The sequence below is a fragment of the Paenibacillus monticola genome, from assembly GCF_009664975.1.
GTDB lineage: Bacteria > Bacillota > Bacilli > Paenibacillales > Paenibacillaceae > Paenibacillus_AQ > Paenibacillus_AQ monticola.
In genome coordinates, this window is the sequence record NZ_WJXB01000012.1 from 115,344 (window position 1) to 230,686 (window position 115,343).

At 47.0% G+C, this 115,343-nt stretch carries 106 protein-coding genes, 2 tRNA genes, 1 riboswitch and 2 other annotated features (2 of these 111 cut by a window edge); of the genes, 82 read left to right on the top strand and 26 right to left on the bottom strand.

The window, feature by feature from the left end; translation table 11 throughout:
- From nifH to GJB61_RS24465, 10 genes are all read left to right on the top strand, one after another.
- On the top strand, positions 1-652 hold the 3' portion of the coding sequence (nifH, locus tag GJB61_RS24420) for a nitrogenase iron protein (RefSeq protein WP_154121640.1). The gene continues 215 nt to the left of window position 1, outside the view; only the last 652 of its 867 coding nucleotides appear in the window; its start codon lies off the left edge, out of view; its stop codon occupies positions 650-652.
- A gap of 130 nt (positions 653-782) precedes the next feature.
- Positions 783-2,240, top strand: a complete 1,458-nt coding sequence (gene nifD, locus GJB61_RS24425) for a nitrogenase molybdenum-iron protein alpha chain (RefSeq protein WP_154121641.1) — start codon at positions 783-785, stop codon at positions 2,238-2,240.
- Positions 2,237-3,796 carry a nitrogenase molybdenum-iron protein subunit beta gene (gene nifK / locus GJB61_RS24430; RefSeq protein WP_154121642.1) on the top strand — a complete coding sequence of 520 codons (1,560 nt, stop codon included), beginning with the start codon at positions 2,237-2,239 and terminating at the stop codon, positions 3,794-3,796. Before nifD ends, nifK begins: the two co-directional genes overlap by 4 nt.
- A 157-nt stretch (positions 3,797-3,953) precedes the next feature.
- On the top strand, positions 3,954-5,315 hold the full coding sequence (nifE, locus tag GJB61_RS24435) for a nitrogenase iron-molybdenum cofactor biosynthesis protein NifE (protein ID WP_154121643.1): 1,362 nt from the start codon (positions 3,954-3,956) through the stop codon (positions 5,313-5,315).
- Complete coding sequence (gene nifN, locus GJB61_RS24440) at positions 5,305-6,633, top strand: nitrogenase iron-molybdenum cofactor biosynthesis protein NifN (protein WP_154121644.1); 1,329 nt, start codon at positions 5,305-5,307, stop codon at positions 6,631-6,633. Before nifE ends, nifN begins: the two co-directional genes overlap by 11 nt.
- Positions 6,608-7,003, top strand: coding sequence for a nitrogen fixation protein NifX (gene nifX / locus GJB61_RS24445; protein WP_338116089.1), 396 nt, complete (start codon positions 6,608-6,610; stop codon positions 7,001-7,003). Before nifN ends, nifX begins: the two co-directional genes overlap by 26 nt.
- Positions 6,987-7,553 (top strand): DUF269 domain-containing protein, encoded by a 567-nt coding sequence (locus tag GJB61_RS24450; RefSeq protein WP_154121645.1) that lies wholly within the window; start codon positions 6,987-6,989, stop codon positions 7,551-7,553. The genes nifX and GJB61_RS24450 overlap by 17 nt, the downstream gene beginning before the upstream one ends.
- Positions 7,554-7,591: 38 nt before the next feature.
- Entirely contained in the window at positions 7,592-8,347 is a 756-nt protein-coding gene (locus GJB61_RS24455) for a HesA/MoeB/ThiF family protein (protein WP_154121646.1), read from the top strand.
- Complete coding sequence (locus GJB61_RS24460; protein WP_338116090.1) at positions 8,344-9,486, top strand: homocitrate synthase/isopropylmalate synthase family protein; 1,143 nt, start codon at positions 8,344-8,346, stop codon at positions 9,484-9,486. The genes GJB61_RS24455 and GJB61_RS24460 overlap by 4 nt, the downstream gene beginning before the upstream one ends.
- 283 nt (positions 9,487-9,769) lie before the next feature.
- Positions 9,770-11,008 carry a BclA C-terminal domain-containing protein gene (locus GJB61_RS24465; RefSeq protein WP_195724461.1) on the top strand — a complete coding sequence of 413 codons (1,239 nt, stop codon included), beginning with the start codon at positions 9,770-9,772 and terminating at the stop codon, positions 11,006-11,008.
- A 134-nt stretch (positions 11,009-11,142) separates the two neighbouring features.
- On the opposite strand, the gene GJB61_RS24470 is transcribed toward GJB61_RS24465, so the two are convergent.
- On the bottom strand, positions 11,143-11,778 hold the full coding sequence (locus GJB61_RS24470) for an NAD(P)H-dependent oxidoreductase (protein ID WP_154121647.1): 636 nt from the start codon (positions 11,776-11,778) through the stop codon (positions 11,143-11,145).
- 219 nt (positions 11,779-11,997) lie between these two features.
- Between GJB61_RS24470 and GJB61_RS24475 the strand changes: the two genes are divergently transcribed.
- The 5 genes from GJB61_RS24475 (at position 11,998) to GJB61_RS24490 (ending at position 16,530) form a co-directional block, all read left to right on the top strand.
- On the top strand, positions 11,998-13,695 hold the full coding sequence (locus GJB61_RS24475; RefSeq protein WP_154121648.1) for a glycoside hydrolase family 13 protein: 1,698 nt from the start codon (positions 11,998-12,000) through the stop codon (positions 13,693-13,695).
- The gene (locus tag GJB61_RS24480; RefSeq protein WP_338116092.1) at positions 13,688-14,575 is read left to right on the top strand and encodes a pentapeptide repeat-containing protein; all 888 of its coding nucleotides are present in this window, start codon (positions 13,688-13,690) and stop codon (positions 14,573-14,575) included. The genes GJB61_RS24475 and GJB61_RS24480 overlap by 8 nt, the downstream gene beginning before the upstream one ends.
- Before the next feature lie 166 nt (positions 14,576-14,741).
- The gene (locus GJB61_RS24485) at positions 14,742-15,476 is read left to right on the top strand and encodes a class I SAM-dependent methyltransferase (protein ID WP_154121649.1); all 735 of its coding nucleotides are present in this window, start codon (positions 14,742-14,744) and stop codon (positions 15,474-15,476) included.
- A 39-nt stretch (positions 15,477-15,515) separates the two neighbouring features.
- A complete protein-coding gene (locus GJB61_RS32440) occupies positions 15,516-15,797 on the top strand; it encodes an MBL fold metallo-hydrolase (RefSeq protein ID WP_338116093.1) in 282 nt (93 codons plus the stop codon).
- Positions 15,798-15,810: 13 nt separating this feature from the next.
- On the top strand, positions 15,811-16,530 hold the full coding sequence (locus GJB61_RS24490) for an MBL fold metallo-hydrolase (protein WP_338116094.1): 720 nt from the start codon (positions 15,811-15,813) through the stop codon (positions 16,528-16,530).
- Positions 16,531-16,599: 69 nt separating this feature from the next.
- Here GJB61_RS24490 and GJB61_RS24495 read toward each other — a convergent pair whose 3' ends face one another.
- Positions 16,600-17,178, bottom strand: a complete 579-nt coding sequence (locus GJB61_RS24495; protein WP_154121650.1) for a phosphatidylglycerophosphatase A family protein — start codon at positions 17,176-17,178, stop codon at positions 16,600-16,602.
- A 113-nt stretch (positions 17,179-17,291) separates the two neighbouring features.
- Between GJB61_RS24495 and GJB61_RS24500 the strand changes: the two genes are divergently transcribed.
- From GJB61_RS24500 to GJB61_RS24510, 3 genes are all read left to right on the top strand, one after another.
- Positions 17,292-18,419, top strand: coding sequence for a GerMN domain-containing protein (locus tag GJB61_RS24500; protein WP_195724471.1), 1,128 nt, complete (start codon positions 17,292-17,294; stop codon positions 18,417-18,419).
- A 152-nt stretch (positions 18,420-18,571) separates the two neighbouring features.
- Positions 18,572-19,333, top strand: a complete 762-nt coding sequence (rph, locus tag GJB61_RS24505; protein ID WP_276568319.1) for a ribonuclease PH — start codon at positions 18,572-18,574, stop codon at positions 19,331-19,333.
- A 1-nt stretch (position 19,334) separates the two neighbouring features.
- Positions 19,335-19,973 (top strand): XTP/dITP diphosphatase, encoded by a 639-nt coding sequence (locus tag GJB61_RS24510; RefSeq protein WP_154121652.1) that lies wholly within the window; start codon positions 19,335-19,337, stop codon positions 19,971-19,973.
- Between the two features lie 161 nt (positions 19,974-20,134).
- On the opposite strand, the gene GJB61_RS32260 is transcribed toward GJB61_RS24510, so the two are convergent.
- Positions 20,135-20,257, bottom strand: a complete 123-nt coding sequence (locus tag GJB61_RS32260; protein ID WP_267490842.1) for a hypothetical protein — start codon at positions 20,255-20,257, stop codon at positions 20,135-20,137.
- 241 nt (positions 20,258-20,498) lie between these two features.
- Between GJB61_RS32260 and GJB61_RS24515 the strand changes: the two genes are divergently transcribed.
- From GJB61_RS24515 to GJB61_RS24535, 5 genes are all read left to right on the top strand, one after another.
- Complete coding sequence (locus GJB61_RS24515; RefSeq protein ID WP_420819771.1) at positions 20,499-22,391, top strand: glycosyl hydrolase family 18 protein; 1,893 nt, start codon at positions 20,499-20,501, stop codon at positions 22,389-22,391.
- Positions 22,392-22,633: 242 nt separating this feature from the next.
- The gene (locus GJB61_RS24520; protein WP_154121654.1) at positions 22,634-23,068 is read left to right on the top strand and encodes an NfeD family protein; all 435 of its coding nucleotides are present in this window, start codon (positions 22,634-22,636) and stop codon (positions 23,066-23,068) included.
- Positions 23,068-24,003, top strand: a complete 936-nt coding sequence (locus GJB61_RS24525; RefSeq protein WP_420819769.1) for an SPFH domain-containing protein — start codon at positions 23,068-23,070, stop codon at positions 24,001-24,003. The genes GJB61_RS24520 and GJB61_RS24525 overlap by 1 nt, the downstream gene beginning before the upstream one ends.
- A 160-nt stretch (positions 24,004-24,163) precedes the next feature.
- Positions 24,164-24,619: a cupin domain-containing protein gene (locus GJB61_RS24530; protein WP_338116095.1), complete on the top strand. Its 456-nt coding sequence runs from the start codon at positions 24,164-24,166 to the stop codon at positions 24,617-24,619.
- Positions 24,620-24,774: 155 nt separating this feature from the next.
- Positions 24,775-25,611 (top strand): aldo/keto reductase, encoded by an 837-nt coding sequence (locus GJB61_RS24535; RefSeq protein WP_154121655.1) that lies wholly within the window; start codon positions 24,775-24,777, stop codon positions 25,609-25,611.
- A 77-nt stretch (positions 25,612-25,688) separates the two neighbouring features.
- Here the strand turns inward: GJB61_RS24535 and asnB are convergent, their stop codons facing one another.
- The gene (asnB, locus tag GJB61_RS24540) at positions 25,689-27,533 is read right to left on the bottom strand and encodes an asparagine synthase (glutamine-hydrolyzing) (protein WP_154121656.1); all 1,845 of its coding nucleotides are present in this window, start codon (positions 27,531-27,533) and stop codon (positions 25,689-25,691) included.
- Between the two features lie 144 nt (positions 27,534-27,677).
- On the opposite strand from asnB, the gene GJB61_RS24545 reads away from it, so the two are divergent.
- Both GJB61_RS24545 and GJB61_RS24550 read left to right on the top strand, forming a co-directional pair.
- Positions 27,678-28,037: a hypothetical protein gene (locus GJB61_RS24545; RefSeq protein ID WP_338116096.1), complete on the top strand. Its 360-nt coding sequence runs from the start codon at positions 27,678-27,680 to the stop codon at positions 28,035-28,037.
- A 195-nt stretch (positions 28,038-28,232) separates the two neighbouring features.
- Positions 28,233-28,306: transfer RNA gene (locus GJB61_RS24550), tRNA-Arg, on the top strand.
- 217 nt (positions 28,307-28,523) lie between these two features.
- Here the strand turns inward: GJB61_RS24550 and GJB61_RS24555 are convergent.
- From GJB61_RS24555 to GJB61_RS31930, 4 genes are all read right to left on the bottom strand, one after another.
- Positions 28,524-29,390 (bottom strand): SDR family oxidoreductase, encoded by an 867-nt coding sequence (locus GJB61_RS24555; protein WP_154121658.1) that lies wholly within the window; start codon positions 29,388-29,390, stop codon positions 28,524-28,526.
- Positions 29,391-29,498: 108 nt separating this feature from the next.
- Positions 29,499-31,361, bottom strand: coding sequence for an arginine--tRNA ligase (locus GJB61_RS24560; RefSeq protein ID WP_338116097.1), 1,863 nt, complete (start codon positions 31,359-31,361; stop codon positions 29,499-29,501).
- Positions 31,362-31,402: 41 nt separating this feature from the next.
- Positions 31,403-31,626, bottom strand: a binding site (T-box leader).
- Positions 31,627-31,748: 122 nt separating this feature from the next.
- The gene (locus tag GJB61_RS31925) at positions 31,749-32,204 is read right to left on the bottom strand and encodes a hypothetical protein (protein ID WP_229522427.1); all 456 of its coding nucleotides are present in this window, start codon (positions 32,202-32,204) and stop codon (positions 31,749-31,751) included.
- 41 nt (positions 32,205-32,245) lie between these two features.
- On the bottom strand, positions 32,246-33,178 hold the full coding sequence (locus GJB61_RS31930) for a transposase (protein ID WP_338116098.1): 933 nt from the start codon (positions 33,176-33,178) through the stop codon (positions 32,246-32,248).
- A gap of 591 nt (positions 33,179-33,769) precedes the next feature.
- Here GJB61_RS31930 and GJB61_RS24570 point away from each other — a divergent pair.
- Both GJB61_RS24570 and GJB61_RS24575 read left to right on the top strand, forming a co-directional pair.
- A complete protein-coding gene (locus GJB61_RS24570; protein WP_154121659.1) occupies positions 33,770-34,108 on the top strand; it encodes a hypothetical protein in 339 nt (112 codons plus the stop codon).
- Between the two features lie 172 nt (positions 34,109-34,280).
- A complete protein-coding gene (locus GJB61_RS24575; RefSeq protein WP_154121660.1) occupies positions 34,281-36,236 on the top strand; it encodes a hypothetical protein in 1,956 nt (651 codons plus the stop codon).
- Positions 36,237-36,439: 203 nt separating this feature from the next.
- Here GJB61_RS24575 and GJB61_RS24580 read toward each other — a convergent pair whose 3' ends face one another.
- Entirely contained in the window at positions 36,440-36,838 is a 399-nt protein-coding gene (locus GJB61_RS24580) for a DALR anticodon-binding domain-containing protein (protein WP_338116099.1), read from the bottom strand.
- A gap of 41 nt (positions 36,839-36,879) precedes the next feature.
- Positions 36,880-37,103: a binding site (T-box leader), on the bottom strand.
- A gap of 277 nt (positions 37,104-37,380) precedes the next feature.
- On the opposite strand from GJB61_RS24580, the gene GJB61_RS24585 reads away from it, so the two are divergent.
- The gene (locus GJB61_RS24585; RefSeq protein ID WP_154121661.1) at positions 37,381-37,533 is read left to right on the top strand and encodes a hypothetical protein; all 153 of its coding nucleotides are present in this window, start codon (positions 37,381-37,383) and stop codon (positions 37,531-37,533) included.
- A gap of 189 nt (positions 37,534-37,722) precedes the next feature.
- On the opposite strand, the gene GJB61_RS24590 is transcribed toward GJB61_RS24585, so the two are convergent.
- Positions 37,723-38,112, bottom strand: coding sequence for a hypothetical protein (locus tag GJB61_RS24590; protein ID WP_154121662.1), 390 nt, complete (start codon positions 38,110-38,112; stop codon positions 37,723-37,725).
- A 252-nt stretch (positions 38,113-38,364) separates the two neighbouring features.
- On the opposite strand from GJB61_RS24590, the gene GJB61_RS24595 reads away from it, so the two are divergent.
- Together GJB61_RS24595 and GJB61_RS24600 are read left to right on the top strand one after the other, a co-directional pair.
- A complete protein-coding gene (locus tag GJB61_RS24595) occupies positions 38,365-38,712 on the top strand; it encodes a hypothetical protein (RefSeq protein ID WP_154121663.1) in 348 nt (115 codons plus the stop codon).
- A 100-nt stretch (positions 38,713-38,812) separates the two neighbouring features.
- On the top strand, positions 38,813-39,889 hold the full coding sequence (locus GJB61_RS24600) for a glycosyltransferase family 2 protein (protein ID WP_154121664.1): 1,077 nt from the start codon (positions 38,813-38,815) through the stop codon (positions 39,887-39,889).
- Positions 39,890-39,945: 56 nt separating this feature from the next.
- On the opposite strand, the gene GJB61_RS24605 is transcribed toward GJB61_RS24600, so the two are convergent.
- From GJB61_RS24605 to GJB61_RS24620, 4 genes are all read right to left on the bottom strand, one after another.
- Positions 39,946-43,290 carry a DEAD/DEAH box helicase gene (locus tag GJB61_RS24605; protein WP_154121665.1) on the bottom strand — a complete coding sequence of 1,115 codons (3,345 nt, stop codon included), beginning with the start codon at positions 43,288-43,290 and terminating at the stop codon, positions 39,946-39,948.
- A gap of 184 nt (positions 43,291-43,474) precedes the next feature.
- On the bottom strand, positions 43,475-44,164 hold the full coding sequence (locus GJB61_RS24610) for a TetR/AcrR family transcriptional regulator (RefSeq protein ID WP_154121666.1): 690 nt from the start codon (positions 44,162-44,164) through the stop codon (positions 43,475-43,477).
- Between the two features lie 58 nt (positions 44,165-44,222).
- Positions 44,223-45,251 (bottom strand): ABC transporter permease, encoded by a 1,029-nt coding sequence (locus GJB61_RS24615; RefSeq protein WP_154121667.1) that lies wholly within the window; start codon positions 45,249-45,251, stop codon positions 44,223-44,225.
- Positions 45,248-45,979 carry an ABC transporter ATP-binding protein gene (locus GJB61_RS24620; protein ID WP_154121668.1) on the bottom strand — a complete coding sequence of 244 codons (732 nt, stop codon included), beginning with the start codon at positions 45,977-45,979 and terminating at the stop codon, positions 45,248-45,250. Before GJB61_RS24620 ends, GJB61_RS24615 begins: the two co-directional genes overlap by 4 nt.
- A 232-nt stretch (positions 45,980-46,211) precedes the next feature.
- Between GJB61_RS24620 and GJB61_RS24625 the strand changes: the two genes are divergently transcribed.
- The 6 genes from GJB61_RS24625 (at position 46,212) to GJB61_RS24650 (ending at position 53,218) form a co-directional block, all read left to right on the top strand.
- Positions 46,212-46,685 carry a hypothetical protein gene (locus tag GJB61_RS24625; protein ID WP_154121669.1) on the top strand — a complete coding sequence of 158 codons (474 nt, stop codon included), beginning with the start codon at positions 46,212-46,214 and terminating at the stop codon, positions 46,683-46,685.
- Positions 46,686-46,879: 194 nt separating this feature from the next.
- Positions 46,880-48,319, top strand: a complete 1,440-nt coding sequence (locus GJB61_RS24630; RefSeq protein WP_154121670.1) for a TolB family protein — start codon at positions 46,880-46,882, stop codon at positions 48,317-48,319.
- Between the two features lie 63 nt (positions 48,320-48,382).
- Entirely contained in the window at positions 48,383-49,243 is an 861-nt protein-coding gene (locus GJB61_RS24635) for a phosphate ABC transporter substrate-binding protein (protein ID WP_154121671.1), read from the top strand.
- 83 nt (positions 49,244-49,326) lie between these two features.
- The gene (gene pstC, locus GJB61_RS24640) at positions 49,327-50,274 is read left to right on the top strand and encodes a phosphate ABC transporter permease subunit PstC (protein WP_154121672.1); all 948 of its coding nucleotides are present in this window, start codon (positions 49,327-49,329) and stop codon (positions 50,272-50,274) included.
- Positions 50,271-51,152, top strand: coding sequence for a phosphate ABC transporter permease PstA (gene pstA / locus GJB61_RS24645; protein WP_154121673.1), 882 nt, complete (start codon positions 50,271-50,273; stop codon positions 51,150-51,152). The genes pstC and pstA overlap by 4 nt, the downstream gene beginning before the upstream one ends.
- 218 nt (positions 51,153-51,370) lie before the next feature.
- Positions 51,371-53,218: a FapA family protein gene (locus GJB61_RS24650; RefSeq protein WP_195724462.1), complete on the top strand. Its 1,848-nt coding sequence runs from the start codon at positions 51,371-51,373 to the stop codon at positions 53,216-53,218.
- 388 nt (positions 53,219-53,606) lie between these two features.
- On the opposite strand, the gene GJB61_RS24655 is transcribed toward GJB61_RS24650, so the two are convergent.
- Positions 53,607-53,680: transfer RNA gene (locus tag GJB61_RS24655), tRNA-Arg, on the bottom strand.
- A 144-nt stretch (positions 53,681-53,824) separates the two neighbouring features.
- On the opposite strand from GJB61_RS24655, the gene GJB61_RS24660 reads away from it, so the two are divergent.
- The 5 genes from GJB61_RS24660 to ispG all read left to right on the top strand — a co-directional run bounded on the left by GJB61_RS24660 (position 53,825) and on the right by ispG (position 59,657).
- Positions 53,825-54,772, top strand: a complete 948-nt coding sequence (locus GJB61_RS24660) for a hypothetical protein (protein WP_154121752.1) — start codon at positions 53,825-53,827, stop codon at positions 54,770-54,772.
- A gap of 107 nt (positions 54,773-54,879) precedes the next feature.
- Positions 54,880-56,226: a trigger factor gene (gene tig / locus GJB61_RS24665; protein WP_154121675.1), complete on the top strand. Its 1,347-nt coding sequence runs from the start codon at positions 54,880-54,882 to the stop codon at positions 56,224-56,226.
- 320 nt (positions 56,227-56,546) lie between these two features.
- On the top strand, positions 56,547-57,137 hold the full coding sequence (gene clpP, locus GJB61_RS24670) for an ATP-dependent Clp endopeptidase proteolytic subunit ClpP (RefSeq protein WP_154121676.1): 591 nt from the start codon (positions 56,547-56,549) through the stop codon (positions 57,135-57,137).
- A gap of 12 nt (positions 57,138-57,149) precedes the next feature.
- The gene (gene clpX / locus GJB61_RS24675) at positions 57,150-58,406 is read left to right on the top strand and encodes an ATP-dependent protease ATP-binding subunit ClpX (RefSeq protein ID WP_154121677.1); all 1,257 of its coding nucleotides are present in this window, start codon (positions 57,150-57,152) and stop codon (positions 58,404-58,406) included.
- Positions 58,407-58,517: 111 nt separating this feature from the next.
- Entirely contained in the window at positions 58,518-59,657 is a 1,140-nt protein-coding gene (ispG, locus tag GJB61_RS24680; RefSeq protein ID WP_154121678.1) for a flavodoxin-dependent (E)-4-hydroxy-3-methylbut-2-enyl-diphosphate synthase, read from the top strand.
- 143 nt (positions 59,658-59,800) lie between these two features.
- Here ispG and GJB61_RS24685 read toward each other — a convergent pair whose 3' ends face one another.
- The 4 genes from GJB61_RS24685 to GJB61_RS24700 form a co-directional block, all read right to left on the bottom strand.
- Positions 59,801-60,922, bottom strand: a complete 1,122-nt coding sequence (locus tag GJB61_RS24685) for a GerAB/ArcD/ProY family transporter (RefSeq protein ID WP_154121679.1) — start codon at positions 60,920-60,922, stop codon at positions 59,801-59,803.
- An 18-nt stretch (positions 60,923-60,940) separates the two neighbouring features.
- Positions 60,941-61,165 carry a hypothetical protein gene (locus GJB61_RS24690; protein ID WP_154121680.1) on the bottom strand — a complete coding sequence of 75 codons (225 nt, stop codon included), beginning with the start codon at positions 61,163-61,165 and terminating at the stop codon, positions 60,941-60,943.
- The gene (locus GJB61_RS24695) at positions 61,162-62,367 is read right to left on the bottom strand and encodes a Ger(x)C family spore germination protein (protein WP_154121681.1); all 1,206 of its coding nucleotides are present in this window, start codon (positions 62,365-62,367) and stop codon (positions 61,162-61,164) included. Before GJB61_RS24695 ends, GJB61_RS24690 begins: the two co-directional genes overlap by 4 nt.
- A 68-nt stretch (positions 62,368-62,435) precedes the next feature.
- Positions 62,436-63,827 (bottom strand): spore germination protein, encoded by a 1,392-nt coding sequence (locus tag GJB61_RS24700; protein WP_476703956.1) that lies wholly within the window; start codon positions 63,825-63,827, stop codon positions 62,436-62,438.
- Positions 63,828-64,040: 213 nt separating this feature from the next.
- On the opposite strand from GJB61_RS24700, the gene lonB reads away from it, so the two are divergent.
- The 4 genes from lonB (at position 64,041) to GJB61_RS24720 (ending at position 69,885) form a co-directional block, all read left to right on the top strand.
- On the top strand, positions 64,041-65,750 hold the full coding sequence (lonB, locus tag GJB61_RS24705) for an ATP-dependent protease LonB (RefSeq protein WP_154121683.1): 1,710 nt from the start codon (positions 64,041-64,043) through the stop codon (positions 65,748-65,750).
- Between the two features lie 271 nt (positions 65,751-66,021).
- Complete coding sequence (gene lon, locus GJB61_RS24710; RefSeq protein ID WP_154121684.1) at positions 66,022-68,421, top strand: endopeptidase La; 2,400 nt, start codon at positions 66,022-66,024, stop codon at positions 68,419-68,421.
- A gap of 12 nt (positions 68,422-68,433) precedes the next feature.
- Entirely contained in the window at positions 68,434-69,090 is a 657-nt protein-coding gene (yihA, locus tag GJB61_RS24715; RefSeq protein WP_154121685.1) for a ribosome biogenesis GTP-binding protein YihA/YsxC, read from the top strand.
- A 207-nt stretch (positions 69,091-69,297) separates the two neighbouring features.
- Positions 69,298-69,885, top strand: coding sequence for a non-ribosomal peptide synthetase module (locus GJB61_RS24720; protein WP_154121686.1), 588 nt, complete (start codon positions 69,298-69,300; stop codon positions 69,883-69,885).
- 290 nt (positions 69,886-70,175) lie between these two features.
- Here the strand turns inward: GJB61_RS24720 and GJB61_RS24725 are convergent, their stop codons facing one another.
- Positions 70,176-71,231, bottom strand: a complete 1,056-nt coding sequence (locus tag GJB61_RS24725) for an acyltransferase family protein (protein WP_154121687.1) — start codon at positions 71,229-71,231, stop codon at positions 70,176-70,178.
- Positions 71,232-71,350: 119 nt separating this feature from the next.
- Here GJB61_RS24725 and GJB61_RS31935 point away from each other — a divergent pair, with 119 nt between their 5' ends.
- Together GJB61_RS31935 and GJB61_RS31355 are read left to right on the top strand one after the other, a co-directional pair.
- Positions 71,351-71,638, top strand: coding sequence for a hypothetical protein (locus GJB61_RS31935; protein WP_229522430.1), 288 nt, complete (start codon positions 71,351-71,353; stop codon positions 71,636-71,638).
- A 200-nt stretch (positions 71,639-71,838) separates the two neighbouring features.
- On the top strand, positions 71,839-72,036 hold the full coding sequence (locus tag GJB61_RS31355) for a hypothetical protein (protein WP_229522431.1): 198 nt from the start codon (positions 71,839-71,841) through the stop codon (positions 72,034-72,036).
- Between the two features lie 39 nt (positions 72,037-72,075).
- On the opposite strand, the gene GJB61_RS24730 is transcribed toward GJB61_RS31355, so the two are convergent.
- On the bottom strand, positions 72,076-73,167 hold the full coding sequence (locus GJB61_RS24730) for an acyltransferase family protein (RefSeq protein ID WP_154121688.1): 1,092 nt from the start codon (positions 73,165-73,167) through the stop codon (positions 72,076-72,078).
- Between the two features lie 306 nt (positions 73,168-73,473).
- Here GJB61_RS24730 and GJB61_RS24735 point away from each other — a divergent pair, with 306 nt between their 5' ends.
- Positions 73,474-74,754 (top strand): ArsB/NhaD family transporter, encoded by a 1,281-nt coding sequence (locus GJB61_RS24735; RefSeq protein WP_154121689.1) that lies wholly within the window; start codon positions 73,474-73,476, stop codon positions 74,752-74,754.
- Positions 74,755-74,779: 25 nt separating this feature from the next.
- On the top strand, positions 74,780-75,058 hold the full coding sequence (locus GJB61_RS24740; protein ID WP_195724464.1) for a hypothetical protein: 279 nt from the start codon (positions 74,780-74,782) through the stop codon (positions 75,056-75,058).
- Positions 75,059-75,065: 7 nt separating this feature from the next.
- On the opposite strand, the gene GJB61_RS24745 is transcribed toward GJB61_RS24740, so the two are convergent.
- The 4 genes from GJB61_RS24745 to GJB61_RS24760 form a co-directional block, all read right to left on the bottom strand.
- Positions 75,066-75,680 carry a hypothetical protein gene (locus tag GJB61_RS24745; protein ID WP_229522432.1) on the bottom strand — a complete coding sequence of 205 codons (615 nt, stop codon included), beginning with the start codon at positions 75,678-75,680 and terminating at the stop codon, positions 75,066-75,068.
- A gap of 164 nt (positions 75,681-75,844) precedes the next feature.
- The gene (hpt, locus tag GJB61_RS24750) at positions 75,845-76,387 is read right to left on the bottom strand and encodes a hypoxanthine phosphoribosyltransferase (protein ID WP_338116108.1); all 543 of its coding nucleotides are present in this window, start codon (positions 76,385-76,387) and stop codon (positions 75,845-75,847) included.
- 17 nt (positions 76,388-76,404) lie between these two features.
- Complete coding sequence (locus tag GJB61_RS24755; protein ID WP_154121693.1) at positions 76,405-77,916, bottom strand: IMP dehydrogenase; 1,512 nt, start codon at positions 77,914-77,916, stop codon at positions 76,405-76,407.
- A 39-nt stretch (positions 77,917-77,955) separates the two neighbouring features.
- Complete coding sequence (locus GJB61_RS24760; protein ID WP_195724466.1) at positions 77,956-78,516, bottom strand: phosphoribosyltransferase; 561 nt, start codon at positions 78,514-78,516, stop codon at positions 77,956-77,958.
- A 130-nt stretch (positions 78,517-78,646) separates the two neighbouring features.
- Positions 78,647-78,749: riboswitch (purine riboswitch) on the bottom strand.
- A gap of 342 nt (positions 78,750-79,091) precedes the next feature.
- Between GJB61_RS24760 and hemA the strand changes: the two genes are divergently transcribed.
- The 8 genes from hemA (at position 79,092) to GJB61_RS24800 (ending at position 88,703) form a co-directional block, all read left to right on the top strand.
- Positions 79,092-80,492, top strand: coding sequence for a glutamyl-tRNA reductase (gene hemA / locus GJB61_RS24765; protein ID WP_154121695.1), 1,401 nt, complete (start codon positions 79,092-79,094; stop codon positions 80,490-80,492).
- A gap of 5 nt (positions 80,493-80,497) precedes the next feature.
- Positions 80,498-81,325 carry a cytochrome c biogenesis protein CcsA gene (gene ccsA, locus GJB61_RS24770; RefSeq protein WP_154121696.1) on the top strand — a complete coding sequence of 276 codons (828 nt, stop codon included), beginning with the start codon at positions 80,498-80,500 and terminating at the stop codon, positions 81,323-81,325.
- 6 nt (positions 81,326-81,331) lie between these two features.
- Positions 81,332-82,039: a precorrin-2 dehydrogenase/sirohydrochlorin ferrochelatase family protein gene (locus GJB61_RS24775; RefSeq protein WP_338116101.1), complete on the top strand. Its 708-nt coding sequence runs from the start codon at positions 81,332-81,334 to the stop codon at positions 82,037-82,039.
- A gap of 32 nt (positions 82,040-82,071) precedes the next feature.
- Positions 82,072-83,016 carry a hydroxymethylbilane synthase gene (gene hemC / locus GJB61_RS24780; RefSeq protein ID WP_154121697.1) on the top strand — a complete coding sequence of 315 codons (945 nt, stop codon included), beginning with the start codon at positions 82,072-82,074 and terminating at the stop codon, positions 83,014-83,016.
- A gap of 4 nt (positions 83,017-83,020) precedes the next feature.
- Positions 83,021-84,568, top strand: a complete 1,548-nt coding sequence (cobA, locus tag GJB61_RS24785; RefSeq protein ID WP_154121698.1) for a uroporphyrinogen-III C-methyltransferase — start codon at positions 83,021-83,023, stop codon at positions 84,566-84,568.
- 782 nt (positions 84,569-85,350) lie between these two features.
- Positions 85,351-86,349: a porphobilinogen synthase gene (hemB, locus tag GJB61_RS24790; RefSeq protein WP_154121699.1), complete on the top strand. Its 999-nt coding sequence runs from the start codon at positions 85,351-85,353 to the stop codon at positions 86,347-86,349.
- A gap of 42 nt (positions 86,350-86,391) precedes the next feature.
- Complete coding sequence (gene hemL, locus GJB61_RS24795) at positions 86,392-87,693, top strand: glutamate-1-semialdehyde 2,1-aminomutase (protein WP_154121700.1); 1,302 nt, start codon at positions 86,392-86,394, stop codon at positions 87,691-87,693.
- Positions 87,694-87,764: 71 nt separating this feature from the next.
- Positions 87,765-88,703 (top strand): RluA family pseudouridine synthase, encoded by a 939-nt coding sequence (locus tag GJB61_RS24800; RefSeq protein WP_154121754.1) that lies wholly within the window; start codon positions 87,765-87,767, stop codon positions 88,701-88,703.
- A 122-nt stretch (positions 88,704-88,825) separates the two neighbouring features.
- Here the strand turns inward: GJB61_RS24800 and GJB61_RS24805 are convergent, their stop codons facing one another.
- Positions 88,826-90,070 (bottom strand): GGDEF domain-containing protein, encoded by a 1,245-nt coding sequence (locus GJB61_RS24805; RefSeq protein WP_154121701.1) that lies wholly within the window; start codon positions 90,068-90,070, stop codon positions 88,826-88,828.
- Positions 90,071-90,397: 327 nt separating this feature from the next.
- Here GJB61_RS24805 and GJB61_RS24810 point away from each other — a divergent pair, with 327 nt between their 5' ends.
- The 25 genes from GJB61_RS24810 to GJB61_RS24930 all read left to right on the top strand — a co-directional run.
- Entirely contained in the window at positions 90,398-91,726 is a 1,329-nt protein-coding gene (locus tag GJB61_RS24810) for a LysM peptidoglycan-binding domain-containing protein (RefSeq protein ID WP_154121702.1), read from the top strand.
- Between the two features lie 606 nt (positions 91,727-92,332).
- Positions 92,333-94,969, top strand: a complete 2,637-nt coding sequence (locus tag GJB61_RS24815; RefSeq protein ID WP_229522438.1) for a valine--tRNA ligase — start codon at positions 92,333-92,335, stop codon at positions 94,967-94,969.
- A gap of 5 nt (positions 94,970-94,974) precedes the next feature.
- Complete coding sequence (locus tag GJB61_RS24820; protein WP_154121704.1) at positions 94,975-96,348, top strand: bifunctional folylpolyglutamate synthase/dihydrofolate synthase; 1,374 nt, start codon at positions 94,975-94,977, stop codon at positions 96,346-96,348.
- 7 nt (positions 96,349-96,355) lie between these two features.
- Positions 96,356-97,732, top strand: a complete 1,377-nt coding sequence (gene murC, locus GJB61_RS24825) for a UDP-N-acetylmuramate--L-alanine ligase (protein ID WP_154121705.1) — start codon at positions 96,356-96,358, stop codon at positions 97,730-97,732.
- 204 nt (positions 97,733-97,936) lie between these two features.
- Positions 97,937-98,884, top strand: a complete 948-nt coding sequence (locus GJB61_RS32310) for a GGDEF domain-containing protein (RefSeq protein WP_276568320.1) — start codon at positions 97,937-97,939, stop codon at positions 98,882-98,884.
- 32 nt (positions 98,885-98,916) lie between these two features.
- The gene (locus GJB61_RS32610) at positions 98,917-99,114 is read left to right on the top strand and encodes a diguanylate cyclase domain-containing protein (protein WP_420819772.1); all 198 of its coding nucleotides are present in this window, start codon (positions 98,917-98,919) and stop codon (positions 99,112-99,114) included.
- A 71-nt stretch (positions 99,115-99,185) separates the two neighbouring features.
- A complete protein-coding gene (locus GJB61_RS24840) occupies positions 99,186-100,325 on the top strand; it encodes a GGDEF domain-containing protein (protein ID WP_195724467.1) in 1,140 nt (379 codons plus the stop codon).
- Positions 100,326-100,636: 311 nt separating this feature from the next.
- On the top strand, positions 100,637-101,818 hold the full coding sequence (locus GJB61_RS24845; RefSeq protein WP_154121709.1) for a glycosyltransferase family 4 protein: 1,182 nt from the start codon (positions 100,637-100,639) through the stop codon (positions 101,816-101,818).
- 232 nt (positions 101,819-102,050) lie between these two features.
- On the top strand, positions 102,051-103,244 hold the full coding sequence (locus tag GJB61_RS24850) for a glycosyltransferase family 4 protein (protein WP_154121710.1): 1,194 nt from the start codon (positions 102,051-102,053) through the stop codon (positions 103,242-103,244).
- A 111-nt stretch (positions 103,245-103,355) separates the two neighbouring features.
- Complete coding sequence (locus tag GJB61_RS24855) at positions 103,356-104,585, top strand: SPOR domain-containing protein (RefSeq protein ID WP_195724468.1); 1,230 nt, start codon at positions 103,356-103,358, stop codon at positions 104,583-104,585.
- 272 nt (positions 104,586-104,857) lie between these two features.
- A complete protein-coding gene (locus GJB61_RS24860) occupies positions 104,858-105,103 on the top strand; it encodes a DUF4321 domain-containing protein (RefSeq protein WP_154121712.1) in 246 nt (81 codons plus the stop codon).
- The gene (locus GJB61_RS24865) at positions 105,082-105,735 is read left to right on the top strand and encodes a Maf family protein (RefSeq protein ID WP_154121713.1); all 654 of its coding nucleotides are present in this window, start codon (positions 105,082-105,084) and stop codon (positions 105,733-105,735) included. The genes GJB61_RS24860 and GJB61_RS24865 overlap by 22 nt, the downstream gene beginning before the upstream one ends.
- Positions 105,736-105,753: 18 nt before the next feature.
- Positions 105,754-106,443, top strand: a complete 690-nt coding sequence (radC, locus tag GJB61_RS24870; protein WP_154121714.1) for a RadC family protein — start codon at positions 105,754-105,756, stop codon at positions 106,441-106,443.
- Positions 106,444-106,482: 39 nt separating this feature from the next.
- Positions 106,483-107,520, top strand: coding sequence for a rod shape-determining protein (locus GJB61_RS24875; RefSeq protein ID WP_154121715.1), 1,038 nt, complete (start codon positions 106,483-106,485; stop codon positions 107,518-107,520).
- A 57-nt stretch (positions 107,521-107,577) separates the two neighbouring features.
- Positions 107,578-108,456, top strand: a complete 879-nt coding sequence (mreC, locus tag GJB61_RS24880; protein WP_338116104.1) for a rod shape-determining protein MreC — start codon at positions 107,578-107,580, stop codon at positions 108,454-108,456.
- Positions 108,457-108,461: 5 nt separating this feature from the next.
- Complete coding sequence (mreD, locus tag GJB61_RS24885; RefSeq protein WP_154121755.1) at positions 108,462-108,989, top strand: rod shape-determining protein MreD; 528 nt, start codon at positions 108,462-108,464, stop codon at positions 108,987-108,989.
- Between the two features lie 81 nt (positions 108,990-109,070).
- The gene (gene minC, locus GJB61_RS24890) at positions 109,071-109,733 is read left to right on the top strand and encodes a septum site-determining protein MinC (RefSeq protein ID WP_154121717.1); all 663 of its coding nucleotides are present in this window, start codon (positions 109,071-109,073) and stop codon (positions 109,731-109,733) included.
- 5 nt (positions 109,734-109,738) lie between these two features.
- Positions 109,739-110,533 (top strand): septum site-determining protein MinD, encoded by a 795-nt coding sequence (minD, locus tag GJB61_RS24895; RefSeq protein ID WP_154121718.1) that lies wholly within the window; start codon positions 109,739-109,741, stop codon positions 110,531-110,533.
- A 210-nt stretch (positions 110,534-110,743) separates the two neighbouring features.
- A complete protein-coding gene (locus GJB61_RS24900) occupies positions 110,744-111,571 on the top strand; it encodes a M23 family metallopeptidase (protein WP_154121719.1) in 828 nt (275 codons plus the stop codon).
- On the top strand, positions 111,564-112,406 hold the full coding sequence (locus GJB61_RS24905; protein ID WP_195724469.1) for a M50 family metallopeptidase: 843 nt from the start codon (positions 111,564-111,566) through the stop codon (positions 112,404-112,406). The genes GJB61_RS24900 and GJB61_RS24905 overlap by 8 nt, the downstream gene beginning before the upstream one ends.
- Positions 112,407-112,453: 47 nt before the next feature.
- Positions 112,454-113,695, top strand: coding sequence for an Rne/Rng family ribonuclease (locus GJB61_RS24910; RefSeq protein ID WP_154121720.1), 1,242 nt, complete (start codon positions 112,454-112,456; stop codon positions 113,693-113,695).
- Positions 113,696-113,905: 210 nt separating this feature from the next.
- Complete coding sequence (gene rplU / locus GJB61_RS24915; RefSeq protein ID WP_154121721.1) at positions 113,906-114,217, top strand: 50S ribosomal protein L21; 312 nt, start codon at positions 113,906-113,908, stop codon at positions 114,215-114,217.
- 12 nt (positions 114,218-114,229) lie between these two features.
- Positions 114,230-114,565, top strand: coding sequence for a ribosomal-processing cysteine protease Prp (locus GJB61_RS24920; protein ID WP_154121722.1), 336 nt, complete (start codon positions 114,230-114,232; stop codon positions 114,563-114,565).
- Positions 114,566-114,582: 17 nt separating this feature from the next.
- Entirely contained in the window at positions 114,583-114,894 is a 312-nt protein-coding gene (gene rpmA / locus GJB61_RS24925) for a 50S ribosomal protein L27 (protein WP_154121723.1), read from the top strand.
- Between the two features lie 209 nt (positions 114,895-115,103).
- Positions 115,104-115,343, top strand: the beginning of a protein-coding gene (locus GJB61_RS24930) for a Spo0B domain-containing protein (protein WP_154121724.1). The gene runs 501 nt beyond the window's last position; 240 of the gene's 741 nt are visible here — the first part of the coding sequence; it begins with the start codon at positions 115,104-115,106; its stop codon lies beyond the right edge, outside the window.

Genomic DNA, 115,343 nt, shown 5'->3' on the forward strand with positions numbered 1-115,343 from the left:
TGAAGATGTACTACAAACGGGTTACGGCGATATTCTAAATGTAGAATGTGGCGGACCAGAACCAGGTGTTGGCTGTGCAGGCCGCGGTATTATTACAGCCATTAACTTTTTGGAACAACAAGGTGCTTATGAAGGACTTGATTTTGTATCTTATGACGTACTGGGCGACGTAGTATGCGGCGGTTTCGCAATGCCAATTCGCGAAGGTAAAGCACAGGAGATTTACATCGTATGTTCCGGTGAAATGATGGCTATGTATGCTGCAAATAATATCGCTCGCGGTATCTTGAAATATGCAACTACTGGTGGTGTTAGACTGGGCGGTCTGATCTGTAACAGCCGTAATACTGACCGTGAAGACGAACTGATCATTGAGCTTGCACGTCGTTTGAACACGCAAATGATTCACTTTGTACCTCGTGATAATGTTGTTCAACATGCGGAACTTCGCAGAATGACAGTGGCCCAATATAACCCTGAGCATCAACAAGCAAAGGAATACGAAATTCTAGCCGAGAAAATCCTGAACAATAAAATGATGACTATCCCTACTCCTATTACGATGGAAGAGCTGGAAGAACTGCTCATGGAATTCGGTATTATTGAAGACGAAGAAGCTGCAATCAAGAAGTTGCAAGCTGCTGGTCAATAAGATACATGCCGAATAAGTCGTCCGGTGAACGAGAGTGGAGAGACGGTCGATTCACCGGATGAACTTTGAAGTGACGCAATTGCCACGCAGGCGGTTTAACGCTCTGCACCATGAAAAGGAGGGTTAACAAATGGGACTGGATATTGAGGCGAATAAAGAGTTAGTTGAAGAAATATTAGAAGCTTATCCCGTGAAGGCACGGAAAGATCGCCAAAAACATTTTCAGGTGAGTACTCAGGAAGCCATAGATTGTGGTACATGCGCCGTAAAATCAAATATTAAATCGCGTCCCGGCGTTATGACGCCACGCGGATGTGCGTATGCAGGATCTAAAGGTGTGGTTTGGGGACCGATCAAGGATATGGTTCATATCAGTCACGGCCCAGTCGGCTGCGGACAATATAGCTGGGGCACACGTCGTAACTTTGCGAACGGTACGCTCGGTATCGACAACTTTACGGCTATGCAGGTCACAAGTGATTTTCAGGAGACGGATATCGTCTTCGGCGGAGATAAGAAGCTTGAAGTGATTATGCGTGAGATTACGGAAATGTTCCCACTTGCTAAAGGGATATCCGTTCAATCCGAATGTCCTGTAGGACTGATCGGTGACGATATTGAAGCCGTGTCCAAGAAAATGTCCAAAGAGCTTGATATGCCAATCGTTCCAGTACGCTGCGAAGGTTTCCGCGGTGTCAGCCAATCGCTCGGTCACCATATCGCTAATGATGCGATTCGCGATTTCGTAATGGGCCGTGCCGAACTGGCTGAAACGGGTCCGTACGATGTTAATATCATCGGCGATTACAATATCGGCGGCGATGCTTGGGCTTCCCGTATCCTGTTGGAAGAAATGGGCCTGCGCATTATTGCCCAGTGGTCCGGCGATGGTTCGCTCAATGAACTGGAAGTTGCCCATAAAGCGAAATTGAACCTGATTCACTGTCATCGTTCCATGAACTACATGGTTGATCATATGGAGAAAGCGTACGGTATTCCATGGATTGAATATAACTTTTTTGGACCCACCAAGACCTATGAAAGTCTCCGGGCAATCGCGGCTCTGTTCGACGAAACGATCCAGGAGAACTGCGAGAAAATGATTGCCAAACACAAGCCGGTAATGGATGCCATTATCAATAAATTCAAACCTCGTCTGGAAAATAAAAAAGTAATGCTGATGATTGGTGGATTGCGTTCCCGCCACACTATCGGGGCTTATGAAGATCTGGGCATGGATATCGTGGCCTCCGGTTATGAATTTGCTCACAAAGATGACTATGAAAAAATGCTTCCGATGTTGAATGAAGGAACGATCGTCATGGATGACCCGACTGCTTATGAGCTGGAAGAGCTCACGCAGAGACTGGGTGTTGATTTGGTAGGCTCGGGCGTAAAAGAAAAATATGTATACCATAAGATGGGTGTTCCTTTCCGTCAGATGCATTCATGGGATTACAGCGGTCCGTATCATGGATTCGATGGCTTCAAGGTTTTTGCCAAGGACATGGATATGACGGTAAACAGCCCCGTGTGGAATTTAGTGAATAAGAAGGAAAAAATCCAACCAGAGGGGGCGAGCATATGAGTAAGGACAACCTGGACATTAAAGACAATAACAATCTGTTTAAGGAAGAACGCTACGTGCAGCAGCGGGAGAACAAAAAGCAGTTTGAAGCGCCTTGCAGTGAGCAGGAAACTGCTGAAGCGCTCGCCTACTCCAAATCTGCTGAGTATATGGAAAAGAATTTCAACCGTAAATCAGTAGTTATTAATCCCCACAAAGCATGCCAGCCGCTTGGATCGGTTATGGCAGCACTCGGATTCGAAAAAACACTGCCGTTCGTTCACGGTTCACAGGGCTGCAATGCCTACTTCCGCAGCCATCTAAGCCGCCATTTTAAAGAACCAACGCCTTCCGTCTCCTCATCGATGACCGAGGATGCCGCTGTCTTCGGCGGAATGACCAATATGATTGATGGTCTTGAGAATAGTATTGCGCTCTACAAACCGGAAATGGTTGCTGTATGTACTACCTGTATGGCCGAGGTTATCGGTGATGACCTTAACTCTTTTATCGGCAACGCCCGTATTAAAGGAGCTATTGCTGAAGATTTCCCAGTGGCTTTCTGCAATACGCCAAGCTTTGTCGGTTCGCATATTACGGGTTATGATGCCATGCTCAAAGGAATTCTGAGCTACCTGTACACTCGCTCTGGTATCCAAGGAACTCCAGGAAGCGGCGAAGGAACGGGAGAAAAGCTGAATGTGATGCTTGGATTCGAGCCTTACACCGGAAACTTTGCTGAAATGCGCAAAATATTGAATGCTTTTGATACGGAATATACCATTCTCGGCGATCATAGCGGCAATTACGACTCGCCGGCAACGGGAGAATACGAGTACTACTATGGGGGTACCAAGCTTGATGATGTACCACTGGCAGCCAATGCACTGGGTACACTATCGCTGCAAAAGTACACATTGAAAAAGACGCAGGAATATATTAGCGGAACCTGGAAGCAGGAAATCTCTGCACTATCCACGCCGCTCGGCATCAAAGGTACAGATAAGCTGCTGGAAACCATTAGTGAAATGACAGGTCTTCCTATTCCGGCATCACTCACTGAAGAACGTGGTCGGGTAGTGGATGCACTCATGGATAGCCATCCTTACCTTCATGGTAAAAGAGTTGCGCTTGTAGGTGATCCGGATCTTCTGATCGGCCTGATTGGGTTCTGTCTGGAAATCGGGATGGAGCCGGTGCATATCGTATGCTCCAATGGCGAAGTTGATTTCAATGATCAGAAATTCAAGATAGAAGCCGAAGCTCTGCTGGCATCCAGTCCTTACGGTTCGGAAGCAACTGTTCATATCGGCAAAGACTTGTGGCATATGCGTTCACTGCTGCTCACTGATCCGGTTGACTTGGCTATTGGCAGTTCTCATTTGAAATTTGCTGCTAAGGACGCTGATGTACCCCTGATCCGGGTAGGCTTCCCAATCTTTGACCGTCATCATATGCATCGGTATCCTATTATCGGCTATCAAGGAACTTTGAATCTGTTGAGTTTAATTGTGAATACCGTACTGCAACAGCTGGATGATAATAATTCAGGTTTTAACTTCGAACTGGTGCGTTAATCCGAATAAATGCAATAAATCGTAAGCAACCCGGCGTCTCCTAGTCCCCCGGTTTCCGGCAACGGATATTCACTAAATCCGGGGACAACGGTAGGCCGGGATTCTTGTAATATGCTATGAAGGAATCATCCACCCTAGCGAAGGAGATGAAGTGCCGATGGAGCCGATTCGAAAAGATGAGATTGATGCGCAAGAATGCGGGAGCGTAACTCCCAAGTCCAAGCCATGTCCACGGCCCAAACCTGGAGAGGCAGCCGGAGGCTGCTCCTTCGACGGAGCACAAATCACATTACTGCCTATAATGGATGCCGCACATCTTGTCCATGGACCTATTGCCTGCGCCGGTAACAGTTGGGAGAGCAGAGGGACTCTTACGAGCGGTCCCTCACTTTCTCAATATGGCTTCGCTACAGATTTGAACGATACCGATATTATTTTTGGCGGTGAGAAGAAATTACGTGATAGCATCAACTATATTGCCGAGCGCTTTGCGCCTCCGGCAATATTTGTATATGCGACCTGTGTAACGGCATTGATCGGTGAGGATATGGACGCGGTATGTAAGGAAGCGGCTGAACGGTTAGCCATTCCGGTTATTCCGGTGAATAGTCCCGGATTCGTTGGCAGCAAGAACCTTGGAAATCGCTTGGCAGGCGAGGCATTACTTCAGTACGTTATCGGTACAGGTGAACCTGAGCGGGAGATTCCGCTGGGTGTGAATTTGATTGGTGAATATAATATTGCCGGTGAGATGTGGGATATCGAGAAGTTGATGAATAGCGCAGGAATTACGCTTATGTCTCGTATTACAGGAGATGCCAGATACAAAGAAATCACATGGGCACATCGAGCTAAGGTCAATATGGTGGTCTGTAGCCGCGCTTTGCTTGGTTTGGCTAAAGAAATGGAATCCAGATATAACATCCCCTACTTTGAGGGTTCATTTTATGGGGCTAAGGAGACGACTTATTCCTTACGGCAGATGGCCTTTCTGATGAATGACCGCGAGATGGAGCGGCGGGTAGATCGGCTGACGGAACGCGAGGAGAGTCGTCTGATACAGGATCTGCGTCCCTACCGCAAGCTGCTGAAAGGTAAGAAAGCGGTGCTGTATACAGGTGGTGTAAAAAGCTGGTCCATTATATCTGCGCTGAAGGAGTTAGGGGTTCAGGTGGTTGGCGTGGGCACTAACAAAAGCACAGAAGATGATGTACGGCGTATTGCCGATCGGGTAGGTGACGATACCGAGTATATTCCTGAAGGGGGAGCCAGTCGGATTATCAAGACGGTACGGGAGCGCAAAGCTGATATTATGATTGCTGGCGGACGGAATATGTATGTTGCAATGAAGGAGCAAATTCCGTTCATCGACATTAATCAGGAAAGACATAAAGCCTATGCAGGTTATGAGGGGCTGCTCAGGCTAGCTAAGGAACTGACTTATTCACTTGCTAATCCGATCTGGAAGCTGGCCGCAAGTCCGGCGCCATGGGATAAGGAGGACCCTTATGACCATTAATAAAAGGAAGAAACCAACTTCTGTTAATCCGATTAAGATCGGCCAGTCGCTGGGGGCTGTGCTGGCGATGCAGGGCTGTTATCGGGCGATGCCGATTGTGCACGGCTCGCAGGGTTGTTCTGCTTTTTCCAAAGCGCTGTTAACCCGGCATTTTCGCGAGCCGATTGCGGTACAAACATCAGCACTGCAAGAAATGGATGTTATTTTTGACGCGAATCGTAATTTGGAGGAAGCACTCAATACGGTCCTTAGCAAACATCGCCCAGATATTATCGGCATAATTGGAACGGAACTGACTGATGTAGCTGGAGTAGACTATCAATCGATGTTGAAGTCGTATAAAAGAGAACGGAATATGCGCGGAGGCCTCGCTTTTTCAGTGACGCTGCCAGATTTTCGCGGTTCGCTTGAATCCGGCTTCAGCTCCACAGTAGAAGCGATGATTGATGAGATGATTCAACAGGTAGGTCCTCGGGGGTCAAGGAATGTGAATACCCGCCAAATTACGCTGCTGCCCGGATCTTTTCTGACACCGGGTGATGTGATGGAATTGAAGGAAATTATCTCAGCTTTTGGCTTTGAGGTTATCGCCGTACCTGATATTTCAACTTCTTTATCGGGTCATTTACTGACTGGGTTCTCTCCGCTGACAAGAGGTGGCGTGCCGCTCGATTCGATGCTGCAAAGTTTGCAATCCGGCCTTACTATTGCGATCGGTGGAAGCATGGAGCGTCCGGCAAGAAGACTGCATAACGCGCTCGGTACACCCTACAAGGTATTTCAGGGAGCAATGGGATTAAAGGCCGCAGATGAACTGCTGCATTTCCTGCATCAGATCAGTGGGGAGTCGGTGCCACTGCGATACTGTTGGCAACGGGAGAATCTGCTCGATAGTATGCTTGACGCACATTTTCAATTTGCCGGAATGTCTACGCTAATTGCCTTGGAGCCAGATCATCTCTACTCTGTGTCACAGTGGCTTGAAGAGCTGGGCGTTGAGCAGAAAGCGCTGATAACTTCCTATGAAACGCCAGTGGTAGTAGAGATGGAACGCGAGATATGGATCGGGGATCTCGATGACGCCGAATTCTTGGGCAAGGGTGCCGATTTATGGATTGGAAATTCTCATGGGATTAGCGGAGCTGAACGGATTGACGCCGCTTTTATGCCAGCAGGATTCCCGGTTTGGAATGAACTGGGTGCCTATATGTCAACCTCTGTAGGTTATCGGGGGGCAATGGAATGGACGAATAAAGCAGGGAATTTGTTAATGCAAAGGGAGGCTAGGCATCGTGAAAGTAGCATTCGCCACAGATGACGGAATTAGGGTTAATGCCCATTTTGGGCAAAGTCCAATGTTTGCCATTTACAATGTAACCAAAAGAGGTGGGGAGCTTGTAGAATTGCGTAAGCTTCCGGAAATTCAGCATCAGGATGAATCAGGTAAAATTGACAGCCGGCTGGAGGCGGTTGAAGATTGTACACTCATTTTTATTATGCAGATTGGTGCTTCAGCAGCTGCGAAGGTGACACGCCGCAAAATCATGCCGGTCAAGGTGCCTTTAGGCAGTTCGATAGAAGAACAGGTTAAGCGGCTCGTTGAAATGCTGCAGGGCAAACCCCCGATGTGGCTTGCCAAGGTACTGCGTGCGGAAGAGGAGGAGGAAGCGGATGGAATCCATGGCTAATGAAGGTGGAATGATGAACACGCGGAGTCTTCAGGAGGGAGTAACAGTGAAGCGCCGCAGTCGTCCAGCTGAGAAGGAGCTGGATCAGGACATGGTGGAAATCTTCGTCCGGCGCTTGTGCAATCTTTTGGATATTACGGATCACTTTGGAAGATATGCTACTCTGTCAACTCAGGAAAAGATTGAGCGCTTATTCTTGGCTTCTAAGGAAGATAAGGATCAGTCCGATTTCAACTGTGCAGTTCCCCCTAAAATACGTCTACAGGTGCCCGTGTTATTCCAAGCAATAGCTGGAGTTATGGAGGAAAAAAGTGGTGCCCTTATCCAAAGCACAGCTGAGATTAATGGAGAAGGCTTCGGACGTGCGCTGGTATATAGCGGGCGGATTATTCTTGTTCTAAAGAGCCTGCGGGCAGGTTTTCCTTTCCCGTTTACTTCCGAGGATAAGGTCATTCGATACGGTCTCGCTTGTGTGGAAGAAGGATTAGAATTTTTGGAGAAATATAAGGAAATGACGGCTGTCTATGGTTCGTTTAGCATAGAAGGTTAAATTCGAGTTCAACATATCAGTCACAGGAGGAGAACACGATGAAGCAGCAGCTTGCCGGAGGAATAGAGCTGGAAAGGTATGCTCGGCAACTGAAGCTGCTGGGGAGTAGCGGACAGAATGCACTGAAGGAAGCGACAGTGATGATCGCTGGAATAGGTGGTCTTGGGGGAACAGCCGCTCTTTATCTGGCAGCGGCGGGAATCGGCAAGCTTATTTTGGCTCACGAAGGTATTATTCTTCCACCGGATCTGAATCGGCAAATCCTGATGGATAGTGATCATTTAGGTATGGAACGAATGAGTACGGCGATACAGCATCTAAAACGGCTTAATCCAGAAGTTGAGATTGAAGGGTATAATTCCAAAATTGATTATGATAAATCTAAGTCTTGGGTAGAGAGCGCCGATATCGTGATCGACGCTCGCTATGATTTTCCGGAGAGATATGAATTGAACCGTCTTTGTATAGATACAGGAACACCTATGGTAGAGGCCGCCATGTATGGGTTTGAAATATCATTAACGACGATCATTCCTGGAGAAACTCCTTGTTTGGAATGTCTTTACCCGGATGTTCAGCCCCAGTGGGAGCCGTTTGGGTTTCCAGTATTAGGAGCTACTTCTGGTATTGCAGGTTGCCTGGCAGCGCTGGAAGCCGTAAAATGGATTACAAGGGTAGGGACGACATATGCAGGTGTAATGCATCGCTTCAACTCACTCGACTTCACCTGTTACAGCGTCCATGTTACCCGTAATCCGAAATGCGCTTGCTGCGGAGAGGAAGGTAATCTGTGAAAATTCTCAAGCTATGTGACACGACACTCAGGGATGGTGAGCAGGCAGCTGGAGTCTCGTTCACGAGGGCAGAGAAGCTGGAAATTGCCAAGATGCTGTCGGCGTGCGGAGTAGAACAAGCAGAGGTAGGCATTCCTGCCATGGGTAAAAGGGAGCAAGAGGATATCGCGGCTATCGCAGAGTTGGATCTTCCCATGAAGATCATGACATGGAATCGTGCAGTAGTGAGCGATATTGATAAAGCGCGGGCAACAGGTGTGAGCTGGAGTCATATCTCCATTCCGACCTCGGAAATTCAACTGCAGGGCAAGCTGGGGCTAACGCCCACCGAAGGGTTGAACAAGCTGCTGCATGCGGTGGAATATGGTTTGAGAACGGGAATGACAGTCTCGGTAGGCATGGAGGACTCCTCCAGAGCGAATATGAGATTCTTGATAGAACTGGTGAATGCATTATATAAAGAAGGTATCCGTTGGTTCCGTTATGCGGATACAGTATCGGCTCATCATCCGGGACAAATGGCTGAACGGGTAAGCACTTTATTGGGAGCAGTTCCTGCTGATGTTGAGCTTGAAGTGCATTGTCATAATGACTTTGGATTGGCTGTTGCCAACACACTCAGTGGTATTTCGGCCGGTGCAACTTGGGCTAGTACCACAGTTGCGGGAATTGGTGAACGTACCGGCAATGCGGCTATGGAGGAAGTAGCCATGGCTTGGCGTTATCTGTATGGCGGAGAGTGTGTGGTACGGCCAGAGCATCTCAAGGCACTGGCTGATAGAGTTATTACTGCTTCAGGCCGTAGCTTAGGCGATGCCAAGCCCATTGTAGGAAATTTGGCATTCACGCATGAGTCCGGAATTCATGTGGATGGTCTAATGAAGGAAAAAGCTACCTATCAGAGCTTTGATCCGTCAGAGGTAGGTAGAGAACACCGTTTCGTGCTAGGAAAGCATTCTGGCAGCGGCGGTGTAGTGCATGTGCTGAAACGAGAGGGACTGGAAGTTAGCTCGGATATGGCTGGGCGTCTACTAGAACGGGTTAGGGAGTATGCCGAAGTCTATAAAGGCAATGTCCCGGAGTATTTGCTGGTAGAGTGGGCGCAGGAGGACCAGCAGCGGGAAAGAGACGCAGGTTAAAGTGTAATAGGAGATAAGCGCAAGCTGATTGTACCTGGTGATAGCTGCCGGTCGGTCAGCCTTTTTGACGTTCCTAAATATTTGATTATACATAACACCCAAGGGAATATATGACTAAACATAAATAAATAGCCTCTTACTAGACAAATGTCCATGCCCTCATTAGGTAAATGGAGTAGTATACAGCAGGTCAAATATGGAGGTGTTGGGGTTGGGTCGTCTTAAGCCTAAGCGGAAAATGTATAAAAAAGAAGTGGAGCTGCCTTGCAAAGATAAAAACCGTATGAAAAGAAAAAAATCTTCCAGGAGTAACTGTTGCTGTAAAGAAATTATCGTCAAAAGGCAAATTGTTCGCGTTACTATTCCATTAGGTGCACTAGGTGCAGCAGGCGCAGCTGGAGCTGTCGAGGCATTTGGTGCAGCGGGTGCGGCAGGAGCCGCGGGAGTATTAGGAGCAGCAGGTGCTGCAGGAGCGTTAGGTGCAGTAGGAGCAACCGGAGCTTTGGGAACGGCAGGTGCTCTAGGGGCTTTAGGAGCCGCAGGTGCCCTAGGTGCGATAGGAGCAACTGGACCCGCAGGAACGTTAGGTGCTTTGGGTGCCGCGGGAGCATTAGGTGGAGTAGGAGCAACTGGAGCATTAGGACCCGCAGGAATGTTGGGTGCCTTGGGAGCTGCAGGAGCGCTAGGGGCCGCTGGGACAACTGGTGCAGCAGGGGCAATAGGTGCTCTTGGTGCTGCCGGAGCACTTGGTGCCGCTGGTGCAGTTGGTGGTCTAGGAGCTGCTGGAGCAACCGGAGGAGCGGGAGCGGCTGGATTAGGTGGAGCACTTGGTGCAGCTGGACTTGCGGGATTAGTTGGAGCGATAGGACCGGTAGGACCGGCCGGGCCAATAGGACCAGCGGGGCCAGTAGGCGTTGCCGGAGCAGTAGGACCGGCCGGAGCAGTTGGTGGTGCTGGACCAGCCGGACCAGCGGGGCCAGCAGGTGTAGCCGGAGCAGTAGGACCGGCGGGGCCGATAGGTGTTACAGGTCCAGTTGGACCAGCTGGAACAGCTGGGGCAGCAGGTCCGGCAGGTGCCACAGGAGCAACAGGTGCCACGGGAGCTGCAGGTGGGTTAGCACAGTTTGGGTATGTTTATAACTTGGGAGCTCAGGTGGTTCCAATAGAGGCTGATGTAGCTTTTGATACAAACGGTTTTCTTACACCTGGAATTACACACGCTCCTGGTACCACTACGATTTCCGTTACCGATGCGGGTATCTATGAGGTTAATTTTTCAGTATCTGGTGTAGAACCGAACCAATTTGCATTGTTTTTAAATGGTGCACTGGTTCCGGGAACGGTATATGGTTCAGGTGCAGGCACTCAACAAAATACCGGGCAGGCTATATTTGCTCTATCTTCGGGAGATGTCCTTACGTTGCGTAATCATAGTTCAACTTCTGCGGTAACCCTTCAGACGTTGGCCGGTGGTACTCAAACTAATGTCAATGCATCTATAGTTATTAAAAGATTAGGTTAGTTGGGATATAAACGATGGTTAGCTCTGCAAAGGTAGTGGATAAAAAGGGTAAGGCCTTATGAGGATAAACCGTATGTGCAATTTATGTGAGGGCTGGTCAGCCCAGCCCTTCTCTTAACTCCAGTTAACTTTATTCAAAAGCTCTTGGCCAATTCACGTGCGACTTGAATCGCCTTATCTTTGATGGCATCAGCTTGCTCAGGAGCAACGGACATCCCTTCAACGAATATGCTGTTAATGGAGGGTACTCCAAAGAAGGCAAATAGTTTACTGATATAGCTATTGCTGAATTCATAACCAGCCATCGGTCCTTCACTAAGCACGCTACCAGAGGCTTGGATATGTAATACTTTCTTGGTCGGAATCAAACCAACAGGACCGGTTGGCGAGTATCGGAAAGTCTTACCAACCACGGAGACTGCATCAAAATACGCCTTGAGCACGGGTGGGAATAGAAAGTTCCAGACTGGATTGACGATAACAATCTTATCAACGGCGACAAATTGATCGACTAGCTCACTTAAGCGAGCGACCTTGATTTGAGATTGGGGACTTAAATGTTCGAATGCTCCACCGCTCTGTAGAATTTCCCATCCACTAAAAACATCGGCATCAATCTGGGGGATATTTGATTGGTATAAATCAAGGCGAATAACCTCGTCCTGGGGATGAGTGGTGTGATAGACCTGTACAAATTCCTCACCGACGGACAGGCTGTAGGATGTTGAAGCATCGTGCGGATGGGCGGTGATGTACAACAGAGTGGACATAGGATTTTCCCCTCCTTACTATTTGTATAGTTAATAGTATTTTGATTAGGAATTTAATTCAAATTTTATGTATATGACTACTATTGCTCATATTATCTTCAATTAAATAACAAAGCAAACACTAACAAACTAATAGCACTGATTTATAATTATTTGTTATTCTTCCGGTCTGTGTGGTTAAAATATAGTAATGTGCTCGCATAGGATGGAGGCAGTGAGATGAACCCGAAATGGTGGAAAGAGAGTGTTGTTTATCAGATTTATCCAATCAGCTTCATGGACAGCAATGGAGATGGAATCGGAGATCTGCGTGGTATAATGTCAAAGTTGGATTACCTGCAGAATCTGGGCATAGATGTGATCTGGGTATGTCCTATTTATAAATCACCTAATCACGATAATGGCTACGATATTAGCGATTACTGTGACATTATGAAGGAATTTGGAACGATGGATGATTTTGACCGACTGCTACAGGAAATGCATTTGCGCGGGATGAAGCTGATGATGGATTTAGTGCTGAATCACACATCCCACGAGCACCCATGGTTTATAGAATCCAGGTCATCGAAGGACAATCCAAAGCGGGATTATTATATTTGGAGAAAAGGTAAAAATGGAGGTCCGCCAAACAACTGGGAGTCTTATTTCAGCGGTTCGGTCTGGGAGTTAGACCCACAGACAGATGAATACTATCTACATCTATATTCCAAATTCCAGCCGGACTTGAATTGGGACAATCCTGTCGTAATTGATAAGCTGCATGAAATGGTACAGTGGTGGCTGAAAAAAGGGATTGACGGCTTCCGCTTCGATGCAGTTGCCCATATCGTGAAGACGGAGGGTTTCCCGGATGCTCTTAACCCGGGTGGAACCCAAACTGTACGGGCCTATGACATGTTCTCCAATCTGGCGAATGTACATACCTTGCTGCAAAATCTGCATGACCAAGTGCTCTATTTTTATGACATTATGACTGTAGGGGAGACCTCGGGACTTGGGCCGGAGCAGGCTTTAGATTATGTGGGTGACGGCCGCCGAGAGCTCAACATGACCTTTCAGTTTGAGCATATGTTCCTGGACGCCGCCTCGGCGGGCAGTGGCAAGTGGGATGTTGTTCCCTGGAGTCTGCTTGAACTCAAAAAAATTATCAGCAACTGGCAGACGGTTCTGCATAACCGTGGCTGGAATGCCAACTATTTATGCAACCATGACCAGCCGCGGTCGGTATCCCGTTTCGGGAATGACCTCTTTTACCGGATTCCTTCAGCCAAGATGTTGGCGACTTTTACGCATATGCTGGAGGGTACCCCCTATATTTACCAGGGCGAAGAAATTGGCATGACGAATATCGCCTTCGATTCCATTGATGACTATCGGGATGTCGAGACGTTGAACTATTATGAAGAAAAACGGTCGAAGGGTCTTCCTGAAGCGGAAATTATGGGTGCAATTCATAAAAAAAGCCGGGACAACGCCCGCACCCCGATGCAGTGGGATGATGGTGACGAGGGTGGATTCACGACGGGTGTCCCCTGGATTAAAGTAAACTCGAATTATATGGAGATCAACGCAGCGAACGCAGTTAAGGACCCGGATTCGATCTACAATTATTACAAAAAATTGATTGAGCTCCGCAAAAAGCATAAGGTTATTGTGTATGGTGATTATAAGCTGCTGTTACCCGAAGATACCGAAATTTATGTTTACACCCGGACGCTGGAGGATCAACAACTGCTGGTCATTTTGAATTTTTTTGAGCGGGAACCTGTATTCGAGCTACCGCCCGAGATTACACCGGGGACTCTAGAGCTGCTGATATCCAATTATACGCCCCAAAAAGAAGAGAATTTAAGCTACCTGAAGCTTCGTCCGTACGAGGCTAGGGTTTACCTACGGAGGTTATACAGTGTCTGAGAATTATATATATTCAGGATCTTCCCCTGACAGTAGCCGCCTTAGTCTTCAAGCTGACTGCGAGAGCTGCTTTGGTTTGTGTTGTGCCGCATTGCCCTTTGCAACTTCGTCAGACTTCGCGATGGATAAAGAAGCAGGCAATCCCTGTGTGAACATGCAGACAGACTACCGCTGCGGCATCCACGACAACCTCCGGCAGTTGGGCTTTCGAGGCTGTACAGTGTATGACTGCTTCGGCGCTGGGCAAAAAGTCTCCCAACACACCTTCGGTGGTAACGACTGGCAGCAGGTTCCAGCCTCTGCGAAGCAAATGTTCGAGGTGTTCCCGATCATGTGGCATCTCCATGAGCTGCTGTGGTATCTTACCGAATCGCTTACGTTGCAATCGGCTTATCCGATTCACGGTGCACTCAGCGCTGCACTAAATGAGACGGAACGTCTCACGCTCCTTAATGCAGACTCTCTTATGGAGTTGGACGTGGCAGCCCATCGAGCAGCTGTGAACGCCCTACTCCTAAAGACCAGTGAACTCGTGAGAACTGAAGCTCGTCGTCAGCACAAGAATAGCTCTGGGCGTCAGAAAACCTATAACCGAGGAGCTGATCTCATCGGTGCCAAGCTCAGAGGAGCCGATCTTAGAGGGGCCAACTTAAGAGGGGCTTACCTTATTGCCGCTGACCTCAGAAATGCTGATCTCAGAGTAGCTGATCTCATTGGGGCTGATTTACGAGACACTGATCTCAGAGGTGCCAACCTCACGGAGAGTCTCTTTCTGACCCAAGCCCAGCTCAACGCGGCGAAGGGTGATGCCAACACATTGTTGCCCCCGGCCTTTACTCGTCCAACTCACTGGTCCACAAAGTTAGATAAGCTTGTTTAAGCCGATGATATCGCCCTTTTACTTAAAAATTACAAAGATATATTCGTAGAAAATCTGGAGAAATAAGGGATTATTTTGAGTTTACGAGGAAAAGGCGGTACAATTGCGTTACATAATCATACATAGAGTGGTGTGGCAGGAAGCAGCCTGCGGGAGGAGAAGCAACATGAGCGAATGGTATGAAGAGAGCTTTGGAGAGGATTATCTGATCGTATATAAACACCGGGACTTCGGTGGAGCGCGTCGGGAAGTGGAGCAAATGATCGGCTGGCTGGATCTGCCCCTCGGTGCTAAGGTGCTGGATTTATGTTGCGGTATGGGACGCCATTCACTGGCGCTCTCAGAAGCAGGATATGAGGTTACCGGTGTGGATCTGTCAGAGCCTTTGTTGCGCGAAGCACGTTCCCAGGATGGCGCTGAAGAAGTCACCTGGGTGCGCTCTGATATGCGAAGATTGCCGCTCGAAGGTGGCTTCGACGCAGTGGTCAATCTGTTCACCTCTTTTGGTTACTTTGAAGAAGATGAAGAACAGGTAAAGGTGCTGCGTGAAATCCACCGCATGCTAAAGCCTGGTGGAAAGTTCATTATTGATTTTCTGAATCCTGCTCATGTGATTCGCCACCTCGTCCCCCATTCTACCCGTGAAGACGGAGAGAACCTGATCGACGAGTCGCGTCGAATTGAGGACGGCTATGTGATGAAGGATATTATTCTTACTGCCAAAAGTGATGGAACGCCTCGCCAATACCATGAACGTGTGAAGCTGTATCCTCTGGAGAAATTTCAGGAGATGATCAAGGAAGCTGGCTTGCAGCTGAAGTCAGTGCATGGCAGCTATAATGAAGATGTCTATCTTGCAGAAGATTCAACACGAATGATCTTTAGAGGCTTGCGCCCATAAATGGTTTCCGGTAGAAGATTTAGGAGAGAGGTTGGTACTATGCCGAAGGCGGACATTATTCCTTGGGAAGGAAATATTCTGCAGGTTTCCGTACCGATAGACTCGCCGCTGCGCCAAGTGAACAGCTACATCCTGCCTGATAAGGATGGAAGGATCACCATCATTGATCCTGGGCCACATGGTCTGGAGACCGAACGGGCTTGGGAACATGTCTTGCAGGAGCTGGATTTGTCTTGGGATAAGGTACGGGATATCGTCGTTACGCATCATCACCCCGATCATTATGGTTTGGCTGGCTGGCTGGTTGCAATCCCGTTGTGAATGTAAGGTTTGGATGTCGGAACGTGCTCATGCTGAGGCTGCGCTGATGTGGGGCCAGACAGCTAGTATGAATAAAGTCTTGCCTCTTTATTTTGCCGGGCACGGAATGCCGGAGCATTTGACGAGTGGAATTAGGGATCATTTGGAGAGCTTCGAGCCTCAGGTCACACCCCAGCCAGACGTATCCTATATTAATCCTATAGAGCCTTTTAGAATGGGCAACCGAGAGTGGCTGCCACTAGTTAGTGGCGGGCATGCGCCAGGGCATGTGTCATTCTATCATGGCGAAAGTGGGCAAATGTTGTGTGGCGATGCTGTACTGCCGCAAATCTCCCCCAATGTCAGCCTGCTGCCGGGCAGTGATCCGCAGCCGCTGCTGACTTTCCTGCAGGGGCTGAGGGAGCTCCGCAGCTATAGGGTCAACATGGCGTTCCCAGGCCACCGCGAGCCATTTACTGACTTCGCAGGCAGGATCGACAGTTTGCTCCTTCATCATGAGGAGCGGCTGGAGACGGCGGAAAGCTTGCTTGCCAGCGGTCCTTTAAGTGCCTTCGCCGCTTGCGAAGCGCTCTTCCGCAGCCGGGTATCCACTGTGCATCAGCTGCGTTTTGCCATGAGTGAGACATTGGCTCACTTGGTGGAACTGGTGCGCAGGAAGCGGGCAATAGTGACCGAATTGGGCGGTTTGATTGTATTTGCGCCGACAAACACAAGTAATATTAGCAAGGATTAGCCCGTATCCTAATCGCAAATAAGCCATCCTTCACAACAGAGTGAGGGATGGCTTATTTGCTGGTTCCTGTTAGAAGGACTTCGAATGAGACTCATCACTATCCTCAGGCGTATGTGGCAATCCAAGCTGTTGCTCACGCTCTGCCTGCTTACGATGTGCAATCCGGCTGCTGGCAGCAGCGGCTACGGCTCCCACTATATCATCAAGATAGGTGTGGATTTGCCCAGTGGTTTTGTCGTTCAGGCGTTCTAGCACACCGGGCTTCAACTTGTCCACATAGCCATAGTTAGTAAAGCCTATACTGCCGTACACGTTAACGATAGAGAAGGCTAGAATTTCATCTACTCCGTACAATCCTTCATCATTTTGGATCATTTCTTGCAGAGGAGAGAATAGCTTGCCCTCTTCAGCGAGTACATCCAATTGAATGCCGGTTAGCACCGCATTTTGCACCTCTCGCTTGCTCAGCACCATCTCTACGTTATGAATACATTCCTCCATGGTTAAATTCGGATAATATTTCTTTTGTAGCAGGATGACAAGCTCGGCAATTTCCTCCAATCGTACACCCCGTTTAATTAGCCAAGCATTAGTCGCTTCTGCGACGGATTTACTGTTCAGGCTGTAAGGCATTTTGGCATCACCCATAATCAGTCCCCTCTCCATCCACAATTTAGGATAAGCTGTTGTTATTTTTTGGACAAAGGTCTCGTATATATAGCAGTACAAAGGACATCTAATCTTGAAAGGGGAAATAAATGATGAAATCTATGAAGCAAATCCGTGGAGCCTCCGTTGCTTGCCTGCTGGCAGTTCCGCTGGTTCTGTCCAGTTGCAGCCTGTTTGGATCGGAATCAGCCTCTGTAGATCCGCCGCCAAGCGAGGTAGAAGCGCAAATGCTACAGGTAAGCGGTGAGACAACCTTAGACACCGGAGTTCTGGGTCCGGTAGCTGAGGAGGATGCACAGACGGTTGCGAGTGATGGTGGTAAATTGTCTTCTGGGAACAGTGCTTCGGGATCACTTACGACTGTATTTCTGAAGGACGATAACGGATTACTTGCTCCAGTATCGCTCAGTTTGCCCAAAAGCGACGAAACTACCATGCTTAAGGATTCGCTAACCGCACTGGTGAGCAAAGGGGCTTATGCCTCATCAGTACCCAATGGGTTCCAGGGAATTCTTCCAGCGGGTACAGAAGTAAAAAATGTTACGGTAGACAAATCGAGCGGATTGGCTGTAATCGAGTTTAACAAGAACTTTAACGCTTATGATGCTGCGGATGAGCGCGAAATACTAGAGGCGATCACCTGGACACTGACCGGAGAGAGTGGAATTAAAGGTGTTCAGCTCTGGGTAGACGGCAAAAAGCTTACCGAGATGCCCTTGAAAGGAACTCCACTGGACCGACCACTGTCGCGCAGCATGGGAATAAATCTGCCGAAGCACACTCAGCTTCTTATGAATTCGAGTGCAGTTACCGTATATTTTTCCGCTGCTTCGCCTGACGGTATTCAGTATTATGTTCCAGTTACCCGTTTTGTACCCGCTGGGCAGGATACTTTGAAGGCAGCATTGAATGAACTGATTACTGGCCCTGAGTCTGGAGATGGTCTGGAGATGGTGATGACGCAGGGCACCGTGCTGGATGCTGTAGAAGCCGGGCAGAACGGTGTAGTCACAGTCTCTTTGACTGACGATATGTTTGCTGACGGAAAGGGTGTGCCTACAGAAATGCTGGAATCCGTGGTGTTGACGGTCGCCCAGAATACAGAGGATGCCTTGGTCCAGATTCGGATGAATGGCAAAGATACAGTTACGGGTACTGATAATATTGACTATGGGAAGCCGGTGTCAGCACCGGATTATGTGAACGAACTTCCGCTATAGAATGACCCGACCGGGTTGGAAAGATGCTTTTGTGCCTGCTCTTTGGTAGAATAAAGGGTAAGATGTGCCTCCCCTGGCAGTTCACTGCGGGAATATAAGGGGAAGCAGAACGAACACTAAACTTTTAGCTACTTACAATGTAGGAGGCAGAAATGATGAGATCAAACGGGAGAAACGACGACCAACTCCGGCCGCTGACGATAACGACCCAAACGAATAAATATGCTGAGGGCTCCGTGCTTATTGAAATGGGGGACACCAAGGTTATATGTACGGCAACTGTTGAGGAGAAGGTTCCTCCATTTCTCAAAGGACAGGGAAAAGGCTGGGTGACAGCCGAATATTCCATGCTTCCTCGGGCCACGCAAACGCGCAACCAGCGTGAAGCCGCTCGCGGCAAGCTTACGGGTCGCACCATGGAGATCCAACGGCTGATCGGCCGGGCGCTTCGTTCCGTAGTGAACTTGCAGGCTCTCGGAGAACGCAGCATTACGCTCGATTGTGATGTTATTCAGGCAGATGGAGGTACACGGACGGCTTCCATTACAGGAGCTTTTGTGGCCATGAGTTTTGCCATTAATAAAATCGCACTGCAGCACAAGCTGAGTGTATTTCCGATTACGGACTATCTTGCAGCGATCAGTGTCGGCGTTGTCGGCGACAAAACACTGCTTGATCTGAACTATGAAGAGGATTCCAAAGCGAAGGTAGATATGAATGTAGTAATGACTGGCGGCGGTGCATTTGTAGAAGTGCAGGGTACCGGCGAAGAAAGACCGTTCTCGCGTCAGGAGCTTGATCTCCTGTTGGGTCTTGGAGAGAAGGGGATTTACGAGCTGATTGCTGTCCAGAAGGAAGTTCTGGGAGCGATTGCGCTCAAAATTCCCACCGGGCAGCCGGGTCAAGTGGTATAGGATGAAATCTTCGAGTGGCATTCTTATTGTTGCGACGAAGAATAAGGGCAAGGTGCGCGAGTTTCAGCATGCCTTCGCCCCGCTCGGATTAACGGTTAAGAGCATGTTCGACTACGCGGATCTTCCAGATGTCGTGGAGGATGGGGTTACCTTTGCCGAGAATGCGCTGAAAAAAGCCAAGACCGTGGGTGATATTCTCGGACTGTCGGTGCTTGCGGATGACTCCGGTCTTTGTGTAGATAGTCTGGATGGCAGGCCAGGAGTCTACTCTGCACGTTATGCAGGGGAAGGTGCAACTGACAGTGATAATAATCTGTTGCTGCTTAGCGAGCTGGAGGAGCTGAAACTGGGCGAGGATACAGATCAGCCACTGCTGAGCACAGCCCGGTTCGTCTGTGCTTTATCCTTGTATGATCCGGCCACTGGCCAGGAACTGACTGCTGAGGGTTCTGTAGAAGGTTGGATAACGTCTGAGCCAGCGGGTGCTGGCGGTTTTGGTTATGATCCGTTATTCTATTTGTCGGATTATGCTAAGACGATGGCAGAGCTCACACTGGAAGAGAAGCAGAAGATTAGTCACCGGGGCGCAGCATTGCGGCTGCTAACAGAGAAACTGGCGGCTGAACAGCAAGCGGACTGACTGGAATAGACTGAGCGATATAATTACAAATGTTTAAGAATCACAACAAGCTTGCAGAGAAGGCATATCCTTCCTTCTGCAAGCTTTTTTTGAAATATAAGAATTTATATATTTCACACGATAACTTATCCTTATATTTCTCGAAGAAACGGATGCCATCCCTAAAAGAACGGCAAAAGCCGTTTCTTCTTGCTTGAGGATATTCCCCCTAAATCATAGATTTTTATCCCTAGCGCATTAGCCAGCTTTGCCTGAGAATTAGAAGTACCTTCACCCAATTCCATTCCCTTCCAATTATTCTTTCCAAGGCCAGCTCCCTTCCCTCTAATGGATCTAATCCTCTAATCTTCTAATTTAACTATGTCAACTCACAAGTCTATGAAAGATAATCTCGCAGATTCAATTTTTGTTCTTGATAGAAACAAAGGGTGAAGGTGAAATTCAATCGGGAGGTGAACTCTGGGTCTTTCTAAATTGAATAGGATTTCGAGCTTAACATGGAATTGAGGAGGTAGTTAATGGATGATGTTCACAAAAAGCAGATCTCGTAAAGCATTTACGCTTGGAATGGTGGCTGCACTTGTTCTTGCTCTCTTCTCCGCTTTAGGCACAAATGTCAAAACAGCCAACGCAGCAACGGATTACAAACTGGTCGGCTACTATGCCTCGTGGGCCGCTTATGCTCGCGGTTATAACGTAACAGATATCGATCCTACTAAAATGAATGTGATCAACTATGCTTTTGCAGATATTTGTTGGAATGGTATACACGGTAACCCGGACCCAACAGGTCCAAACCCGGTGACCTGGACCTGTCAAAATGAGCAAGGCCAAGCCATCAGCGTCCCGAATGGGACGATTGTGCTCGGCGACCCGTGGATTGACGCGGGCAAGAGCTTTGGGGATGACAAATGGGATGACCCTATCAAGGGCAACCTGAAGCAGCTTTGGAAGCTGAAAGAGAAAAATCCAAACCTGAAGACGGTAATTTCCGTTGGTGGCTGGACCTGGTCGAACCGTTTCTCGGATGTTGCCGCTACAGTGGCAACCCGCGAGGTTTTTGCTAATTCAGCTGTTGATTTCATCCGTAAATACAAAATGGACGGTGTCGATCTGGACTGGGAATACCCTGTGAGCGGAGGATTGGCCGGCAACAGCTATCGTCCTGAAGACAAACAGAATTATGTGCTGCTGCTGCAAAAAATTCGCGAAAAGCTCAATGCAGCCGGTCAAGCCGACGGCAAGACATACCTGCTAACGATTGCCTCCGGCGCGGGCCCTGCCTATGTTAACAATAATAATCTTCAAGGCATCGCCTCAGTTGTCGATTGGATCAATATTATGACCTATGACTTTAATGGAAGTTGGAATACAACCAGCGGGCACAATGCACCTTTATACTATGATCCAGCCGCTTCTGCAACAGGCCTTACTGAACCACAGAACTACAATGTGGATAAAGCGGTAACTAGCTATTTGGCAAACGGTGTGCCAGCGAACAAACTCGTGCTGGGTATGCCTTTTTATGGCCGTGGCTGGGGTGGTGCTCCTGGTGCGGGAAATGGACAATATCAAGTGACCTCCGGTATTTCATCCACGGGCACGTGGGAGGCTGGAAGCTATGATTTCTACGATCTGGAAGCCAACTATATCAACAAGAACGGTTACACCCGCTATTGGAATAATGTATCCAAAGTTCCCTATCTGTATAATCCAGGCACTCAAACTTATATTAGCTATGACGATGTAGAATCTTTTGGTTACAAAACCAGCTATCTGAAATCCAAGGGTCTTGCCGGAGCCATGTTCTGGGAAACGAGCGGAGATCGAAATAAGACACTGCAGAACAAGCTAAACGCCGATCTTGGTGGTGGAGTGGTAACGCCTACACCTACGCCAACTGTGACACCGACACCTACTGTGACACCAAAGCCAACGGCTTCAGTCACCCCAACGCCAACGGTAAAGCCAACAACCACGCCAACACCGTCCGCGACCCCAACAGCTACGCCGGGGCAATGTACAGCAGCGGTTTGGAATTCGACAATCGCGTACACGCTGGGTCAAACGGTTTCCTACAGCGGGGTGATCTATGAAGCCAAATGGTGGACGCAAGGTGACCGCCCAGATTTAAGCGGCGCTTATGGACCCTGGAAATCTGTAGGCACCTGTGGAACGGCAACACCAACTCCTACATCTACCCCAACACCAACACCAACACCGACACCGACACCGTCGGCAACCGCTATAGCCACGCCAACACCAACTCCGGGTACCTCTGCCTGGGCGCCGGGAGTTGCATACAATGTGGGTGTTGTTGTGACTTACAGTGGACATACGTATACTTGCCTGCAGTCCCACACTTCCCTCTTGGGCTGGGAACCAGCTACGACACCGGCTCTGTGGAAGCTGAACTAGCAGGAAGTTACCTGCGATTGATGAATGAAAGAAGCTTGCAGCCAAAAGTGAAAACTTTTAGGCTGCAAGCTTTTTCATTATGCTTCACACGGTTTTGAATAAATTATGTGCTGAACTCATAACCTCACACACACTGAAATATAATAGATATACAGGCTGTGCTTATGAACAAATAAACTTATGGAACGTATTGCTGTTTTTTTCGTTATAGTAGTATATAGCGGAAGGTGGTGGGTTCACCGATGGATGTTTGGATCTTTTGGTTAATTGCAGCCGGTGTCCTGTTTGTAGTAGAAATGATGACGCTTACGTTTTATTTGCTTTGGCTCAGTATCGGCGCTTTGGTTGCCGGTCTGGTGTCGTTATTATTGCCGGAGGCTATTTTATTTCAGGTGGTGCTAGGCTCACTGGTCGCGTTGGGTCTGACGTTGTTCTCGAAGCCACTCGTGGCGAAGTTCCGTAATTCCCGGGGGTTTAAGGATACCGGTACGGATATCGTCGGCAGACAAGGAATCGTTACGGAGCCGATTGAGCAAGGACGTTATGGGCAAGTTAAGGTAGGCGGGGATACTTGGACTGCAACATCATTACAGACTCTGGGTAAAGAAGATGTCGTTAGGGTAATAAAGAGAGGTACATCTATTATTGAAGTAGAATTATGGGGGGACACGAACTGATGGAATGGGCAATTATTGTAGTAGTTCTTGTTGTAGTAGTAGTATTCATTGGATTAACTGTCAAAATCGTGCCACAACAGCGAGTGGGTGTAGTGGAACGACTGGGTAAGTTTCATCGGCTGTTGACTCCAGGGCTGAATATTCTTATTCCAGTGATTGATCAGGTTCGTACGTACCATGATCTGCGTATTCAACAGGCTAATGTACCACCACAAACGGTAATCACGAAGGATAACGTACAGGTACAGATTGACACCATTATTTTCTATCAGGTGGTGGGGCCGGAAGAAGCGACTTACGGTATTTCTGATTATGTATATGGGGTACGGAACATCTCAACAGCAACAATGCGGCAAATTATTGGTAAGCTTGAGCTGGATGAGACGTTGTCTGGACGGGAGAAAATCTCCGTTGATATTCGGGTAGCGCTGGATGAAGCTACTGAGAAGTGGGGCGTACGGATCGAGCGTGTGGAAGTTATTGACATTAAACCGCCACTTGATATTCAAGAAGCGATGGATAAACAAATGAAGGCCGAGCGGAGCAAACGGGCGATTGTCCTGGAGGCAGAAGCAGCTAAACAGGATATGATCCTGCGTGCAGAAGGCGATAAACAAAGTAAGATTCTGAAGGCTGAAGGCGACAAGGAAGCTCGTATTCGTCAAGCTGAAGGTCTGGGTCAGGCCCAGGAGCTGGAAGCCATTGGTCAGGCAAAAGCTATTCAGGCCATCGCCGAAGCTGAGAAAATCCGCATCCAATTGCTTAGTACTGCAGGGCTGGATGAGCAGGTACTTGCGTACCGTTCCTTTGAAGCACTGACTGAAATCGCCAAGGGTCCAGCGAACAAGGTCTTCCTGCCAACTAGCGCAGTTGAGACACTGGGAAGTCTGGGTGCAATTGCTGAGGTCTTCAAGGCAAGTAGAGACGGTAAATAAGGAACGTTAATAAGAACTTGATATTTTACAATTACCGCATATTCCGTTAAAGTAAATAGCAAAACAATCACCGGCTTACGTAGCGGGGGTTTCGATCCCGAAGCCCCTACGCTTACGAAGCCAGTTTTGTTTATGCAGAACTTTAAGGAGAGAAGAAACCGTGACAGAAAAACAGATCTCACCGCTAGTGGAGCTGCTGGAACTGCAGCCTCATGTTGAAGGCGGATGGTACAAAAGGCTTTGGAATTCCTCATTCGAAATTCCGCAGGATGTATTGGGCGACAGTTATTCCGGCCCCCGTGCTTCGGCATCCTCCATTTATTTTTTGCTGCATGCGGATGAAACCTCTGCTTGGCATACGGTACTCTCGTCGGAGATATGGCTATGGCATTCCGGCAGCCCGATTGTGTTAAGCCTTGGCGGTAGTGGTGATAAACCAGAGGATGTAAAAGAGATTATTTTGGGTCTGGATATCGCAGCTGGTCAGCAGCCGCAGGTAGTTATACCGGCAGGTGTATGGCAGGCGGCCCGGCCGCTGGGCGAAGAACCCGTACTGGTCTCCTGCATTGTGTCACCAGAATTCCATTTTGATGATTTTAGACTAATCGAGAAATAAAGTGAGCGGAGGCGAATATGCCTCCGTTTTTTGTTAGGGGAATGATCCACCTGAAAGCTTGTTTTTATTGGGAGTTTTTTGGGAAGTGCTTCTAAAGTCTCTTTTGCGGTTAAGGAAGTTTGAATAAATAAACAGTAGGTTTGGAGGGTTTATAAATGAGTCAATTGAACGGACCATTTTCAGGCGGACCCACTTTACATGATGGAGTAACAATGCCATGGCTGGGGTTGGGTGTATGGCAGACCAAGGACGGCGATGAGGTAATCTATGCAGTTAAGACAGCGGTAGAAACCGGATATCGCAGTATTGACACCGCGGCAGGCTACAATAATGAAGAGGGCGTTGGACAAGCCATTCGCGAATGCGGAGTTTCCCGAGATGAGTTGTTTATTACGACTAAGCTACGGAATCCGGATCAAGGTTATGAATCGACGCTTAAGGCATTCGAGGTTAGCCGTCGCAAGCTGGGCTTGGATGTTATTGATCTATATCTGATTCACTGGCCGGTTGCAGGCAAATATCGGGAGACTTGGAAAGCTCTGATTCACCTGCAAAAGGAAGGTCATATCAAATCAATTGGGGTGAGCAACTTTCAGGTTCATCATCTGAAGGATATTATAGAGGACACCGGAGTAGTACCCGTGGTCAATCAGGTAGAGTTCCATCCACTACTGACTCAGCGCGAGCTGCTGAAATATGCCCGTGAGCAGGGCATTCAGATAGAGGCCTGGAGCCCGTTGATGCAGGGGCATCTTGATCTGCCGCTCTTGAAGGAATTGGCTGGGAAATACGGTAGAACACCAGCCCAAATCGTGCTGCGCTGGGATTTGCAGCAGGGTGTGATCACGATTCCGAAATCGGTGCATGCAGAGCGAATTAAAGAAAACGCCGGATTCTTCGACTTCACACTCAGTGATGAGGATGTCAAGGCTATTGAAGACTTGAACGAAGATAACCGTTTTGGTCCAGACCCGGATAACTTTAATTTTTAAGCTGGTGGTTCTGAGTTATAAATAACATTACAAATAGCAAGCCTCCGAACATTCGGAAGCTTGCTATTTTACATTGTTTAGCGGATCACGACGTTATAGGTCCGCAGCCACAGATCAATTTGCGCCAGATAAGCAAAGAGCTGAGGACCGGACATCAGCTGGCCAAACCAGGGCAGGTTGCTGGAGGATTCCGGAGATGCGGCGATTTCACGGATTTTGGCAGCGTCAATCAAAGGAAGTAAAGGAGACGTAGAGTCCTCGAGAATAGCCAATACCCGTGTGCGAACGGCATCCAAGTAGGCAGGATTATGTGTTTTGGGATAAGGACTTTTTTTACGGTAGAGCACATCGTCGGGCAGCACACCCTCTAGCGCTTTGCGTAGGATGCCTTTTTCACGGTTGCCTGTCATTTTGATCTCCCAAGGAATGTTCCATACATACTGGACCAGACGGTGATCGCAATAAGGGACGCGAACCTCAAGCCCTACGCCCATGCTCATTCGGTCTTTGCGGTCCAAAAGTGTGGGCATGAAGCGGGTAATATTGAGGTAGGACATTACGCGCATTTGTGCCTGTTTGCCTGTTTCCCCATCAAGCTTGGGTACCTCTGCCACGGCATCACTGTATCTGTCACCCAAATACTCCAAGGGACGTATCCATTCGTTTATTTCGGGGGACAGTAATCCTGCCCGCATCTTGGGTGCAACTGACCAGGGAAAAGTGCCTGAAGAAAGCATATCCTCGCGGTGGAACCAAGGGTATCCGCCAAAAATTTCATCAGCAGCCTCACCAGATATGGCTACAGTCGCATGTTTCTTAATCTCCCGGCAAAATAAATAAAGAGAGGAGTCTACGTCAGTCATCCCTGGCAAATCACGTGAGTACAGAGCGTTATCCAGCGCCATAACAAGCTCCGGGGTATCGAAGGCTACATAGTGGTGATTCGTATTCAACTCATCGACCATTCGCTTAATCCACGGTCCGTCTGCTCCGGGCTGAAAGGAATGGCTCTTGAAATGCTTGTCATTATCCACATAATCGACGGAAAAAGTATCCACCCGGCCCTGCCCGGTCCGGTTATAGTAATCTACGGCCAATGCCGTCAGCGCGCTTGAGTCCAGTCCTCCTGAGAGGAGTGAACAGACTGGCACGTCTGAGACAAGTTGGCGCTCCAGTGTATCCTGCAGCAACTCACGCACCTTAGCCGCTGTCTCAGCTTCGTTATCAGTGTGTGCAAAACTTTCCAGCTTCCAATAGGCATAGCTGCGCAGACCTTCTCGGTTGTAAATCATGGCATGGCCCGGACGAAGTTCATGCATATCCTTATACACACCGTGTCCCGGAGTACGAGCTGGACCGATAATGAAAATTTCCGCCAGTCCCTCCGGACCTACGGTTGGTTGTACTTTGGGATGCTGCAGCAGAGCCTTGGGTTCCGAGCCGAACACAAAGACATCATCAACTTGACTGTAAAAGAGCGGCTTTACTCCCAGACGGTCGCGTGCCAAAAACACCTGATCCCGCAGGCCGTCCCACACAGCAAAGGCAAATATTCCATTTAGCTTATCGGTACACTCTGGTCCCCATTCGATATAGGCATGCAGCAGAACCTCGGTATCACACTGGGTGCGGAATTGATGTCCCCGCTGCTTCAGTTCATTTTTAAGCTCAGGGGCGTTATATAATTCCCCGTTATAAACAATCGCGTACACATTCTCCTCATGGCGGGTGATCATTGGCTGCGCACCATTCTCTGGGTCGATAACGCTAAGTCTGCGATGTCCAAAGGCACAGGGGCCTGAGATCCAAGTTCCGGCCGCGTCCGGTCCGCGATTTGCTAAGGTTTCAGTCATTTTGACCAGCAACTGCGAGTGCTGTGTGAGATCGCCGCGCCACTGGATAAATCCGGTTATTCCGCACATGATGGTTCATCCTCTCTATCGTGCGATTGTTGTCCTTTCTTTTTTGCCAAGTAATACAGATATATGCCGAAGGAAGGGATAAAATGTATGTCCTTATCCGAACACTAGAGGAGAGGGAAATTTGCCAGAGAGGGATGGATGCAGGTGTATTACATAAAGGACGCCAAAATTCGCAGAATGACGGAGTATGACGGTGCACCCTGTGCAGAAGTCGGCGTATTGCCAGGGGCTACTGGCGACTCTGCACTTTTGGTGTATATCGTTGAAGATCAGCGTGAAGAGGGCTACGAAATTGTGCGTATCCTGACGAATGACGCGGATACAGACACCGATTGGTTTGATAACAATATGCATGATGCCTTCACAGATGTGACGGTCAGTGGATTTGCTGGCAGTCCCATCATGAGCCCAGAGGACGAGCGCTCCAAATTCCAACGTGAGTTGCTTATCTTTGGGAATTTAAAAAAACAGCTGGAGCAGCATTTTCATAGAGAACTTGAATAAAGGAGTCATATGAACTAAGCCTCTTGAAGAGCCTTGCTTATAGGTTGGTAAGGCTCTTTATTATTCTCATGCGGATGGGCAGAGGATGTTATTTATAATTTCCTTTGGTCAGCTCTTGATATTTTTCCTGAATAAGGTATAATAGAAAACGTTGCACTAATACATATCGCTTCAAACCGTATGTTATTCTTATATGTCCCGGTAGCTCAGCTGGATAGAGCATGCGCCTTCTAAGCGCACGGTCAGGGGTTCGAATCCCTTCCGGGACATCATGAAACAGCCTCTCTTCGGAGAGGCTGTTTGAGCGTTCAGAGGATGAGAACCCCAAATGGTTCGTTGGAGCATAGACTTCGTTAGCATTACTTCGCAATCAGCCCGAAGGGCTGTATCCCTTCTTAGGACGTCATGAAACAGCCTCTCTTCGGAGAGGCTGTTTGAGCGTTCAGAGGATGAGAACCCCGAGTGTTCGTTGGAGCATAGGCTACGTTAGCTAATGCTCTCTTCAGGTGTGAAGGATGCCTGATAATCTTTAATGTAGGTTTCAATTCCTGTCGGCTGCTTATGGGTAATATTCGAATAAACATCAGTAATTCCTTTGGCTAGTCCTATCTTGGTAATGAAATGAATTCCGCTAACTACGTTGATATATTTTGATTCCAGTCCCTTAGCCAGCATGTATGTTTTAAATTCTTGGGTAGAGGGTTGGCTATAACTGATGGGGCGGCCTATTATTGTGGTCATCGTCCGGGCGACCTCATAGAAATCTATAGCCTGGCTACCAGTCAAGGCGTACTTTTTCCCAAGGTGGGCTGCAGATTCTGTAAGCGAACGAGCAGCAATCTCAGCGATATCCCTCACGTCCGTAAAACTGGTCTTGCCTCGGCCAGCAGGGACATAAATACGATCATTCTTGATGATTTCGTCTAGCATAAACAGGTTTAGATTCTGCATGAAATATCCGGCTCTTAGAAAAGTGTACGGGATACCACTGCGGGCAATCGCGCGTTCATTTTTAAAATGAGGGATAAAGGGCAGCCTTTGGGCGTCTTTCACAGACAGATATACAATGTGGCGAATTCCTATTTCTTGTGACTTATGTATAAAAGCGTGAAAGTCCGAAAGCAGAGTTTCTGGTGGGTACATCAGAAAGATACGATCAATACCCAACAGTGCAGGTTCGAAAGTCTCATGACGGGAATAGTCGAGATGTACATAGTTCTGCTCCCCATACTTTTTTAATGCATTTTCTGGATGGCGTACGGCACATAGGATAGATGCATTTTTCACCTTCAGCTTTTTGGCAACCTCTTGGCCCGTATTTCCAGTGAATCCCGTTACTAAGATATTACTCATGCAGATGCTCCCTTTTTTGTCTAGCATAAGAAGTCAGCGTATCCGTTAGCCAGGTTGGCTACTTCGGATGATACCTCATACAAATGTATGAGGCTATGACACTTATGGCTACATCCGACTTGGAGTCGGTAGCCCGAGCACCTCAAGTACATCTCCTAAGGTATTTTGGCATTTGGTGGTTAGCCACAGACGGAATAGGATGGAGGACTCTTTGCCTTTTAGAATGGGACATACAGCATAGAAGTTATTGAACAACGTAGCTAAGGTATGCGCATAGTTACAGAGCGAATTTGGTGTTAGTTCTTTGCTTGCTGTATATAACGTATCCTGCCAAGTACTGAGATGTCTTAAAAGCGCAACCTCGGCTTTTTCCAGTTCAGGTGGAAACTCCAGCAGGGAAACATCCGTTATGACGGGCAGCGTAGCTTTACTTAAAACACTGCTGGCACGGGCATAGGTATACATAAGATACACTCCGGTATTACCGGATATTTCTGTAGCCTGCTTGAAATCAAAAATAATCTCAGTTCCCAGATTGAAACGCAACAGATAATACCGAATGGCAGCGGTCGCGATAATACGGCTGGAAATTCCGCTCTTATCAGAACGGGCCTGCTCAATAGCTTCCTCCATTAGCAGAATGAGATCGCTCACTTTAACGCCGATTCCCTGCCGACCGGACATGGCGTAAGAGCTTTTACCATCAGCGGTGTTAATGCCTAGCTCGGCAGCGGAGGCCGGACTAAGTGAGACTACTCCATAGCTTACATGATGCAGCTTCTCAGCCTGATTATTGTACCCCAGCACCTGTAAAGCCTGCTTCACCATCGCCTGAGGATACTCCTGTCTGTAATCAATGACATTAATAACCATATCTGCTTGTCCATAGGGTTGATGTTGTCCGGTCAAACTTGTTGTCCATAACCCTGTCGTAAACTCGGTGTACGAGAAATCTTTTTCCAGCAGGCCGAATTTCCAGAGATGATAGGCAATATCTTTAGCGGTATACGTCAAAATACCATTGGAGCGCACTAGAACCTTGTCCATGGTATGCTCATCTGATCCCCCTTCGCCGTCCCCTCCCTTCTGCTTCAGTACCCAGCATCCAGCCAGCTTGCCTTCATGCTCCTGTACAAAAAAAGCGGTCTGTGCAAGCAGCTGAGCTGCCGCCGACCAAAAACCCTCTCTAACGATGCCGCTCTCCCATACGAGCAAGTCATAGTGTATTCCAAAGCTTTTCATTTCCTCCACATGCTCTCTAACAATCCGCTCGGCAACCAGCTTGCCCAGCCAGGCCTCATTGCCGCTGCCTTTCTCTAGAGCATGCAGAATGTCCGTCCGTTTGTGGGTCATCTCCGGATTTAGCGTATACTCTTTATTCACTTGGGCATAAATATCCCAGCAATAATCACCAAAGCGGACATGCTCCCCTTCTAAAGGCACATTAAACAATCCAACCACTGTATCTGCCAGCTGATTCCCGAGATCATCAACATAGTTATGAACCTCGACGTTATACCCCGTTCTTTTCAGAATTCGTACCAGCGCATCTCCGATACAAGCATTTCTCAGGTGACCTACATGAGCGGCTTTGTTGGGATTAATTGAAGTGTGTTCGATCACCACTTTTTGTCCAGAGTCTTGCGGGAGCACAAAGGGTTGTCTGGCCCACTCGTGCCAATGAATGTACAAATTAATGAAACCGGGAGCGGCAATCTCGATCCGCTGTACAAGCCCTGTGATATTGTCTTGCAACTGAAGTTCTGTCTTCACCAGCTCTGCGATCGCCATAGGAGATTTCCGGAGAAGCTTTGCGAGCTGTAAGGCTATACTGCTGGAATAATCGCCATGCTCCGCATTGGCAGGTTGCTCGATCAGAGGGGCAATATCGTTAGGGTATGCCAACTCCAATTTCATAAATACGCTTCTTACACTTTGTTCCAGACTGGTTTTGATGATTTGACTGATCACTTGTATGACCTCCTTTAAAATGCAAAAAAAGCCCTCGTCTCAAAAGAGACGAGGGCTTTAGCGCTCGCGGTACCACTCTCGTTGCTAAACCAGGAAGTTTAGCCACTTCATAAGGTTAACGGTCTTTAGCCGGGACTTCCTACTTATTCGTTCAGAAGTCCATCTCACGGGTGCGCTTCATTAGCTGATCTGTACCGGCTCTCACTCTCCCGGCTCGCTATTAGACTAGATCAAAGGTAACTACTCTCCCGATCATCGATTGTATATTGATTTTTACCATTATAACGAAATTAAGTAAGAAAGCAATAGTATATTTGTTCGGTCAGATTCAGTTTGCTCAGTTTATTTCGAGTAATTATATACTGGACAGTCAAAAGTTCTACAGCGCTATGAAACCAGCGAATCACGCTGAACATCAGCGTTTTCCTGTTTGGATTTAATTATTTTGGTTATGGTTAAGTGAGGATTTTGAGCAAATAGGCGAAAAATAGACTTGCGTAAATAAGCGGCCACGCTGGCTTCTGAAACTACGGCACGGGAAGGCGTTCGCAGATAGCGGAAAAACAGCCCCGAAGTCCGGCCTGAAAACTGCAAGGCGACGAGTTGTAGGAGCCCCATCGCAATGCACTGGCACATTACGAATCCTTCAATCGCCTGAATCGTTTTCTGGATGCGTTGCCGATCTTGTTCGTTCGTTACGGCTTCGAGAGGAGGGGCTTCCTCTTTTCTCAAAAACCGGTTCAGCTTCGGCATCGACTTGCTCCAGAAGCGGTAACCGAAGGCGTGGGTGACCTGCTTCATTTCCCGAAATGTACATTCGATTTTGAAGCGATAGCTGTACAAACGGATGATGTCTGGGGCCGCTAGGCTCACATCTGTACTGACTAAAATGGAGTAGCCCCCACCAGCACAAAGCGCAATTCCTGATACAAGCCCTGACCCCAAAGCAGATCTAGGCACAGAAATTGAACCGTCTCTTCTTTGCCGTACAGCAGAAGGGTCGTGGTTTGAAAATCAGCAGCGCGAGTCGTGAACAACTCCTTCAATTTGATCGCCTGGCCTGTTTTCGGTGGTCGGCCCCGTCCCGGCTTTTTTGCAGGGGAACGTTCGTAGGCGACCACGTTCGATTTGGCTTTGGTCACCAGGTGCATACGGGTTTCGGAAGTGAGATGGCAGGCCTTCAGCCGCTCCAAAGCCGGAGCCGACAAGAAGTAGCGATCCAAGAGAAGCAGCGCTTGACCGTAACCTTTCGCGGTCTCGAAGCCTTGTTTGATCATTTGAACGACATGGGAAGGTGTCTCTGCCTCGTCCTTGGACTTCTTCCAGCCCAGAATGGTTTGGACACCATCTTGTAAATTCATGAACAAGGGCATACAGAACCACTTGCGGGAATCACCGACTAGAATACCGATGGCGCCGAACAAATGACCAAAGAGATAGTCACCCTTGGAGACATTTTCGGATTCCTGATGGAGCTTCTTGACCCCCGGCATCCGGCGACCTTCCTTGACCTGTTTCATCCCATCGCCGACCAGAACCATACGCCCCTGAACCACCAACAACGGCGCATGCTGGCACACGACCTGAAGCCACTTCTGCCGAAGCGTCGAGGTGGACCAGCCGGACGAACGGAAGAAGTGAATGAGGGTCTCATAGCAGCGGCTATTCAGCGAGAGATCCCGAATCACGGAAGTCACCCCCAGATGGTCGGAGCGCAACATGAAGCCGACGACCAGGACAACGAACCACTCAAACGTGGCTTGTCTGGAAAAGCAGGAACGGAAAGGCTGTAAGAGGTTGTTCATATATTTGAGCATGGAGTATGGTCAATCGCCGGGAAACAGGGTAAACTACTACTTGTAACCCATTCAGGGGGTCCTTCCTTTTAGTGTGAGAACTTAAGGATAACAGACCACCGCCGGATTGGGTTATTTTTCTACGTTACGAGTTTTCGACAAGAACTTTTGACTGTCCAGTATATCAGATGCTAGGATGTTTCAATTTGTTAATGTCGGAATATCACTAAATATGTCATCCTCTTTTGGTTTTTTAATCCAATCTATTTATGACGGTTTTTGTGGGGACATATGGATATCAAAGTGTAATATAGGCGTAGGATCAAGTGGCAAATGTATTCATATGACGGCTTCTGGTACAACATTATCCAGAATTTCTGGTATACGTATTGATCTTAACGTAATGTTCGGACCTGGTTTAGAAGCCACTACCACAAATTCAAATGCGACAATTGATGATATATTTATCGCAGGAACTCAGGTAGATGGGACGTTAGTCGGAATGGGAATGAGTTTCGTTGCATTCACAACCAAATTACTCAAGTATTTATTAGAGACCCTTGGATCAATACATTCGTCCACGGCATCTATGCAAGTAAGTGCACGGGCATTGTGATTAATGGCGGGGAAATATCGGTAACTCAATATGCCGCTGTAAATTTACAGGACACATACGATTGTCGTGCAATTGGGGTCACCATGCATGACGTAAATACAATCGGAAACGGCGGTGGCATGGTTTCACTTGCCGGAGTAGGGGGGAGGAATAAAATCGTAAATTGTAACTTCCTCAACACGGGAAAATACGCAGCTCAGTTTATTTGGATACATTCTAGACAGGTAAAACCGGTCGTCACGCAAAACCAAACGGATGGAACAACATCAGGGTTTATAGATAACGGTGTTGCAGGTACAGAGGGAATTAATTTTATAGTTGCGGGTAATCTATAATAGTTATGTGGGATGCTTTAATAAGTTAGGAGAAATCTAGTATTAATTTATAAACAATCGTGATAATATTTAAGGAAAAAGGTGGGTTTAATTTGTTAAAGAGTCTTTCATTTTTTTGTGAACTACAAGCAGGATTCACTGGGGATTATAAAAGCAGAAGGTGTCGCTATCAATGGAACTAGAAAAAAACAATAATGCTAATTTGCTCACAACATACTTTACTATTATTTTTATCTCTGTTTTGATTTATTTTATCCACCTTTTGTACCATCCAATAAGTAATATTCCACAAATTTCAACTTATTTTGATACAACTATACTTCAGGGATTTGTACCAGAACCTGTTGAAAAAATGCAGTATATGGCCTCACTGATTGCGCTTCCGTTTATCATTGTAGCGCTGCATCTGGTATTTAAAAAAATGAGTATTGAAACGAATTATCTCTATATTGCTTTGTTTGTCATGTTTTCAGTTCTTGTATACTTATTTTTATTTCTTGGTTTGAAACAAGTGAATTATTACTTTGTTGCGAAACATATTTTGTACGAACAACCATTACTCGGGTCATTACTATCACTTCTATTAGTTGTTGTATATCATTGCTTTAAAAATGAAAGTAATCAAAAATTAATCTCGATTTCTACGATAGCCATAAGCGTCTATGTATCAATTTACATAGCGTATCTGAATGTTTATACCGTTCACTCGGTAGGATCGGGTTGGTTATATGAAAATCACTTTAATGCATTGTATTACTCGGTTGCTGCGGTCATGCACAAGCACAGTCTCTTTGTAAACTTAGAGAATCAATACGGACTATTTCCTGAAATTTTAAGACCATTATTTAAAATAACAGGATTGACAGTTCATAAATTTACATTTGTGATGTTTATCTTAATAGGAATAACTTTTTTATCTTGGTTATATTTTTTGTATAGTATTTTGAAACAAAAATGGATTGCATTTATTGGGTTCATGACTATAATGTACTTTGGATATCTATTCTATCATACGATTAGACTTGATTCATATTTTCAATATTACCCTGTAAGGACTATATTCCCCTCCTTGTTATTATTAGTTACAACTGCTTATTTGAGGAGAAGAAATAATATTTTCTATTACATTGGGTGGGTTATTTTCCCTATCGGAATTTTGTGGAATTTTGAATCAGGTTTTGTCACATTTATGGCATGGTTTGCTTTTTTATTGTATAAAGAGTTTGCTGAATTTGATAAAACGCTGTTAAAACGAGTGCGCAACCATATCGTAATCGGAGTTGTATTCACTTTTGGAATATTTTCTTTGTATTCCTTATATATATTGATGGTATCTGGGCATATCCCCAATTATTCAGGAATGATTAATTACGTACGAATATTTTATAACTACGGTTTTGCCATGATGCCAATGCCGCTTTTGCACCCATGGAACCTTGTTGTTCTAGTTTATTTAGTGGGATTAGTAATTTCCATTAAACCATTAATTGATCGAAAATATAATTCACAAGCGCATGTGATTTTTATGATTTCTATTCTGGGGTTTGGTTTATTCTCATATTACCAAGGGAGAAGTCACGATGAAGTATTTTCTATTGCCTACTATCCGGCCTTCTTATTAATCCCTATCTATGCAGATAGACTTATAAGATCAAAATTGAAAGTGCATATAGCAACTGCATATATCATGCTATTCGTTTTGACAGCTTCAACTATAACCGCCTTTATTGAAATTCCATACTATGGGAGCATGTATGAACCGAGAGTAAAACAAATCTCAACAAGAGATCGCACCTCCTCTGTGATGCAAGTTGAATTTATCAAAAGGTACATAAAAAAGGGAGATGCAATAACAATACTTTCGTTTAATTCAGGAGTGTTTTATGGTGAGACGGGAACGGTTCCAGAATTAAATGTACCCGGTCCTTCGGAAATGTTTTTTAAGAAGGACTTTGAAATAATACAAAATAATATCAGAAATAAAAAGATAGATCGAATTTTTTTAGATGCTAACTATTTAAACTTTAACAAATCATTAAACGAGATCGTCATTAAGCTTATTAAAGAAAACTATGTTCCTATAGATGCGAGTGAAGATAAACAGATGGTTTTATATCAAAAGCAGTAAATACGGAAAACATGAAGTCATAGTTTTATCATAAGTAGACAGTAGGACGATACTGTTCACTACTAAGTAAATGAAAATTTCCATAAAAAAGAGTGGCCAAATACTTTATATCATCCCTTTAAAGTAGACAGACTATTTAACTTGTCTATTTTGAAGGATTTTTTATGGGCGAAATAAGAAAAATTTTATTCTTTTATTGACATCTAACTTGCATATCCTGCTTTGTTGGGATTAATTGAAGTGTGTTCGATCACCACTTTTTGTCCAGAGTCTTGCGGGAGCGCAAAGGGTTGTCTGGCCCACTCCTGCCAATGAATGTACAAATTAATGAAACCAGGAGCGGCAACTTCGATCCGTTCTACAAGCCCTGTGATATTGTCTTGCAACTGAAGTTCTGTCTTCACCAGCTCTGCGATCGCCATAGGAGATTTCCGGAGAAGCTTTGCGAGCTGTAAGGCAATACTGCTGGAATAATCGCCATGCTCCGCATTGGCAGGTTGCTCGATCAGAATGGAAATATCGCTGGGGTATGCCAACTCTAGGTTCATAAATACGTTTCTAACACTTTGTTCCAGATTGGTTTTGATGATTTGACTGATCACTTGTATGACCTCCTTTAAAATGCAAAAAAAGCCCTCGTCTCAAAAGAGACGAGGGCTTTAGCGCTCGCGGTACCACTCTCGTTGCTAAACCAGGAAGTTTAGCCACTTCATAAGGTTAACGGTCTTTAGCCGGGACTTCCTACTTATTCGTTCAGAAGTCCATCTCACGGGTGCGCTTCATTAGCTGATCTGTACCGGCTCTCACTCTCCCGGCTCGCTATTAGACTAGATCAAAGGTAACTACTCTCCCGATCATCGATTGTATATTTATAACGAAATTAAGTAAGAAAGCAATAGTATATTTGTCCTGTCAGATTCAGTTTTCTCAATTTACTTCGAGCAGTTATATAGGCAATTGTTGTATTGAATTGAACCGCAGAGAAGTCCGCGGCTCAATCTTTGCTCTTAGCTAGTGACCGTAATAGTCGGTGCCTAAATTGCTTCAAATCTGATACAAAGTGAAATGGGGATGGGAAAAACCCTTTGGCGAAGAAACTTTTTAAAAGCGGTTTGATCCTTTACTCCAACAGGTTGATCTTGTTGTGAACGACTTGAACAAACGTCATCAGGTTGCCAAGTTTCGTTATTCTGAAGGATCTATTCTGCGTGGAGATTTATCATATGTGGTGTTTCTTTTGGAGGATGGTGTCAAACGTCCTTTTCGTAATGAAGCAGCGATGGCTCGTAAAAGATGACAAGCTACTGGTTGGGACCCGAATCGAATCGTGAGTGTTTCAGATGATATTCTGGCCCAATTCAAGCAAGGATCCTTAATCACAACGCTAGCCCCTTACCCGCTGATGATTGCAAGGTGAGAGATATAGAATCATGCAATATGAAAAATAAAAAAACCAGGGATGAAATCCCTGGTAGTTGTTGAAATCTTAAACGGTTGTAACGAAATTCCAATCTCCAAATGCGAATGCCTGATCAGCCACTAAGTTCCCATCAGCATCTCTTCCTTGTGCGTAAATTGAAATATCACTTACGAAGCCGGCAGCAGCTGGAGAAGAAACTCGAATCGTGTAACTCGGAACCACGGTAGGGATATTAAGGGTTACTACACCATTCGGTGCACCAATAGCGAACGTGGTCGTGAAATATAGTACTGAAGGTGCGCCTGTAGGTACTGCACCAGGGCTGCTATAAACATTGACAACGATTGGAGTGAGTGGAGCAGCAGTAGTGTTAGTAACGCGCAACTCAACGGACGACGCATGGAAAGTAAGCGTCGGATTGAGGTTGGCAACGGCTCCTAACGAATAGATAGCCATAATCTTTCACCTCCTTCTGTATTGATAATGCTAATTTATGAAATATAGATAGAGTTTGATTGTGTTAATAGTATAGGAAATAGAATAAAGGCGATTCTCTTAAACAATCATTTATAGACTCCATATCATTTTTCTTAATAAGTTCAGTTGATCTATACCGGCGTCCACACCGTATGCAGAACGTTGGAATAATAGTATATTGCCGCTAGATTCAATAGTACATTTCGAAACTGAAGGGAGGGATCAGAGCACATGGCTATTTTAGCAACTGGACCTATCGAGAACAGTGCTGTTGGCGGGATCAGACCCACGCAACAGGTGACGGTCAAAGTCATTAATCGGGATGTTGTAAATACTTCTACTGTTCTAATTCAAGGATATGTACTGGACGGAACACGAACTTTATATGTAAGTGAAGCGTTTCTTATGGCTGCCAATGGAGTGTTAACCAGGAATTACTTTGCGAACCTCGATGCTTTTGAATTTATATTCACAACCGGAGGAGCAGCAGAAGCACAAGTAGAGATTTCAGTCTGGGGCAAACAAGCTTCAGGACAACTGGTTGATGCTCATCGTATTGTAGTGGAGGAGTTGGAGTAACATTAAGTCAAGTCCTCCATTCACTGACATACTTTAACTTGAAAGTATTAGCAGCGGAATAAATTCGGAATTAAGTATCATCTCATGGGAGGGGATGCAGATGATTTCAATTAGTTTGTGCATGATCGTGCGCAATGAAGAAGAAGGATTATTCCATTGTCTCTCTTCAATAAAAGAAATTGTCGATGAGATTGTCATTGTCGATACAGGCTCAACCGATAAGACCAAAGAAGTGGCTTCGCAATTTGGAGCCGTCCTCTATGATTTTGAATGGATCGATAATTTTGCCGCAGCACGGAATTATGCATTCAGTCAGGCAACGCAGGAGTATATCCTATGGTTGGATGCTGATGATACGATCAAGGAACAAGATCAGGCTCTCTTCAAGGAACTGAAGGTGACATTACCCCCTGAAATCCACAGAGTTACCATGCCTTACAATCTGGCTTTTGATAGCGATGGGAACGTGACGTCAAGTCTGCGGCGTAACCGGTTGGTGCGGCGGGACTGTCAATTTCAATGGATTGGCCCTGTGCATGAATACCTGGAGGTTAGCGGTAACGTCTACAACAGTGAGGTTTGCATTACTCATAAAAAAGATAAAGCGCATACGGACCGCAATCTGCAAATTTACCGCAAACGGGTGGAGCGAGGGGAGCAATTTAGCCCACGTGATTTGTATTACTACGCGAATGAACTCCGTGATCACGCTTTTTATCAGGAAGCGGCTGCCTATTATGATCGGTTTCTCACCACCGAGAAAGGATGGGTTGAAGATAATATTCAAGCCTGTCTGAAGCTTGCTGATTGTCAAAAGCACCTTGGAGATCAAGAAAGGGAGTTTCAGGCTATTTGCAAAACACTTCAGTACGACTTGCCTCGGGCGGAGTTTTGCTGCCAAGCTGGTGCCTATTTTGTGGAAAAAGGTCAATATCGACAAGGAATCTACTGGTATAACCTGGCTCTTCAGTTACCAGCTTCAGAGTATTCTATGGGCATAACTAACCGTGCAGCTTCTACCTGGGTGCCGCACCTACAGCTCTGTTTATGTTATGACCGGATGGGGGATCATCTCCAGGCTAATGAGCACAATGAGCTAGCTCTAAGCTTCGCCCCATCTCATCCAAGCATGTTGTACAATAGAAAATACTTTCAAACACTTTTGGGTGCTGAATAAAATAGTATGAGAAAAACGCCTTGCCCCACTTATAAAGGGAGCAAGGCGTTTTTGAATTAAATCATCAGAATCTCACGGATATCCTGCTCGGTCAAGCTGGACAGAGCTTCCTGTCCGGGTTGAATGATTTCATCAATCAGATTTTTTTTCTTCTGTTGCAGCTCGTACATCTTATCTTCCACGGTGCCTTGCGTAACAAGGCGGATAACCTGCACCACATTCTTCTGCCCGATTCGGTGAGCACGGTCGGCAGCTTGCTGTTCGACGGCAGGATTCCACCACAGATCGTAAAGGATTACGGTGTCTGCTCCGGTCAGGTTCAGCCCGGTGCCACCTGCTTTAAGGGAGATCAGGAATAAATCGCGCTCGCCTTCATTAAATTTAGTACACAGTTCAACACGCTGGGAGGCTGGGGTCTGGCCATCCAGATAGAAATGCGGTACCCCTTGAACTCCGAGCTCCCGACCGATCAGACCCAGCATCTGGGTAAATTGCGAGAAGATCAGCATTCGTTTGCCTGAGCTGCGACATTCTTCAATGATCTCCAGTAGCTGCTCGAATTTGGCAGAGCTTCCGGTGTAGCCTGTAACGAATAGGGCAGGGTGGCAGCAGAGCTGGCGCAGACGAGTCAATCCAGACAGAATTTTGATTCGATTGCTGTTGAAGTCGTCGCCATTCAAGTGCTTAAGGGCTTCCTTCTGTAGCTTGGCTAGATAAGCGACATAGAGCTTCTTCTGCTCGGGCAATAGCTCCGAAGCCTGTAGTGTTTCGATTTTGTCGGGCAGTTCTTTTAATACATCGCTCTTTAACCGCCGCAGCAAAAAAGGGCGGACCCGTCTGGCTATGGTTTCTCTAGGCAGGTCATGAAAGGCTTTTTTGCCTGGGAATAGCTCGGGAAAGATTGCGCTGAAGATAGACCATAAATCCTCCAGGGCATTCTCTACGGGGGTACCCGTAAGCGCGAAGCGATACCGGGCCTGCAGTACTTTTACTGCCTGGGCTGTCTGTGTAGTATGGTTCTTAATTACCTGAGCCTCATCCAGAAAGAGGGTGTGGAAGGACTGCTTCGCATACAACTCGGCATCTCTGCGAAGCAATGGATAGGAGGTAATTATGACGTCTGCCCCCACTGTATTTCTTAAAGTCCTGCTGCGCTCTATCAAGGTGCCATCAGCAATGACCGCTTTAATCTCCGGAGCGAACTTTTTAAGTTCGTTATGCCAGTTATAGACAAGAGAAGCAGGAGCAACGACAAGCGCTGGTTGGCCGCCATGCCGGATATCCGGCAGTTCGGAGAGCAGGAAAGCGATGCTCTGCAGTGTTTTGCCCAGTCCCATATCATCAGCCAGAATGCCACCAAAGTGGTAATGGGCCAAGGTCTTCAACCATTGGAACCCATATTGCTGATAGTCCCGCAGCACGGGGACCAGACTGTCCGGTATAGGGAAATCCAGATTCTCAGGATTGTGCATATTGGCAAGCAGCCTTCGGAAGGATCGATCAAGCTTCACGGAGTCGCCATGATTATGAGTAGAGGTTAAGTTCAACCCGCGAAGAACAGGTAGAGAGAATTCTGGGCCTTTGATTTCATTCTTACGGATGCCCAGCTCATTCATATAAGTAATAATCTCTTGGAATTCCTGACTTTCTAGTGGCAGCAAGGCACCGTCAGGCAGACGGTAGAATTTACGCTTCTCCTGAACGGATTGCAGGACGGAGACGATTTCAGACTCCGGTATCCCTTCCATGTTGAACTTGAAATCCAACCAGTCGGTTTTCTCGTTCCAACTAATGCTAACCTTCGGGGGAGTGGTAGCAACGAACAATCGTCCCTTGACAGCAGTAGTGGCATATACCTCTAGTAGCGGCTCGAGTAGTGGAACCGTATGGTATAGAAAATCATATTCTGCATCTTCGTCGCTCATAATATAGCCGCCCTCAGTCATGGTGAAGGATTCATGCTCCATGTGCTCCAGAATCCGGCGTTCTCCTTCATTATCCCGCATGAGAATAACTTCGGTGCCGCGTCCATGCCCTCTTACATCTAAGGGGTTAATGACAATATCTCCATATTGGAACTCCAGTCCGGCGAGCAACCGATCTCTTACCCGATCCAGGTAGAGCCGGGCATGAAGCCGGGCATGTACGATACGGTCAGCGACAGCATCGGCGATGTGTACACGACCCAGCTTCATCAAGCCAGGGATTACCTTGTCCATAAAAGGTTCCATTTGCTCTGGAGTAATGCCGATTCCGTCTCGGCGGGAAGAGGTTAGCATTTTCTTCATCTCTGCCAGACGGCTGCATTCCTGAACTGACAGCTTCAGCAGCTTGCCCTCTGCCAGCACGAGCCCATAATCCTCCATAACCGTAATCTGCTCCAGTCCCTGAACATTCAAGCGGTAGCCTTCGTCTTCCGCCTCACCGAACTCAAAGCTCAGCGGTGGCGCTTCCTCAGACAATTGAATCCCCTCAATCACTTTATCACCTTGCTGGAAATGAACGGAAGGAGCGATTGCAAGAGCGGGATGAAGAGTATTCCAGAAAAAAGGGGGGATAGGCAGCAGCCGATCACCGCCCATCATGCTGCTTGTGTAAGGAGAATAATGACTGACATTATCTCGGTACATACGCTCATTTAACAAGATTTCAATAAGTTTCTGCAGCACATCATTATCTTCCTTCCGAAAGCTGTGCAGAGACGGATCATAACTGAAATGCTTGGAGAATTCAAAAGTCTCCCCGCGGTGCACTTGCGTAAGAAAAGCTCTTATTTTCTGTACAATATATAGACGTTTCGGACCCAGCTTTATTTCTATACCCAGCATGCTATTCCCATAGCTATAGGAGAACGGCCTGCAGATGAATTCTATCGTCAGTGGTATCCTTGCATCCATAAAGGTTCCGGTTCCGCTTGAACGCGGTGGGCTAATCCCGAACATCCCCAGCATACTATTCACGAGCTGTTGATCCCGGGCGGAACTGCCAGTGCTATCGATGGACTCTTTAAAAATCCGCGGGGTAAGGACTCCGACCTCATCAACGGAAGTAGCTCCCGTATGAAGACTGGAAGCAACCGACTGGCTAGAAGGGTCGCTGAAATTTTCAATCTTACGAATGTTTACTAGTACTGCTGCTATATGTTGGCAGTAAGGGCCGCCGTGATAGTAAGCGGGGCAGTTGCATGCTGCATGGACATCCCCGTCGCAATCAATTTCGACCCATACCTCATGACTGTTGTGAACGATGGCTTCGTAACGGGATCGTTCGGAGCTTTGTTCGGATTCGGATTCCGAATAGGTTATTTTTACTTTTCCCGAGTAGTAATAAGCTTCGCCTTGCTCAAAAGCGAGCTTGCCACAAAGTAGCTTGATTACCCGTTCTGGCACACTAAACCCCATAGCAATTATTCCTTTCTGGTGACCACTCACGAACAGTCTGAAATTTATATAGTGTCTATGATAACAGAACAGGCGTACGCTTCAAAGATGCAAGGCTTCAGTTATGAAGAATGCAATGATATATAAAAAACAGGACTTGCTTATGGGGGGCCCACAGACAAGTCCTGTTTTTTATTGTTAGAGTTCACTTGGACGGCGATCCACCGATCCCATGCAAAATAAATCGGATGGTCAGATCAATCTCTTCCTCATCGTTCCATTCCTTCTCAGGCTGCAGCAACAGACGGGTAAGCAAATATCCGGCAGCAGAAGAGATGGTGAAGCGTATGATGGCAGGCGTAGGAACATCAATGAGCTGGCCTTTTTCCTTAAAGTGCTCTGTAATAGCGATTACACGCTCCAGTACTTTACTCAGGACATTCTCCATAAACTGTTCTCTGAGCGCAGGCTGGAAGGGGATTTCCTGGATTACAATCTTGATGATTTTGAAGTTCTTACGGGCGAATTCTAGCCGGTTAACGATAAATGCCCGCAGAAACTCTTCATAGCTGTCAAAAGGTACATCCAATACGCCATTGAAATTACGCAGCACAAAGGGGGCGATCATACGGCTCATCGTGGGTCCGACAATAGCGAGCAGCAATTCTTTCTTCGTCTTGTAATAGCGGAAAATCGTCCCCTCCGCTACCTGCGCCTTTTGAGCAATTTCGCTGGTAGCCGTGGCCGAAAATCCCTTTTCAGAGAACACCTCAATCGCCGCCTGCAGAATAGAAATCTGCTTTGGGGTCATTTTTTCTTCTTTACTAATGGAAAGAAGTTCTTCAATCCACTGCTCATCAGCTGAGTTCTGCCCAGCAGTACTGTCTTCCGCCATGATGGCAACCCTCCAGACATTATTCTATCCACATATCGTAACATAGCTAAGACTACACTTACATTTTGCGATGCTTGCGTAGAGCCCATACATTCAACAGCATGAAGAGGAGCGAAAAGCCAATCAACACGTAGACATCCAGTGCAATTGCACTCCAGCCTTTGCCGCGAATCATGATATTCATCAGCGCTTCTGCGCCATAATATAGGGGTGTCGCAAGGCCTACCCGCTGCAGCCAGAGCGGGAGAGTATCGAGCGGGAACAGACCGCTGAGGAATATTTGGGGCACAATAATGAGCGGGATGAATTGGATCATCTGCAACTCATTAGCAGCAAAGGCCGACAGTAATGTGCCGAGCGTCAAAGCCGCCATGGACAGCAGTAGCGTCATAAGCATGACATATCCGAAACTCCCCGTCATAATAATGCCGAGTACCTGTATGGAATACCAGGAAATCAGCAGTGCCTGCAATACAGTGAATATCCCGAAGCCGCACACATAACCAAGCACAATTTCCCAACGTTTAAGCGGCGTAGAGAGAAGACGCTCCAATGTACCTGTAGTTCGTTCTCGCAGGAAGGAAACACCGGCGATCAGGAATACGAAAAAGAATACGAATACGCCGATCATAATCGGACCGAAACGGTCAATCGTCTTCATATCGGCAGAGCCGTACAAGTAACTAATCTCTGGTTGTACCTGTTTTTCTGACGATAGGAGATTCTGCGAGCTTTGTCCGAGAACCAGCATCACCGCCCGGTTCGCGGTAGGATTGCTTCCTTCCAGTTCAACTTGCATTGCAGTTCCATTCATCGTGATTAAGGCATCAATCTTGCTTTCTTTAAGCGCAGTCTGGCCGAGCTCCATTGTGGTATATGCCATGACCTCCGCATCGTGTTTCTCCAGAGTGGCGGACAGAATCGTCGCTTGGCCGGATACACCGAACTTCGGGACATAAGTTTTCCCGTTGAAGACAAGACTCATCAGACTTAAGACAAGCAGTGGAGCAAGGAACATCAGTGCCATCGTTCGTTTATCATGAATAAACTGCTGAAGAATACGTAAGGTTATCGCTTTGATTCTCATGAACGGACACCTCCGTAGTATAAAAAGGCTTCCTCAATGGAGTCAGTGCTGGTAGCTTGCAGCAATCCTGTAGGGGTATCGACCGCAAGCAACTTGCCATCTCGGATCATAGCGAGCCGATCACATTTTTCCGCTTCATCCATCACATGTGTAGTCAGTACGATGGTTGTTCCTTTGCGGTTCAACGCCTTGAGTTCTTTCCAGATCGACAGACGCAGCACCGGATCGATTCCTACCGTCGGTTCATCTAGAATCAGCACCGGCGGCTCATGCAGCAGGGCAATAGCCAGTGACAAACGGCGTTTCATTCCCCCGGAATATTGGTCCACTCTTTTACGCAAGTGCTCCTCCAGATTTACCAGCTCCATAACAGCCTTAATTCGGCGTGAGCGTTGTTCCCCTTTCAATCCGTATAGTGCAGCGAAGAACTCCAGATTCTCTTTCGCACTAAGTTCTGTGTATAGAGCATCGGACTGAGCCATATAGCCAATTTGCTGTAACATAGCGAGCTTAGGCATTTTGACGCCAAGCACAAATACCTCACCCGAAGTGGTTTCATCAATTCCTGTCAGCAGCTTCACCAGAGTTGTTTTGCCAGAGCCGGAAGGGCCTAGAATGCCAAAGGTTTCAGCTTGCTCTACTTCAAGCGAAATGTTCTCCAATACTTGTTTGTTGCCGAAAGCTCTCCCTACATTGCGTATTGAAATAACAGGATTTCCTGGATTCATTTCGATCTCCTCGATTCCTACAATAATGAGTGAGTACTCACTCATTATTGTAGAGTGGATGAAAGCAATTGTAAATCTTTTTTTGCTGCACACCATAAAAAGATGAAATTTTAATTATTAAGATTTGAGTATGGTTAGTTTGGTTAAATATGGTATGACCTATTAAACTTCCATTGAACTTTTTGTTAACTATAAATGAATTCCAAAATGACAATCGAGAGGATGTTGCTCAATGTATGGTATGAAACTTGTCACCACGGTGGTGATGGTTCTTCTGGCTACAGTAAGTATTACCGCCTGCGGAAATTCGAACACGGCTGCTGGTAAAGCACAGAGTCAGAGTAGTTCTGCGAGCGGAGTTGAAGTTGTACTAGGAGACGCTATTGTTCCAAAACCGGCATACTTGCCCACTGATTTCCCAATACCGGACGGTGCTGACATTACACATTCGGGGGACGACTTGGGAGGCGGAAAGAAATCGGCAATGTTGATCTATGAGACGAACGAGAGTATGGATAGACTGGGAACCACCTATAGAGAGTATGTCAATGATAAAGCGCTTGAACTCGACACTCAAATTGTCGATAGAGATAACCTGATTATTAACGGTAAAGTCGAAGATACGTATTCTTACTCCATTATTGGCAGCAAGCTATCCTCCAAGCCTGGGAGTAGTGAAATAATTGTGACCTGGGTTTTTAATTAATTAGGCTGTTTTATACATTTTGAACCTAAAAAAGTCCTTTTTGGCCAAATGACTGCCCTTACAGTCCTTTAGTCGAAGGGGATTTTTTGTTTTTTTTACCACTTAATATTTCCATAACATTCCTCTGGAACAGAATTAACAATTGTAGACGAGAATTACATTAGCAGTTACCTACATGAAAAGGGTGAGTCTAATTGAAAAATAGTAAATGGTTAAGCGCAACACTGGCTTCGGCACTTCTCGTAACAGTGGGTGCAGGTACTGTATCAGCAGCAAGTAGTTCCAAAAGTGTAAAAGCTGTAGCTGTAAATACAGCTGCTGCCAAGACTTCAACAGTTAAAGAGGGCATCACGACCTGGACTGTGGACGGTACACCGATTGCATTCAACACTATTGATACCAATGGTTACAAGCTGTATTCGCTAAGCCAGGTTGCGGATGAGATTGGAGCCAACCTTATTCTGGGGGCAACGGGCTTTGAACTGAATGACAGTAAAGGGCTACATAGTGTTCTATTAAATACAGGTTCCAAGAGCTATCAAGTAGATGGCGGTCCGCAAGAATTCACAGTTGCACCTGTAATATATAAGGGAAAAGCCTATGTTGAACTGACTAAGTTTGTGACAGCGCTGGGTGGCGAGTTGCAGGCTGGACCTAATACGATTCTCAGCTTTGCACGGCCAGAGGGTGAATTCGATTCCCTGCATTGGACTGCTGATGGAAGTATTGTTGCAAATAAGAGTGATGCAGAAACTGCCCTGTTGCTTAAATTTAGTACACAACCAGGGAATTATGAAATGTTCTCTTCAGATGATAGTGCAGCGGACTTTGCAGTATCCGCTGACCAAGCTTGGGGCGCATACAATGATGACACAGGCCTGCTTAATCTGATTAACCTGTCCAGTGGTGCTATCAAGAAGCTGGGTACAGATAACAGCGTGAAGACGGATCTGGTCTGGTCGCAAGACGGTAAGAAGATCTACTTTGTCCAAGGAGACAAGCAGGAGAAGATCGGTGTAATTTCTGTGGAAACTGGAGTGGTTTCGACCGTTCTGGCTGACAAGGTTGAGAATAAATCTGCATTAAGTATTTCAGCAGATGAGAAGAGTGCTCTTTATATCGTTAACGTAACTGGTGTAGCCAAGAATGACGCTGACAGCACTGAAGATTCTTTGACCGTAGACTTCAGCGGAGCAGGCGAACAGCTGTACAAGCTTGATTTGACCGTCAAGGATGCTAAACCGGCTGCATTGACCACTACGCCTGATAACAAGCTGTATCCTGAAATCTTAGCCGATGGTAGCATCGTCTACCTGAGCGCAGATGCGGATGGCAATGCTGCGAACACATTGAAGACGGTTAAAGCCGATGGAACTAGCGCTGCTATTGCTTTGAATGTTGAAGTTAACTGGTCAACCGCAGTCAGTAATGGACTGATCGCAGCCGGTACTGCCACAGACGGTAAAACAGTCATTTATTCCATTAATGCAAGCGGAGCACCAACAGAGCTGTTCCATACAGCTGAAGACGTCTCAGAAGTAGCTGTATCCACTGACGGAACTAAGCTGGCTATCGTAATTGATGGTAAGCTGTGGGTCATTCAGAATGGCGTCGCTATCCAATTATCCAAATAAATCGTAAAACACATCATAAACCATCATAATTTATCGGCGTAGAGCCGGGAGGAGAAATATTTCATGAAAATTTTCAAAAAATTTACAGCAACGGCTCTTACAGCTATTATTGTCGTAACCGCATCATTCGCAGGGATCGCTGCAGCAGCAGACTCAGTTAAAGGTAAAATCACCGTAAATGGTTCAACGGCACTTCTTCCATTGACACTGCAAGCAGCCAAGGAATTCCAGAAGCTGCACCCTAAGGTGAAGATTGCGGCTTCCGGTAAAGGATCAGTTACTGGACCACAAGCAGTGAAAAAAGGCATCGCTGATATTGGCGCTTGCGACTGGGATGCAAGTATGGACGTTCCAGGTTTCAAAGCTTTTGACGGACAGGTGGCGAATAAAGTAGCCGTAATTCCTTTTGCTACAATTGTAAATAAGAATGTTGCTGTGGATAACTTAACTACAGAACAGCTTCAAGGTATTTTCTCCGGTAAAACAACGAACTGGAAAGAAGTTGGCGGAGCAGATGCAGATATCGTAGTTATCACTCGTGCCTTCGGTTCAGGAACACGTGTTAACTATCAAGCCAAAGCTCTGGCTGGCGGCGACATCACCAAGAAATCTAAGAACTACAAAGAAACAGGTTCAAGCGGTGACATGAAGACAGCCGTTGCAACAACACCTAACTCTATCGGTTATATTGACCTTGTCTATGTAAGTGGTGGCGATATCAAGGCTGTGAAATTCAATGGTGTAGCAGCTTCTACAGATAATGTTATCAACGGTTCTTACAAGATTTGGGCTTACGGTTACTATATGACTAAAGGTCAGCCTACTGGCGTTACCAAACAATTTATCGATTACGTGCAAAGCAAAAAGTTCCAACAAGGTTCCCTGAAAAAGCTTAAATTCATTCCGATTGCAGCAATGAAATAAGATTTATCCAAAGATCATATTGAATGGTAACAGCGGCCAGCTCCGGACTTCATGTGGAGTTGGCCGCTTACAGGAGGGAAAGTATGGGGGCACCAGTCCACAACCTGGCATCCAGGGTAAAGGGGAGCGTTACTGAGGTAACCGCAGACTCCAAACGTCATGGCAGACATCTGCTCAGCAATACGATATTCAAATACTATTTTTTATTTAGCATCCTTGCGCTTTGTTTCGTGCTTGGACTTGTCATTATATTTATCGGCAAAACGGCACTGCTTCTATTCGGCCATATCTCACCTGCGGACTTCTTCCTCTCATTCAATTGGACGCCAGAGGATGAAGCTTTCGGAGCAGCTGCCTTCATCGTAAATACACTTTCACTGACTGCTATAACGCTGTTGATTGCTGTTCCCATCTCCGTGGGTATGGCAGTGCTCTGTGCTGAAATTGCTCCGGTTTGGATGAAGACCTTTATTAGACCCGTATTGGATTTACTGGTCGGTATTCCTTCCATTGTCTATGGGTACCTCGGCCTGACGGTGTTGTTGCCCTTCCTGCGTCAAATCAGCGGACAAAGCTTGGGCGATGGCCTATTGGCTGCAGCGCTCGTGCTGGCACTTATGGTTCTGCCGACGATTTGCCGGATTAGTGACGATGCTATTGTCTCTGTTCCACGCAAGTATCGCGATGCGGCTTATGCGCTTGGTTCTACTCGGCTACAAGTAATTATGCGTGTCGTGCTGCCTGCGGCAAGCAGAGGCATTATCTCAGCAGTAATTCTTGGCATGACCCGCGCAGTGGGAGAGACGATGGCAGTAGTTATGGTTATCGGCAACACCCCTCAGCTGGCGAAGACGCTGTTCACACCAACCTCGGTGCTGACAAGTAATATCGTTATGCAAATCTCCAATGTGGAGTTTGATTCCACCTGGAATTACGCGCTGCATATGATGGCCTTTCTGCTGCTTATTATCTCATTTGTGCTGATTCTGATCATTCGGATATTGGGCAGAAAAAGGAGGGATGCGGCATGAACGGCTTCTCACGCACGAAGTATACTGCGCGCGCACAAAGGAATAACCGGCTCGCAACAATAGGGTTCTATACCCTTGGGGCATTGGTGATGCTGCTCATCTTCTGGATGCTCTTCACTATTCTAAGCAAAGGTCTGCCTTCGCTTAGACCCGATTTCCTGATCAAGAATACGGAAGAAATGGATGCAGGCGGCGGTATCGGCCCCGTGTTGTTCAATTCCTTCTATATCCTGTTTATCTCCCTGCTGATTTCGATTCCTCTCGGAATCGGCGCCGGGATTTATATGGCTGAATATGCACCTGATAACAAGTTTACCGGTGGGCTGCGTATTTGTGTGGAAGCTCTGTCATCAGTGCCTTCTATTGTGTTCGGGCTGCTGGGTCTGGCTATTTTTGCTGAATACTTTGATGTGGGCCTGACCATTCTGGGCGGCGGCGTCAGCTTGGCGCTGCTTAATTTACCGATGCTGGCACGGGTTACGGAAGAAGCCATACGCGCAGTTCCCGGCGAGATCCGGGAGGCCGGCTATGCACTCGGCATGACCAAATTTCACGTCATCCGTACTGTCGTAGTGCCAGTGGCCTTACCTGCAATTGTTACCGGGGTCTGTCTTGTTGCAGGACGCGCATTTGGGGAGTCTGCAGTCATTATTCTCACGGCTGGTCTTAGCACCTCAGGCGAAATGTGGGACTTCAATCTCTTTTCACCGGGTGAGACATTGGCTGTACACTTATGGTATGTACAATCTGAGGCGATTGTAGAGGATGCGAAACAAATTGCTGATAAGTCAGCGGCAGTGCTTGTATTTGTAGTCCTGTTAATCAATTTCGCCTTCCGGTTTCCCTTATGGCTCGGAAATCGCCGTCGTGGACGCTGATACTCCATAAGAGGAATGGATTGCTGCAATCCTCAATTCATATTAAGGCTGTCCTCAGTGAATGAAAGCACACTGGAGGCAGCCTATTTGTATGAGAGAACAGGACAGGGTCAATTGATTAAACCTTCCAATACGACTAGAATGAAAGCAGTTACCAAATTTTGTTCTGCTATTTGGAAATTGACTGACCCATGCGCGACCCGGGAGGTGCAATAAAGATGCCTAATCGTATGTCTGAGCAAGAGTTAAATAAGTTAATTAATATGTTAGAACTGGAACCTGAGTCGGATACTCATATAGCTGCATTTATGCCGATCGATAATTCGAAAGATGAATGTAACGGACGATTGCTAGTTCGGGCTGATAAAATATTTATTCAGGATCCTCTTCCCGGCGGAACACCTGCAGTTATATCAGCTGTACTTCCTGTTCATATCCATGTGAATGGGCTTATCATTTCGATACCAACCGAGGTTACTTCACAGGATACAATTGAATGGGAAATTCTCGAACCCCCGTTGTATGCGATTACCGTTTCTGAAGATAAGCTGCAAGCTTTTTTTACACTGTATTCAACGAAGCGTTATTCATGGAAACTGAATGATCATTCCCCTGTAAGCTGGCTCGAAGTAGATGCAGGAATGAACGCAGAAGTAGTGATCGGGAGTCTTAATCTGAATCAGATTATTTCTGATTTTGAGAAAAGAAAGATTATTCAGAATCTGAACATTTCCGGTATTCATGCCGAGCTGCAGAACCCAACCTATCAGCCGATTGGTGTGGCTAAGGGGAGAGCGGCTGTGCCTGGGGATAGCGCACATGTTGAACTATTTTTCTCGGAGATTATTGAGAATGAGTTCAGTGAAGTCGAAGGGCAGGTCGATTACCGTAGTCATCTCCGCATCCCTTCGACCGTTAGAGGTGAGGTGATTGCTCGCAGAATCCCTGTTGTTGAAGGGATTCCAGGATATGATGTTTACGGAGGCATATTGTACCCGCCACTGCCAACGGATGTTATCATGATCGCCAGCAATAATACCGTACTGCTAGTGAACAATGAAATTCGTGCGCTGCGTGAAGGCAGACCTCGAGTTACGGGGGACAAGATTAAGAGCTTTGACATCTGTACCTCATACATCGTACCCGGCAATGTTAATATTAAATCCGGAAATATATTATTCTCAGGCGACGTTATTATCCATGGCGACGTAGAGGACAACATGATTATTGAATCGCTCGGGAATGTGTATGTTGCAGGCAGCGTTTACACTTCAACTATAACTGCAACTGGGAGCATTCTGGTCAAGGGGAATGTTGCCAACAGTAAGCTGTATTCTGGCTACTTCGGTGTAATGTACAACCGGATCTATAATAGTTCCCAGTTGTTGATAGAGGAAGTGACGCAACTGCAAAAAGCTGTACGGATGCTGACTAAGGCTGTCGAGAGCCGTAAACAGAGTGTGAATTATGGACAAGCTGTCCTTCTCTTGCTGGAGAGCAAGTTCCAGAAGATCCCGCAGATCATTAAAGACTTGCTCACGGTTCTTACCAATATACAGGCTATGTACCATCAAGATCTGCATCAAACTCTGCACTTTTTAAACATCTTTCTGAAGCCGACACAACTGGTAGATTTTCTGAATGATGCATCGCTCAGCGGGTTTATTAATATGCTGGAGGAACTGCATGGTGGTGTGGCTCGGATGCAGGAGAATAAAGTTGAGGTTAATATCGGCAAATGTCAGAATAGCACACTCAAATCAAACGGTGATATTTTGATTCATAGAGACGGAATTGTTCAGAGCGACTTGTTCTCCTCCGGGAATATATCATTTCTTAAGACCTATTCCGTATGCCGGGGCTCCAAGCTGGAGGCGGGAGGGACCATTACAGCTTATCTTGTTGGTGGGGAAAGTGGAGCGCAATCTTACCTCAAGGCTAAACGAAGCATCAGTGTCCGCAAAATGTATCTAGGCAGAATCACTATTGACCGTTATTCAGCAGACATAACAGAGCCAGTAGAGAATAAGGTCTTCGACATTGAAACCGTGAGAATGATTCGCTGAGTTGCTATACCCTTTAATTTCGAACCAGACAATATAACGATTGCTTGAGCATCTTCACTTTTCCTAAGACTCGAGCGATCGATGATCCAGCCTGCGGAGAACTCTAGCTATTAAGCCCTCATCAGCTGGATATTTTATTTTAACAGCATATTATGCCGATAAATCGATGGATTTAGGCTAAATTCGGTAAATAGGAGCATTTTATGCCGTTATTCACCTCTGAATCTAGGGAATTTGCTTCCAAGAGCCGAATTAGAGGCATAAATCTACGTTAATTTGTCTACAAGTGCTGTAAGAGTAACTTTAGCAGCAAAAATTCACGTTAATTAAATCAAGTAGACACCCAGAACGCAGAAATAGCCTTTCCGAAGAAAGGCTATCTCAATGATGTCCCGGGAGGGATTCGAACCCCCGACCGTGCGCTTAGAAGGCGCATGCTCTATCCGGCTGAGCTACCGGGACATGACAGAAAGACTGAAAAGCAAGCAAAATTTATGTTATCATACATAGAGATCAATATCAACTTGTTTTTTTGAAGCTTGTCGTGGATATGCTATAATCTACAATTGATAAAAGTTTCGGAGAAGTCTACAAATAAATATATTGATGCAAGGAGGTGTCCTTATTAAGAATTCGAATTCCCCCGCCAAAGAGAATATCGTGCTGTTTCCGAAAACGCTGGATTATTATCAAATTCAGCTTACGGTAATGCTGGAAAGTGAACGCTACGGGGAAGCGATAGAACTGCTTCGTTTTTTGCTGTTGTGTCAGGGACAGGAAGAACGGCATTATGAGGAATGGCAATCTTTGCTGGAATGGCTGGTAACCGCATTTCCGACAGCAGCCCGGAATGGGGAAGTTGAAGGAGAATTTCACCGCGAGGAAGAAGACCTCAGGGAAGAGGACATGGCCCGAATTCTTGCCAAGGCGAAGCATGACGAAGACGCGGATTATCCCAATAAACTGTTGCTTCGAGTAATGAACGATCCTCTCTCCGAGGCTACGATTCTGGCACTGGAGCAGCTATCCTACCTGGAGGGTGGCGATGTTGACGACGCACTGACTCTCTGGCTGCAGGGGAAGAATATCCATCCTCTGTTGCAATTCCGTACGCTGCAGACCCTCCGCCGACGCGGAGTACAGGGAACCATTCAGTTGATTCGCGGACCTGAAACTGCTCAGGTGGAGATTGAGAGCGTACCGTTGCAGAACGAAGAGTTTCCACCACAGGTTAGTCAGGTGCTGGAGCGGGTGGCTGTGCAGGCTGAGGTACATGAGCCTACACTGTATTATTTTGCCCAAGAGCTCTGGGGACAGTTTGTCATGTCGATCTACGGGTCGATGGAGTACCGGACGCTGCTAGGCGGAGAAGATGCATTGTTGGACATCTGGGCAGGGGCACTGCACCAAATGGTTTCCGAGAGCCTAAACGGCAGTCGTCTCGAGGAAGAGACCCGTGGTATGTACGGGATTACGGATGGCATGCGCTTTCAATTTGAAGGGGCATATCGCTCTCTCAAGGGATTCGTAAAGACTTCTCTACTTGATAAATAATGTAATGTTGTATATAATATAATGGTTATTCTGTGCGTAATTTGCGTGATTATTTTGTAGTGAATTTGTAGTAAACATGTAACCTATTTTGGAGGGAAAAGTATATTATGAAAGCAACCTGGGAAAAAATAGAGAAGAACCTTGGAGTTCTTGAAGTCGAAGTAGAAGCAGAGCGTGTAACTGCTGCACTAGACAAAGCTTTTAATAAAGTGGTTAAGAAGGCCAATGTACCTGGATTCCGTAAAGGTAAAGTGCCGCGTCCGATTTTTGAATCCCGTTTCGGTGTAGAAAGCTTGTACCAAGATGCTATCGACATTCTCCTTCCTGAAGCTTACGGCGAAGCGGTTGAACAAACCGACATCTTCCCTGTAGACCGTCCTGAAGTAGATATCGAGCAATTTGCTAAAGGTCAACCCTTTATCTTCAAAGCGAAGGTTACGGTTAAACCAGAAGTGAAACTTGGCGAATACAAAGGCTTGGAAGTTCCGGTTCAGAAAGCAGAAGTTACAGAAGAAGAAATGGCTGCTGAGTTGGCACGTCTGCAAGAACGTCATGCTGAACTCGTTGTTATTGAAGAAGGAACTGCAATCAACGGCGACATCGCAGTAATCGATTTTGACGGTTCTGTAGACGGCGTGCAGTTCGAAGGCGGACAAGCAGAACGTCACTCTCTTGAACTAGGCAGCAATTCTTTCATTCCTGGTTTTGAAGAACAAGTTGTAGGCATGGGCACTGGAGATCTTAAGGATGTTGAAGTTACCTTCCCTGATACTTACCATGCTGAGAACCTTCAAGGCAAAGTAGCAGTATTCAAAGTGAAGTTGCATGAAATCAAACGCAAACAGCTTCCTGAGCTGGACGATGAATTCGCTAAAGATGTAAGTGAATTCGAAACGCTGGAAGAGTATTCAGCAGACCTCAAAGCACAGTTGGAATCCCGTAAACAGGATGAGCTGAAGGGCGTTCGTGAAAATGCTGTTGTAGATTTGGCTGCAGCTAACGCTGAAGTTGAAATTCCAGAATCGATGATTGCCAGTGAAGTAGAAACAATGGTTCGCGATTTCGACAACCGTCTTCGTCAACAAGGAATGAACATGGATATGTTCCTTAGCTTCTCGGGTCAGACCCGTGAAGATTTGCAGAACCAAATGAAGGGCGATGCTGAGAAACGCGTTCGCAACAATTTGGTACTGGAAGTTATCGCTAAACAAGAGAACATTGAAGTTTCTGAAGAAGAAGTAACTCAGGAATTGGCTGATATGGCTGAATCCTTCAAACGTACACCTGACGAAATCCGCAACATTCTGGCAGCTAACGGTACATTGAACAGCCTGAATGATGAAATTTCGTTACGCAAAACGATCGAATTCCTCGTTAGCAATAGTGTAGAAGTTGAAGCGCCGGCTGTTGAAGCGGTAGAAGAAGCTGTAACTGAAGAAGCAAAGGCTGAGTAATTAGCGACAGTATTACCTAGAACGGCCAAGTTAGAGGGCCTCCATAAACAATAGAGAAGGCACGTATCTTTTAGTACGTGCCTTCTCTATATAATTTTGGGAGCCGTAGTCTTCTTGAGTATCCTCTTGGAGTGTGAATTGTGGTACATAGCTGCAGTTATGTAGCAGCATTGGCATTTGAGTGAGAAATGAGTTATACTCTCATCCACATAAGCAATTTGAATATCTACAGCAGTGAAAAAATGACATGGCGCTGTGAACGTGTTAAAATATTTTTGAAACGGAAAGACTAATTTATATAGAGAAAAGAGGTTGGTGGCATGAGTCTGGTACCAATGGTTGTGGAAACGACAAGTCGGGGAGAACGCTCATACGATATCTATTCCAGATTGCTGAAGGATCGCATCATTTTCCTGAGTAGTGCGATTGACGATGATGTCGCCAATCTGGTTATAGCTCAATTGCTATTTCTTGCAGCAGATGACCCTGAAAAGGACATTCACTTGTACCTCAACTCGCCCGGTGGTTCTGTAACAGCCGGCATGGGTATATATGATACAATGCAATATATCAAACCGGATGTTTCAACGATTTGTGTGGGTATGGCAGCAAGTATGGGATCACTGCTGTTGACAGCAGGGGCACCAGGTAAAAGATATGCACTGACCAACGCCGAAGTGATGATTCATCAACCGCTTGGTGGGGTTCAGGGTCAAGCATCCGATATCCGGATTCATACGGACTGGATTATCAAGACCAAACAGAAGCTCAATCAGATTTATGTAGAACGCACTGGTCAGACCCTTGAAAAAATCGAACGGGATACAGACCGTGACAACTTCATGAGCGCGGAAGAAGCCAAGGAATACGGGCTTATTGATCAAGTACTTTCTTCACCGATCAAATCTTAAAGGGGTGGTTAGATGTTTAAATTTAATGATGAAAAAGGTCAGCTGAAATGTTCCTTCTGCGGCAAATCACAAGAGCAGGTTCGTAAGCTTGTAGCAGGACCAGGCGTTTATATATGTGACGAATGTATCGAATTGTGTACTGAAATTGTGGAAGAAGAGCTTGGATCTGAGGAAGAACTGGATCTTAAGGATATTCCGAAACCAATGGAAATTCGCAATATTCTCGATCAATATGTAATCGGCCAAGAGCAGGCGAAGAAATCACTATCCGTGGCAGTCTATAATCACTACAAGCGTGTGAATAGTCAGAGTAAAATCGAAGACGTTGAACTCACGAAGAGTAATATTCTATTGCTCGGTCCGACGGGTTCAGGTAAGACATTGCTGGCGCAGACGATGGCGAAGATCATCAACGTTCCTTTTGCTATAGCAGACGCTACTTCCTTAACGGAAGCTGGTTATGTTGGCGAAGATGTGGAGAACATTCTGCTGAAGCTGATTCAGGCTGCTGATTATGATGTAGAGAAAGCCGAACGCGGTATTATCTATATAGACGAGATTGACAAAGTAGCACGCAAATCGGAGAATCCGTCTATTACTCGTGACGTATCCGGAGAAGGCGTACAACAGGCGCTCTTGAAGATTCTCGAAGGAACTGTGGCTTCCGTACCTCCGCAAGGTGGACGTAAGCATCCACATCAGGAATTCATTCAGATCGATACGACGAACATTCTGTTCATCGTTGGCGGAGCCTTTGATGGTCTGGAGCAAATGATCAAACGCCGTATCGGCAAAAAAGTCATTGGCTTTAATTCAGCTGTTGAAGGACAAAAAGATCTGAAAACTGGCGAATACCTTTCCATGGTATTGCCGGAGGATCTGCTCAAATTCGGACTTATTCCTGAGTTTGTAGGTCGCTTACCGATTATCTCCACTTTGGAGCCGCTTGACGAGAATACACTGGTACGTATTCTTTCCGAGCCGAAGAACGCACTCACGAAGCAGTATATCAAGCTGCTGGAAATGGATAACGTTGCGCTGAAGTTCGAACCGCTGGCCTTGGAAGCTATTGCCAAGGAAGCGATCAAACGCAATACGGGAGCCCGTGGACTGCGCGCCATTATCGAAAGCATCATGTTGGATGTGATGTATGAGGTTCCTTCACGCGATGATATCAAGGATTGTGTCATCACAGAGAAGGTTGTTCAGGATAAGTCAATGCCTGAGCTAGGGATCAAGAAAGACAAGAAGCAAGAGGAAAGCGCATAAGCTTTCCGCTCACTTTAACAATACATGCCACAGTCTCCACCTTTCTTCCGCTTTCCCGCTTCAAAGGCGGGAGCGAAGGGGTGGAGCTTTGGCGTTATGGGGGAGAAAATCATGTTCTTGAGACATCAGACACGTCCTGTCAACGTTGGCGGGCTCATTATTGGGGGAAACAACGAGGTTGCTATTCAAAGCATGTGTACCACCAAAACTGCAGATGTCGAAGCAACTGTAGCTGAAATATTGCGGTTGGAGGAAGCCGGCTGTCAATTGGTACGCGTAACGGTCAACAATGAAGAGGCCGCTGCAGCCATCAAGGAAATCAAGAAGCAGATTCATATCCCGCTAGTAGCAGATATCCATTTTAACTATAAGCTGGCGCTTATGGCTATTGAGAACGGTATCGACAAGGTACGTATTAATCCCGGTAATATTGGCCGTCGTGATAAGGTAGAGGCGGTGGTTAAAGCATGCAAGGAGAAGGGCATTCCCATCCGGATCGGCGTGAATGCCGGTTCGCTGGAGAGTCATCTGCTGGAGAAATACGGTTACCCCACACCGGAAGCTATGGTCGAGAGCGCCCTATTTCATATTGGAATTCTGGAAGAACTGGATTTTCACGACATTATCGTTTCTTTAAAAGCATCCGATGTACCTATGGCCATCGAAGCCTACCGTCAAGCAGCGCTGGTTATCCCTTATCCGCTGCATCTGGGCATTACTGAATCCGGCACGTTGTTTGCCGGTACAGTCAAGAGCTCGGCAGGTATCGGCGCCTTGCTCTCCATGGGCATTGGCAGCACCGTACGTATCTCGCTCAGTGCTGATCCAGTTGAAGAAGTCAAGGTAGCGCGTGAGCTGCTCAAGACCTTCGGTCTGATCTCTAACGCGGCAACACTGATCTCTTGCCCGACCTGTGGGCGGTTGGATATCGATCTATTCTCTATCGCTAACGAAGTGGAAGAATACATTTCCAAGCTCAAGGTGCCGATTAAGGTATCCGTCCTGGGTTGCGCCGTCAACGGTCCCGGCGAAGCTCGTGAAGCAGATATTGGTATCGCTGGTGCCCGTGGCGAAGGACTACTGTTCCGCTATGGACAAATGATCCGAAAAGTACCGGAAGCCGATCTCGTTTCTGAGCTGAAGAAAGAGATTGATGCTATCGTTGTCGCATTCGAGGCGACGGGTGAGATCCCTGGCCGTAAGCATGCTGGACTGGCTCCAGCTGTTCAAGTAGGCAACTCAGAGAAATAGTCCCGGAGAATGAAGCAGATTGAACTCATCCTGATACACATTATTGGAAAGTGAAACGTCCCGTCTCGCACCGTATCAATCGGTAGCGGAGCGGGACGTTTTTTTTACAAGTTGAGAAGGAATATGAAATTCACTGAATGAGATTATTTTGTTGGGCTCCTGGACTTGCTAGTTGTGGATGGGACCAGCTTCTTTCTGATTACAGCCGTCAAATATACAAGAAGGGGGAATAACAGCAGATGAAGGAATGAGAATTTCCACCATACCTGCTGGATAATGTTGTTGATATATACAGTGTTGATATATGTATTCCAGGCAATAATGATGAACAATACAGCCAGGGGATAAATCAGATGATTTTGTCTTTGGAGCCCAAAAACGTTGCGCAGTCCTTGAAGCAAGGACAGAAAGAGCAGTGAGATTTTAATGAAGAAGGTCAGGATCCAAATGGTAACTAGTATGCCTTCCACCCGCTGCAGAAAATTGCCGATGTTAATGGTTTTGGCCAGAGCGAATGCCGGGAAGGTGCTGTTCTCTGTCTGTTCAATACCAAGCACCAGCACGCTTAACAGTACGATAACACTAAGCAGCAGCCCCCCCATAGAGGTTCCCCAGAGAAATGCCCGTTCACCCCTATGTTTCTGCGTCACCAGTGGCAAGAACACCATTAGTACAATCATCTCCTGAAACATGGCTGACTGGAATCCCGCGGTAAGAACAGGAAGCCAGCCATCCTCCAAAATAGGCATAATATGATTCCATTGAATTTGCGGCACTAAGGTTAGGACTAGAATCAGCAGTAGAAGCAGGATCCAGGGAAACATTAACTCTCCGAATCTGGCCAGTACGACAATCCCCATGCGGGCACTCACAATGGCAGCAATCAGAAAAACAATCTGAATCGCTTCAATCGGCGTCTCCGGCATGAATTCACTGGTTATAAAAAAACCAAGGTCTCCCAGCAGCGTTCCAGTGAGAATTAAAAAATAGAAAAGGTAGATCAGGGTAAGGGCTTTACCTAGCCATTTGCCTAGTACCATTTCCATGATGCCAAACAGCGACTTGCCCGGATGCAACCTTGAGAGGGCAATGTACAGCAGCACCATTACAATGTTGATTAACAGACTGCATAAGGAAGCCAGCCAGGCATCTTCTCGCGCCACACGAGCCATCCCGCTCGGTGTAACGAGAATGGAGGTTCCGACCGTCAAACCGAAAGTCAGGATGGTAAATTGCAATGTACTTATTTTCGTCTGCTTCATCATGGTAATCTTCACCCCTTCCTATTTGGGAGATCCGCCGGGCAGTAGCAGCATGAAGCTGCGTATCCAATCCAGCGGCCTTGCCTGGGTCAGGCCGGTCATGTTGGCAAGCACTGCCGCTATGGCAATTGCCCAAACGCCATAAAAGACGGCCATATCCGGCAGTGAATGGAGTCTGACGAGCTGTGGCGTTTCCAGCAACAGTACGATTAGCAGAAACAGCAGCAGAAGCAGACTCCAGCTCATTTTAGTTCCAACTCCCTCTTCTGCGGCTGAATGACAGAGCCAATTCGCCGGATGGTCACACTGGTGCGAACACTGATCTTGACCGTTCGGAACCTGTCCTCCCAACGCTTGCGATAGCTTCTCCAAATATCGGGATATTGGCGGTGCAGTGCTTCACCAAAACCGAAAATGTCAGAACCATATTTCTCTTGAACCTCCTTGATATCCCTTTTTATATTCACAATGAACTTTTTCTCTATCCTGCTCCTGATATTTTCGATGCTGGAAGTTTTGCTGAGATCGATTGTGCTTTGGATTGCTGTCAGATTGGCTTCTGTCTTCAGGTTCAGAGTAAATTCCGGCTCGTTTTCGGGGTTCAGCTTAATGTCAATGGAACTGTCTGCCTTGGTTATGAGGAACGCGACGGTGCCGCCTTCACAAGTGACGTTACCCGTTGTAGAATTAACCTCATTTAATACATAGTTAAGTGATTTGCTCGAAGCTTCTCCAAGCCAGCCGACCAGGCGGTCCTTTTGAAATACGGCAATTCCCGCATGCTGAATCAAGGATTTTGGGGTGATGGTCTGCAAATTTTTGATGGATCCCCCCTCAGACACATCATCTTTCAGCTGCACTCCCGACATCACTGGATTGGAGCCACCGCGTTCAAGCTCAATAATGAACTGCTGCAGGGTGACTTTTCCGGTAGCCGCCCAATTCTTATGCGCGACGAGAATGGAGGAATAGAGGGAATTGGCGGGGATATGCTCAAATGGAGTGATGACCTCGAGTATTTCCGAGGCTTTGGAGTTCTTGGCTACCAGTAAAAAGAAATCGGTGCGCAGCTGATGATTGCGGTTAATGAAGTCAAGCACATCGCTGACCCCCTCTCGTGCCACCTCTTCACCGAAGACAAGCACCCGAATATGGGATAAATACAGGATGCGCGGGGTTGTGCTGAGCATCCGTTGAAGTGCATCGGGAAGCGTTTTGCCTACCGCTTTGTAAGTGATGACTGGCAAGCTTCCGCTGGAGCCTCCTGACGGTCCGCCGGCTTCACTGGAATTCATGACCTGCGCGGATACCTCGTAGCCCTCTGGGACGGAATCAATTCCGAGCGCCATCACGATAGCCAGTTCGTTCAGTTCTTTTCGGCTCCAGCACCCGGACAGCAGCGTCAGACTTATAAGCAGAAGGATACTTCCAACTTTTTTTCCCCACATAGCTAGCTCTCCTCCCCGTGTCTTGAGATGTTTACAGGAATATGAATGCACTCTTGTTAAGAGAGCGGTCAGTTTCTCCCAAAATATTTCTTCATAGTTCGCCGCGAGAGCCTCACGAAGGTATCCTTCTGGCTTTGCCACCGTAAAGGGGCGAAGGAGGTCATATAAGGAATGCCTATGGATTCAAGGCTGCAAAGGTGCAGGGCCAGGATAATCATGGCGATCATTATCCCGTAAAGACCGAAGGACGCGGCAATAGCCATCAGCACAAAACGCAGCATCCGGACAGAGATTCCTACATTAAAGGCGGGCAGCGAAAAATTGGCGATAGCTGTAATGGAGACGACAATAACCATGGCGGCAGACACCAGTCCGGCATCAACGGCAGCCTGTCCAATGACCAGCGTGCCGACAATAGAAACGGATTGTCCAATGGACTTAGGCAGTCTGACCCCTGCTTCGCGCAGAATTTCGAAGGTAATCTCCATAATGAACGCTTCGAGGAAGGCCGGGAATGGAATTCCCTCGCGCTGGCCGATTAGACTGATCAGTAGGGTAGTGGGAATCATCTCCTGGTGAAAGGTGGTGATGGCGATATAGAAAGAGGGTGTGAGTAAGGCGAGCCCAAAACAGAAGTATCTCAGCAGACGGACCAAACTCGCAAAATCACTGCGCTGATAGTAATCCTCGCTTGATTGAAAGAACTGGACAAGCAGTGCGGGAACAACCAGCACAAACGGAGTGCCTTCCACAAAAATAGCAATCCGCCCTTCCAGCAGTGCGGATGCGATCACATCTGGCCGTTCTGTATTGTAAACTGTAGGGAATGGGCTGTAGCGCTTGTCCTGGATCATCTCCTCGATATAGTTGCTCTCCAGCACACTGTCAAGCTTCGCTGCATCCAGCCTCCTCCGCAGTTCCTCCAGCACCTGCATATCGACAATTCCCTCCATGTACATGACCGCTACAGCGGTTTGCGTCTGCTCTCCCAGCTTTCTTTGCTCGATACGCAGCTTAGGGTTTTGGATTCTCCGCCGGACCAGAGCAGTATTCTCCCGCAGAGATTCTGTGAATCCTTCTCGGGGGCCTCTTACCACAGACTGTGAGCTGGCTTCCTCGACGCCCCTTTGCTTCAGTGTCTCCGTTCCGACAGAGAGGGTGATGGCTGCTCCTTCGATATAGATAATAGTGTTCCCGGACAATATCTCGGCCTCAATCTCCGAATAGGTCCGTGCTTCCCCCACTTTGCCGCTCGTAAGGGTCCGTTCTTTCAGAATGTTTAGGCTTTCTTCCGGCTGATGGGGGTCTAGTTGCTCAAATAAGAACAAGTCTCTGTGAATGGCCTGAATCACAAGCTGCGGATCTCCTAATCCTTCAATAAATATGATAGCGGCGGTGAAGGGGCCGAGTGTGATAAGCCTGTATATAATATCTGTGCTCTCGCCAAAGCGTATCTTCATGTCCTCTACAAAAAGAGCAAGTGAGTCGGGCAGTTTCTTCAGTGGCTTATCCGCTTGTTTTGGCTCAGGCAACTTCATCCCCTCCTGTCCGCTAAGTATCTCCGCTTGTATAATTCTGTATGCAGGCGTTTACTAATTACCGAAACGGCTATACTACCTAGTAGTAGTCGAAGGTGTAAGAAGGTAGACCGAAACGAAACAGGAGGATGACCTATGGAATTAAGTATATTGCTGATGATCGTGCAGCTCTTTTTCGCGCTGGTTATCGGCGTTTATTTTTGGAATCTGCTGCGAGGACAAAAGAGCAATAAGACGGCAGTGGACCGAGAGTCGCGCAAGGAGCTCGAAAAGCTGCGGAAAATGCGGATGATCTCGTTGACCAAACCACTGTCGGAGAAGACTAGACCAGCATCAATTGGAGATATCGTTGGGCAGAAGGATGGCCTGCGAGCCTTAAAGGCAGCTCTATGCAGCGCCAATCCGCAGCATGTGATTATCTACGGTCCTCCAGGGGTAGGGAAAACCGCTGCCGCACGTGTGGTTATGGAGGAAGCAAAGAAAAATACATTGTCTCCCTTCAAGAGCGATGCGAAGTTCACTGAGATTGATGCTACCACTGCCCGCTTCGATGAGCGCGGCATTGCCGATCCGCTAATCGGTTCGGTGCATGATCCAATCTATCAGGGAGCTGGGGCGATGGGAGTGGCAGGGGTGCCGCAGCCGAAACCCGGCGCCGTAACCAAAGCACATGGAGGAATATTGTTCCTTGATGAGATTGGAGAGCTTCATCCGATTCAGATGAATAAGCTGCTTAAGGTGCTGGAAGATCGGAAGGTACTGCTGGAGAGTGCTTATTATAACTCAGAGGATAGTAATACACCTGCTTATATCCATGATATTTTTCAGAATGGTCTGCCTGCGGATTTTCGGCTGGTCGGGGCAACTACGCGCTCACCGGACGAGATTTCGCCTGCGCTACGTTCACGCTGCATGGAGATCTATTTCCGTCCGCTGCTGCCGGATGAGATTGCGGTTATTGGTCGAGATGCAATACAAAAGATCGGCTTAAAACCGAGTCCGGAAGCTGTTATGGTAGTTCAGCAATATGCCACTAATGGCCGCGAGGCAGTCAATATGATTCAGCTGGCTGCGGGCCTGGCGCTGACAGAGCAGCGGGACACGCTTAACACTGCTGATGTTGAGTGGGTAGCGGGCAGCAGCCAGCTGCAGCTGCGTACGGAGCGCAAGATTCCGACTACACCGCAGATAGGGCTAGTTAATGGCCTCGCAGTATACGGGCCCGGCATGGGAACACTGCTGGAAATTGAAGTGTCAGCCGCACCGGCTGCTAAAGGTCAGGGCAGGCTTAATGTGACCGGTGTAGTCGATGAAGAAGAGATTGGCGGGGGCTCACGCACGATTCGGCGAAAGAGTATGGCTAGAGGCTCTGTGGAGAATGTGCTGACCGTACTTCGCAGAATGAATTTGGAGCCGGACCGTTATGATCTGCATGTCAATTTTCCTGGTGGGACACCGATTGACGGGCCGTCGGCAGGAGTAGCTATGGCGGTGGCCATCGTTTCCGCAATCCGGGGCTTGCCGGTAGATAATACAGTAGCGATCACCGGGGAGATCGGCATCCATGGTCGGGTGAAACCAGTCGGAGGTGTTATTGCCAAGGTGGAGGCAGCCTTTCAAGCGGGAGCCACAACAGTGCTTATTCCAAAAGAAAATTGGCAGACGCTCTTTGCTGACCTCGCACCGCTACAGGTCATTCCAGTAGAGACCGTGGAGGAAGTGTTCCGCCACCTGTTTGGTGCTCACACCGCCGATGTGAGACTGCCTGCGGTGGCAGGAGAGACGTTCTCGACGGCGCCCTCACTTCTGAAGGCAGATGCTGCAGGCGAGACTGCAAAGGGTTGAGCGACGATTTCATAAAGAGAAGCGGCAGGTCATCTGTCGCTTTCTTTTTTTGATGCATCGTACATTTTAATATAGATTAGCCTGCTGAAGTACGATAAGATAAGACGTTGCCTCATAAGCCAATGGTCATAGTTGGATTAAAGGGGTGACCCTGTGGAGGCTTTGAGATTATTAAAGCTCCATCTGTCGCGGCCCGTTGGTGTTTTGAGGCTGCTTTTGTTAGAATGAGTACATATGACACTACTTAAGAACCATGGGAGGTGCGAAAGCGATGATACCCAACAAATCCAAAGGTCGTCGTTTTCCTTTATTGCCGCTTAGAGGTCTTCTTGTGTACCCTAGCATGGTTCTTCACCTAGATGTGGGACGCGAGAAATCAGTTCGGGCGCTGGAAAAAGCTATGGTTGAAGATAACTTAATTCTCCTCTGTTCTCAGTCAGAAGTTAATATTGAAGAACCGGGACAGGAAGATATATTTCGAGTCGGTACCGTTGCTAACGTACGGCAGATGCTGAAGCTGCCCAATGGCACGATTCGTGTGCTGGTAGAGGGTGTGGAACGGGCCGAAATTCTTCATTATACGGATAATGAGGAATTCTATGAGGTCATGGCGCGTGAGCTGCCGGAAGAAGAAGGCGGTGACCAGGAGAGTGACGCATTAATGCGTTCTGTTCTGAATCAGTTCGAGCACTATATCACTTTGTCCAAGAAGGTTACACCGGAGACGCTGGCTGCTGTATCGGATATCGAAGAGCCGGGCCGGCTTGCCGATGTGATTACGAGTCATTTGGCGCTGAAGATTAAGGATAAGCAGGAGATTCTGGAGACGATCGATGTTCGCAAGCGTCTAGAGAAGCTGCTAGATATTCTAAATAACGAGCGTGAGGTGCTGGAACTCGAGCGTAAGATTAACCAGCGTGTGAAGAAGCAGATGGAAAAGACGCAGAAGGAATATTATTTGCGTGAACAGATGAAAGCCATTCAGAAAGAGCTGGGCGAGAAGGAAGGCCGGGCTGGAGAAGCCGAAGAGCTGCGGGCTCAGATGGAAGAGAAGGATATGCCGGAACGCGTGAAAGAGAAGATTGAGAAGGAAATCGACCGTCTGGAAAAAATGCCGGCAAGCTCGGCTGAAGGTGGCGTTATCCGTAATTATGTGGACTGGCTGCTGTCTCTCCCTTGGAGTGAATGGACCGAGGATGATCTGGATATTCAGAAGGCGGAGCAAGTGCTGGATGCAGATCATTATGGACTGGAGAAGCCGAAGGAACGTGTGCTGGAATATCTCGCTGTTCAGAAGCTGGTCAAGCAGCTTAAAGGACCAATTCTATGTCTGGTAGGACCTCCTGGTGTCGGTAAAACATCACTGGCTCGTTCTATCGCCCGTTCACTGGATCGTAAATTTGTCCGCATCTCGCTCGGGGGTGTACGGGACGAGGCAGAGATTCGTGGTCACCGCCGTACCTATGTAGGTGCGATGCCTGGCCGGATTATCCAAGGCATGAAGACAGCGGGGACAATTAATCCCGTCTTCCTGCTGGATGAGATTGATAAGATGGCGGCAGATTTCCGCGGCGATCCTTCAGCAGCGCTGCTGGAAGTGCTCGATCCAGAGCAGAACAATACGTTCAGCGACCATTTTATCGAGTTACCATTCGATTTGTCGAACGTCATGTTCGTGACGACAGCCAATGCTGTGCATAACATCCCGCGTCCTTTGCTGGACCGGATGGAAATGCTGTACATTCCCGGTTATACGGAACTGGAGAAGTTGCAGATTGCCAGTCGTTATCTGCTGCCGAAACAGAGAAAGGGCCACGGACTTGAGGAAGAACAGTTGACGATCAAGGACGACACCCTGCTGCGTATAGTCCGTGAATACACTCGGGAATCCGGTGTGCGTAATCTCGAACAACAGATTGCGGCCTTATGCCGCAAAGCCGCCAAGCAGATCGTTTCCAATGAGAAAGAAGCAGTGACCATTCTACCCGACGATATCAAGGATTACCTTGGTGCATCGAAGTACCGGTACGGCATGGCGGAGCTGGAGGATCAGATCGGTACCGTGACCGGGCTGGCCTGGACTGAGGTCGGTGGCGATACGCTATTGATCGAAGTAACTGTTGTGCAGGGTACCGGCAAGCTGACGCTTACTGGCCAGCTTGGTGATGTCATGAAGGAATCAGCACAGGCGGCCTTCAGTTATACTCGTTCGAAGGCCGAGGAGTTAGGGCTGCAGCCTGATTTTTATGAGAAAATTGATATTCATATCCACATTCCCGAGGGAGCGATTCCGAAGGATGGTCCGTCCGCAGGGATTACGATTGCTACAGCCTTGATCTCCGCACTGACGAAACGTTATGTCTCGAAGGATGTGGCCATGACTGGAGAGATCACCTTGCGCGGACGTGTATTGCCTATCGGAGGCTTGAAAGAGAAGATTCTAGCAGCCCACCGGGCTGGATACAAGAAGATCCTGCTTCCCAAGGATAATGAGCGCGATCTGAAGGAAATACCAGAGAGTGTACGTAATGATATGGAGTTTGTCCCAGTATCCCATATGGATCAGGTATTGCTGCACGCGCTTGTAGATCACCAGGAACACAAGGAACTTAAGAAACACCAAGAACATCATATCGAGATTAGCATTGAGCCACCTAGCAGTGTGCATTAGAAAGGAAGACCTATGAAAGTAAACAGTTCCGATTTCATAATCAGCGCCGTCGGCCCTGATCAATACCCTGATGATGGCCTGCCGGAGATTGCTCTGGCAGGGCGCTCCAACGTAGGGAAATCCTCCCTAATCAACAAGATGATTAACCGCAAGAATCTGGCCCGGACAAGCTCCACTCCGGGTAAGACACAGCATATGAACTATTACCTTATCAATGAATTAATGTATTTCGTCGATTTTCCTGGTTACGGCTATGCCAAAGTATCCAAGACGCAGCGTGCATCCTGGGGCAAAATGGTCGAGAAATATATGTCCGAGCGTGAGACGTTGAGACTTGTGTTGCTCATTGTAGATCTTCGCCATCCGCCGAGTGCCAATGACAAGATGATGTTCGATTGGCTAAAGCATTATGATCTTCCAATGTGTGTAGTGGCTACCAAGGCCGACAAAATTCCAAAGACCCGTTGGGACAAACATATTAAGATCATGAAGCAGGGGCTTGGTGTGCTTCCAGGAGATAACTTTATACCCTTCTCTGCGGAGATTGGTCTGGGCAAGGATGCGTTATGGGAATTAGTCGATGGCTACATTGTACCTGACGCAGAAGAGGCTTCAGGAGTGAACGAGGACGAGGATCCGGTGGTTCAGGAAGCTGGAGACGAAGCTTAAGTACGGAATTCCCAGTGAACTAGCTAGGGATAACGCGTTATCCTAACAGAATAGTGAGTAAGTGTTATGAATTGGCTAGCTGAACCGTAATCCTCCCGTTTTAAGATCAATTATGGGGGAATTTCATAATCCTTCATAAGAGAAATGAAAAGGCACTTCATTGTATAATCATGCTATTAGATTGTTACAAAGAATTGAGGGATTGTTATGGCTCAGCGATTAGCTACGGAATATGTAAATGCTACTTTGCAAATGACAGAATTTCAATTGAACCAGTTCCTGCTTTCGGCAGATACTTGTTATATTAGTCACCGTGTGAAGGTGCTAGGTGGCGGAGAACAGGAGATTGTGCTGGAGGCTGCTGCGGGAGAGGAAGTTCACTTGTCCTTTGAACGCAAAGGAAATATTTACGTCTGTGCGCTGTCCTGCCAGGTGGTGAATCCTCATCTGAATAACGCAGTCCGCAAGCTATTCATTACTTACAAGGGCACCGGAACGGTGAACAGAATTTATAAAGGATTCACAATGATGTATTATTATGAGCAAGGCTCGGTCCGCCGAATCTCGGAGCTTACACAGAACGGTTGCAAGATGGTGTATCAGCATAAGCAATCCATGGCCGAGATGAGACGGCTCTATCAATCCGAGGCTGTAGAGCGGGAGATTGAGGAATTGCGCCGTAAGATCAATGTATTACTTGATATGCGGAATGTTAGGTATCTGGAAACCGAGCTCATAGAAATTGACTGTGATTTGCAGATTATAGCTCAGCGTTTATTTCAGCTGGAAGCTTAGGTTTAAGAACTTGTGTCATCCAAAAGAGCAATCATTTCCTGGTGAAATGGTTGCTTTTTTTTGTTATAAGGTGAGCTTCCAACTGCTGTCTGTCTTATGCTGTATATCGAATCGACTCCAATTCCCTGTTGTACCTCTCCCCCGTATTAACCGAGTGCCGTTTGAAAGCAGGAGTAGACTTAGCAGCACTCTGTACACTTATTCTGGGGAAATGAATCGAAACACGCTTCACGCCTTCGTCAAACCCTTGACCACGAAGCCTTAGGCTATCGATGGACAGGGGTTCTTCTTTATTTCGCAGGAAGATCAACGTTTGCTTGGGGTTTCTGTTGTGTAAACCGTGAAATCAAACCAGTAACTATCTTTTTTAATACAATGGCTAGTAACAATGTAAGGATAAAACAAATGATATTTAGGAGTAGATCATTCATATTAATGTCCTGCCTTTGACGGATCATTGTGGCCAGTTTTAGAACTCTTTCATGGATCAGATAGATCTCAAGACTATGAGTACCGCAGAAAGATAAGAATCTAAATTTCATACTAGGAAGTCCTGAAAGGATTTGTAAAAAAACTGCTGCGAACATACATAAGGGAAGTGTGATTATGATAAACGGATACCACCAGAGACCAAAGGTCCATAAATAATCAGTGAAATATTTCTGGATCACTGCTAATAGTGCCAAACCTAAAATCAGCATTACAATATGCAGTATTAAATGTTGTTTGGTGAATTTCTTGTTCTTGTCGACAAAATACCCAATTAAAATACCGATGAAGAAAATTGGAATTCTCACAGTGAGAATAAGTAAATACGATAATGCTGTGGAACTTATTATTAAGCTAAGTATTACTCCAATTAAACCGGCAATCGTAACGGTAACATACTTGTTGTAGGTAGTGAAAAAACGCATGAATAGGGGTGTAATCAAATAGAGAACTAAAATTGCCGGAACATACCAATCAAATCGGTTGGCTGAATTCAACCAGAAACTTAAGGTAGTTAAATTCAAAAACATCTCAGTAACTGACATTTCGCCAAAATATAAGTAAAGGAGACAAGTAATCAGTACAACGGGTAGATACGTTGGGATAATCCGTTCCAGTCGCCTCTTGTAGAAAGTTATAACATTTACCTTAGTAGACTTCTGATAGGCGTAGTATAGTCCTAAACCAGAGAGCATCAGGAATACATCTACTCCTCCATATCCAATGGACTTAATGGGGTCAAGAACGGGGACAAATGATAAGTGGATGGTCAAGTGATAAAATACAACCCATAAAATTGCAAGTCCCATAAGTTGAGTACGATAGGTACTAATGAGCTTATAATTGAAATATTTCATTGAATCCCCCCATTCGACAATATATTAGGTAGATATTAAATACTAAATTTTCCTTTGTCAACATAAATAATCCAATAAAAATTGAAGCATTACAGTGTCAACCCGCTTTTCTTACACTATTGTGTGATGGAAAGTTAGCAATTAACCCATCTACTACTATTTATGATTATTCATTAGACGTTATCAAAGGAATTAGCTGTATCTTGATGATTATTGCCCATGTTCCTCTGAAAGCGATTCTGTTCACAGAGACAACGGGTTTCACCTATTTCCCTTGGATGTTTGCCTTTTTGGCAGGAATCTTCGCATATAAATGCAACAATATCTTTAATCTTATTGGATCTCTGGCTGCTGGCTTACTGCTAGCCCTTTCTCTAATGGGATTGAATATTTTCTTTTCACCTTAACGATCTTATTTGGGACCTTTTATGTCTTCAGATGGAAGAAAAATTATTCCTCACGCAGCCCTATTATATTTTTCGGGAAGCACTCGTTCCTATTCTTGTTTACCCATCTCTTCTTTATATTAACCTTTGACTGGTTAGGACTAAGCGATCTATACATTCTGGCGGTGTGGTGTTTGGTCTTTGTATGTACGTATGCCGCAATGATAATCCTGCTGTGGCTTAACCGATATATTGAACGCTATTTTGAATATCTGTTCCTGTGGATTCTTATCGTCATTGCAACTGTATCTATCCCGCTAATCATCTCTAATGCGCAGTTAATCATTCTATCAGAGGCGTTTATAGGTGTCCTGTTTTCCTTGAATTATAAGAAGCTGTCTAAACTCATGCCCACATAACAAACAGCCCTGCCACAAGGCAGGGCGGGAACCCACATCCTACACCCTAGACCACAAAGCCTGCGGCCGTGGGCGAACTGGGGTTCTTTTCCCATTCAGCAGGAAATGGAGGATGGGAATCTTCTGAACCAATAGATTAAATAAGAGAGAGCCGCTTACGGCAATAACGGTGGTGATCAACCAGTTCAGATGCAGATGGAAGAGATACTGCTCCAGGAAATTGAGTACTAGAATGAAGATTCCATAATGGAAGATTAGGAGGGGGAGCGATTCTTGCCCTAAATAGGTAAGCAAGCGGGCAAACCATTTGAATTGGGTTAAAGCATTGGTCATTTTGATGACTAGTATACTTCCGGTTATCCCGGCTACATAAAATAACAGGACATTTCCGTATATTCTATTGTTCATATCTACATAAGAGTTGAAATACGCAGTGAGCAGGAATAGAAGGAGCAGAACGATGGAGCTGAGGTCGAAGGTGCGCAGTTTCTCTATTAATTTATATTCTTTTAACTTGTAGCCGATAAACACGAACAATTGCGCAACCAGAGCCACATCGATGTTCCAAGGCAGGAAAAGGACTGTACTAATGAGAAAGCCGCTTAGGCTCAATAGTAGCATGATCCCCAGTTGGATCTGCCAGCTGTAGGGATCTATATATCGCATAACGATGCAGAAGATGATCTGTGTTACAAACAGACAAGTGAGAAACCAGATCGGCACATTGATTAAGCTTCCCTCCAGACTCGTTCCATACACAATCGCCAGGAGTGGCTTATACCAGACGATATCCCAGCTTTGGCCTTTGACGATCATCTGCAGGATGACCCATATGAGATAGGCTAGTAGTCCGGCTGAGACATACGGTACGATAAGGCTGAAGAAGCGGGTTCGGATCAACAATTTTAGATTATGAAAATATTTCGAAGCACTGAAGATATAACCCGATACCATAAAGAACAACGGCATTCTAAAGTCTCTAAACAGATCGCCCAGCACAATCGGAGTAAAGTCAGCATGCCCTATAACTACTAACAAAATGGTAATTCCTCGAACCATATCGATTACTGTCAATCGTTTTGTCTTTGTATTACTAGCCTCTGCTGGCAAGGATACTTCTGAAGTTTGCATAATAAGGCGGCTGCCTCCTCCCGAATAAGATATAAAATACCTTATAGGAGTCGGTTGCTATTAGCAATAGTGCATAGGATAGATTCTAGTTTGGGATCGCTGCAGCCAATCTGGGACCATTTTATGATCATTGACTTACAATAGTGAACATTGTATTCTTATTTAAGTCACACGCGTAGCTGAAATAACTTTTACAACATCATATGGATTTACAAACGGAGGAGCCTGTCACCAAGGGCTCCTTCTTTGTTTTTTTAGGCATACTATTTTTAAAGTTCAGCTAAGAATTGGAGGAATTAATTCATAATGGAACAACAGGCAATTTGGGCAATTGGAATTTTTCTTGTTATTTATGCACTTATTATTTCGGAAAAGGTTCATCGGACGATTGTAGCCATGATCGGTGGACTACTTATGGTAGGACTAGGCATTGTTGATCAGGAGACGGCATTGCATCATATTGACTTCAACACGCTCGGTCTGCTTATAGGGATGATGATTATCGTAAGTATAACAGCCGACACTGGCCTGTTTAAGTTTATAGCCATCTGGGCTGCCAAGAAATCGAAAGGGAACCCGGTCAGCATTCTGATTGCACTGGCGCTCATTACTGCAGTCGCTTCCGCGTTTTTGGATAACGTTACAACAGTGCTGCTGATGGTGCCAGTCACTTTTAGTATTACGCGTCAGTTGCGTGTGCCGCCGTTCCCGTTTTTATTCACACAGATTATTGCCTCTAATGTCGGCGGTACAGCGACACTGATTGGAGACCCTCCGAACATTATGATTGGCAGTGCGGTTAAAGAATTGACGTTTATGTCCTTTATCAGCAACTTAGCTCCTATTGCAATCATAGTTATAATTGTTTATGTGCCTATCTTTATCCTGTTGTTTCGCAAACAGATCAAAACGACACCAGCATTAACGAAAAGTATTATGGATATGGATGAAAAGGAGCTTATTGCTGATCATAAGCTGCTTCGTAAGTGTTTGATCGTATTAGGGTTGACGATTCTCGGATTTTTTCTCCATCAGTCGGTTCATCTGGAGTCGGCTACGGTTGCCTTGGCAGGTGCTTTTCTGCTGCTGCTTCTAACCGGTGAGCATATGATGGAGCAGGCATTTACTAAGGTAGAATGGACTACCATCTTTTTCTTCATAGGTTTGTTCGTTCTGGTGTCCGGGCTCGTGGAGACAGGTGTAATCGCCAAATTAGCGGCCCAGGCTATTGAGCTAACCCATGGTAATCTGGTGGCGACTTCCTTTCTTATCTTATGGATGAGCGCAATAGCGTCAGCATTTTTGGACAATATACCTTTTGTAGCAACGATGATCCCGATGATTAAGGAAATGGGCAACATGGGTGTCAACAATTTGGAGCCGCTCTGGTGGAGTCTTGCGTTAGGTGCTTGTCTGGGCGGTAATGGTTCGCTGATAGGCGCAAGTGCCAACCTGATTGTTGCCGGCATGTCGGGTAAAGAGGGGCATCCGATTAAATTTATGCAGTATCTAAAATATGGCTTCCCACTCATGATATTATCTATTGTTGTATCGAGCGTTTATATCTATCTTAGGTATTTAATCTAGAGACGAGAGGATGCGAACAGTAAAGATGGAACTAACTTATCGATACCACAAGGATGAAATAGAAATTAGTGAAACACCGACTGATACGGATATTGAGTTTGAAATCTGGATTTCAGCGGAAAAACATTGGGCGGGAATAAAGGCGGTACAGAAATTCTTTGAGGAGGATAAGGTCTATACGGATGTCTTATTTTATGCCTACGAGAACCATCATTATCGAGTGATTGTCCGGCGGGATTACTACGTGGCCTTTATCCTGGGGCTGCTGAAACAGCATCTTATTGAAGCTGCTGAATGGGTTTAACTTAGAATTATTGTTCGATTATTCGTCCGGTAAGTGAATGAATTAATGTAGTTGTGCTTTGATTTGAATTGATGTATTGAAGCCTTACGATATAAATAAGCGGAACTCCCGGACGGGTAGGCAGATAATAGTATTCTGCTATCGGTTTGTTCGCGATCTCCGACTGAGCCGCAGCTATAGCCGTTTGGATGGCCTGCTTCTTAGTAATGGCAGAGTGCATAGGGCGGTTAAATAACTGTTTCTCTAGATGAGGATGAATGGTTCCTTCGATCCTTTGGATGACACCTTGATTACTTATTTCAATAACTAATTTATCTTCCCATACGGGTGTTCCAAATAAAAGATGCTGATAATGAACATTTATTTTATCTGGATGGCGCTCAACTTCTACAACTTTCATAGTATGTTCCGGGTCGCGAAGTCCGTATAAGGTTCTGGATTTCTTGAGGAACTCATAGGCGATCCATTCAGGTGAATGATTAGTTGGCTGTGACAAATTGCCCGTAATCTTAGATGGCGTGTTCGTTTCCGCATTCCATTTGACCTCCAGGGTACCTCCGCTGTCTAATTGTTGAAGTATTGCGGCAGCTTTAGGAGGGTTTAACACAGATATACTCATCAAGAGTACGAAGCAGAGAAGTTTGCTAATGGGAGGTCCCTTCTTTCAATGTCTTTGCTTCATATTTTTGACAAGTATCCTGAAGTCTAATCAACAGCAGGGAAGAACGTTTGATCACAAACAGCCTCGCCAATCATATGGCGAGGCTGTTAATTGCGTCTATTTTGCTAATGAATCCCCAACTCTAGGGTATCCACAATCCACACATCCGGCAGGTGGCGGTATTGTTCGGCATAATCTAGGCCATACCCAACGACAAATTCGTCGGGTATTTCGATACCTTCGTAGTCGATCTTGATATCGACCAGCCGCCGGGAAGGCTTATTCAGGATGGTACAGATCTTGACACTGAGCGCATCGCGGGTGAGGAGATGCTTCTGAAGATGCTGCAGGGTCAGGCCAGTGTCGATCATGTCCTCGACGATGAGAATATGCTTGCCACGGATATCGGTATCGATATCCTTTTTGATGACGATGGCGCCAGAGGAGGTAGAGCTATTGCCATAGCTGGATACGGACATATAATCAATTCCAATGGGAAGGGTGATCTCGCGCATGAGATCGGCCATGAACACAGCCCCGCCTTTGAGGATTCCAATCAGGACCAGTTCTTGACCGTGGTAGTCAAGGGAGATTTCTGCTCCGAGCTCCTTCACCCTATGCTGTAGCTCAGCTTTGCTTACAAGAATTTTGTTCAATCCCTTCATGATTGCAGCTCCTTCAAGGATTACGATGATCTATCCTTTTCCTTTAGCATAACATCATGTGCGCCACCTTCGACAATACTTGTGGAGGACACGAGGGTAATCTTCGCATGCTGCTGCAGTTGCGGGATGGTTAAAGCGCCACAATTGCACATGGTGGATTTGATTTTGCTGATGCTAAGATCCAGATTATCCTTCAATCGGCCGGCATACGGGATAAAAGAGTCCACGCCTTCCTCGAATTCAAGCTTGTTCTCTTTGTCATCGTTGCCGAAGTCATACCGTTGCCAATTGCGGGCCCGGCTGGAGCCTTCGCCCCAATATTCTTTGACAAAGTTCCCGCCTACCAGCAGCTTGCGGCCTGGGCTCTCGTCAAATCTGGCGAAATAGCGGCCCAGCATCACGAAGTCGGCGCCCATAGCCAACGCTAAGACGATATGGTAATCGTGAACGATTCCGCCATCTGAACAGATTGGCACATAAATACCGGTCTGGTCATAATACTCCTGACGGGCTGCGGCGACTTCAATTACGGAGGATGCCTGCCCTCTGCCGATCCCTTTTTGTTCGCGAGTAATACAGATAGAACCACCGCCAATGCCGACTTTAATGAAATCCGCGCCTGCTTCAACTAAATACAGGAAACCTTCCTTATCCACGACATTACCGGCGCCAACCTTAACAGTTTCGCCGAAGGTTTCTTTAATGTAACGGATGGTTTCGGCTTGCCACTCGGAGTAACCATCCGAGGAATCGATGCACAGAATATCCGCTCCAGCTTCTACGAGCGCTGGAACACGTTCCTTATAATCTCTAGAATTGATGCCTGCACCAACAATCAACTGTTTATTGGTATCATGCAGCTCCAGCGGATACTCCTGATGGCTGTCATAGTCTTTGCGGAATACCAGATACATCAGATTCCCAGTGCTGTTCACGATAGGTAGGCAGTTGAGTTTATGATCCCAGATCATGTCGTTGGCTTCCGATAGCTTAATTCCCTCCTCTGCGTAGATGAGCGAACTTAGGGGAGTCATGAACGCTGTGATAGGGCTTTCCGGTGTGATGCGGTTCTCACGGTAATCCCGGCTGGTGACAATGCCCATCAGTTTGCCTGTGGGGAGGCCATTCTCTGTTATGGCGATAGTGGAATGTCCGCTTTTGGCTTTGAGTGCCAGCACATCCTTCAGGGTATCTATTGGCCGCAGGTTGGAGTCGCTGACGACGAAGCCAGCTTTGAATTTCTTCACTCTCCGCACCATCTCGACCTGCTGTTCTACCGACTGGGAGCCATAAATGAAGGAGATTCCGCCACTTTTGGCCAAGGCGATAGCCATATTATGGTCGGATACAGCCTGCATTACCGCAGACGTAACCGGAAGATTCATGGTCAGTGCGGGCTGCTCACCTTTTTTAAACTTGGTAATTGGGGTCTTTAAGACGACGTTTCCCGGTGTGCAATCCTTAGTAGTTAAATTAGGTATCAGCAGGAATTCGCTGAATGTTCTGGACGGTTGCTCATAATAAAAAGCCATTCTGCAGCACTCCTTAAAATTTATTATAAAGCTCTATCACTAGACCTTGGACAGGAATCGCACAGGTATTTCATAGTCCGCTTCAAGTGCTTTGTAGTGTTCACCTTTGGCTAGAATGGCCTGCACTCCGACCAGATAGACACCCATATCTTTCAGTTGCTGGGCAATAGCACGAATGGTTGCACCCGAGCTGATTACATCATCCAGAAGAAGGACGCGATCTCCAGCCTTGAAGCCGTCAAAATAAATATAGTTCTCATTATACGCCGTTTCCCGTTTGATGCAGACTTCGTAGTTCTCGTACAGTTCGGTACTCAGCCTGAGGATATTCAGGGGCTTCATCAGCTTGTAGGCAGCTAGTATACCCCAAGTATGCCCACCCGGTTCGGGAGAAACGATATAATCGTAAGCAGAAAATTGCCCAGTAATGCTCTCAGCAAGATTATCGGTGATCTCATGGATTAGCTCTGGAGCAATAAAAGTACCGCGTTCGCCAAAGGGATACAGCTTGAAGTCATAAGGGGTATCCTTATTTTTATAAATCCGCACATTCTTGGCTTGATTGATGGACTCCTTGAGCCGCTCGCTGGATGCATGCATAGTCTTCACTCCCAATGTTTTGTAAGTTCCCAATAAATCACAAAAACCCCAGCATACAAGAGGCACGAAAGATTGAAGCTGCACCGCGGGACATCGCATCTAACAATGCGAAATTCCACACGACATCCTTCAGTCGGACAGTACCTCTTGTAGCCTGGGGCAATTTACGGTTGCCTGTAGAAACGCCCAAACCAAATTAATGGGCTTATACAAGAGTTATTTAAATAGTATATGTCAGGAATAGTTACTTGGATCATTTGTTTTATGCTATCATTCGTAATATTTTGTGTCAACATCTCATTTATATGTTAGGTTTTATGACTTTGTTAGCGACTATTCAAGAGTTATTCGGAGTGTGTCGTTCGGGATATTCATAAATAAACTAAAAATAACCGATCATAATCATAGAGTTTTCTTGATTTTTTAATTATAATAATTATTATCTGGATTTCATAAAGAGTTCAAAGTTAATGTAAAAAGTCTTATTTTCGTGTGATATACTTAACACAGCGATTTTGAGAATTGTGAAAGTAATACCTACATCAATGAATAGAGACTAGGATGGTGAACTTGCGATGCACATCGTCGTCGTTGGCCTAAATTACCGTACGGCACCTGTAGAGGTGAGAGAACAGTTCGCTTTTGCCGAGAAGGATCTGCCAGCCGCACTCCATCAGCTGATGAAGACGAAAAGTGTTCTGGAAGGGGTCGTCGTAGCCACCTGTAACCGTACGGAAATTTATGTGGTTGTGGATCGCCTTCATATGTGCGGATATTTCATCCGCAGCTATTTGGAGCAGTGGTTCGGAGTAAACAGTGAGCAATTTACACAGCATATGTATATATATGAAGACGAGCAGGCGATTGCACATTTATTCCGTGTGACCTGCGGTCTAGACTCAATGGTTATTGGCGAGACACAGATTTTGGGACAGGTACGCAGTTCTTTCCTTACAGCTCAGACTGAAGGGGTGACGGGTACCTGGTTCAACCGTCTGTTTAAGCAGGCGGTGACGCTGGGTAAGCGTGCGCATAGTGAGACGTCGATCGGTGAGAGTGCGGTTTCGGTTAGTTATGCCGCTGTGGAGCTGGGCAAGCGTATCTTCGGCATGTTCACCGGTAAAAAAGTATTAATTCTCGGCGCTGGCAAAATGAGTGAGCTTACGGTGAAGCATCTCTACAGCAGCGGTGCAGCTGAAGTGATTGTTGCTAATCGTACATTGTCGCGTGCCATTGAGCTAGCCGAGAAGTTCTCGGGTAGACCGAGTACGATCGATGATGCCCTTAAGCATCTGGATGAGGTTGATATTATCATCAGCTCAACAGGAGCTGATGGCTATGTGCTGACAGCCGACCAGGTAGCAGAAGGCATGAAGCGCCGGCCTTCGCGGCCGTTATTCATGATTGACATCGCCGTACCACGGGACATCGATCCTGCAGCGGCGAGTGTACCGGATGTGTTCCTGTACGATATTGATGATCTGGAGGGCATAGTGGAGAATAATCTGGAAATGCGCCGCAGTGAAGCTGTGAAGATTGAAGTGATGATCACTGAGGAGCTCGATGAGTTCCAGCTATGGCTGAAGACCTTGGGCGTGAGACCTGTGATTCGAGCACTACAGGATAAATCCAATGAGATTCATGAGGAAACGATGGAGAGTCTGTTCAATAAGCTGCCTGAGCTGGACGAGCACCAGCGCAAGGTTATCCGCCGACTAACCAAAAGTATTGTGAACCAAATGATGCATGATCCGATCAACGTGATTAAAGAGATGTCCGGTGGTAAGCAAGGAAATGAAGCGCTGGAGTATTTCACGCGAATCTTCGCGCTGCAGGAGCAGCTCGAATCCGGTGCGGATGGCGGCAGCCTCGCATCAATGCAACGAACTGCTGCAGACCATGATCGTGCCTCCCTTAGCAGCGACTCGCCTGCTCCCAAGGCTGCGTTTGCTCCGGCAGGCCTGCTGGGCGGGTGACTGACATGCAACTGCTGAACGGAATATATGATACTGCTATCCTGCTATATGCCCTGAGTCTGCTGTTTTATTTCTCGGATTGCCTCAAACGCAATCCGGGCGGAAAGCGGTTAGGCTCGGGGCTTCTTGTCGCTGTAGGCCTCCTGCAGGCGGTGGGCTTAGCGATTCGCTTCTCACAGGAGGGGGGACTGCCGATCTTCACTCCTTATGACTTCCTGTTCTGGTTCTCGTTCAGCATTGTGCTGACTTCCCTCGCGATAGCGTTTACTCGTGGCGCGGAGTTTACAATTCTGCTGCTTAGCGTAGCCGGCTTCAGTGTATTCCTGCTTAATCGGGTATGGCTGACGGCCAAGGATCATACGCTGCAGAGCTGGGGTGCTGTACACGGCTGGCTGGTGACACATATTATTTTGGCGAATTTGAGCTTTGCCGCACTGACACTGGGTACAGTATTTGCGATAATGTATCTATTCCTGCATACCCGCTTAAAGAACAAACGGTGGAATGACCGGATTCGCCGCTTGCCGAGCCTGGAGGTGCTGGATAAATACACCTATTACTCAGTGCTGACGGGTGCGCCGCTGCTGCTAGTATCGCTTGTGGTGGCAGGGATCTCGATTGTGGCCGAGGGGCGGCTGCTACTGTTTCAGGATTTAAAGGTCTTGACCACGCTTATTGGGCTCGGTATTTACATAATCTATCTTATATTGAAATGGTCGGGCCGGAGAAGTGGAGCCGATATGGCACGCTGGGCTGTTGTCGGATACGGTTTCATTATCCTCAACTTCCTGTTAAACTCCTGGTCTAAATTTCATGGCTGGAGTGGGGAGTGAAGCAGAGTGCGGGTTCCGGTGTATTTGCCGATCATGCTGGATTGTGAGGGCCAGCGCTGTGTCGTTATTGGTGGGGGGATAGTAGCCGAACGAAAGGTGCTTGGACTACTGGAAACCTCAGCGGAGGTTACGGTCATTAGTCCGGACCTAACACCGCGACTGAGTGAGCTTGCGGAGAAGCTGGGAACTGGGTATTCAGGGGAGAATGATGAACCTATCGAGTTAACGAAGCAGGGTAGACTCACTTGGCTGACCCGTTGTTATGTCCCCGGTGATGCCCGTGGGGCCTTTCTTGTATATGCGGCCAGTAATGACAGAGCAGTGAATGAAGCAGTCGCACACGAAGCCCGCAGCTTGGGTATTCCAGTGAACGTTGTCAGCCATGCGGAGGCGGGGAGCTTTATTACGCCTGGAGTGCTGCGCCGAGGACGACTGACGGTTGCTATATCCACCTCGGGTGCGGGTCCCAGTGCAGCAGGGCAGATCAAAAGCCTGCTGGAAGAAGTGCTTGGTGCGGAGTATGAGCTGTACTTGGAGTTCTTGCACAAAATGCGGACTGAGATCAAACTTAGAGAAGCAGCTTCTGAAGTTCGCGGACGTCTCCTGAGCAAGCTGGGGACACTGGACGTGTTGAATGAGATTAGACAGGGAACTTTTACAGAGTGGACTCCAGAGTTTATTGATGGCTGGATTGCCGCTAATCGTGAGCGCTAGGAATACGTAACCTAACCGGGAGGAATGAAGTTATGCGGAAGATTATAGTAGGCAGCAGACAAAGTGCGTTGGCACTGACACAGACGGGACAGGTAATTGCTGAGCTTGAGAGGCTGAGTGCGGAGCATAATATAGGGTTAACGTTTGAGGTCAAAACGATCCTTACCAAAGGTGATCGCATTCTTGACGTTACATTGTCCAAAGTCGGCGGCAAGGGGTTATTCGTGAAAGAGATCGAAGAGGCGATGCTGGCGCAGGACATCGACATGGCTGTACATAGTATGAAAGATATGCCCTCGGAGCTTCCGGAGGGGCTGATGAATGGCGCAGTGCCTAAGCGTGTAGATCCGCGCGATTGTCTGATCTCTAACGGAGGAGTGACGCTTGCGGAATTGCCGCAGGGCGCTCGTGTGGGTACGAGCAGCCTGCGCCGTTCCAGTCAGCTTGCTGCGCTGCGGCCAGATCTCGTGATTGAACCAGTGCGTGGCAATATCGATTCGAGGCTGCACAAACTCGAGAGTGGCGAATACGATGCGATCCTATTGGCAGCGGCGGGGCTCGCGCGTATGGGCTGGCAGGATCGCGTAAGCGCCTACCTGTCGCCCGAGGTCTGCCTGCCCGCTGTAGGACAGGGCGCACTCGGCATTCAGTGCCGAACGGATGACACAGAGCTTCGGGAACTGCTGGCGTTATATAATGATCCTGATACGGCGCTGACGGTAGCGGCAGAACGTACTTACCTTGGGGCGCTAAATGGCGGCTGTCAGGTGCCGATTGGAGCTTTTGCAGTATTGAGTGAGGATACCTCTACGGCTGAGCGGATGATAACTTTAACTGGAATGGTGGGGGCACCGGATGGTTCTGTTATCTTGAAGGAAACCTGCACCGGAGTGGACCCAGTATTGCTTGGTGAAGAGGTCGCCAGAAAGCTGATCGCCAGGGGAGCAGAGAAGATTTTGGCAGATGTAAGGGGATGAGGAAATGACGGGCAAGGTTTATTTGGTGGGTGCAGGTCCAGGTGACGCGAAGCTGATTACAGTAAAAGGTCTGGAGTGTATCCAAAAAGCGGATGTGCTTGTATATGACCGGCTGGCAAGTCCTAGATTGCTGAAATGGATGAAGCCCGGCGGGGAAAAGATATACGTAGGCAAGCTGCCGGACCGCCATACGATGAAGCAGGAAGAAATCAACCAACTGCTCGCCGATTTGGCACTGCAGGGTAAAACGGTGGTGCGTCTCAAGGGTGGTGATCCGACGATTTTTGGCCGGGTGGGTGAAGAAGCGGAGCTGCTGCGTAAGCATGGCATCCACTATGAGATCGTACCGGGCATTACGTCGGCGATTAGTGTACCCGCTTATGCCGGTATTCCCGTTACACACCGGGATCACGCTTCCTCTGTATCGATAATCACAGGGCATGAAAGTCCGGATAAGCTTGATCAATCCATCGATTGGGCTAAGCTGACGAATGCCACGGGCACCCTTGTGTTCCTGATGGGCGTAGCCAAAATAGGTTATATCAGCGGCCAGTTGATCAAACACGGACGTTCGCCAGAAACGCCAGTCGCACTCGTGCGCTGGGGCACGCGCGCGGAGCAGGAGACGATCACGGGAACGCTCGCCGATATTGAGGCGAAAGTGTTGGCGGCGGATTTTCAGCCGCCAGCGGTTATTGTCGTCGGCGACGTGGTATTGCAGCGCCAGACGCTGATGTGGGCTGAAGCGCTGCCGCTGTTCGGCAAGCGCATCGTGGTGACACGGGCTCGCAGCCAGGCGAGCGAGCTGGTGGATGCTATTGAGGAACTCGGCGGGGAACCCTACGAGTTCCCGGTGATTGAGACGATCATGCCGGAAGGCGCGGAGAAGAAGGCGAAGATTGCAGCAGCGCTTGGCGCGCTGGAATCGTACGACTGGGTCTTCTTCACTAGCGCGAACGGCGTGGAGTTTTTCTTCCGCCACCTGGCGGAGCTGGGGGCGGATATAAGGGGGCTGCACCGCGCGCGCATCGCAGCGGTGGGGCCAGCAACAGCAGCTGCGCTGGCGCAGCGCGGGCTGCTTAGCGAAGAACTTCCGGCGCGTTTCCAGGCGGAAGGTCTGATTGAGAAGCTTGGCGCAGCGCTGCTGCCAGGCCAGAGTGTGCTGTTGCCACGCGGCGATCTGGCGCGTGAGTGGCTGGCGGACAAGCTTAGGGAACTAGGGCTTCAGGTGACCGAAGCAGATACCTACGAGACGGTAGTGACCGGCGAGGATGATGACGAGCTGATGAAGCTGCTGGAGGAGGGACGCATTCATGCGGTCACTTTCACCAGCTCTTCAACAGTGCATAATTTTCTGCACATTCTGAAACGGATGGGACTCGTTGACCCATTGCCACTGTTGGCTAAAGTCAAAATCGCCTGCATTGGTCCTGTGACTGAGCAGACCGCGGTGGCCGCCGGATTGACACCAGGCTTGCTTCCAGATGAGGCGACTATTGCCGGACTGGTGCAAGAACTCTGCCGCTGGAATGAAGGAACACGGCTTAGATAGTGCATAGTAGTAGGCAGGCAGAGACAATCTGTATGTTTGTTATAGAAGTTGTATAAGTTGATACGACAAGCGACGAAATGTTTTAAGTACGTACAACTATTGCTTGGTCTTCGATTATAGATTGAGTGAGATTAATAGCAGTAGGAGAAACTAACTATCCAAGTAAGTTGAACTACGTGTGAAGTAGCTGTTAAGTGAATGGTAAGTGTGTTGTGTGATGAACTAACTATCTGATTATTGCTGAGTTATGTGCGAAATAACTGTTACGGAGAGTGGCATGAAGTGTGTTATAAACAAAATAGTTGGGTATGTGATTAGTATCAGTTTTGGGAGTTCAATGAGTGCTGCGAGTTGCGGTTAGAAAGGTCAGTGCGGAGAAGTAGAAGTGTGATGATTTCGTTGAAATATAACTGCAATTTGTGCTGTTATATTGATGGATTTGGGCTGAATAGCTCGCCAGAGCCATATTTAGCAGCACATAATGCAGTTAAACTGGATTTGCGTTAGGAAATTGCTGAAATAACAGCACTATATGCAGCTATTTTGTAAATCCTCGCGTACCACACTGCATCATCAGCCCACGCTACCTTAGCGAGTCCCGACAAAGCTTGCGCCTCTTCGGCAAACATTAGCAACTCACGCCACAGGCCAGCCTTTTCCATGGCAGTGAGTCAGCCAAAGCAAGTGCCATTCGGGCAAGTTTCAACTAACTTCAGCTACTTTCCACTTTCACACTACTCACAAGCAAGCGTAAACATATTTTATTTACAGGAGGTAGCCAAATGAGTTTTCCAATAACACGACACCGCCGACTGCGCGGTTCTGCCGGAATTCGCGGAATGGTACGGGAGACGGTATTGAATGTGCTGGACTTCATCCAGCCGATCTTTGTGACCTATGGAACAGGTGTGAAGAATGAAATCAGCTCGATGCCGGGGGTGTATCACTTTTCGCTGGATACGCTAAAAGAGGAAGTGGACGAGATTGCCTCCCTTGGCATTCCGGCTGTGCTTCTATTCGGGATTCCCGAAACAAAGGATGCTATCGGTTCTTCCGGCTTCGCCGAAGACGGAATAGTGCAGGAAGCTACGCGTCTGATTAAGCAGTGGTATCCTGAACTACTTGTAGTTGCAGATACCTGCTTGTGCGAGTTCACTGATCACGGTCATTGTGGCATGGTTCATACTCATATTGTAGATGGTGTTGTTCATGGCGATGTGATTAACGATGCTTCACTTGAGCTGTTGACTCGTACCGCTGTATCTCAAGCCAAAGCAGGAGCAGATATTATTGCACCTTCCAATATGATGGACGGATTCGTGCAGGCGATTCGTGCCGGGCTTGATGCGAACGGATTCGAGCATGTGCCGATCATGTCCTATTCTGTAAAATATGCATCGGCGTTCTATGGCCCCTTCCGTGAAGCTGCGGGTTCTGCGCCACAGTTCGGAAACCGGAAGACGTATCAGATGGACCCGGCCAATCTGCGGGAGGCCATACGTGAAACGGAATCGGACGTGCTGGAAGGTGCGGACATGCTGATGGTGAAGCCTGCACTGGCTTATCTGGACGTGATCCGGACGATCCGCGAGCAGTTCGATCTGCCGCTCGTGGCTTATAATGTGAGCGGAGAATATTCCATGGTCAAAGCAGCAGCAATGCAAGGCTGGATCGACGAGCAGGCGGTTGTGCTGGAAATGCTGACCGGTATGAAACGCGCCGGAGCGGATATTATTATTACATATTTTTCCAAGGACGCTGCCCGCTGGCTGCGTGGTTAGTGTTAGGGATAAACCAAAGAGAACAGACAGGAGTGAGGACAGATGGGTAATGTGCCGCTGGCACGCCGGGAAGAGGCTTCCCGGGAGGCTTTTGCAGAAGCTAAGCAATATATTCCTGGTGGGGTGAATAGCCCTGTACGGGCGTTCAAATCCGTGGGGCTAACACCCATTTATGTGGACCGGGGCGTTGGTTCGCGTATTTATGATATCGACGGCAACAGCTTTATCGACTATGTCTGCTCATGGGGACCGCTTATTATGGGCCATGCTCATCCCGAGGTCGTGAAGGCGCTGCAGGAGACGTTGGTCAAAGGGACAAGCTTTGGGGCCCCAACACTGCTGGAGACGGAAATGGCTAAAATGGTCGTCGAGCGTGTGCCCTCTGTGGATATCGTGCGCATGGTCAACTCTGGTACGGAAGCAACGATGAGTGCGATTCGCTTGGCTCGCGGGGTTACAGGCCGCAGTAAAATCCTGAAGTTTGAAGGTTCCTACCACGGTCATGCAGACAGTCTGCTAATTAAGGCTGGCTCAGGTGTAGCTACACTGGGACTGCCGGACAGTCCGGGCGTACCAGAGGGTGTTGCGATGAACACGATTACGGTTCCTTATAACGATCTGGAAGCTGTCAAAATAGCCTTCGAACGCTACGGCAATGAGCTTGCCGCGGTAATCGTTGAGCCTATAGCCGGAAATATGGGCGTTGTACCGCCCCTGCCGGGATTCCTCGAAGGGTTGCGCAAAGTAACCATAGGCTACGGCTCACTGCTTATTTTTGATGAAGTGATGACAGGCTTCCGCGTAAATCGAAGCTGTGCTCAGGGTTTGTTCGGCATCACGCCGGATGTCACATGTTTCGGTAAAGTTATAGGCGGAGGGCTTCCGGTAGGTGCCTATGGTGGCAGACGCGATATTATGGAGCAAATCGCCCCAACAGGGCCGATTTATCAGGCGGGAACGCTCAGTGGCAATCCGCTGGCAATGGCGGCCGGACTGACTACACTGAAGCTGCTGACTCCAGAAGTGTATGATCGCTTGGAGTTATTGGGCGCGCGTCTGGAGGCAGGTCTGAAGCGCAATGCAACAGAAGCTGGCATTCCACTGACCATTAACCGTGTAGGTTCCATGGTTTGCCCGTTCTTTACCGAAGGGGCTGTAACCAATTTCGATACGGCCAAGACCAGCAATCTGGAGATTTTCCGTCGTTATTTTGGCAAAATGCTAGATCAAGGGATCAGCGTTCCCCCTTCGCAGTTTGAAGGGATGTTCGTATCTGCGGTGCATAGCGAGCAGGATATTGACGATACAATCGAGGGCCATTATCAGGCCCTGAAGGCACTTTGAGTACCGGGGCGGGAGCCGGAGTTCCAACAGGAGGCGGCAAGTGGACCCGGCGCGGTGAATGGTTGGAGGCGATGCCGGGTAAGGTTATTACCGGAGCAGCCGACAGTGAAGCGGCAGTTGATAAGTGGCTGCTGGATACAGTGGGCATGCCCGAGAAGCTGCATATGCGGCTGCGCCGTGAGGGGGGCATCCAGTGGAAGGGAGATCGACTGCGGCTGGCGCTTTTTCCAGACCGGGAAGCAGGGATCGAACCGGTGTGGCAGGAGCAGGAGCTTGACGTTCTGCATGAGGATGATTTCTGTCTAGTTGTCCATAAGCCAGCTGGAATGGCCGTTCATCCGGACGGCAGTGGTGTAGGCGTGACTCTGGATCATCTCGTTGCTTCGCATTATGCGGCTTCTGGTGGCGGAGTTGCTGTGCGCCATATTCATCGGCTAGACAAGGATACAACCGGTCCGGTGCTTTATGCGAAGAATGAGTTCGCCCAGCTGGTGCTCGACGAGGGTATGCGCGAGAAGACGATCTCGCGACAGTATGTGGCTATTGTCAAAGGCGTAGTTCCACCAACGCTTAAGGTGATCGATGCTCCAATTGGCCGCGACCGTCATCATGCGGTGCGCAGAAGGGTCTCACCCGGTGGACAAGCTGCAGTGACCCGGATTACCGGTTGTAAGGTGCTGCGTGGCGCAAGTCTGCTGAAGGTGCAGCTAGAGACCGGTCGCACGCACCAGATCCGCGTCCACCTCAGCCATATGGGCTACCCGCTATATGGAGATGAGCTTTACGGCGGACCTGCTTGGGTAGGTGCAACTGGCGTGAGTACTCGCGTTCAGGCCTGGTTAAAGACGGACAGTCCCAGTGGTTCCAGCGGTTCTGACCGTCAGGCGCTGCACGGTGAGTTGCTAATGTTCAGCCACCCCTGGAGTGGTGAGCAATTGGCAGTGAATGATCCGTGGCCGGAGGATATGCTGCGGTTGCGGGATTTACTGGCAGGCGGCCCACAGGTTTAGCTTGGAATTCTACACTCTCATACAGACTTCAAAGAACCCGGTCAGAAGATGACTGGGTTCTTTGTGGTGCAAATATAAGAATTTATTTCACGGAGAAAGGTGCTCCATCTAGCGCAGTCTCTTTATTCTGCAGATAAACTAAGCTCATTTTTGTAGGAGAGCCGGTTTCTTCCGAGCTTTTTGGACTCCAGCAGCAGCTGATCCGCATAGACATAACCTTTTTCCATGGAAATCGATTGGCCGGTCTTGTAATAGTACAGCCCAAATGAAGCTGAATAAGTGACCGAAATGCTCTGATCTTCGTACTCTGCAATGACACTATGGTGATTAACATTCTCCAGAATCTGTTCAATTAACGAAAAGCATTGTTCAAAGGGCTTGTTTCGCAGAAAAAATGTGAATTCTTCTCCGCCACTGCGAAATAAAATATCATCCTTTTGCAAATGTGCTTGCAGGGTTTTGGCAAAATGCTGGATGACCCGGTCACCAACAGCATGGTTATAACTGTCGTTGATTTTTTTGAATTTATCGATATCTGCCACGACAATTCCGACATATTCTCCACTCGGGTTCAACTCTTTCATCATTTTGTCCATGTAAGCTCGGTTATAAGTGTTCGTTAGAAAATCTTGATAGGCCATTTGCTCGAATTTGTCCCGTTCAAATTTATTCTGCACACTTTGAGATTTGGAATGAAAAGAAAGGCTGACGACATAATTCAGTAAGAAAAGACCAATCAGCATATCCCATTTCTCCATTTGCAGTAGACGTAATAATAAGCCGTTAGTAATGGCCACTTTTCCGATGTCGAGCAGATTTCTGCTTCTGAAGATCAGATCGACAGCCTCTTTTCGAGTTTTTATGTCTCCAGAAAGAGCAAAGGTAAACACAAGAAAGGAGGAGGACAGCAAGGTGATGATACTGACCACTAGCAGAATCAATATCCAGAAACCGAAGGGAATACTCTGAAAACTAGGATTAAGAAGCTGGTACAAATAGTAACCCATTGAACCGCTGATCGTAAAGGAACCAATATTATAGAAGGTGTCCAGAAATTCTCCGGGATCTGCCGTCTTGGTCTTCTTTTTGTAAAAAAACACGGTGAAGCGGTAAATGGTCTCGAAGATTAGTGTTCCTAGAGGGCCAGCAAAAATACCGAAAGATGATGTGTAGCTAATGGCGTAGTCAATGTTCGAATTTCCGCTGCGACTGATTATACGCAATTGGTAATAGAAACTGGAGAACGCCCAATAGAGCAGCAGAGCTTTAATATACGTATTCCCAGGGGGAGTCACTTGTATTGAAGCAGCGACTACAACTAGAGAGGAAAGAAACAGGGAAAAGTCGAATAATCTAGCTTTACGCATAGCGTTTATTTCCTTTCTGTGGTTACAACGATTATATCGAAGAAATGGCCTGAAATTGATAGTTATTTTTAAAAATAAAAAGAATGATAGCACTCTTTCTGAATTACGCAAGCTGATTTTCTCACAACAAGAAGTATATACCCCTTGTTCGACTGGTAAGTTCCACATTTCTGCTTCGGTGCTCATTATTAGCGTAGTGCCCTTTAGAACCGTCCAAAGTTGTCATGCCTTCCTATTTGCAGCATATACATGAGTGGAGTAACATTTTGGGCTTATGCTCTGGGCTTGTCTCAGGGTTAGAATAGGCCAAGAAGGAGGACATTTCCCGTGTTTGACCAGTCCCACGGCTTGCGGTTTGATATTTATGAACGCATTCATCTGTCGGAAGAACTTCCGGGAATAGCTGAGCTGGAGGAGGTTGAATTACTTCCGGAAATTCAAGTGATTCAGCGGGAGGACCGAGCTGAGCTGTATGGCCAGCTGCTGCTTACCGGACTCTACCGGGGGGAAGATGACCGAACACAGCGTTTGGAGCATGCGATTCCCGTTGAGATTACAGTCCCGCTGACACGGGTCAGCTCGTTTGAAGACATAGGGGTAGAGATCGAGAACTTCGATATTGACCTGCTTACGATGCGCACTGTGAACATAACAGGTGTGCTCTCGCTGCGTGGGATCGGAGGAGCGGAGGCGGTCGCACCCTGGCAGCAGGAGGAATATACAGTAGCTTATTCTCCTGCGGATAGTGAAAGGACACTTGAGATCTCGACAGAGATTCGAGAGCCTGAGGGTGATGCTCTTTACGAGAACTCGCTCTGGACGTTTGGGGAGGGGACTGCTGAGGTCACTGATAAAGAACGGGAAACTGCTGAGGCTATCGCAGAAGCCGCGGCCAATCCGTTAATCTCCTCTGATTCAGCATCTTACGGGTCTTCAGGCGATACCTATTCCGTGCAGCAGAAGGACAAGGAATCTAAACTCCGGACGCATAGTTTGGATTCTACAAACGATTCCAAGTCTGAGCTGGCCGATTATTGGCATAAGGCGGAGCAATGGAATCAGGAACAGCAGGAGCTGACCTTTGATAAAGGTATTGTAGCTAGAGAATCAGCGGATACTGCGGATATCCATAGTGCGAATCAGGAAGCAGCGCTGCATGTATCGGAAGTTGAGGCTGAAGTAGAGCTGGAGGAAACCTTTGGCGATGAAGCCGTAAGCCCGAATTCAGGAAATGCTTCTGCGAATGAAGCCTTCGTTTCACCGGAGATTGTTCCACCTGTAGAGGAGAAACATGATCTGAAGATTGCTCTTGGCAGTAAAAAAGAACAGGAGATCAAGGAAAAGGAGCATCTCACCTTCTCTTCCTTACTGAGCTCCAGCCGTTCCCGCAAGGCACAGGAGATTCAAATCGCTGAAGAAACCGCTCCAGTTGCAACAGAAGCGGAACCGGGTAATAACACGGAATGGAAGAGCAGATTTATTGGTGGCTTCGAAGGCGCGGACTTGTTCCGCAAGGTCCGACTCTGTATCGTGCAGCGTGAGGAGACACTCGATACCATTGCGGAGAAATACCAGCTCAGTGCACGGGAATTGGTGATGTATAACCGACTGTCCGGACAGAACATAGAGGAAGGGCAAGTCTTATACATTCCGTAATCAAAGTAGATGTACAGTAGGAACAGGAGTATCTTTTACTGTGTGAATTGGCTATTACCCAGGTTGACTAGGCAACGCTCTAAATGTATTATGGAGTAAGCAATATCTAGTCAAAGACTGGGAACGGGAAGAGTAGGCGGTCAGCCCTTCAGAGAGCGGAAATGTAATTGCTGTGATAATCCGCAGGATGCAACCACCGAAGTCGCCCCGGAGTCGCCCCTCTGAGCTTGTCTTCATTACTTTGAAGACAAAGTTAGGTTGTGGCCGGTCGCAGCCGTTATCTGCATGAGTGTCGCGCTAGGCTTCTAAGAACCGTAAGGGGATAGAGGCAGAGGTTTATTTTCATTGGCGCGAAACAAAGGTGGTACCGCGAAAGAATGGCCTTTCGTCCTTTGAGACGAAGGGCCTTTTTGTTTTTTTTTTTGAGTATTCCGTGTGTGAAATGTAATGAAATAGAATTTTATTCACTTTTGGATGAATTCGGTTAAATATGATTTACGGAGGTATCAGAGAATGGCTGATCAAGATCACCTAACAGCAGCAGAGCTGCCGAACCAACAAGATACGGCGGAGGATAACACTGCAACGAATGATTCGAAGAGTGATATGCCGACTACATACGATCCCAAAGCGGCAGAACAAAGATGGTACGCCTACTGGGCAGAAGGCGGGTATTTCCGCGCAGGACAACGTCCTGATGCACAACCCTACAGCATAGTAATTCCCCCTCCGAATGTAACGGGGATGCTGCATATCGGGCATGCGCTTGATTTCACGCTGCAGGATATCCTGATTCGCACCAAGCGGATGCAGGGTTTTGATACGCTCTGGCTGCCGGGAACGGACCATGCCGGTATCGCCACACAAACGAAGGTGGAGCAGAAACTGCGCCAGCAGGGGATTTCCCGGCATGATTTGGGACGTGAGAAGTTTCTCGAGCAGGTATGGGATTGGAAAGCGCAGTATGCCGAAACGATCCATGAGCAATGGGCCAAAATGGGCCTATCTCTTGATTATTCACGCGAACGTTTCACGCTCGATGAAGGTTTGTCCAAAGCTGTTCGCGAGGTTTTTGTTAAGTTGTATCAGAAAGGCCTCATCTATCGCGGCAAACGTATTATTAACTGGGACCCAGCAGCACGTACAGCATTGTCTGACATTGAGGTAGAATATAAGGAAGTTAATGGTCACCTGTACCATCTGCAATATCAACTAAAGGACGGTAGTGGTTCCATTACTGTAGCTACTACACGTCCAGAGACGATGTTGGGCGATACGGCAGTTGCTGTGCATCCAGAGGATGATCGTTACAAGCATCTGATCGGCAAAACACTAATCCTGCCCATCATCGGCCGTGAAATTCCGATTATTGCAGATGAGTATGTAGACAAGGATTTTGGCAGCGGTGCGGTTAAGATTACGCCAGCTCATGATCCGAATGACTTTGAGGTTGGCCTGCGTCATAATCTGCCGCAGATTAACGTAATGGATGAGAGCGGCACGATGAATGAAGAAGCCGGACCTTATCAGGGACAGGATCGTAGTGATTGCCGCAAGGCTATTACGGCTGATCTAAAGGAGCAAGGTGTACTGATCTCCATTGAAGACCATGTGCATCAAGTAGGGCACAGTGAACGCTCAGGAGCTATCGTTGAGCCTTATCTGTCGACACAATGGTTCGTAAAGATGCAGCCTCTGGCTGAAGTGGCGATCGCCGCTCAGAAGGATGGCAGTGGCGTTAACTTTGTACCTGATCGCTTCGAGAAAATTTTTCTGAACTGGATTGAAAATGTACGCGACTGGTGTATTTCCCGCCAACTCTGGTGGGGACATCGTATTCCAGCCTGGTATTCCGAGTCTACGGGAGAGCTGGTTGTAGCTCATGATGAAGAGGAAGCGCGCAGAATTAGCGGACTTAACGATCTGAAACAGGACGAGGACGTTCTGGATACCTGGTTCAGTTCCGCGCTCTGGCCGTTCTCAACGCTGGGTTGGCCAGATGAGAGCAGTGAGGATTATCAACGTTATTATCCGAATGATGTGCTTGTAACAGGCTATGATATTATTTACTTCTGGGTAGCGCGTATGATCTTTACGGCATTGGAGTTTACGGGTGAGAAACCGTTCTCTGATGTGCTGATGCATGGTCTGGTGCGTGACTCCGAAGGACGCAAAATGTCTAAATCACTCGGCAACGGTGTAGATCCTCTGGAGGTTATCGAGCGGTACGGTGCTGATGCGATGCGGTATATGATTTCTACCAGCAGCACAGCAGGCCAGGATCTGCGTTTCCGCTGGGAACGGGTAGAACAGGCACGTAATTTTGCCAATAAGATCTGGAATGCCTCCCGCTTCGCACTTATGAATCTAGAAGGTGTGAGCTTTGCGGATATTGACATTTCAGGGGAGCTCAGCACGGCTGATCGTTGGATTCTGCATCGCCTGAACGAAACTTCTCGTGATATTACGCGTCTAATTGACTCATACGAGTTCGGTGAGACCGGTCGTCTGCTGTATAACTTCATCTGGGATGATCTGTGTGACTGGTATATTGAATTCGCGAAGCTCTCGCTTTACGGAACAGACAGCACTGCCAAAGCCAAGACACAATCAGTAATTGCTTATGTACTCGACCGCACGATGCGCCTAATTCACCCGTTCATGCCATTTATCTCGGAGGAAATCTGGCAGCATTTGCCACATGAAGGCGAGACGATTACATTGGCGGCGTGGCCTGAATATAATGCTACAATGGAAAGTGCATCAGCAGTGGCCGAAATGAACCTGCTGATGGATATCATCCGCTCTGTTCGTAATATTCGGGCAGAAGTTAACGTGCCAATGAGCAAAAAAGTTGAATTGATCATCAAAGCCGGAAATGCCGAAACCTTGAGCATAATCACCCGCAATGACAATTATATCGGACGTTTCTGCAATACCTCATCCTTTGAGGTGGGTCTTAATCCAGAGACTCCTGAGAAGGTAATGTCTGCTGTTGTAACAGGAGCGGAGCTGCTTCTGCCGCTGTCGGGGCTGATTGATATTGAACAGGAAATTGCCCGCTTGGACAAAGAAGTGCTGTCGCTGAACAATGAAGTGGAGCGTGTGGAGAAGAAGCTCAGCAATCAGGGTTTCGTCGCTAAAGCGCCTGCTAAAGTCATCGAAGAGGAACGGGCCAAGCAGGCAGATTACTCTGCCAAACGCGAAAAAGTGCTGGCCCGCATCGCAGAGCTGAGAGGATAAGAGATATGGAAGACTTACATGGGGGCGAGGGTGCCCCGCTAGGAACTTATACAGAAGCAGTAGACTGGATTAACAGCCTTATACCGTTTGGCATCCGTCCTGGTCTGGAGCGGATAGAACTGCTAATGGAGCGCCTTGGGTCTCCAGAGCGCAGATTGAAGTTCATCCATGTGGCGGGGACGAATGGCAAAGGCTCGACCTGTGCCTTTTTGACAAGTGTATTGCTGAAAAGTGGATATTCGGTGGGTACTTTCACCTCTCCTTATATCACTAAATTCACCAACCGTTTTCAATATAACGCTACGGATATCCCAGAGGCGACGCTTACGGAACTGGCTAATCTTTTACGTCCGGAAGTAGAGAGAATTGCTGAAAGTGAGCTTGGTTCACCTACGATGTTCGAGGTCGCTACAGCACTGGCTCTTCTCTATTTCGGTAGAGTCACTTATCCTGATGTAGTCGTATGGGAGACGGGTCTTGGGGGAAGGCTGGATGTAACGAACATCGTGAATCCAGTCGTGTCGATTATTACAAATGTCGGGTATGACCATACCGACGTTCTGGGAGATACACTAGAACAGATTGCAATGGAAAAGGCTGGTATTATTAAACCGGGCGTACCTGTGATCAGCTGTGTGACACAACCGGAAGTCATAGCGGTATTGAAGGCTAAAGCGGCAGCTTGCCGCTCTACACTCTATCTTGCCGGAGAAGATTTCAGTTATGAAGTCGCAGGAATTCAAGATGGTGTACAGAACTTTAACTTTAAAGGGCCCTTTCGTTCGCTGGAATTAGGGATCGCTATGAAGGGTGAGCATCAGATCAGCAATGCATCCGGAGCCATGATGGCACTTGAGGCGCTGCGCCAGTATATGGCGTTTATGCTGGAGGACGAGGATGTTCAGGAGGGCTTCCGCCATACCTTTTGGGCGGGAAGGCTAGAGGAAATAGGTGCTTCTCCGCGAATCATACTGGATGGAGCACATAATCCCGAAGGTGCAGAGAGCCTGGCCAAGAGCTTACCACAGTATTATAAATATGATCATTTAAATTTGCTTATGGGTATGCTGGCAAATAAGCATCATGAATCGTATTTCAAGCATATACTGCCTATAGTGGATACGCTCATCCTGACCGAACCGGATTTCCGGAAGAAAATGGACGCGGAAGATCTGCAGATTATTGCAGAGAGCCTGCGGGAGAAATATGCCAAAGAAAATTTGGAAATCATAGTAGAACGTGATTGGGGCAAAGCGCTGCAACTGCTGAAGTCGATAACAGCGGAGAATGACCTTGCTGTCATCTCTGGTACCCTGTATTTAATTTCTGACGTACGCAGTACACTTTTGCAGCAACCCGATTCTGAAAAAGGCTGGTGACGAACTGTTGGATACTACTGAACGTGTGCATTTTATAGGGATCGGCGGCTACGGAATGAGCGCGATTGCCCGGGTGTTGCTCGAGATGGGATATACGGTTACGGGCTCCGATGTGGCAGCTCAGGAATTGACTGATAAATTGATTGCCAAAGGTGCCAAGGTCTATATCGGGCATACGGCGGAGCAGGTTAAAGGTGCGGATCTGGTTGTATACTCTACAGCCTTGTCCAATGATAATGTGGAATGGGTTGAGGCGGAGCGGTTGAAGATTCCGATTCTGCATCGCTCGCAGATGCTGGCCCGGCTGTTAAATCAGCGTAAAGGTGTCGCGGTTGCCGGTGCTCATGGTAAGACTACAACTTCTTCTATGATTGCGCTTGTGATGCAAGATTGCGGGGTTGATCCCACCTACATTATCGGTGGGGAAATTATGAATGTTGGCACCAATGCAAAGGCAGGACAAGGGGAGTTTGTGGTGGCTGAAGCGGATGAGAGTGATGGTTCCTTCCTGCATTATCACCCATGGCTGGCCGTTGTTACGAATATTGAAGCAGATCATCTCGAGAATTACGGTGGTGATTTTAACCGACTGAAGGCTGCTTATGTGCAGTTTATGAATCAACTGCGCGAAGATGGCACTGCCATTGTGTGCTCGGACGATGAGAATATTATCGCTCTATTGCCTGAAGTAACAGGTACGGTGATTACCTATGGTATTAAGTCGCAGACCGCTGATTATATCGCTACCGATATTGTCTTGGGAGACCGTCAGGTATCCTATACAATGAATGGTTATGGAGAGGTACTGGGACGCATTGAGCTGTCCGTTCCCGGACAATATAATCTGTATAATTCGATGGCTGCCGTCATCGCTTGTCTCAAGTCAAATATACCCTTCTCAGAAATTGCTGCCGCAATTGTAAAGTTTCATGGTGCTAAACGCCGCTTTCAGGTGCTCGGGGATATAGATGAGATTCTAATCATAGATGATTACGCTCATCATCCTACCGAGATTCGAGCAACGATCAGCGCTGCCAAAGCGACAGGCAAACGGATTATTGCGGTCTTCCAGCCTCAAAGGTATACACGAACCTTCTTCTTGCTGGATGCGTTCAGCCGTGCCTTTAGTGAAGCTGACGAGGTAATTATCACCGATATTTACTCACCAGCTGGAGAGAAGCAGATCGAGGGTGTTACCTCTGCGAAGCTGGTGGACCTAATTGTCGAGAACAGCAATGCGGGCGCACGTTATCTACCTACCAAGGAAGCTGTGCTGGCAGATTTGCAGGATCGGATCGCTCCCGGTGACCTAGTGATAACGATGGGTGCAGGTGATATTTGGAAGGTTGGATACGCACTGGTAGATGTATTGAAAAAACGTTAAGTTTGAATCAAATAGCACCTCCGCGACTTCTTGTGGATAATCTCTTAGGTTATCTGTAGGAATTCTAGGGAGGTGCCTTTTTTGTATATGTAGCCTATTTTACAATTAGAAGTGAAATGGAGAAGGAGATTTGCCGATATAGGCTTAAGGTACTATATTCAGACATAATGCTAATTAATTCCTGCACATATGGTGGTGGTACTCATGGACTTCGAGTTTGATATCCAAACGATGATATTGTTGTTTATTTTCGGAAATTTATTCATTGCATTACTTATAACTGCTTATCGTTTCCACTCCCATAAGGATGTCGCTTCAACAATGTTTATCCGATCCAAGTGGCTGCAGGTGCTCTATTGGTGCTCCATATTGATCTGGGATTATGTTCCTCATTTCATCGCCATTCCGCTTAGCAACGCGTTGATTCTTGGAGGCGGCTGTCTGGAGATTATTGCTCTATTAATGATGATGGGAATGATGGGCCGTAAGGTAAAGCTATATTATTTGGCAATTACGGTATGCAGCACGATAAGTTTTTGCATTATTGCTGTATTTTTTAACCACTCAAGCTTTCGTATTGCCTCTGCCTCACTGTGGGTTATTATGTTTGTTATCTATCCGGCACATCACCTGACTACCAATAAAGACGGCTCACCTCTGCAGCGAATGCTAGGTTTATTGTATTACTGTTTTGCTGTGATTATGTTAGCCCGTTCGGCTGTTGCACTAATTTGGGAGACTGAGATGAATGTGTTTACAGCGAATCTAGCACAGCATCTGTACTATTTAGGCATGTATTTATTATTGACGCTGGGGACTGCCGGGTTTATTTTGCTCTCCAACGAGAGCTCATACGAAACACTCAAGAGAATGGCTACTTACGATGAAATGACAGGCATTCTTAGTCGCAGGGCCTTTATTGTGGAAGCCAACTTAAAGCTGGCGCGAGCAGCTAAAAAAATGAATTATGTAACCCTGCTGCTGCTGGACCTGGATCATTTCAAAAAGGTGAATGATACCTATGGCCATGATGCGGGTGACAGAGTACTAAAGGCATTCGCGCGTACTACGCAGAGCCAGCTCGGGAATGGTGATTTGTTCGGAAGAGTCGGAGGCGAGGAATTTGCTGTTCTGTTCTGTTCTGTGGCTTAGATGAAGAGGGAAGTGACCATAAGGCTGAAATTCTGCGGAAGGCTGTTATGAACTCCGTTCAGCAGGAGATTCCTTTACGGTATACCGTTAGTATTGGTATAATTACCGTTTTGCCAACTGCCAACACTCCCATGGACGTACTGTACAAGCTCACCGATAAGGCTCTTTATCGGGCTAAGCGGGAGGGGCGGAATTGCGTAGTTAGAGCTCAATTGTTGGGGGAAAGCTAGATCCTGATTACAGGAATACATATTGCTTTAGCGAGAGGGAGGTGAAATTCATAAGCATCAATTTGGATCTCATGACGCTACAGGTTTGTCTTTTGGCTGGTAATCTGGTTACAGTAGTGCTTGTTCTTGCTTATCGATCACGTTACGCCAAAGAGAGTACATCTTCACTGTTTATAGCCGCAAAGTGCTTGCAGATCTCAGTCCTGATCGTATTGCTGCTGACGGATTTCATAGACTCTCGAATTACAGCTACACTTAGCGGCCTTCTCGGTCTGGCTGGAGGAACGACGGAGGCCTTGGCGATTCTGATGCTGCTGGGAGTTTATACAACTAAGGTTAAAAGATATTATTATTTGCTGGCTGGTTTTTCTGCTGCTGTTATTCTACTCCTTATTATTACAGCATCTGATGAGGTACAGTTGCGCATTGCTATAGCCTCTCTACTGGGCAGTTTATTTATTATCTACCCGGTTTATTGTCTGTTGATGAAAGGAAAGAATTCACCACTTCAGAAAGTAATGGGTCTGCTGTACTGCATCGTTATGATGATCCTGATTATCGGAGCAGTTGTAGGATTGATCTCGGTGCCACTAAATACTCATCTTTCCCAATTATTGCAATGGTCCTTTTATATCGGCATTTATTTACTTATGTTTCTGGGAACAGCCGGCTTCACGCTGCTCTCCAGGGAGCAATCGTACGTAGAGCTGGAACGAGTGGCCACCTATGATGAACTGACCGGGATTTTGAACCGCAGAGCCTTTGTTTTGCGTGCCCGTCCTTTAATCGCCGCTGCTGCGAAAGAGGGAACTGCTTTTTCTTTTTTACTGCTAGACGTAGATCATTTCAAAAATGTGAATGATACCTACGGCCATGATATAGGGGATAGGGTACTTAAGGATTTTGCTTCCAAAATAGAGCAGCAGCTTGCGAATGGAGATCTGTTTGGGAGATTTGGTGGGGAGGAATTTGCAGTCATTCTGCATCGAGCTGACGAGCAGGCTTGTGATGAGATGGCTGAGCGGCTGCGCACAGCAATTCTGGGTGCGGTAATTAACGGTGTACCGCTGCACTATACCGTTAGTATCGGAGTCATTACGGTAATGTCAACCGAACGGATCACGTTGAACAATCTCTATAAGCTGAGTGATACTGCACTGTATCAGGCGAAGCAAAAAGGCAGGAACTGTGTCGTTAGAAGCTATGGATAAGTTCCAGTTTCTGGTCTCGTGGATGGGCTCTCATCAAGCATGAAAATATTTACTACAGGGTGTCTTCAGATCGCCATTAGGCGAGGGAGATACCCTGTTTTTGTCTGTTCATTTCTGGATTTGCTATATTTCTGCTTGAATAGGGTAATTAGATATAACATTCGCGGTCAGTTCATAGGACGGTGGAATTTAAATTATTTTACAAAAAAGCAAGAAACGACAAATTTTCAATAGACTTTAGGGTAATATATCAACAAAGCTAATCTGCAACGGAATATAAAGATTGAAATCGAGAATGGGGAGTCCACGTAATGAGAGAGAAATTATTATTTATATCCGCTGAGAATCCTTTTCCACAGGATAGTGGCGGCAAATTAAGAACAGGGAATATTCTCAATATTGTACTTGCTAAGTATGATGTAGATCTCTTAACCTATCGCAATAGCAGAGTCTCAGCAACAGTGGATACGGGCAGTGCTCTTACCATACACGAAGTTGATCGGACCGTAACCTATCGTAAAGCCATGCTGCGCTCACTGTACAAAAGGCGTAATTGTTCTTATATGAGTCATGTGGATTTAGATATGCGCAGTAAGATTATAGAGCTCTGCAATCAAAATGATTACCGTCATGTATTTATATCCCACAGTTTGCTTGGGTACTGCATTGATATTGTGACAACAATTCTTCCAGAGGCTATGATCATATCAGATGCGCATAACTTCGAGAGTGGCTTATCTGTTCAACTGGCCGAGAAGAAGAAGGGTCTTGCCAAGGTGTATTTTAGGATGAATGCCTGGTGGACAAAACAGGATGAATTGAAGCTTTTGAATAGAACGGATCTGCTGCTGACAACCTCTGAGCAGGATAGCCTTTCTTTTAAGGAATTATCACCTAAAAATGCGGACAAAGTGCATGTGATTCCAAATTTTATCTGCATGGACAATTATAGATATGACAAATGCGCCACGAAGGAGGAATGGATCATTCTTCCGGGTAATATGAACTATTTTCCGAACGTCAATGCAGCGACATATTTCTATGAGGAGATATACCCACTTATCCAAGCCAAAATCCCAGGAATTAAGTGGTATATCGTAGGGCGGGATGTGCATCCCGATGTTGCTGCGCTGGCTGAAAAAGACAATTCAATCGTTATCACGGGTTATGTGGATAGTGTAGCGGATTATATCCGCCGGGCCAAGGTGGTCATTGCCCCACTGCGGGAGGGCAGTGGAACGCGCTTGAAGATATTGGAGGCGTGGGCCTTGAAAACACCGGTGGTATCAAGCACGAAAGGGGCCGAAGGGCTGATCTATAACCATGCTGGTGATATTTTTATCGCTGATGATCCTCTGAGCTTTGCTGAAAGTGTGGTTACTTTAATGCAGGATCGTGATCGGGGGGTTGTGATGGCTGACCGCGCACATCAGACGATGCTGGCATATTATGAAGCCGAAAGCGTTCGGGATAAGCTGCTCAGTTTAGTATAGAGCAATGCAGGATGCTTATTTACTGTTTGTGACTTTTTAAGTACAATACTAAATTAGTTTATCTTTCCTCTTATAAATCGACAAAAGTTTTGAGGGAAATGAGTTACTATTGAACTACATCTAAAGTTGCATAAAGAGTAGCCGGGTACAGCTCAGCCTGCTTTTTTTTTCTATATATATATGGAAATTCCTATTATATTATAAATTTTTATAGTAATAAGGAGCCGAACTTATGCGCGAAAGAATGCTATTTCTATCAGCCAAGAATCATCAAACAGAAGACCTTGAAGGAGACATAAGAACAGGTAGATTTCTTGAGATTTTGCAGGAGAAATATGAAATTGATCACCTGACTTATTGGAATTCAAGTAAGGAACTGTCTGTGACTAGTGGACCAGCCTTTACCATGTACAAGGAAAGAAGAGCTGAAGCTGTCGCTAGCCAGAGGACAAAGCTGCGTTCTCTGTACAAGTTGCGGGATTACACCTATCGGAGCAATCCTGGGAAGGATATGAGGGATACCCTGACAGGGCTGTGCCGTTCTAATAAGTATAGCCATGTCTTTATATCGCATAGTCTAATCCAAAACTGTATGGATATCATTCGTCATCTGATCCCAAAGGCAATTATTATCACGGATGCGTACCGTTCCATGGATGGGAGGGGAGTTGGAGAAACTATGGGAAAGCGTCGTATAAGCAGACCTTACCATAAGTTGAATGCGGTCTTGGTTCGTCGGGAAGAGCGAAATCTGCTGAACAAAACAGGTTTGCTGCTGGCAACCTCCGAATGGGATGCACTTTCATTTAAGTCCTTGTCCTTTGCAGATGCCTGTAAAGTGCATGTGGTGCCGCATTTCATTGATATCCATCAATATCAATATAGAGATAGAGAACCTGTGTTCAAGGAAAATTCGATTGTTCTGTACTGGAATATGAATACGCGTCCAGGTAAGCAAGTCGCCTTATTATTTTTCCGCGAGATTTATTCCCGGATTAAGATGAAGGTGCCTGATGTACGTTGTTACATAGTCGGCCGTGAAGTACCTACTGAGGTTGCAGAACAAGCTGAAGAAGATGAGTCCATTATTATCACTGGACCAGTGGAAGGTGCTGCTGAATACATACGCCGGTCAAAGGCGGTTTTTGCCCCCTTATTGGATAACTATGAAGCCCGTAATAAGGTTCTTGAATCATGGGCACTCAGAACACCGGTAGTTTCCAGCACTAAAGGTTCGGAAGGACTAAACTGCAAGCATAACCACAATATATTGCTTGCTAATACAGCAATGGATGCTGTGGACAATATTGTGACTCTGCTGAAGGACTCAGGGCTGGGTACCATAATTGCGGATCGGGCGCACCAAACATTGCTAAAGCATTACGAGGCGAATAGTGTCCGAGCCAAGATTCTCAGTCTGGTATGATAAGGATGAATAAATATCAGCCACATGTAAAATAGCATATCTCCCTCTTATCTATCATATATTTGCTTATAGATTAGATAAGGTGAGGTGTGACCATTGAATAATGGAAGAATGACATTCCGATTTGATGACAAGCAGGATAAGCTCAAGCCTAAAGCGGAGGCTAGTAGGTCAAGTAGCAGTCTGGGCACAGCTACAGATTACATCTCCGCAAACCTGCGGGAGGAAACCGAATTGCTTGAGCATACTTGGCCTGTAGATTCAGATTTACGATTTGCTCATGAGGAGCCTGCGGAGGATACTGAGACCTATTATTCCACCCCTGCTGATTCCCATCAGCAACTCTTTGAGATGCATACCCAACTTCCACTTCCGCCAAAGGAATTGGAGAGCGATAGATATATCACTCCATGGCCTGGTAATGATAGAATGACGCAACGGTTCGAGGATAATCCACCACCCGAAGCGGGTTATGGAGGTTCCTATCACAGTCGCCGCCCCTCTTATTGGTGGAAGTTTGCCCTTTCTGTAGCAGGGGCTGTTGTTACTGGATTGCTGCTTGGTTATATGGCGTTATCTTTTTTTAACGGAGGGAGCGCGAGAACGGAGTCCGTGTCAACAACAGGTTCCACTGCTGCTCAAGAGCAAACTGTTGGGAATACTGATTCGGCAAAAGCTGGGGTATCCGGTATTACCAGTAATGATTCCGCAGGAATGAATCGTATTTCAGTGCAGGTGGCAGCGCAGAGCTATTACCTGCTGCAATATGGGGTATTTAGTACATCAGCAGGAGCGGTACAGGCGCAGCAGGAGTTGCTCGATGCTGGACTGGCCGCCGCCCTGGACCCTGCCGACGGTAATCGCGTCTACGCCGGCTTGTCGCCGGATCGTGAACAGGCCAAGCTGCTGAGCAACGGCCTGAAGAATCAGGGAATTGAGTTATATGTGAGAGAGGTTACATTACCAGCAGCAGAGCAACTGGCTTTTGGCGGAAACGCAGAGGTTGTGAATAATTATTTCTCTGTCAGTGGGCAATTGCTTGCTGAGCTGGCCAGCCTATCCGCTTCGCTGCTCAGTGCAGCGCCAGCAAATACGGCTGCCGATACTACTGAAGTCAGTAATCTTCATATGCAGTGGACAGAAGCTGCCAAAACGATGGAGCAGGGCCTATCCCCCGCAGTACAGAGTATTTGCGCAGAGCTGGAGAAGTCCATGAGCCAAGGAATTTCAGCGCTGAATGAATATAATAAGAATAAGGCAAAGGGTCTTCTCTGGGAAGTACAGGAGTCGATGATGAGCTTCCTTACCAGCCAGAGACAGTTGCTGTCCGCCTTAGGCTGAGGGATTAGAGTACAACGTTCTGATATCTTTGATTCTTCCCCAAGACCTCGTCTGGCTTGTTGCCATACGGGGATTTTTTTATGCGCATATAAGAATTTTTACGAGAAACATCTGTCGTCAGTAAAGGGACGACGGACTCATTTCTCCTTTATTACGTTGCCTTTTATGCTTCGGAAGTGGTAATCATATCCAGTTTGTATTTAGCGTTTGTATTGAACTCCGTTTCACCGTATAATAATTAAGGTGTCAAAAAATGGCGAGGGACGACTGAAATGAAGAAGAAAAATGTAGGAACACTGCTGTTATTTCTAATTCTGGGCTGGTTAGCCGGAGCGTGGATTGCCAAGTTGCTGCAGCCTGTAAAGGCTCTGTCTTTTCTCACAACATCAACCGTTCTAAAATGGTCTCCGCAAGCCGATTTGGACATCATAACCTATGACATCACTATTCATTTGAAATTGTGCATGCTTAGTCTAGCTGGTATTATTACTGCCGTATGGCTATACCGGAGACTGTAACATTCTTTACTGATTTAGGAAGGAACGATTATAACGTGGATGTCATTATTCTCGCTTCAGGTTCACCGCGCCGTCGGGAACTGTTATCTTTGCTCGGTCTGCCCTTCGAGGTTATAACCAGTGAAGCTGATGAGAGCACACCAACGGATTGGACACCAGAACAGATCGTGTGCAATCTGGCCTTGCGTAAAGCAGAGGCGGTAATATCGGCTGTCGGTGAGCGCAAGTCGGTTATCATCGGGAGTGACACCATTGTCGTTCTGGATGATACTGTTCTCGGCAAACCGGTGAACGAGGTGGATAGCACAGCTATGCTTACTGCTCTACAAGGCCGGACACATAGGGTGTACACGGGTGTAGCCTGTATTGGACTGCCAGATGGCAAGATATGGGTAGATCACCGGGTAACCTCCGTAACCATGAGAGCCATGAGCGATAACGAGATCGCTGCCTACATAGCTACTGGAGAGCCCGCTGACAAGGCTGGCTCCTATGCGATACAAGGGCTTGGTGCTACCTTGGTAGAAAGAATCGAAGGCTGTTATTTTAACGTGGTCGGGCTACCATTATCACTGCTTGGTGGGATGTTATCCCGGTTCGGCATAACTGTGCTGAATCAGCCGGGAGAGTAAAGGGAAGAGGGATTAGGGATGGAGTCGCAATCGATTATGCTGCGGGACCTCCCCCATGAAGAACGACCTAGAGAGCGCATGATGCATTATGGGGCAGAATCATTAAGTCAAGCAGAGCTTCTTGCTATTCTGCTGCGTACGGGAACACGCCGGGAATCGGCTATTCATATTGCACAGCGAATACTTAACCAAATAGGCAGTCTTCGCCAACTGGCAGACCTTAGCATCGAAGAACTAATGACAATCAAAGGCATCGGCCCTGCCAAGGCGGTGCAACTAAAAGCTGGCATCGAACTGGGAAGGCGCATGGCGAACTCCAGGTTGAATGAACCGGTGACCATACGTAGTCCACAGGACGCGGCGGAGCTCCTAACCGAGCAACTGCGTTATTTACAGAAAGAGCATTTCGTCTGCTTATTTCTGAATACGAAGAATCATGTTGTTGCGCAGGAGACGTTATCCATGGGCAGTCTCAACGCCTCTATCGTTCATCCCCGCGAGGTATTCCGGGCAGCCATCAAATGCAGCAGTGCATCTATTATATGCGCACACAATCATCCCAGTGGTGATCCGACGCCAAGTCCAGAGGATATTTCCCTGACTAAGAGATTGCTTCAGGCAGGCGAAATTGTTGGAATCGACGTACTGGATCATCTAATTATCGGAGATAGCAGTTTTGTGAGTTTGAAGGAAAAAGGCTTTATGTAATAAAATCGCATAGATTCACTAGGAAAAGGAGAATACAGCATGTTTGGTGGTTTTACGAAAGACTTAGGAATTGACCTTGGGACGGCGAATACGCTCGTCTATGTACGCGGCAAGGGTATTGTTGTTAGAGAACCTTCCGTGGTGGCCATTAATACAGATACCAAAACGATAGAAGCTGTAGGCGAATCTGCCAAGAAAATGATAGGTCGTACACCGGGGAATATTCGGGCTATTCGTCCGATGAAAGACGGGGTTATTGCCGATTTTGATACAACGGCTACGATGATTAAATATTTTATCCGTCAGGCACAGAAGCAGCGTTCGATGTTCCAACGCCATCCTAACGTAATGGTCTGTGTTCCTTCCGGCATTACTGCTGTTGAGCAGCGGGCCGTTGAGGATGCAACCAAGCAAGCCGGAGCGCGTGAAGCTTACATTATTGAGGAACCTTTTGCTGCAGCTATCGGTGCCGATCTACCAGTATGGGAGCCAACAGGAAGTATGGTTGTCGACATCGGCGGAGGTACGACTGAAGTAGCCGTAATCTCGCTCGGCGGTATTGTGACTAGCCGTTCTGTGCGTGTAGCAGGTGACGAGGCGGATGAGGCTATCATCCAGTACATCAAGCGCCAATATAACCTAATGATCGGTGAACGGACCTCAGAGCAACTGAAGATGGACGTGGGTTCTGCCCTACCGCTTGAGAAGGCTGAGACGATGGAAATTCGTGGTCGCGATCTCGTGACAGGTCTGCCAAAGACACTGACCATTACTTCTGATGAGATTTGTGAAGCGTTAGGGGATACGGTGAATGCTATTGTTGAAGCCGTCAAAGTAACGCTGGAGAAATGCCCGCCGGAACTAGCCGCTGATATTATGGACCGTGGTATTGTATTGACCGGTGGAGGTGCGTTGTTGCGCAACCTGGATAAACTGCTTGCACGAGAAACCGGTATGCCGGTAATTGTCGCCGAGAATCCGCTTGACTGCGTAGCTATTGGCACAGGCAAGGCACTTGAGAACATTCACTTGTTCAAGAGCCGCAGTAGCTCGAGCCTTCGCTCCAAGCGATATTAAGCCTGAACCACTTGTGAACGTCAACCCCTGTTTATGGGAGAAATACGTTGTTAGAGGGTGTTGAAACTGTTTAAACTCTTAAGCAATAAACGTTTGTTTATATTATTGTTTACATTGGTCCTGTTTATTGTGGTGATGGGCTTTAGCTTGGGAACAAGAAAAGCTTTGTCCTGGCCGGAGAATTTTCTCAGAGATACGACTGGTTTCGTGCAAAATGTATTCTACAAGCCCGCTGGATATGTAGCGGGCTTGTTTGAAGATATCGGAAATCTTCACGATCTCGCCAAAGAGAATGAGAGTCTCAAAATAACGGTCGCTCAATACACGCGTGATAAAGCTACGTATAACTTTATTCAAGCGGATAATGAAAGACTGCAGAAGCTGCTTAAGTTTACCCAAGCACAGAAGGAAAAATATGATTATGAGTATCATATCGCCCAAGTGGTTAGTCTGACTACAGAGCCAAGCAACAGTTCGCTTGTAATCGATCTCGGATCCAAGGATGGCGTTAAGACTAATATGTCCGTGATATCTGTAGAGGGTCTGGTTGGTGTTATTAGTGAAGTCAGCAATTTCACCTCGACTGTAAAGCTGATGACTATGATGGATAGTAATGATCCGAACTCTCAGCCGGCAATAGCGGCTACGGCTATAGGGAAAGAGAATTCTACATTCGGTATGATTCAAAGCTATAATCAGGAAACCAAACGGCTTCAGATGGACAAGATCCCTCCAGGTGATCCCATTGCAGTGGGGGACACCATTGTTTCCTCCGGTATCGGTGGCTTGTATCCACGTGGTCTGACTATCGGTACTGTAGATAGCGTTGCAGTGGGAGAGTTCGGATTAACCTCAACCGCAATCATAAAGCCAAAAGCCGAATTTGAGGACTGGAAGCAGCTGATTGTTGTCTATACAGAGGAGCGTACAGAATAGTGAATATGCGGAGAAGACCTTTTCTTATTCTACTGTTGTTCCTCCTGTTTATTCTGCAGGGGACCATTCTTCCTTGGCTGATACCGAATGTCTGGGAGATGCGGATCATTCCGAATCTGGTCTTTATTGTTATACTATTCATAACCGTTTATCATCATCGTCATACTGCCCTGCTATTGGGCTTATCCTTTGGGATGCTGCATGATGTCATTTTTTACGGTAGAATCATAGGAGCTCATTCCTTTGCAATGGGTCTGTCTGCTTATTTGATTGGTCTGATCTTTCAAATTCCACGCGCACCATTACCCCTTATGATGACTGTGGTTCTGTTAGGGAGCTTGCTGGGAGACAGTATGTTATTTGCAATTTATAGTGTGTTTAATCTCAACAATGAACCTTACAGCTGGGCGTTATTAAATCATATGTTGCCTACGATGTTGTTTCATTTCGCGTTTGCCTTGCTCTTATATATTCCGCTCCGGCGTCAGTTGGAGTTGCTCAAGAAAGAGACGCGTAAAGAAGAAAACATATGAAGCAACTTGTATTTTCTTATGGAGCAAAGCAGGAACTTGAGGGGCTCGGCACGAATGAATGAGGATAGGGGGACTAAGCAGATGACAGTGAAATCCAAGCATGTAAGGATTAAAGGCATCAAGGACGGCCTGGTATTCCTGCTAGACGACAAATGTCCCTTTGAAGATCTTCTGAGCGAGCTTCGTTTCAAGTTGGAACACAGCCATCAAAATATTTTGACAGGACCGATTATACATGTGGACATTAAGCTAGGTAACCGTTCCGTAACTGAGGAAGAGAAGGAAGCAGTGCTGGAGATTCTGAAGGGGCAAGGCAATTTGTTGATCCGCTCCGTCGAGTCACTGGAGGAACCTGGCAGCACCGAGGATTCTGAAGCGCTGTTTTTAATGAGCGGGATGTTGCGTTCCGGTCAGGTGCTGCATCATCAAGGCAATCTTTTATTTCTGGGCGATGTAAACCCGGGAGGGACGATTACTTGTTCAGGTGATATTTATATTCTTGGTGCGCTTAGAGGTATGGCTCATGCGGGTGTGGATGGTAATGTAGAGGCTATTATTGCTGCTTCACATCTGTCTCCGACCCAACTGCGTATTGCGGATATCATCAGCAGACCTCCTGACGAATGGGGTACCCGAGAGAGCACCATGGAATTTGCATATTTATCGAAGGGTGCTATGCAGATCGACAAGATTCATAATATAGTCAAGTTACGTCAGGGTTTAAATGTGTTTAAAGGGGTGTAGCCTCCATGGGAGAAGCGATTGTCGTTACCTCAGGTAAAGGCGGAGTTGGCAAAACAACCACAACAGCCAATATTGGAACCGCACTTGCACTGCAGGGTAAAAAAGTCTGTCTCGTCGATACCGATATTGGACTGCGCAATCTGGATGTAGTTATGGGACTTGAGAATCGTATTATTTATGATATTGTGGATGTGGCCGAGGGTAGATGCCGCCTTAATCAGGCCCTGGTTAAGGACAAACGTTTTGATGAATTGTATATGCTGCCCGCAGCACAGACGAAGGATAAAACGGCTGTTACTCCTGAACAGGTGAGAGACATCATCCTTGAATTAAAGAAGGAATATGAGTATATTCTGATCGATTGCCCTGCGGGAATTGAGCACGGCTTTCGTAATGCGATTGCTGGTGCGGATAAAGCCATCGTCGTCACCACACCGGAGCATGCCGCTGTGCGCGATGCGGATCGTGTAATCGGCCTGTTGGAGCAATCACATGTGGAATCACCCAAGCTGGTCATAAACCGTATTCGTCCAGGACTTGTGAAGTCCGGCGATATGCTTGATATTGAGGATGTATTGCAAGTACTTAATATTGATCTAATTGGAATTGTTCCAGATGACGAGATGGTCATTAGAGCCGCTAATAACGGGGAGCCTACGGTAATGAATCCGGATTCCCCTGCCGCTATTGCTTACCGCAACATAGCTCGTCGTATTTTAGGTGATGCAGTACCGTTGATGCAGCTTGACCGGAAGCCGAATGCCTTTAAGAAATTCAAGAAATTTTTCGGTATGGGTTGAACTAGGTACACCTACATATCGAAGCATAAAGGGTCATGCTCGTAGATGAATCTATGGGTGTGACCCTTTTTTTTTGTACAACATCAAAGAGTTTATTGGTAAAAAACACCTTCTGGACATTCTTTCCACGGACCTTGCAAGGGGCTTGTTCTAAAGACACTTCTCTTCTTCATAAAATGGAAGTAAAACAAGCCCGCCGGAGGGATAACTATGGATCAGAAATTAGATATCAAGGGTCGCCGCAAGGAGCGCATCCGCAGCTTACTGGAAGATCTTCCGGAAGTTCCGGTTTCAGCAGCACCGCCATTGTTCACAATACCGGATAAGAAAATAAGCTTTAAGGATACAGAGCCAGATCCCGAGGTCATGTGGAAAGAACGCCGTGGGAGCTGGGAGAATCATGGGAACGGGGAGAAGCCACGTTTTATCAGTGGTTTTATACGGCGGACTGTTGCCAGTGTGCTAGTGTTTGGTGCCGTGTGGGGGATCTTTGCTATTCAGCAGCCATGGTCACAACAAGCACAGGCTTTTATCAACGACGCTTTAAGCAAAGATATGGACTTTGCAGCAGCTAGAGTCTGGTATGAGGAGCATTTTAACGGAGCTCCAGCGTTCATTCCGATTTTTGGGGATAAAGAAGAGCCGGCCCAAAAGGCAGCGGCCGCACATGAACTGAATCCTCCGATAGACGGGAGTATCATTAAGCCCTTTGTCTCCTCACTTAAAGGTGTGGAAATTATGCCTGAAACCGATTCAAGCGGCAGTGTGATGGTGAAAAGTGTAGATATAGGGCGTGTACTGTCCGTATCCAAAGAGCTGCAGGGTGGAATTCGAATTACTATCCAGCACTCAGGCAGTATTATTGCTGAGTATGGCCATTTAAGCGGGACAAAGCTAAAAGTTGATGATTGGCTGCAGAGTGGTGAGAATGTCGGGTGGTTAGTAGAACCGGAGACAGCTTCAGAGACTACACTCTTTTTTGCAGTGATGAAGGATAAAGCTTATATTGATCCTGCTGAAGTGGTCTCGTTTGATTAGGTTATGGGGGATCGAGTTCACGCTACATCCGCTGTTTGTGATTGTGATGTTCTTTTCTGTTCTCACGGGACAGTTTCTTGAGCTGCTTACTTTATTTATGATCGTGTTAGTTCATGAAATGGGACATGTCTGTGCTGCCCTTCTCGCTGGGGTTATGGTCAAATCTGTACAGCTGCTCCCATTCGGGGGGGTTGCTGTTATCGAGGACCATGGCCGGCTTACGGCCAGCCGCGAGATCGGAATTGCTCTGGCCGGACCGCTGCAAAATGGGTTTATGATTGTGATTGCCTATGGTATTCTGCAAGCAGGTGTTGGCAACGGAGCATTTCTGAACTATTTTATCCAGGCGAACACCATTATTGCGCTCTTCAATCTTTTGCCGATTCTGCCGCTTGACGGAGGAAAGGTCCTTCAGGCTGCTATAAGTCTTTTGCTTCCCTATTATTTCACTTTAATGTGGAGCGGAAGAGTGAGTGTGGCTGCTAGTGTACTGGTTGTTGCCTATGCGCTACTGCCTCTTGGAGCAGGTGGGGGTCTTAGACTGAACCTGCTCATGATCGGAGCTTTTTTACTATATTCCAACATCACAGACCATCGTAACTTCCCCTACCGGTTCGTTGCTTTTCTGATGAACAGGGAGGCTGTATATGAGCGACATCTGCGGACCGGGAGTGTGGCACGTCCAATTGTTGCTTTATCCGCGAAACCTTTGGATGATATATTGCGTCTATTTAAACGTAACCAGTATCATTTTATCTATGTGTTGAACGACAGCGGAGATGTGCTTGCTGTTGTGCCGGAACAGCGGTTGATATCCTCTTATTTTAGAAGTTAGTACACAGAGTGCAGCGAATGAAAATGATTTAAACCAGAGGTGAAGCCATGAAACAAATGATCGTTCACTGCACGCAGCATATTACCCGGATGGCTCTTCTGGAGGACGGGAGATTGGTAGAATACGCGGCTGAACGCGATCAGCAGCAAGGGCTGGTTGGGAGTTATTATAAAGGTCGGGTTATGAATGTTCTTCCAGGTATGCAAGCGGCTTTTGTTGATATTGGACAGAAAAAGAATGCTTTTTTATATGTAGATGACGTATTACATCCCCATTTGGAGAAACAACCAGAAATAAGACCCTCGATAGAGACGCTGCTGCAGCCTGGTCAAGAAATTATTGTACAGGTTAGAAAAGAGCCGCGTGGCGGTAAGGGCGCACGTGTAACTACCCATTATACGCTGCCAGGGCGTTGGATGGTGTACATGCCTTATGCGGAATATGTTGGAGTCTCCAAGAAAATCAGCCGCGAATCCGAACGAACCCGGCTTAAGGGTATTGGAGAACGGCTCCGCAACAAGGAAGAGGGAGTGATCATGCGTACGGTTTCGGAGGATGAGCCTCCTGAAGCAGTAGAGGGTGATCTCTCTTTCCTGCGTGCCCAGTGGGATATTATTACCCGACGAGCGTTAGAAACTGAAGCGCCTGCTCTACTGCATAGTGATCTTAGTATTGTGCAACGCTTTATACGGGATACATTTAATCCGCGGATGGATGAGCTGATGATAGATTCCCCCAAAGTCGTTAGAGAAGCAGAGGCTTTCCTTGCGGAGATGGCTCCTGAAGGGTACAAACCAGTAGGGTTATATGAGGGCAAGGAATCCATTTTTAATACCTACGGTGTTCAGGAACAATTATACAGGAGCTTCAATCGCAAAATCATCCTTGAGGGTGGCGCAACACTCATCTGGGATGAGGCTGAGGCGTTAACGGTCATTGATGTAAATACTGCTCACTATACGGGGGGAGCTTCGTTGGAAGAGACGGTAACCTCGACTAATTTACTGGCGGCTGAGGAGATTGGCAGGCTTATCCGGTTGCGTGATACAGGTGGCATTATTATCGTCGACTTTATTGATATGGAACTGGAAGAACACCGGAAGATGGTTATTGATCGACTGGAGAGCATAATAACCAGTGACCGTACCAAGACACATATCCTCGGCTGGACAAGGCTTGGATTACTGGAGATGACACGCAAGAAGGCAAGGCATGACTCCGCAGGTTTCGCACCTGTTACCTGTCAATGTTGCGGGGGAACCGGGAAAGTTGGAGCTTGGCTGGAATGAATGTTACCTTTGCCCAGCTATTGAAAAGGGTATTATACTTGAAAACATTGACTATGGTTAATAAGTATGATAATATCTTCAAGTATGTGTTTGGTTGATTTATTCCTGCACATGCTGTAACCGCTCCGATCGGGTACATAAGCGCTGTTCCCTTTGGGGAGTATGCCACCTAGACTAGGCGAGTCTGAGACATGAGGAGGTGCAAGTACAATGTATGCAATTATCGAAACTGGTGGCAAACAATACAAAGTCCAAGAGGGCGACGTATTATTCATTGAGAAACTAGATGCTGTAGACGGCGAAAGCGTAACTTTTAACCGTGTATTGGCTGTTTCCAACGAAGGCGGTTTGACTGCAGGAACTCCGCTTTTGAGCGGCGCTACTGTAACAGCTAAAGTTGAGAAACATGGTAAAGGCCATAAGGTTGTAGTTTACAAATACAAACCTAAGAAGAATTACCACAAGAAACAAGGTCATCGTCAACCGTACACAAAAGTAACTATCGAGAAGATTCAAGCGTAAGAAGGTGCGTTAATGATTAACGTCTTGATTACAAGATCTTCCGGGTTGGGTACTATCGTTGGCTTTGAGGTCAAAGGACATGCGGGTTATGCGAAGCGTGGCGAAGATATCGTATGTGCCGGAGTATCCACTGTAACATTTGGAACCGTCAATTCGATTGAGTTCTTGACCGGAATCTCCATAGACACGTCTGTGAAGAACGGTTTCTTGAGTGGAACAATAAGTTCCATAGAAGATTCCGAAAAGTCTGCGAAGGTACAATTGCTGCTTGAATCCATGGTCGTTATGTTGAATGATATCGCAGAATCATACGGGAAGTATATTAAGATACAGCAACACATTATTTAAAGAAGGAGGTAGACAACATGTTTAAATTGAATCTTCAATTCTTCGCATCCAAAAAAGGTGTAGGTTCCACAAGAAACGGTCGTGATAGCCAATCGAAACGTCTTGGTGTGAAACGTGCTGACGGTCAAGCAGTTACCGGCGGCAGCATCTTGGTTCGTCAACGCGGAACCAAGATTCACCCAGGCACAAACGTAGGCATCGGCAGTGACGATACCTTGTTCGCCAAAGTGGACGGCGTGGTGAAATTCGAACGTTGGGGCCGCGATCGCAAGAAAGTGAGCGTCTACCCTGTTGACGTTGCTCCGGTAGCAGCGGCACTGGAAGCGTAAGCTAACGGACCATAATTTTCAGTGAAGCCTCCGGCATGAGTGCCGGAGGCTTTTTTTGAAAATATATAAATTATATGTTGCACAATATAATTTATTCTTTTATGTTACTTTTGGAAATTTTTAAGGATAAGTTTTGCGAAATCTCTTATAATGTTTTATGTATTCTAACGAAGACTTGAATTTTGCGAACTGAGGGACGGGGAGAAAGAATGAAATCCTGGAAAAGTGTAATCTGGGCAGTCATGTTATCCGTAGCGCTTCCTTTAGGTCTCGTGTATTGGCATACCTCCCTTTTGACATGTCTGTTGCTCGGTGTGTGGGTAGCAGCAGTACTTGCTTTCAGCTTTATTGGCAACAGGCGTCACTTTGAAAGGGAACTGCATATACAGGAGAACACTCTGCAGCAGGCAGCGATTCGGACACTAAATCATCATCGTCATGATTGGATG

What these genes read in the sequence shown, in the direction of transcription:
- GJB61_RS24490 (WP_338116094.1), top strand. Translation starts at nt 15,811, where the DNA reads ATGTCGGAACGTGCTCATGCTGAGGCTGCGCTGATGTGGGGCCAGACA.
- GJB61_RS24510 (WP_154121652.1), top strand. Translation starts at nt 19,335, where the DNA reads ATGAAATCTTCGAGTGGCATTCTTATTGTTGCGACGAAGAATAAGGGC.
- GJB61_RS24855 (WP_195724468.1), top strand. Translation starts at nt 103,356, where the DNA reads ATGACATTCCGATTTGATGACAAGCAGGATAAGCTCAAGCCTAAAGCG.
- nifD (WP_154121641.1), top strand. Translation starts at nt 783, where the DNA reads ATGGGACTGGATATTGAGGCGAATAAAGAGTTAGTTGAAGAAATATTA.
- GJB61_RS24700 (WP_476703956.1), bottom strand. Translation starts at nt 63,827, where the DNA reads ATGAAGATACGCTTTGGCGAGAGCACAGATATTATATACAGGCTTATC.
- nifN (WP_154121644.1), top strand. Translation starts at nt 5,305, where the DNA reads ATGACCATTAATAAAAGGAAGAAACCAACTTCTGTTAATCCGATTAAG.
- GJB61_RS24800 (WP_154121754.1), top strand. Translation starts at nt 87,765, where the DNA reads ATGCCGGGTAAGGTTATTACCGGAGCAGCCGACAGTGAAGCGGCAGTT.
- GJB61_RS24635 (WP_154121671.1), top strand. Translation starts at nt 48,383, where the DNA reads ATGAAAATTTTCAAAAAATTTACAGCAACGGCTCTTACAGCTATTATT.
- GJB61_RS24575 (WP_154121660.1), top strand. Translation starts at nt 34,281, where the DNA reads ATGGAACTAGAAAAAAACAATAATGCTAATTTGCTCACAACATACTTT.
- rph (WP_276568319.1), top strand. Translation starts at nt 18,572, where the DNA reads ATGATGAGATCAAACGGGAGAAACGACGACCAACTCCGGCCGCTGACG.
- GJB61_RS24520 (WP_154121654.1), top strand. Translation starts at nt 22,634, where the DNA reads ATGGATGTTTGGATCTTTTGGTTAATTGCAGCCGGTGTCCTGTTTGTA.
- GJB61_RS24845 (WP_154121709.1), top strand. Translation starts at nt 100,637, where the DNA reads ATGAGAGAGAAATTATTATTTATATCCGCTGAGAATCCTTTTCCACAG.
- GJB61_RS24840 (WP_195724467.1), top strand. Translation starts at nt 99,186, where the DNA reads ATGACGCTACAGGTTTGTCTTTTGGCTGGTAATCTGGTTACAGTAGTG.
- GJB61_RS24865 (WP_154121713.1), top strand. Translation starts at nt 105,082, where the DNA reads ATGGCTATACCGGAGACTGTAACATTCTTTACTGATTTAGGAAGGAAC.
- GJB61_RS24485 (WP_154121649.1), top strand. Translation starts at nt 14,742, where the DNA reads ATGAGCGAATGGTATGAAGAGAGCTTTGGAGAGGATTATCTGATCGTA.
- GJB61_RS24660 (WP_154121752.1), top strand. Translation starts at nt 53,825, where the DNA reads ATGCAAGGAGGTGTCCTTATTAAGAATTCGAATTCCCCCGCCAAAGAG.
- cobA (WP_154121698.1), top strand. Translation starts at nt 83,021, where the DNA reads ATGACGGGCAAGGTTTATTTGGTGGGTGCAGGTCCAGGTGACGCGAAG.
- GJB61_RS24610 (WP_154121666.1), bottom strand. Translation starts at nt 44,164, where the DNA reads ATGGCGGAAGACAGTACTGCTGGGCAGAACTCAGCTGATGAGCAGTGG.
- hemA (WP_154121695.1), top strand. Translation starts at nt 79,092, where the DNA reads ATGCACATCGTCGTCGTTGGCCTAAATTACCGTACGGCACCTGTAGAG.
- GJB61_RS24760 (WP_195724466.1), bottom strand. Translation starts at nt 78,516, where the DNA reads ATGCATGCATCCAGCGAGCGGCTCAAGGAGTCCATCAATCAAGCCAAG.
- GJB61_RS24465 (WP_195724461.1), top strand. Translation starts at nt 9,770, where the DNA reads ATGAAAAGAAAAAAATCTTCCAGGAGTAACTGTTGCTGTAAAGAAATT.
- GJB61_RS24875 (WP_154121715.1), top strand. Translation starts at nt 106,483, where the DNA reads ATGTTTGGTGGTTTTACGAAAGACTTAGGAATTGACCTTGGGACGGCG.
- radC (WP_154121714.1), top strand. Translation starts at nt 105,754, where the DNA reads ATGGAGTCGCAATCGATTATGCTGCGGGACCTCCCCCATGAAGAACGA.
- GJB61_RS24525 (WP_420819769.1), top strand. Translation starts at nt 23,068, where the DNA reads ATGGAATGGGCAATTATTGTAGTAGTTCTTGTTGTAGTAGTAGTATTC.
- GJB61_RS24685 (WP_154121679.1), bottom strand. Translation starts at nt 60,922, where the DNA reads ATGATGAAGCAGACGAAAATAAGTACATTGCAATTTACCATCCTGACT.
- GJB61_RS24605 (WP_154121665.1), bottom strand. Translation starts at nt 43,290, where the DNA reads ATGGGGTTTAGTGTGCCAGAACGGGTAATCAAGCTACTTTGTGGCAAG.
- GJB61_RS24730 (WP_154121688.1), bottom strand. Translation starts at nt 73,167, where the DNA reads ATGCAAACTTCAGAAGTATCCTTGCCAGCAGAGGCTAGTAATACAAAG.
- rplU (WP_154121721.1), top strand. Translation starts at nt 113,906, where the DNA reads ATGTATGCAATTATCGAAACTGGTGGCAAACAATACAAAGTCCAAGAG.
- GJB61_RS24515 (WP_420819771.1), top strand. Translation starts at nt 20,499, where the DNA reads ATGTTCACAAAAAGCAGATCTCGTAAAGCATTTACGCTTGGAATGGTG.
- tig (WP_154121675.1), top strand. Translation starts at nt 54,880, where the DNA reads ATGAAAGCAACCTGGGAAAAAATAGAGAAGAACCTTGGAGTTCTTGAA.
- GJB61_RS24735 (WP_154121689.1), top strand. Translation starts at nt 73,474, where the DNA reads ATGGAACAACAGGCAATTTGGGCAATTGGAATTTTTCTTGTTATTTAT.
- yihA (WP_154121685.1), top strand. Translation starts at nt 68,434, where the DNA reads ATGAAAGTAAACAGTTCCGATTTCATAATCAGCGCCGTCGGCCCTGAT.
- GJB61_RS24475 (WP_154121648.1), top strand. Translation starts at nt 11,998, where the DNA reads ATGAACCCGAAATGGTGGAAAGAGAGTGTTGTTTATCAGATTTATCCA.
- GJB61_RS24595 (WP_154121663.1), top strand. Translation starts at nt 38,365, where the DNA reads ATGGCTATTTTAGCAACTGGACCTATCGAGAACAGTGCTGTTGGCGGG.
- GJB61_RS24450 (WP_154121645.1), top strand. Translation starts at nt 6,987, where the DNA reads ATGGAATCCATGGCTAATGAAGGTGGAATGATGAACACGCGGAGTCTT.
- GJB61_RS24555 (WP_154121658.1), bottom strand. Translation starts at nt 29,390, where the DNA reads ATGAGTAATATCTTAGTAACGGGATTCACTGGAAATACGGGCCAAGAG.
- nifK (WP_154121642.1), top strand. Translation starts at nt 2,237, where the DNA reads ATGAGTAAGGACAACCTGGACATTAAAGACAATAACAATCTGTTTAAG.
- GJB61_RS32440 (WP_338116093.1), top strand. Translation starts at nt 15,516, where the DNA reads ATGCCGAAGGCGGACATTATTCCTTGGGAAGGAAATATTCTGCAGGTT.
- GJB61_RS31930 (WP_338116098.1), bottom strand. Translation starts at nt 33,178, where the DNA reads ATGCTCAAATATATGAACAACCTCTTACAGCCTTTCCGTTCCTGCTTT.
- GJB61_RS24920 (WP_154121722.1), top strand. Translation starts at nt 114,230, where the DNA reads ATGATTAACGTCTTGATTACAAGATCTTCCGGGTTGGGTACTATCGTT.
- pstA (WP_154121673.1), top strand. Translation starts at nt 50,271, where the DNA reads ATGAACGGCTTCTCACGCACGAAGTATACTGCGCGCGCACAAAGGAAT.
- GJB61_RS24725 (WP_154121687.1), bottom strand. Translation starts at nt 71,231, where the DNA reads ATGAAATATTTCAATTATAAGCTCATTAGTACCTATCGTACTCAACTT.
- clpX (WP_154121677.1), top strand. Translation starts at nt 57,150, where the DNA reads ATGTTTAAATTTAATGATGAAAAAGGTCAGCTGAAATGTTCCTTCTGC.
- GJB61_RS24860 (WP_154121712.1), top strand. Translation starts at nt 104,858, where the DNA reads ATGAAGAAGAAAAATGTAGGAACACTGCTGTTATTTCTAATTCTGGGC.
- GJB61_RS24625 (WP_154121669.1), top strand. Translation starts at nt 46,212, where the DNA reads ATGTATGGTATGAAACTTGTCACCACGGTGGTGATGGTTCTTCTGGCT.
- GJB61_RS24740 (WP_195724464.1), top strand. Translation starts at nt 74,780, where the DNA reads ATGGAACTAACTTATCGATACCACAAGGATGAAATAGAAATTAGTGAA.
- GJB61_RS24500 (WP_195724471.1), top strand. Translation starts at nt 17,292, where the DNA reads ATGAAATCTATGAAGCAAATCCGTGGAGCCTCCGTTGCTTGCCTGCTG.
- lon (WP_154121684.1), top strand. Translation starts at nt 66,022, where the DNA reads ATGATACCCAACAAATCCAAAGGTCGTCGTTTTCCTTTATTGCCGCTT.
- GJB61_RS24600 (WP_154121664.1), top strand. Translation starts at nt 38,813, where the DNA reads ATGATTTCAATTAGTTTGTGCATGATCGTGCGCAATGAAGAAGAAGGA.
- ispG (WP_154121678.1), top strand. Translation starts at nt 58,518, where the DNA reads ATGTTCTTGAGACATCAGACACGTCCTGTCAACGTTGGCGGGCTCATT.
- lonB (WP_154121683.1), top strand. Translation starts at nt 64,041, where the DNA reads ATGGAATTAAGTATATTGCTGATGATCGTGCAGCTCTTTTTCGCGCTG.
- pstC (WP_154121672.1), top strand. Translation starts at nt 49,327, where the DNA reads ATGGGGGCACCAGTCCACAACCTGGCATCCAGGGTAAAGGGGAGCGTT.
- hemL (WP_154121700.1), top strand. Translation starts at nt 86,392, where the DNA reads ATGGGTAATGTGCCGCTGGCACGCCGGGAAGAGGCTTCCCGGGAGGCT.
- hemB (WP_154121699.1), top strand. Translation starts at nt 85,351, where the DNA reads ATGAGTTTTCCAATAACACGACACCGCCGACTGCGCGGTTCTGCCGGA.
- GJB61_RS24615 (WP_154121667.1), bottom strand. Translation starts at nt 45,251, where the DNA reads ATGAGAATCAAAGCGATAACCTTACGTATTCTTCAGCAGTTTATTCAT.
- GJB61_RS24820 (WP_154121704.1), top strand. Translation starts at nt 94,975, where the DNA reads ATGGAAGACTTACATGGGGGCGAGGGTGCCCCGCTAGGAACTTATACA.
- nifE (WP_154121643.1), top strand. Translation starts at nt 3,954, where the DNA reads ATGGAGCCGATTCGAAAAGATGAGATTGATGCGCAAGAATGCGGGAGC.
- hemC (WP_154121697.1), top strand. Translation starts at nt 82,072, where the DNA reads ATGCGGAAGATTATAGTAGGCAGCAGACAAAGTGCGTTGGCACTGACA.
- mreD (WP_154121755.1), top strand. Translation starts at nt 108,462, where the DNA reads ATGCGGAGAAGACCTTTTCTTATTCTACTGTTGTTCCTCCTGTTTATT.
- asnB (WP_154121656.1), bottom strand. Translation starts at nt 27,533, where the DNA reads ATGTGCGGAATAACCGGATTTATCCAGTGGCGCGGCGATCTCACACAG.
- GJB61_RS24650 (WP_195724462.1), top strand. Translation starts at nt 51,371, where the DNA reads ATGCCTAATCGTATGTCTGAGCAAGAGTTAAATAAGTTAATTAATATG.
- GJB61_RS31355 (WP_229522431.1), top strand. Translation starts at nt 71,839, where the DNA reads ATGATAATCCTGCTGTGGCTTAACCGATATATTGAACGCTATTTTGAA.
- GJB61_RS24535 (WP_154121655.1), top strand. Translation starts at nt 24,775, where the DNA reads ATGAGTCAATTGAACGGACCATTTTCAGGCGGACCCACTTTACATGAT.
- GJB61_RS24695 (WP_154121681.1), bottom strand. Translation starts at nt 62,367, where the DNA reads ATGTGGGGAAAAAAAGTTGGAAGTATCCTTCTGCTTATAAGTCTGACG.
- GJB61_RS24470 (WP_154121647.1), bottom strand. Translation starts at nt 11,778, where the DNA reads ATGTCCACTCTGTTGTACATCACCGCCCATCCGCACGATGCTTCAACA.
- GJB61_RS24620 (WP_154121668.1), bottom strand. Translation starts at nt 45,979, where the DNA reads ATGAATCCAGGAAATCCTGTTATTTCAATACGCAATGTAGGGAGAGCT.
- GJB61_RS24805 (WP_154121701.1), bottom strand. Translation starts at nt 90,070, where the DNA reads ATGCGTAAAGCTAGATTATTCGACTTTTCCCTGTTTCTTTCCTCTCTA.
- GJB61_RS24690 (WP_154121680.1), bottom strand. Translation starts at nt 61,165, where the DNA reads ATGAGCTGGAGTCTGCTTCTGCTGCTGTTTCTGCTAATCGTACTGTTG.
- GJB61_RS32260 (WP_267490842.1), bottom strand. Translation starts at nt 20,257, where the DNA reads ATGGAATTGGGTGAAGGTACTTCTAATTCTCAGGCAAAGCTGGCTAAT.
- GJB61_RS24910 (WP_154121720.1), top strand. Translation starts at nt 112,454, where the DNA reads ATGAAACAAATGATCGTTCACTGCACGCAGCATATTACCCGGATGGCT.
- rpmA (WP_154121723.1), top strand. Translation starts at nt 114,583, where the DNA reads ATGTTTAAATTGAATCTTCAATTCTTCGCATCCAAAAAAGGTGTAGGT.
- GJB61_RS24455 (WP_154121646.1), top strand. Translation starts at nt 7,592, where the DNA reads ATGAAGCAGCAGCTTGCCGGAGGAATAGAGCTGGAAAGGTATGCTCGG.
- GJB61_RS24590 (WP_154121662.1), bottom strand. Translation starts at nt 38,112, where the DNA reads ATGGCTATCTATTCGTTAGGAGCCGTTGCCAACCTCAATCCGACGCTT.
- clpP (WP_154121676.1), top strand. Translation starts at nt 56,547, where the DNA reads ATGAGTCTGGTACCAATGGTTGTGGAAACGACAAGTCGGGGAGAACGC.
- GJB61_RS32310 (WP_276568320.1), top strand. Translation starts at nt 97,937, where the DNA reads ATGGACTTCGAGTTTGATATCCAAACGATGATATTGTTGTTTATTTTC.
- ccsA (WP_154121696.1), top strand. Translation starts at nt 80,498, where the DNA reads ATGCAACTGCTGAACGGAATATATGATACTGCTATCCTGCTATATGCC.
- GJB61_RS24815 (WP_229522438.1), top strand. Translation starts at nt 92,333, where the DNA reads ATGCCGACTACATACGATCCCAAAGCGGCAGAACAAAGATGGTACGCC.
- GJB61_RS24755 (WP_154121693.1), bottom strand. Translation starts at nt 77,916, where the DNA reads ATGGCTTTTTATTATGAGCAACCGTCCAGAACATTCAGCGAATTCCTG.
- GJB61_RS24495 (WP_154121650.1), bottom strand. Translation starts at nt 17,178, where the DNA reads ATGGGTGATGCCAAAATGCCTTACAGCCTGAACAGTAAATCCGTCGCA.
- GJB61_RS24720 (WP_154121686.1), top strand. Translation starts at nt 69,298, where the DNA reads ATGGCTCAGCGATTAGCTACGGAATATGTAAATGCTACTTTGCAAATG.
- minD (WP_154121718.1), top strand. Translation starts at nt 109,739, where the DNA reads ATGGGAGAAGCGATTGTCGTTACCTCAGGTAAAGGCGGAGTTGGCAAA.
- GJB61_RS24850 (WP_154121710.1), top strand. Translation starts at nt 102,051, where the DNA reads ATGCGCGAAAGAATGCTATTTCTATCAGCCAAGAATCATCAAACAGAA.
- GJB61_RS24900 (WP_154121719.1), top strand. Translation starts at nt 110,744, where the DNA reads ATGGATCAGAAATTAGATATCAAGGGTCGCCGCAAGGAGCGCATCCGC.
- minC (WP_154121717.1), top strand. Translation starts at nt 109,071, where the DNA reads ATGACAGTGAAATCCAAGCATGTAAGGATTAAAGGCATCAAGGACGGC.